The organism is Lysobacter sp. GCM10012299, from assembly GCF_042649405.1.
GTDB lineage: Bacteria > Pseudomonadota > Gammaproteobacteria > Xanthomonadales > Xanthomonadaceae > Lysobacter_J.
The window spans coordinates 1-110,028 of record NZ_JBHRZC010000001.1 but is presented as its reverse complement, the minus strand read 5'-3'; the positions used below and the strand labels follow the sequence as shown (position 1 = coordinate 110,028).

The window sequence follows — 110,028 nt, the reverse complement described above, 5'->3', positions numbered from 1 at the left end:
GGCGCAGGGCGTGTGCTCGACCTACAACGACCGCCCGCTCGGTGCCATTGGCGACCTCGGCGCCCTCAGCTTCCACGAGACCAAGAACATCATCTCGGGCGAAGGTGGCGCGCTGCTGGTCCGCGACGCCGAACTGGCCGAACGCGCGGAAATCATCCGCGAGAAGGGCACCAATCGCAGCAAGTTCTTCCGCGGCCAGGTCGACAAGTACACCTGGGTGGACGTGGGTTCGTCCTACCTGCCGAGCGAACTGATCGCAGCATTCCTGGCTGCCCAGATCGACGAGGCGGAAGCCATCACCGCGCGCCGGCTGGCCATCTGGGATCGCTACCACCAGTGGGCCGCGCCGCACGAAGCCGCTGGCAAGGTCCGCCGCCCGATCGTGCCGGCCAATTGCGGCCACAACGCGCACATGTACTACCTGCTGCTGCCTACGCTCCAGGCCCGCACCACCTTCATCCAGTCGCTGCGCGACCAGGGCGTGCAGGCGGTCTTCCACTACATCCCGCTGCACTCGGCGCCGGAGGGCCAGCAGGCCGGGCGTGCGCACGGGCAGTTGGATGTCACCGACCGGGTCAGCGATACGCTGGTGCGCATGCCGCTCTGGCTGGGGCTGGAAGAGCATCTCGACCAGGTACTGGAAGCAGCCGGACAGGCGCTGCGCGATGTCTGATGCGTCACCCACGGTCATGCAGGTGACCGAAGCGCAGCGAGTTCCCCGGGGATTCACCGCTGCCATCGGCTGGGTGCTGCTGGTGGCAACGGTCGCGTACGTGACGATGTTCCTGTTCGTGGACTTCCAGGGAATTTTCCACAGCGACGCCGCGCTGAAGTCCGTCATTGCGGACGTCGCACTGCACGAGGGCCGCGGCCTTCCCCATGGCTGGACGTTCGCCAACGGCGACCTGCTGACCCTCACGCCCTACGTGCTGCTGGTTGTACTGACGCCGGTAATGGGCCTGGGCTACGCCAGCAATGCCACCGCTACTTGGCTTTGCTACCTGCTGTTGCTGCTGGGCGCGGCCTTCCTGATGCGTCGGATGATGCCGCGACGTCCGGATTTGCTGGTGGCCTGCCTGGTGCTGGTGGGCTGCGCATTGGGTGCGGCCAACCTGGAGTTCCTGATCAGCCAGGGTGCCTATTCGCTCTATGCGGCGTGCGCATTGCCCCTGTTCGCGCTGATGGTTGGCGATGGCGTTTCCAGGCGTGGGTTGATCGTCATCGCGGGGCTGTCGGCGTTGCTTGCTTCGGCCAACCCGACCCGGGCGCTGGCCATGGTCTACCTGCCATTGCTGGCGGCTTTGCCCGTGGCGGCGTTCTTCTCGGGAGCGGAACGCTGGCGCAACCTTCGCGGCCTGTCGAACGCTCGCTTGCTTGCCCTCTTGGGCGGCGCGGCGCTTGGCGCGGCTGCCTACTACTCCTGGCTGCTGCCTTCGGTCTCCAATTACGATGCCGCCGCGCGCATCTCCCTGGCCACCCCGCAGCGAATGTTGGAGGCCGCGACCAACCTGCCCGGCGACTGGTTCGGGTACTTCACGATCGCCGGTCCATGGGCCCAGCTCGGTGCGGGCTTCCGTGTGCTCCAACTGTTCAGCTGGACGGTCGCCATCGGGATAGTGGTCGCACCTGCGCTGATGCTGCGCAGCGCCAACCCGCAACACCGCCGCCTTGCATGGCTCTTCTACGCCCTGCTCGGTTCGGGCACCGCGCCGATGGTGTTGTTCAATGGCCTGTATTTCAGTGCCACGGAGATGCGCTACTGCACGCTTGCCATCCTGGTCGGCATCATCATGCTGTTGATCGCGATCGATCGCGCCGGATCGCGCAGGCCTGCCGCGCTTTCCTCGGTCCTTCTGCTGATGATGGTCTTCGGCACAATCACGGCCATGACGTGGCAGCGGCTCGGCGAACCCACCAGACCGGACGCGCGAGGCGTCAGCCTCAATGATCGCAACAACTTGATCGAACAGTTGCGCAAGCGACACATCGGCACGGGCATGGCCACGTACTGGAATTCGCACGTGGTGACGGTCCTGTCCAGCGGCGGCGTGATGCTGCATCCGGTTGCCTATGGCGATCGGCTGAGCGCGTTCCCGCACCATGTCCCGCATGCTCCGCGGGAGGGCAGCTTCGGACCGCGCCAGGCCGTCGTCCTGACCAAGTCGGAGTTCGCAGTTGACCAGGGCGGCGCCCTGACGAGGCAGCTCGGCGCCGCCGAAGAAGCGTTCGATGTCGGGCCGTACCACGTGCTGGTCTACACTGCGCCGATCACCGATGCGGTCTATGGCGAAGGCTACCGTTTCGACGAACCGGCCGAGCCCGGCAAGTTCGCCGTGGATACCGGCGTCGCGCGCGTCGATGCCTGCGAGTCCGCGTCGGGCTGCAAGGTCACCCTGCACCTGCGCAACACCGGACAGGCCACCCTCGCCTCCGCCGGCGATTTCCCGATGCGCATCGGCCTGCAAGGGCTGGACGCGCAGGGCAACGTCGTCGGCGACCTGGGCCGGATCGAGTTCCCGCTGCCGCTGGCACCGGGCGCGGAGGTGGATGCGCAGGCGACGTTGGCAAAGGTCCCGGATGGCGTGATCGCGGTAAGGCCCTGCCTGCTCCAGGAAATGGTGTCCTGGCTATGTGCCCGTACGTCGCCGGAGCTGGACGACCCCGGGGTCATCAACGCCGCCGTTCCGGCCGAGCGCCTCGGGATTTCCCTGTCCGCGCTTGAACTGGCTCCCTGCACCGGCACGTCTGCCTGTTCCCGAACCGTCACTGTCACCAATACGGGCCGACAGGTCCTGGCGACCCGCGGTCGTTTTCCGCTGCGAATCGGCGTGCAGGCACTGCGCAACGGCAGCCTGCTCAACAATGACGCCGGCCGCGTCGACTTCCCCGCGGAGCTGTACCCGCAACAGAGCGCGGCACTGGATGTTCAGATTCCCGACGACACGGGGGCAACGGTGTTCCGGCTGTGCCTGCTGCAGGAGAACGTCGCCTGGCACTGCGCGCGCACCAGCGGTCCCGCTGGCGCGACTACGCAACCCTGATACTCCGGGCGCGGCGTCCATGTCGCCGCGCCCCGACTGCCCTGCGAAGCAGGCCCGCGATCGGGTCAGGCCACGGATTCCAGGATTCGCTTGGCCGCGGCGTCATAGGAATGCTCGCTCGCCCATTGCCGCGAACGGTCCACCAGGCCGCCCATGAAGGCGGGATCCGATAGCACCCGGTCAACCGCCACCGCGTAGGCGGCAGCCCCTTCACCCTCGGCAACATGCACGAGGTGCCGGATCGAATGGAAGATCCCGGAGGACGAGGTGACGATGGCCCTGCCTGTGGCCAGCGCCAGGTTTGCGGCGCCGCTGGCACCCTCCTGGGATGGCATGTACGGCAGCAGGACCAGATCGACGCTGGCGATCCTGCTCATAACCTCATCGATCGCAAGGAACGACGTGTCGATGTGGACGCGGTCGGACACGCCCAGCCTGCGCGCTTCCTCGAGGCAATCCTTGAGGTACTGCGCCGACTCCTGGTCGGGATAAAGGGCGTGCCAGCCACGGTATTCGATGTCCGGAAACTTGTGGCGCAGCGCCGCAATCGTCCGGATCGCCTCCTTGACGCCCTTGTAGGGACGCAGGAAGCCGAATCCACCGATGATGGGCGCCGTGCCGAAATCACGCACGCCTTCCTGCGTTCCTTCCGGCACCCGGACGGGATGGAACATGAGCTGGGCGTGTCCGCCCAGGGGTCCCGCGAGGCGCATTTCCTCTTCGTCGTGGAAGAATACCGTCGCACCCAGGCTGCTGATCCGCTCGAGGAAGTCGGGGCTAACCCGCTTCGCATCGTGCAGCTCCACGAATGTCGGTACGCCGGCATCGCGCAGCAGCTTCACCAACTGCTCGTAGTGGAAGCCAGGCATGAATCCGGAGTGATGCTGGATCAAGACGAAATCGGGCCTGTCCTCCTGCTCCAGCAATCTTGCGATCTTCTCGGTCTCGAGTCCGCTGTCGCGCCAGTGCTGGTTGTCCCAGCGCCACGGCCGGGTAACCGAATAGTGCAGGTCCCGCTGGAACTCGACGGAGCCGTGGCCTTCGAGTGCGTTGCCAATGATCGTCAGCCTGACGCCCTGCCGCTCCAGCGCCTCGGCAAGGTAGGACGTGTGTTCACTGATGCCGCAAACCACATTCCACGTACCGAACAACCACGCCGACTTGCGGGATGCACACTGGTCGGCGGATTGCCTGCGACGGGCTTTGGCCTGCAGGAGCAGGCCGAGCTCGGGGGAAATGCGCTCGAACGAGAAATGCTTTCGCGCGTATTCCGCCGGCGCCTTCCGCTGCGGCGACAGCCTTGCGGCCGTAACCGCACCCGATACAGCCCTCGGAAACTCCGCCAGTTCGACGATCCTGATGAACTCAGGCGCGGACGCGGCATCGCAGATTCCGCGGGCACCGACCGACGTCGTCACGACGGGGAGCCCTGCAGCCAGGAAATCGAACATCTTGATGTTCGTTCCCGACCCGGCCGCCATCGGATTGACCGCGACGTCGCTTGCCATCAGCAGCGCGTCGCGGACATCGTCGTCGACCAGTCCGGTGACGGTGACGTTTGCCGGCAACGCCTCGGCGAGGGCATCAGCGACACTGCCGGCGATCACGAACTGGATCTTCGGCAGGGCCGGGGCGAGCGTATAGGCAATGTACTTGGCCGCTTCGGCATTGGGGCCGTAGCTGCTGCCCAGGAATATCGCCATCGGCATCTGGGCGTCGATCCGGAACTTCCCGCGCACGTCGGGCCAATCACGGGCGGTGTCGAAGCGATCGGTGAACGCGCCATTGGGAACGATGTGAAGCTTCGAGACCGGCACCTGGTAAAAGCGGTTGAAGGCTTCCGCGTCATCGAACGAGCAGGCCAGGACCACGTCGGCGCGATCGCACAGATCGTACTCGGCGCGAACGACCTGTCGGCACAGCGAGTGCGCCGGACCATCGATGCCAAGCAACGCCCCCTTCAGCAGGCCCTCGACATTGTGGGCGTCATAGACGACGAGCTGCTCACTGGTGAGGAACTCTGCCAGCGGCGGATAGCACCAGGGGTGGGAAAAGATCACGACCTGGGCATCGGCCATGCGTTGCCTGGCCTCCTCGATCCACTCCGGGCTCAGCACGGCCTGCTTCGAGAACGCACTGTCGATGACAGTGGCCCCGCCCAGCGACCGCGACAGGTCTGCCGCGGCCGCGTGGTGCTCCGCGCTCAGCGGAACGCAGATCTCCCGCAGGCCCGTGCTCAGTTCCAGGTCCCGGCGGGCTTCCCCGGGCCAGTCGTACGTGCCCACGTAGGTCGCCCGGACGCCCTCGCCCATGTCGTGGTACAGGCCGAGCAGGCGCTGCCGTCCGCCACCCACCGCGGGCGTGATGGGCTGCATGTCGATCACGGTGACTCGAAGGGATTCCGCGCGTCGCATGTCCATGCTCATTTCATCGCTGCCTCAACAAGTTGTCTGGCGATCGCCGGCCAGGACAACGTCCTTACCCATTGCTCGCCTACCGCACCCATGCTGCTGGCCATCTGTGGCGACGCTGCAAGGCGTTCGATCGCACTGGCGAGGTCACGCTCATCGGGCTGCGTGACCATGCCGCTGCTGCCGTCGACCACCAGCGCTGCCGCCTCGCCGGAATCGGCGCAGGTCACGACCGGCTTTCCGCTTGCGAATGCTTCAAGGGTGACATAGCCGTAGTCTTCGCGCTTTGGTACGAACATCACGCCAAGTGCATCCGAATACAGCCGGGTCAGGTCCTCGTCGGAGACACGGCCGAGGAATTCGATGCGCGGGTCGCCTGCAGCCAAGGCCCGCAGTTCGGATTCCGCCTCGCCAGTGCCCGAAATCAGCAGCCTGATCGGTGCCTTCACGTGGCGCATGGCGCGGATGGCCAGGTCCACGCGCTTCCATGGATGCAGCCGGCCGGGAAGGAACAGATAGTCACCGGTCTTGCCCGTCTTGAACACGTCCGACCACAGCGGCGGGTGCAGGACTTTCGATTCCAGTCCGTTGTACTCGCGCAACCGTCGCGACACTTCCTCGCCGATCGTGAAGAGCGCCCGGCAGCGGGGAAACGCCAGCGCGCCGGTGTCCAGGCGATGGACGAGCTCGCGTTCGGCGAGCAGCGACGGCGCCGGAGACGGGAAAACGTCTTCGAACATGTCGTAGAACACACGGATCGTATGCACCAGGTAGCTGACATGGCGCTCATGCCTGACCATCCAGGTCGGCGCCTTGGTCGACACGACCATGTCGTAGGCCGACAGGTCCAGGTCGTAGCACTTGAGGTAGCTGCGCTTGATCTGCTCGAAGTTGGATTCATCGACGGTCACGGCGATCTCGTCCGCCTCGTGCCCGATCGCGCGGAAGGAATCACGCAACGCATCGAAGAACCGCTCGGCTCCGCCAACTTCGCCGCTGGCGGTACGAGTGGTGATTACGGCAACACGCACGCGTCAGCCCCCCAGACGGCGGATGTCGGCATCGACCATCATCGTGATCAACTGCTCGAGCGATGTCTTGGGCGCCCAGCCCAGGCGCGCCTTCGCCTTGGCCGGGTTGCCGAGCAGCACTTCGACCTCGGCGGGACGGAAGAAGCCCGGGTCGATGACGAGGTGGTCCAGGTAGTTCAGGCCAAGGTGGCGGAAGGCGATCTCGCACATGTCCCGCACCGTGGTCGTCACGCCGGTGGCTACCACGTAGTCATCGGCCTTGTCCTGCTGCAGCATCAGCCACATGGCCTCGACATAGTCGCCCGCGAAGCCCCAGTCGCGCTTGGCGTCGATGTTGCCAAGGCGAAGCTCCTTCTGCAGGCCGAGGCGGATCGATGCGGCCGCATGCGTCACCTTGCGCGTCACGAACTCGATGCCGCGCAGCGGCGATTCGTGGTTGAACAGGATGCCGCTCGACGCGTGGAGGTTGTAGCTTTCGCGGTAGTTGATGGTCGCCCAGTGCGCCATGACCTTCGCGACGCCGTACGGGCTGCGCGGGTAGAGCGGGGTCTTCTCGTCCTGCTTCTCGGCCTGGATGAGCCCGAACATCTCGCTCGTCGATGCCTGGTAGAAGCGAGCGTCCCGGTTGACGATCCGCACCGCCTCCAGCACGTTGATGGCACCTACACCGTCGACCTGCGCGGTAAGCACTGGCTGCTGCCAGGAAGTGCCGACGAAGCTCTGCGCGCCGAGGTTGTAGACCTCCGTTGCCTTCGACTGCTCCATTGCGCGGATCAGCGACGAAAGGTCGGTGAGGTCGCCGTCGATCATCTTGACCTGTTCGTGGATGCCGAGCTCGCGCAACCGCCACAGGGTGTCGGAGCCGCGACGAGCCAGCAGGCCGTTCACCTCGTAGCCCTTTTCAAGCAGCAGCCTCGAGAGGTAGGCGCCGTCCTGGCCGGTAATCCCCGTGATGAGGGCACTTTTATTGCTGGTCATACTGAGTCCTTGCATCCTCGAGAATGTCTCTTAACGTCATGTCGATGGAGAAACGCGGCGTCCAGCCCGTGTCCGAACGGAGCCGTGCCGAATCGGCGACCATCCTGCGCTGCTCCGACGGTCGCAGCCTGGCTGGGTCCTGCTTCACTTCCGGCGCCACGCCGGAAAGCTCGCACATGCGCATCAGCAGATCGCGGATCCTGCGCTCGACGCCGGAAGCGATCACGTACGTCTGCCCTGCGTGCCCTGCCGAGAACAATGCGGCGTACGCGCTGACGACGTCGCGCACGTCGGTGAAGTCGCGCGACGTGTCGATGTCACCGGCCTCGATAGCGGGATCGCGCGTTCCCGCCGCGATCTCCACGATCTGCCATGCCAACGAGGGAACCACGAACCTGCGGTCCTGGCCGGGACCAATATGGTTGAACGGCCTGGCGATCACAGCATCAAGGCCTTCGCTTCGATGCCATTGCAGGCACAACTGCTCGGCAGCGACCTTGCTGGCCGCGTAAGGACTGCGTGGCTCCGGAATCCTTCGCTCGTCGACCGGCATGGCCGCGTCCGGGACCCGGCCATAGATGTCCCCGGAACTGACATAGACCAGGCGGCCCTGGAAGCTGCAGGCCTTCAACGCCGTCAGCAGGTGCAAGGTCCCCATCAGATTGATGTCAAACGTTTCCTGCGGATCTTCGAATGACCGCGGCACGAAACTCTGCGCGGCAAGGTGCAGGACCGCGGTTGGCCGGACCTGCGCGACCAGCTCGGCGACCTGGAGCGGGTCGCGCAGCTCCCAGGATTGCGGCGGAGCGATGAACTCGGTCGGGCCGAATGCGCCGGCAAGGACGGCCGCCTCCACATGCTGCCCGACAAAGCCGCGCGCTCCCGTAACCAGCAATCGTTGCGCAGGTGCCGTCATGGGCGACGGGCAACGATGGCGTAGTCAGGTGCCGCCAGTCGCTTCTGCAGCAGGCTGTTGATCGACTCGGCGCCGGCAATGTCGCTGGTCAACTCGGTGGGCACGTGCAGCGGGCGCCACTCCGAGAGCCTTTCGATCCTGACGTCATCGAAACCGCGCGCGTCGACCAGCCACGACAATGCCTGCGGCGGCAGCGGATTGCGATGGGTAGGATCCAGGTAGAAGCCAAACGTGGCCACGTCGATGTTCTCGGGATTGGGCGTTTCCAGGATCATCAGGCCACCGGTCTTCAGCACGCGCTTTGCCTGGTCGATGAGCTCGACCACGCGCTCGAATGGCAGGTGCTCGACCAGGTGCATCGACGTGATGGCGCCCACCGACGCCTCCGGCATCGACCTGAGTACTTCGACGGCGTCCCCTTCGATGACATCCAGGTCCAGCTCGCGACAGCTCGCAAGGAACACCCGGTTCATGTCGACACCGCGCGCGGCAATGCCATGCTCGCGGAGCAGGCCAAGCCATTCGCCGCGTCCGCAGCCCAGGTCGACCACCGGCGCGCCGGCGCCAACCGTCCCGGATTGCTGGATCATCCCGATGTAAGGTTCGGCGCGCTTTCGCACCACTTCTTCCGGGCCGCGGAAGTAATCCTCGAAGTCGGAATACAGCGCATCGTATGCATGCGCGCTCTGGTCGGCGGCCTCCTCGGCCTGGGCCGCCTCCGCTGCCCGGCGATCGGCGACCTGCTCGGCCAGCTGTTCGGCGGCCTGCTTGTCCAACTGCTCCTGAAGCAGGCGCTGGTCCCACTCCTTGCGCAACTGGATGTACATCGCCTCGAGCCGCTCGACGTCGTGCGACAGGCTGTCCAGGCGCGCATGAATGAGATTCACGTCTCCAATGCGCTGGACCTTGTCGCTCATGTCGTTGAACATCCGGCCCAGCTCCTGGAGCTCGCCGGACTGCGCCGCCAACTGTGCTGCCTGGCTCTGCTGGCTGCGACCGAGCCGCATCAATCCATGGAGCCATGTGACGACAGGTCCAATAATGCGCTTGCGACGCAGGCGCTGAAGCATCGTCGGCACCAGCAGGCCGTCGACATGGACGCCACGCTCGATACCTTCCGCCGACCAGCGCAGCTGTGCGAGCAGTTCGATCTTGGTCATCGAGCCGTTGCGCAACTGCGGCAACAATGCGGTCAATGCCTCGCTGTCGACCGGGCGTCGCAGGATCGCCTGGTACGCGGTCTCGACGAGGTCGCGATCGGTGTACGGCAGGAAATCGGCGATGGCGTACTCGCTCTTGCGCGGCAACCGGGCAACACTGGGCCGCCACGGGCCGGTGTAATCCGCGAGCGCCGCAGCAGCGTCGTCGGTCTGCTTCCGGCGCCGCAGGACCTCTTCCTTGATACGCGCGAACACCGTGTCCACGGTTGCCCTCTGCCTGGCCACGCGCGGCGACGGCGGCGACGCCTCGCCCAGCTCGAGACGGATGGTCTCCATCATCGCGTCAATGTCGTCTGTTCCGGTTCGCACGTTCAACTCGATCTCCTCAGCTGTTCCCCGGTCGCTTCGACCAGGTCCGCGCATGCACCCAGCACGGCATCGGCGCTCTGGCGCCAATGGATCCATGGACGGGTGCGGCGGGCATCGTTACGTGGGCGCGACCAGCGCCGCAGGGCTTGCGCCATGGCGTCTGTATCGTTCCCCTCGAAATATTCGGCGGCATCGCCGGCGATCTCCCGGAACACCGGTATGTCCCGCAGCAGCAGGCCACAACCGGCCCGGCCGGCTTCGACGATCGGCAAGCCGAAGCCTTCATCGGACGACGCCATAACCAGCACGTCGCAATCGCGGTACAGCGACGCCAGCCAGTAGTCGTCCGCACCTTCGAACCAATGCAGGCGTCGACCCTGTTGCGGGTGGCCGCGCAGTCGCTGGCCCAGCTCGCTCGTCTTCCATCCCTGCCGGCCGACGATCACAAGTTCGAAGTGCTCGCCGTTCGCCCACAGGCGCTCCATCGCATCGAGCACCTGGGCGTGGCCCTTGCGCGGTTCGATCGTGCCTACCATGAGCACGCGCGTCGTACCGGTTGCGCGTTCGGGCAGCGGTGACGGCGCGGCCACGTCGGGCACGGCGTCGGCGCCGAGGAGGATCACGCGCTGGCCCATGGAAGGACCCGGCAATGCCCGGTCACGCAGAGCGCTTTCGAGCGAGCGCGCGGTCGCTTCCGAATTCACCAGCGCGAGGTCTGCGTGCTCGGAGAACACAGCAAGCCAACGCTCGAACTGCTCCGGCACTGCCTCGGGAAACCAATCCGGATGTTGCAGCGGCAGCACGTCGTGGACGAACAGGGCGACCCTCGCGCCGCCGTGGCGCAGCTTCGGCAACGCCGCGGCAAGCGCGAGATGGTGCGGACGGCAGAAGTCCAGGCCAAGCAGGACGTCGCCAGGCCTTGCCTTTACTTCGAAGTCGACGCCCAGTGCCTGCGGCGCCAGCCCCAGCAAGCCGGATGTAAAGGCGCGGGCATGCACGTAGGTGTGATCGCTGGCGATGCGCACCGGTTCGATGGCGAAGCCGTGCGGATCCGCCAGCATCTCGCCAAGCAGCTGCCGCGTTACCCGCTGCACGCCGCCGCCCAGGTCTTCCAGCGAAAGCTCGGTGACGTCGACCAGCAGCCGCGGCTGGCCCGCAAACACCGGCCTGGCCATCCACGCAGGCAACGCAGCTTCCTGCACCAGTGCGTCGATGCATGCACCCAGGGTCTGGCCAGTTCCCTTGGCGCCAGGTTGGAGAGGCAGCGCGGAGGTGGCAACCTGCGGCGATTTCAACAGCCGCACCAGTGAGCGAAAGGGCGCGGTGAGGCGCCAGCTGCGGCTGGCCAGCATCGTGTCGACGACGGCGTCCTTGCGACGGCCTGCCTCGATCTGCGAGACAAGCGCCATGCGCAGGCGCCAGGCCTCGTTCGGCGACGGCCCGGTGTCGATTCCTTCGACGCGGCTGGTCTGCTCTTCAGGCATCGAACAGCGCCTTGCTCTCGACGATGTTCACCTCGATCTGCGGTGGGACCCAGGCCGAGCCCACGAATTGCGAACGGCCGACGTTGGCCACGGTGAAAACCAGCGCCAGGTCCCGCCACTGGTAGTTCTTGACCAGGTGCGTTTCGGCGCTGGTCAGGGCAATCGAAACCGAGTACGTACCCGGCCCCAGGTTCATCGGGAAACGCGCGGTATAGACCACGTCCTGGCCGGCGCGGGCCGATTCGACCGCCTGCTCGGTGTAGTGGGTGTTGGTACCGAAGATCGCCTGTCCCAGGCGGTCGCGGATCATGTAGCCGAAGACCAGTCGGTCGACATCACCCGTGACGCGGGCAACGGCGCGCAATGCGACGTCGTCCCCGACCCCGACGTATTCGACCCGCGTGTTGTTGGCATCGAGCAGCTCGATCGACTTGAAGACCACTTCGCCGGTACCGGATTCGGTCATGACCCGACCTTCGTCGTCCAGTGACGAGGTACGTACGCCCGCGTTCTCCCTGTCGGCGATCAATGCGTTGTAGTAGTCAAACACCTGCTGCGGGTTGCCATCCATGATCAGTGAGCCAGCGTCGAGCAGCAACGCACGGTCGCACAACGCCTGGATCGCGGCCGCATCGTGGGACACGATCAACAGCGTCGTCCCCGCTTCGCGGAACTCCTTGATGCGCCTGAAGCATTTGTGGACGAAGTAGGCATCGCCCACCGACAGCGCCTCGTCGACGATGAGGACGTCGGGGCGAATGGCCGTGGCGACGCTGAATGCCACGCGCATCTGCATGCCGCTCGAATACGTGCGCATTGGCTGATCGAAGTACTCGCCGATCTCGGCGAAGTCCTCGATCTGCGGCAGCAGCGAGGCGATCGACTCCTGCGACAGGCCCATGAGCCCTGCGGAATGGATCACGTTCTCGCGGCCGGAGAGTTCGGAATTGAAGCCCAGCCCCAACTCCAGCAGCGCCGACACGCGGCCATGCAGGGCGATGTGGCCCGACGTCGGTCGCGTCGTGCCGGTGATCATCTTCAGCAGCGTGCTCTTGCCCGCGCCGTTGTGCCCGATGATGCCGACCGCTTCGCCCGGCTCGACCCGGAAGGTGATGTGGCGGACAACCCAATGCTCGGCACTCGTCCTTGCCGGAATCCCAAACCAGCGCATGAAGCGGCGCAGCTCGCTCGAGAACTCGAAATACGCCTTGCTGACATTGTCGACGGAGAGGACCGGAGTGCTCATAGGACGTCCACCATCTCCGAGGACGCCCGGCGGAACACGACCATGGCAAGCGCCAGGAACACCAGGGCAGTGATCAGCGAACCCCAAAGCGCCGGCGGCGCCGTCCCGAACACGATGACGTTGTGGTAACCCATGACCAGCGGCATAACCGGGTTGAGCGACAAGGTGACCTTGAAGGCTTCGGGAACGACGTTGATCGGGTAAACGATCGGCGTCACCCAGAACCAGAACTGGAGCACGACCATGGTCGCCTGCGCGATATCGCGCACGAAGACATTGAGCGTGCCCAGCAGCAGCCCGATGCCGGTGGCCAGCGCCACCGTGATGAGCATCAGCACCGGCAACCAGAGGTAGTTCAAGTTCGGATACACGCCGAACGCGGGCAGCCCGAGCAGGATCACGCCAAGCAGTGCCAGGTTGCTCACCATCGCCGACCCGACCACGACCAGGGGCAGGGTGATGCGTGGAAACTGGATCTTCTTGAGCAGCGAGCCGTTGTCGATGAATACCGTTACCAGGCGCTGCACGATTTCATTGAACAGCGACCAGCACAGGATTCCCGACAGCAGGTAGATCGCGTAAGCGAACTTGTTGTCGACGCCAGGAAGGCGTGCTGCCAGCACATTGGTCAGCACCAGCGCAAAAATGAGCACCTGGGCCAGAGGATGCAGGACGAGCCATGCGGTACCGAACTTGCTCCGGGCCAACCGGGTCTTGAATTCGTTGGCCACCGACGTCGCAACGAACCCACGGTACTGCCATGCGGATTTGAGCAGACTCGCCATCAGCGCGCAGGTTCCGACGACAGGGCCGAGGCGAGTTCGTTCCGCAGATCGGCAAGATCCTCGACACCCACGCTCAACCGCACCAGATTCCCGGTAATCCCCAACGCTGCCCGCCGCCCTTCCGGCACCGACGCATGCGTCATGATCGCCGGATGGTTGATCAGGCTCTCCACGCCGCCCAGCGACTCGGCGATGGCGAACAGCTCGCAGCGCTCCATCATCCGGCGCGCGGCCGCTTCGCCGCCCTTGACGTAGATGCTCACCATCCCGCCAAACCCGTCCATCTGCCGCTTCGCCAGCTCGTGCTGCGGATGCGACTTCAATCCCGGGTAGAGCACCTTCTCGATCGCGGGATGGCCCTCCAGCCACTCCGCCAGCGCCTGCGCATTCCCGCAATGCGCCTTCATCCGCAGGTGCAGCGTCTTCAAGCCGCGCAACGCCAGGAAGCTGTCGAACGGTCCCTGCACGCCGCCGATGGCGTTCTGCAGGAAGCCCATCTTCTCCGCGATCTCGGCGTCGTCACCCACCACCGCCATGCCGCCGACGATGTCGGAGTGGCCGTTGAGGTACTTGGTCGCCGAGTGCATGACGATGTGCGCGCCCAGCTCGAGCGGGCGCTGCAGGATCGGCGAGCTGAAGGTGTTGTCGACCACCACGATCAGCCCGCGCTTGCGTGCGATCGCCGCGATCGCGGCGATGTCGACCAGCTTCAGCAGCGGGTTGGTCGGGGTTTCGATCCAGACCATCCTGGTTTCGGGGCGGATCGCCGCCTCGAAGGCGCCGGTATCGCTCAGGTCGACCCAGCTGAAATCCAGGCCGGCCGAGCGGCGGCGGACGCGCTCGAACAGGCGGTAGGTACCGCCGTAGACGTCGTCCATGGCGATGACGTGGCTGCCCGAATCGAGCAGTTCCAGGATCGTCGAGGTGGCCGCCAGGCCCGAGGCGAAGGCAAAGCCGCGGCTGCCGCCTTCCAGGCCGGCCACGCAGCGCTCATAGGCGAAGCGGGTGGGATTGTGGCTGCGCGAGTACTCGAAACCCTGGTGCTCGCCCGGGCTCGACTGGGCGTAGGTCGACGTGGCGTAGATCGGGGTCATGACCGCACCCGTGCTCGGGTCCGGCGACTGTCCGGCATGGATCGCAAGGGTTCCCAGACCGGGCTTGCGAGCCCCGCCTCCGGCGTGGTTGTCGGTCATTTATTCCTTCCAGTTCCGCTAGCATGGGCGGCCGCCGATTCTAGCATCGCCCATGACCCCTCCCCGGCGTCTCCCGAGCGACTTCAGTCGCAGTGCAGCCTACCCCCTCTTCGCGTTCGATCCGGTTCAGGATCAGGCCTGGGTGCTGCATTTCGAGCCGCAGGATTACCTTCGCGCCAGCTTCCTCGACCGCCGCGCCGTGCAGCATCGCGACATCTCGGGCTGGGTCGTTTCGCGGGCGGAAATCGAGGTGATGCTCGAGGCGATGCCGGTGCCCGACAGTGCCGCCCTGCCCCTGCACTGGCTGTTCCATATCGGCCACTGCGGGTCGTCGCTGGTCAGCAGGATCCTCGACCTCGTGCCCGGCGTGCTGGGCCTGCGCGAACCGCTGCCGCTGCTGGCGCTGGCCCACGGCGAGGGCGACGCGGCGACCGACGCGTGGCGGGCCCCGGTGCTGGCCCTGCTCGCCCGCGGATTCGCCGATACCCACGCCGTCGTGGTGAAGCCGACCAGCGTGGTCACGACCCTGGCGCCGAAGTTGCTGGCCGGGAGCGACGGCAAGGCTTGCCTGCTGTGGGTGGACCTGCAGACCTGGCTCGCGACGATGCTGCGCGACGAAGCACTCAAGTCGGGTGTCCTCGACACCGAGTCGCTGCGACTTGCATCACTCGATCTCGACGTGCCCGCGACATCCGATGGCGAGCGCCTGGCCCGCGCCTGGCTGGCCGAGCAGCTTCGCTGGCAGCGCCTGTCCGCCGATCCCGCCTTCGCGTCGCGCCTGCTCGACCTGGACTTCGCCCGCTTCCTCGCCGACCCCGCCGGAAGCAGCGCGCGCCTGGCCGCGCACTACGGCCTCGAAGTTCCGGCCGACTGGGCACGAAAGCTCGAAGATTCAGGCCTTCTCAGTCGCTATGCGAAGGACGAGTCGGTGCAGTTCGACGCCACTGAGCGCGAGCGCGAACTGGCTTCGGCAGCCGCCAGGCATGCGGGCGACATCGCCGAGGGCATCGCGTGGGCCGAGCGTGCGATCACACAGTCCGGCGCCCGCGAGTTGCTCGCGCGACTGCTTCCGAAAGGCTGAATCCCGGCGGGTTTCAGGCCAGGAATGTCGTCATCGCATAGCGCGTGCCGCGCTCGACCGGCAGCACCTCGTGCAGCATCGAACACGAGAACACCAGCGCCGTTCCCGTTGCCGGCGAAAAGCGCTGCAGCCCGAATTCGGGATAGCGGAATTCGCCGCCGTCGTAATCACCGTGGTTGAGGTTCACCGACAGCGCGAAGCGGCGGTGCGCGACATCGGGCGTCTCGTTGTCGCGGTGTGCGCGGAAGTAGCCGGCGGCTTCCGGATAGGCCAGCAGCTTGAACGGATCGCGCCGCTTGACCTCGAAGTTGAACACCCGCGCGATTTCCGGAAGGGCCCGCCGCATCAGCCGCTCATGCATGCGCGCATCGAGCGCCGCATCGCGCGGGATGACCTCGCGGCGCTGCTTGATCGACGGATCGACCTGCAGTCGCTGCTGGCCGTCCTCGACCACCATCACGGCCGAGACATCGCCGCCACCGCAGTCGATTTCGAGGTGGCGAATGAGCGTCGCGCACAACTCCGGTTCGAACACGCCAGGGATCTGCAGCACCGGCGCGATCAGTCCGACCTGCGATGCCGGCGGCGATGCGGGCGCGGCCAAAGCCGCCACAACCGGCAAAGTGTGGGACGCCTGCAGGCGCAGATTCGGATCGGCCTGCCACAGCAGGCCGCGACCCAGCGCCGCGCACCAGCGCGGATCGGCCGAAAAAGCCTGCCACGGTGCCGGCGCCGCGATGGGAACCGCCTCGCCCACGCACAGCGCCACCACCCCGGGAGGCGGCGCCGGCAGCGCGTGCGCGGCCGCCTCGTCGGCCGGCGTCGCCAGCCACAACGGCGCGCCGGCGAACTCGGCATGCAGGGTCTTGCTGCCGCCGTCGGCTGCGCGCAGGCGGACGTCGGGCAGGCGATCGCCCGGCAGCCACTGCCCGCTCGCCGCGGCCGCGGCGCCATTCGTCATTGCACGCGCCGGCGCAGGTAGTTAAGCAGGTCGATCCGCGTGATCAGGCCGAGGAATTTCTCGCCGTCGACGACGATCGCGACGTGGCCGCGGTCGAACACCGGCAGCAGCGTCTCGATCGGCGAGCTGACGTCGATCTTGTCGAGCTTGCTGACCATCGCGGTGGACACCGGATCGCGGAAGCGCGCCTCGTCGCCGTACACGTGCAGCAGCACGTCGCTCTCGTCGACGATGCCGACGATGTTGTCGCCGTCCATCACCGGCAGCTGCGAAACGTCGTACAGCTTCATGCGCTGGTAGGCGGTGACCAAAAGGTCGTTGGGCCCGACCACGACCGTGTCGCGCTGAGAATACGGGCGCAGGATCAGGTCACGCAGGTCGCCGCTCGACTGCCGGGCGATGAAGCCGTTGTCGAGCATCCAGTAGTCGTTGTACATCTTCGACAGGTACTTGTTGCCGGTGTCGCAGACGAACACCAGCACCTTCTTCGGCGTGGTCTGCTCACGGCAGTACTTCAGCGCCGCGGCCAGCAGCGTGCCGGTCGATGACCCGCCGAGGATGCCTTCCTTCTCCAGCAGCTCGCGCGCGGTGAGGAAGCTTTCCTTGTCGGTGATGGCGTAGGCCTTCTTGACGCGGGTGAAGTCGGAGATCGGCGGCAGGAAGTCCTCGCCGATGCCCTCGACCATCCAGCTGGCCGACTTCTCCGAGATCGTGCCGCGGTTGATGTATTCCTCGAGGATCGAGCCGACCGGGTCGGCCAGCACCAGCTCGGTCTGCGGCGACTTCGCGGCGAAACAGCGCGACAGGCCGGTCATCGTGCCCGAGCTGCCGCAGCCGAACACGACCGCGTCGACGCCGCCGACATCGGCCATCTGCTCGAGGATCTCCGGGCCGGTGCCGAACTCGTGCGCGGCCGGGTTGTCCGGGTTGCCGAACTGGTTGATGAAGTACGCGCCCGGGGTTTCGCGGGCCAGGCGCTCGGCCAGGTCCTGGTAGTAGTCCGGGTGGCCCTTGGCGACGTCCGAACGGGTCAGCACGACCTGCGCGCCCATCGCCTTGAGGTTGAAGATCTTTTCCCGGCTCATCTTGTCCGGGACCACCAGGATGAGTTTGTAGCCCTTCTGCTGCGCCACCAGCGCCAAGCCGATGCCGGTGTTGCCGGCGGTGCCTTCGACCAGGGTGTCGCCGGGCTTGATGCGGCCGGCCTTCTCGGCCGACTCGATCATCGACAGGCCGATGCGGTCCTTGATGGATCCGCCGGGGTTCTGCGACTCAAGCTTGAGGAAGAGCTCGCAGACGCCAGTGTCCAGGCGCTGCGCCTTGATGATCGGCGTGGCGCCGACCAGTTCGAGCACGGATTGATGGATGGTCATGCGGGGAGTTTAAGACTCCCCGCTTTCCTTCGCACCGGGGCGGCTGCCGTTGCCAGCAGCCGCCCCGGTTCCGGGAGACGCGGATGGAGAGACCGACGAGGAAGTCGCCACCCGCGGCGAGGAAGTGGGTGAGGAAGCTCAGTGATGTTGGGTGTCGTACAGGCGGACCAGGCGGTCCTTCGCAGCCAGCTTTTCGCGCTTCATCTGCGCAAGTGTCATGTCATCGATAGGCAGTACGCCGAGCTCGGCGTCCATCACCTTCTTGTCGAGATCCTTGTGGCGCTGATAAAGCTGCTTGAATTCCGGGTTGCTCTTCATCAGCGCGTCGATCTCTGGCTGCGGTCGTTCTTCGAACATGTAAAGCCTCCTTCAGCTGTTTCGGCTAGCCGTGGCCGGGCGGCCGCGGACCATGCGGAAGGCCCCGCAAACGAAAACGCCCCGGTCGTGAGACCAGGGCGCAGCGGGGTCGTGGGGTGCATTCGTCTCGAGAGCGGTGAGGCCGGCTTCACACAGGCCGACCACCATGGAGCGTGGGGCGGCGGGATCCTGCGCAAGGGGTATTGACGTCATCGACCAGGCTCATCGCCAAGCGGAAAACAGGCCGCTTGGATATCCGACCCTACTCTTCCGTTTTACGGTCGGCAAGGCCTCCATCAGCCTGAATCTGGCGACTTCGCGCACCCCGTCGCAGTCAGCTTGGCGAACGTCATCGGGCGCCCCTGCAAGGACGCCCGACCGTTGGATTTCCGTTACGTTGCCGGTTACTTGGACTGCACCACGACGTCGACGCGGTCGCCCTTGCCGCTGCGCGCGGTCGCTTGGACCTTGCCGGCCGGGAAGCCGCCGGCGACCAGGGCATCACGCACCGCGTCGGCCCGGCGCTGGGCCAGTTTGGCGTCGCTGCCGGTGGCCTCGACCTTCACCGCCGGCGACGAGGAGGCCTGGGCGTAGGCGGCCACGGTCTTGACCGTGGTGTCGCCGCCGCCGCTCAGGGCCGCCTTGCCGGAGCCGAAGCTGTCCTTCGGCAAGGCGAACACTTCACCGCGGCTGTCGCGCTTGGCCGTGGGCAGCTTGCCGCCGGTGGTCAGCTCGGCCTCTTCACGGGCCAGCTTGGCCTGGCGGTCGCGGGCGGCATTGAGCCGGGCGGTCTGGGCGCCGGCCACGCCCTTGAGCGCGGTCTCGACGTCCTGCAGCGAGGCGGCGTCGGCTTCGCTCTGCACGCGCAGGCGCTCGGCTTCCTCGGCCTGCATCTGCGCCTGCAGGCGCAAACGCTCGGTCTCGGCGCGGGCGCGGGCGGCGTCCTGGCGGCTGGCTTCGACCAGCAGTTCGCTGCGCTCGCGGTCGAGCCGGTCGATCTCGCGCTGCATCGCGTCGCTGCGGGCGATCGCCTCTGCCACCTGGACGCGGCGCTCGGCCACGTACAGGGCGGCGGCGCGGTCGCTCTTGGAGGCCTGGTTCAAGGCATCGACCGCCTGCCGGGCGGTCAGCCGCTCGTAAGCGGCGAACGGGTTGAGCACCGGGTCGGAGTCGAGCACGGTCAGGCGCTGGGCCAGCCGGGCGGCGTCTGGGTTGTCGGCGGCAACAGCCGGCGCCGCGGCAAGGGCGACGAGCAGGGCCAGGCCCAGTACGGAAAGACGGCTCATGGCTGCTCTCCCTGCAGGCGCTGGCGAAGGTCGGCTACCTCGCTCCGGCGATGGTTGAGCTCGGACGTGGCCAGCGCCTCGCGACTCCTGGCCCAGGCCAGGTCGGCATCGGCCGCGGCTGCCAGCGCGAACTTGCGTGCCGCGTCCTCGTCGCCGGAGCTCATCGCCGCCTGGGCCTGGCTCAGGCCATTACGGGCGACGCCCAGGTCCTGCGGGGCGTACTGGTCGGCATCGGCGCCCTCGGCCCGGGTCACGGCCTGGCGGGCAGCCGCCAGCTCGCTGGTCGGGGGCGGCAAAGAAGCGCAGGCGGAGAGTGCGGAAGCGAGAACTGCTGCCAGCAGATGAAATCGGATTTGTGCGAAGCTTGGGCGCATTGGGGAGGCCGTGCCTTGTGGTTTGATGCCCGGCCATTGTCGGAAGCCGCTGGCGAGGTTGCAACGGTACACGCCGGCGGTCAGTCGCGGGACACAAAAGGGGTTGCAGTATGGACATCGGCTATTTCCTGAAGCTGATGACGGAAAAGAATGCGTCAGACATGTTCCTGACGACCGGCGCGCCGGTGTACATCAAGGTCGAAGGCCGCCTGTACCCGCTGGGCAATACCGGCCTGCCTCCGGGCATGGTCAAGAAGATCGCCTACTCCCTGATGGACGAAGGGCAGGTGCCGCTGTTCGAGCGCGACCTCGAGCTCAACATGGCCCTGGCGCTGCCCGAGGCCGGCCGCTTCCGAATCAACGTCTTCAAGCAGCGCGGCGAAGTCGGCATGGTCATCCGTGCGATCCGCAGCGTGATTCCCTCGATCGAGGAGCTGCAGCTGCCGCAGGTGCTCAAGGACATCATCATGGCCCCGCGCGGCCTGGTGCTGATCGTCGGCTCCACCGGCTCGGGCAAGTCGACCACGCTGGCGTCGATGATCGACTACCGCAATAGCAATATCTCGGGGCACATCCTCACCATCGAGGATCCGATCGAGTACCTGCACAAGCACAAGAAGTCGATCGTCAACCAGCGCGAAGTCGGCCTCGACACGCACGCCTTCCACAACGCGCTCAAGAACGCGATGCGTGAAGCGCCGGACGTGATCCTGATCGGCGAAATCCTCGACGCGACCACGATGGAAGCGGCGATCGCCTTCGCCGAAACCGGCCACCTTTGCCTGGCGACGCTGCACTCCAACAACGCCGACCAGACGCTCGAGCGCATCCTCAACTTCTTCCCCGAGGCCGCGCACAAGAACGTGCTGATGAACCTCGCGCTGAACCTGCGCGCGGTGGTCAGCCAGCGACTGGTGGTCGGCAGCGACGGCCGTCGCCTGCCGGCGGCGGAAGTGCTGATCAACACCCCGCACGTGCGCGACCTGATGCGCCGTGGCCAGGTGCACGAGATCAAACCGGCGATGGAAGCGTCGCTGGAGGAAGGCATGGAGTCGTTCGACCAGTGCCTGTTCCGCCTGCACAAGGAAGGCCGCATCGACATGGAAGAAGCGCTCAAGGCCGCCGACTCGCGCGAAGGCCTGTCGCTGAAGTTCCGCCTGTCGGAAGGCGCCACGGGCGAACACGACCCGTACGCCGAGGTCTACGACGCGGTTACGCAGTAACCGTCGTCATAACCGGTGTCATCTGGGGGGGGCCAGCGAGCTGGCTCCCGCTTCGTTTCTTACGCCGCCACTTCCTCGGGCGCATCGGGCTGCCGTTCCGGCCGCGCCGCATCGAACGCCGGCAGCGCCAGGCAGGCCTGCTCGATCCGCACGATGGTCGGGTACTTCGCCAGGTCCACGCCGAACCGGCGAGCGTTGTACACCTGCGGCACCAGGCAGCAGTCGGCCAGGGTCGGCAGGTCGCCTTCGCAGAAGCGCCCGGTCGAGGGGTGGTCGGCCAGCATCGCTTCCAGCGCGGTGAACCCTTCCTCGATCCAGTGCTGGACCCAGTTGTCGCGCTCCGGCTGCGGCACGTGCCAATTGCGATCGAAGTAGCGCAGCACGCGCAGGTTGTTGAGCGGGTGGATGTCGCACGCGACCACTTGCGACAGCGCGCGCACGCGCTGGCGGTCGCGCGCCGACGCCGGCAGCAGCGGCGGCTGCGGCCAGGTTTCGTCTAGGTATTCGAGGATCGCCGTAGATTGCCGCATCAGGCGGTCGCCGTGCTGCAGCACCGGCACCAGTCCTTGCGGATTGGCCTCGCGGAAGGCCGGCAGGTGCTGTTCGCCGCCCTCGCGCAGCAGGTGCACGGGCACGGTGTCGTAGGCGAGTCCTTTCAGGTTCAGGCCAATCCGGACGCGATAGGCCGCGCTGGAGCGCCAGTAGGAATACAGCCGCAGTTGCTCTGCCACGTCCCCTCTCCTCGCCGCGCGCGGCGCTGGTCGACTTCGACGCAGCGGGATCGCCCGCTGCGCTTGCTGCAGTTGAACGTGTTGCAGTGGATCAGCCGGCGCGCTCGATGCGCTGCTCGATCGCACCGAACACGCTCTCGCCCCCACGCGACAGCATCTCGATGCGGACCACGTCACCGTAGCTCATGAACGGCGTCAGCGGCTTGCCGTGCTCGAGCGTCTCGACAGTACGCTTCTCGGCGAAGCACGACGCGCCCAGCGAAGTGTCCTCGTTGGCGACCGTGCCCGAGCCGACGATGGTGCCCGCCGACAGCGGACGGGTCTTGGCGGCGTGCGCGACCAGCTGGGCGAAGCTGAACTGCATGTCCACGCCCGCTTCCGGCGCGCCGAACCATTCGCCGTTGATGTGCGTGGTCAGCGCCAGGTGCACCTTGCTGTCCTGCCAGGCGTCGCCGAGTTCGTCCGGCGTGACGAACACCGGGCTCAGCGCCGAGCGCGGCTTGGACTGCAGGAAGCCGAAGCCCTTGGCCAGTTCGTTCGGGATCAGGTTGCGCAACGACACGTCGTTGACCAGGCCGACCAGCTGGATGTGCGCGGCCGCCTGCGCCGGCGTTGCCGCCATCGGCACGTCGTCGGTGACGACCACCACTTCGGCCTCCAGGTCGATGCCGTAGTCCTCGCTCGGCACGCGCACTGCATCGCGCGGGCCATAGAAGCCGGCGCTGACCGCCTGGTACATCAGCGGGTCGCTGTAGAAACTCTCGGGCACTTCGGCGCCACGGGCGCGGCGGACGCGCTCGACGTGCGGCAGGTAGGCCGAACCATCGACGAATTCGTAGGCGCGCGGCAGCGGCGCGGCGAGCGCGGCCATGTCGAGGTCGAAGGCGCCTTCGGCGTTGCCGGCATTGAGTGCGTCGTACAGGGTGTTCAGGCGCGGAGCGGCGTTGGACCAGTCCTCCAGCGCGCGCTGCATGGTGTCGGCGATGCCGTTGGCGCGCACGGCGCGCGACAGGTCGCGCGAGACCACGATCAGCGTGCCGTCACGACCACCTTCTTTCAGGGAACCAAGCTTCATCGAAACTCCAGATTCGAGCGCGAGGGCGCATTAGTTTCAATTGTAACCGCCTCGCGACATGCGGCGCGATGGGCACTGCATTGTAGAAGCCACGTCCCCGTTACCAGCCCCAGTACGTAACGGGACCACCAGACCAGGACATCCTGCGAACATACAGGCAACAAAAAACCCGCCTTGCGGCGGGTTCTTTGTTTGGTCTTGCTTGAATTGGCAGCCCCGGATGGATTCGAACCACCGAATGCCTGAGTCAGAGTCAGGTGCCTTACCGCTTGGCGACGGGGCTATGCAATCAATTTTAGCGCAGAAATTAGCGCTTGGAGAACTGGGTAGCGCGACGTGCCTTGTGCAGGCCGACCTTCTTACGCTCGACTTCACGGGCGTCGCGGGTCATGAAGCCAGCCTTGCGCAGCTCGGACTTCAGGGTCTCGTCGTACTCGACCAGCGCGCGGGCGATGCCCAGGCGGATCGCACCGGCCTGGCCGGTGATGCCGCCGCCGGCGACGGTGACCACGACGTCGAACTTGTCGGTCGACTGGGTCAGCTCGAGCGGCTGGCGCACGATCATGCGCGCGGTCTCGCGACCGAAGAACTCATCCAGCGGACGCTGGTTGACGACGATGTTGCCAGCGCCCTTGCGCAGGAACACGCGGGCGGTGGAGGACTTGCGGCGGCCGGTGCCGTAGTTCTGCTGGATTGCCATGTGATGTCTCTTAGATATCCAGCTGCTGCGGCTGCTGGGCGGCGTGCGGATGCTCGGAGCCCTTGTAGACCTTGAGCTTGCGGTACATGGCACGGCCGAGCGGATTCTTCGGCAGCATGCCCTTGACGGCGGTCTCGATGACGCGCTCGGGGTGGCGCTCAAGCGCCTGGGCGAGGGTCTCGGTCTTCAGGTTGCCGATGTAGCCGGTGAAGCGGTGGTACTGCTTGTCGGCGAGCTTGTTGCCGGTGACGGCAATCTTTTCGGCGTTGATCACAATGAGGTAGTCACCCGTATCGACGTGCGGGGTGAAAACCGGCTTGTGCTTGCCGCGCAGGCGGCGGGCGAGCTCGGAGGCCAGGCGACCCAGGGTCTTGCCCTCGGCGTTGACCACGTACCAGTCACGCTGGACGGTCTCGTTTTTGGCGGTAAAAGTCTTCATGACGTGTCTGGTAGGTGCGTTGTCGGGCTGATTCCGCAGGCAATCCGGCTGGGCCGAACCGCGGAATTTCGCCACGCGCTGTGAAAGAAGCGGAATCATAACGGGCCAGGCGGGGCCGCGCAACCCATTGGACTGAACACAAATGGCCGGGTGCTAGCATTTCTTCGATGCCAACCCCCGCCCCAGCCCCTGCCCCGCGCCAGCCCGACCCCCTGGTGGCATTGGCGGACCGCTGCGTGCAATGCGGCCTGTGCCTGCCTGCCTGCCCCACCTATGGACTGGCCCGGATCGAGAGCGAGTCCCCGCGCGGCCGCATCGCCCTGGCCAAGGCCTGGGCGGCGGGAACGATCGAGCCGACCGCGGCCGGCGAGGCCCACCTGGACCACTGCCTGGGTTGCCGCAGCTGCGAAGCGGTCTGCCCGGCGGGTGTGCAGTATGGCCAGTTGCTGACGGTGGCGCGCGAACAGCAGCGGCAACGGCGCGTGCCGGGCTGGCAACAGCGCGGCATCGAGCGCTTGGTCCGGCGGCCACGCCTGCTGAGCGGACTGCTGGGGCTGTACCGGCAGGTCCGTCCCTGGCTGCCCGCCCGGTGGCGCCGCTTGCCTGCCCCGCCGGCCGCACCGGTTCGTGCAAACAGCCCGCTGGCGCATGCCCGCATCGCGCTCTTTACCGGTTGCGTGGCCAGGCCTTATGAAGCCGGCCTGCGACGAGGCCTGATCGACTGCCTGGCCGCACTGGGTATCGGGATCGCCGAGCCTTCCGCGCAGACCTGCTGCGGCAGCCTGCACGCGCATGCCGGCAACAACGACGCCGCTTTGGCATTGGCCCGCCAGAACCGCGACGCCTTCGCCGGCGCGGACACGGTGCTGACGCTGGCCAGCGGTTGCCACGAATCGGTGGCGAAATCGCTCGATGGCACGGCGCATGTAATGGATGCCATCGAGTTCCTCGAAGCGGAACTGCGCGCCCGGAGCGGCATGGCGCACTGGCGCCGCTGCGACGAACGCATCGCACTGCACCTTCCATGCACGCAGCGCAACGTCGTGCGCTCGGTCGCTTCGCTGCGGCGACTGCTGTCCGCCGTGCCGGGCCTGCAGGTGATCGAGCTGGACCGTGGTCTGGGCTGTTGCGGCGCCGCCGGCACGCAGATGCTGACCGACCCGCAGCGCGCCGACGATTTCCGCGCGCCATTGCTGGAACAACTGCACGAATCCGGCGCCACCCGCCTGCTCAGCGCCAACATCGGGTGCCGGCTGCACCTGGCCGCCGGGACGGAAGTACTGGTGCAGCACCCGCTCGAATTCCTTGCCGGACTGCTTGATGCCGCGCCTTCATCGGCCCCTTCCGCCGCGTCCGGGTAAACTTCAGCCATGGACACGACCCGCGAACTGACGCAACTCGACCGTTTCCTCACCGACACCCAGCGCGCGCTGGACACCGTCTTCGGCGCGCCCGCGGCGTTGCGCGCCAACCCGTCGTCGGACATCGCCCAGATCGAACTGGACGACGAAGAGCGCCGCCATTCGGCCGGACTGATGCGCATCAACCACGTCGGCGAAGTCTGTGCGCAGGCGCTGTACTGCGGCCAGGCCGCGGTCGCCCGCGACCCGGCGACGCGCGAGCACCTGCTCGAAGCGGCCCAGGAAGAAACCGACCACCTGGCCTGGTGCGCCGACCGCCTGCGCGAACTCGACAGCCGCCCGAGCCTGCTCAACCCGATCTGGTACGCCGGCAGCTTCGCCATCGGCGCGATCGCCGGCCTGCGCGGGGACGGCTGGAACCTGGGCTTCGTGGTTGAAACCGAGCGCCAGGTCGAAGCGCATATCGACGAACACCTCGACTCCCTGCCCGCCGCCGACGCACGCAGCCGCGCGATCCTGGAAGTCATGAAGGCCGACGAGGCCCGCCATGCCGACAACGCCGAAGCCGCCGGCGCACGCATCCTGCCGATGCCGGTGCCGACGCTGATGGCGGCGGCGTCGAAGCTGATGAAGGCGGTCGCGTACCGGTTGTGATTCGAGGGCCACGTCCATGGATTCCCGCCTTCGCGGGAATGACGGGCTAAAGAAAAAGGCCGGCAATGCCGGCCTTTTTTTACACGCAACCGCAGACCTCAGTCGGCCAGGTTGCGCCCGTGATAGAGCTCTTCGATCTCCCGCTTGAGGCGCGCCTCGATCTTCATGCGCTCCTTGAACGACAGGTTCTTGGCCTTCTCCTCGAACAGATAGTTGTCGAGGTCGAACTCCTTCAGGTGCATCTTCGTGTGGAAGATGTTTTCCTGGTAGACGTTCACATCAAGCATCTCGTAACGCGACTTGATGTTCTTGGCCAGGTAGTCCTGGATCGAATTGATCTTGTGGTCGATGTAATGCTTGCGGCCCTTGATGTCGCGCGTGAAGCCGCGCACCCGGTAGTCCATGATGACGATGTCGGACTCGAGGCTCTCGATCAGGTAGTTCAACGCCTTCAGCGGCGAAATCACGCCGCAGGTCGCCACGTCGATGTCCGCGCGGAAGGTCGCGATGCCGTTGTCCGGATGCGTCTCCGGATACGTGTGCACCGTGATGTGCGACTTGTCCATGTGCGCGACGACGGCGTCGGAAATGATTTCCTTGCCCGCATCCTTCTTGTCGATCACCGGCTCCTCGGAAATGAGGATGGTCACCGACGCGCCCTGCGGATCGTAGTCCTGGCGGGCGATGTTTAGGATGTTGGCGCCGATGATCTCCGCCACGTCCGTCAGGATCTGCGTCAACCGGTCGGCGTTGTAAGCCTCGTCGATATACTCGATGTAACGACGACGCTCGTCCTCGGATGCCGCGAAGCAGACATCGTAGATGTTGAACGAGAGGGCCTTGGTGAGGTTGTTGAAACCCTGCAACCTCAGGCGAGGCAACGGCTTGACCACGGTGGGGGGTCCCGGTACGGCTTGTGAGGGGCGAGATTATGAGGCAATTGTCGTGACGGGGGAACGCGCAGTGTTCCGGCCGCATACCGCACGCCAAACCCGGCATCCCGAACCTGAACCGGCACTCCGTCACAAGTTGGGCCCCAGACGGGGTGACGCTCTACGGCGGATATTTGCCCAAAGCGTTAGTTCGGCCTAAGCTCGCTGCATCACAAAACCTTCACGCCCATGTCCGCCAATCCGGTTGTTACCTCGCCTGCCCTGCGCCGAACCAACAGCCCACTGCTGCCGGACGGCGCCACCATTGAGCGATTCCTTGCTCATTGCCACCGCCGTCGCTACCCGTCGCGCACCGACGTGTTCCGCCCCGGCGACCCGGCAAGCACCCTTTACTACATCGTCTCCGGCTCGGTCAGCATCATCACCGAGGAAGAAGACGGTCGCGAACTGGTCCTGGGCTACTTCGGCCCGGGCGAGTTCGTCGGCGAGCTGGGCTTGTTCATCGCCAGCGACCAGCGCGAGGTGATCCTGCGCACCCGCAGCACCTGCGAGCTGGCCGAGATCGGCCACGAGCGCCTCTACGACCTGTTCCTGACGCGCCTGTCGCTGGACGCCCCGAAGCTGCTCTACGCCATCGGCGCGCAGATCTCTCGGCGCCTGCTCGACACCAGCCGCAAGGCCGGCCGCCTGGCCTTCCTCGACGTCACCGACCGCATCGTCCGTGCCCTGCACGACCTCGCCAAGGAACCCGAGGCGATGAGCCACCCGCAGGGCACCCAGATCCGCGTCTCCCGCCAGGAGCTGTCGCGCCTGGTGGGTTGCTCGCGCGAGATGGCGGGCCGCGTGCTCAAGAAGCTGCAGGCCGACGAGAAGCTGCACGCCCGCGGCAAGACCGTCGTCCTCTTCGGCACCCGCTAGTGGGACGCGTCGCCGGTTCCGCCGACACCTCGATCCGGGTGCGGGCCGCGGAACTCGGCGACGCCAGCGACGTCGCGCGGCTGCTGGGCGAACTGGGCTACCCGTGCAAGCGGGACGAGGCGGCCGAACGCATTGCGGTGGTCCGCCACGACCCGCGCCAGCACCTGCTGCTGGCCGAGATCGACGGCGACACCTGTGGCCTGGTGTCGCTGTACACCCTCTACTCCGTCGTCCACGGCGACGAACTGGCGCGCATCACCGGACTGGTGGTGCAGGCTGGCTGCCAGGGCCAGGGCATCGGCCGGCGCCTGCTGCGCGAAGTCGAACTGATCTCCCGCCGCCTCGGCGTGCGTCGCATCGAAGTCACCAGCAACGCCCGCCGCGCCGAAGCCCACGCCTTCTACCGCCATTGCGGCTACGCCGACGGCTCGCTGCGCTTCATCAAGGCGCTCGGCGACTAGGCCGCGGCCTCGCCGGCGTGGCGTGAGTCGCGGCATAATCCGGCCCACTTCCAGCCAGTACTCCGCAAGGACCGCCCATGCAGTGCCCGAAGTGCAGCTCGCCGATGCAGGCCATCGAAATCCTTTCTTCACGTTCGCAGCGCTGCACGAATTGCAGCGGCCTGTGGCTGGTCATGGGCGAGGAACGCCTGCTCAAGGCCGAGGCCGAGCTCGTCGATACCGGCGATGCCGCGGTTGGCGCGCAGTACAACCGCGTCGACCGGATCAAGTGCCCGACCTGCGCGGACAGCCAGCTGGTGCGCATGGTCGACCCGCAGCAGCCGCACATCTGGTTCGAGGCCTGCAGCTTCTGCTTCGGCCGCTTCTATGACGCCGGCGAGTTCCGCGACTTTGCAGAGCGTACGTTGCTGGAGTTCTTCCAGGACCTGGACGCGCCCGAGCGGGTTTGAGCGCGCGGGTCCCGGGTGCGCTTCGCTTACCCGGGCTACGGTCGGGGTGGGTAGCCCGGGTAAGCGCAGCGCACCCGGGACCCCTCAACTGACGCGATCGCCGCCGCGGCTCTTGCAACCCCAGTTGAGGATCGGCGTCCCCGCCGGCAACACGCGCCGGAACATCGCCACGCGGCTGTGCTTGGGATTGACCACGACCGGCTTGCGCGCGGCCTGCAGCAGCGGCAGGTCGGCGCTGCTGTCGGAATAGGCGATCGCGATCTGGTCGTAGCCGGCATCCCAGATCATCCGCATCTTGTTGCGGTAGTGGCAGTGCTCGACGGTGATCATGCCGCCCAGGAACGGGCCGCTGATGCTGCCGATGACCGGCAGGTCCTCGTGCGCGACGAAGTCCAGGATCGCGCGCGCCAGTTCCGGTGAAGCGCCGGTGGCGATGATCACACGGTCGCCGGCGTCGCGATGGCGCTGCAGCACCTTCAGCGCCACCGGCAGCAGCCGCGCGCGGATCTGCCGCATGTGGATGCGCACGTACTCGTCGATCAGGTCGTCCATGTCGCCGCGGCTGGTGGTGCCGACCGTGCCAACCCACAGGTACACCGAAATCGCCCGCCGCCGCGTCGGCAGCCAGGCGATCATCGGCAGCAGCAACGGCGACAGCAGCACGGCGGCGGTCACCCGCGCCCAGTGGCGCTGGATCAGCCACAGCACCAGGTGGCTGCCGGAATCGCCGTCGTAAAGCGTGTGGTCGAAGTCGAACACGACCAGGGGCGAGTACGGGCGCCCCGGCTCATGCAGGTGGGGATCGGCCCCGGCCACGGTGCTCATGCCGCGAACAGCCGGTGCAGCGCGGCGCCCGGGTCGGTTTCGCGCATGAAGGATTCGCCGACCAGGAAGGTCTGGATGCCTGCCTCGCGCATCCTGGCGACGTCCTCGCGCGTGGCGATGCCGCTCTCGGTGACCAGGGTGCGGTCGCGCGGCACCGCGTTGCGCAGCTCCAGCGTGGTGTCGAGCGACACCTCGAACGTGCGCAGGTTGCGGTTGTTGACGCCGATCAGCTCGCAGTCGGTCTGCAGCGCGCGCTCGAGTTCATCGATGTCGTGCACTTCGACCAGCACGTCCATCTCCAGCTCCATCGCCAGGTTGGCCATCTCCACCAGCGGGCCGTCCTCGAGGGCGGCGACGATCAGCAGGATGCAGTCGGCGCCGATCGCGCGCGCTTCGTAGACCTGGTACGGGTCGATCGTGAAGTCCTTGCGCAGCACCGGCAGCGAGCAGGCACCACGCGCTTCGCCGAGGAACAGGTTGCTGCCCTGGAAGAAATCGACGTCGGTCAGCACCGACAGGCAGGCCGCGCCGCCGGCCTCGTAGCTGCGCGCGATGTCCGCCGGGTGGAAGTCCTTGCGGATCAGGCCCTTCGACGGGCTGGCCTTCTTCACTTCGGCAATCACGGCTGCCTCGCCGGCGGCGTGGCGGCTGCGGATGGCCTTGACGAAGCCGCGCGTCGGCGGCTGCTGCAGGGCGCGCGCGCGCATTTCAGCGAGCGGGCGCACGCGGCTGCGTTGCTGTATCTCCTCCGCCTTGCGGACGAGGATGGTGTCGAGGATGTCGCTCATGGGCAGGGAACCAAATTGAAGAAAGCGGAAGAAATGGGGGAATGACGCCGGCCGGTTACTCGTTCCTGTCCACCCTCTCCGCGCTGCCGTAGGCGCGCTCGACTTTCGCCACGCGCAGTTCGTAATGCTCGTACCAGTGCTTGCGGCCGTAGGCACGGGTTTGCGCGTGTTCGGCGTGCTGGCGCCAGGCCAGGATCGCCGCTTCGCTTTCCCAGTACGACACGGTGATGCCGAAACCGTCGCCGCCGCGGGTGGACTCCACGCCGAGGTAGCCCGGCTGCTGCGCGGCCAGTTCGACCATGCGCTGCGCGGCCGCGGCATAGCCGGCGTCGTCGTCGCCGTTGCGTCGCGACGAAAAGATCACGGCGTAGTACGGCGGTTGCGGCAGGCGGGCGAACGCGTCGTCCATGTCACGCCTCCGCGACCGGCTGGGCCTGGCCAGCCAGTTCGCGCGTGGTGGCGACGAATTCCTCGAGCTTGGCGTGCGCGGCGCCCGACGCCAGCGCGGCGCGGGCGCGCTCGATGCCGTCGGCAATGCTCTCGGCCACGCCCGCGGCATAGAGGGCCGCGCCGGCGTTGAGCGCGACGATCTCGCGCGGCAGCCCGTTCTCGTTGCGCAGCGCCTGCAGCACCAGCGCGCGCGACTCGGTGGCGTCGTTGACGCGCAGGTTGCGGCTGGCGGCCATGGCGATGCCGAAATCCTCCGGGTGCACTTCGTACTCGCGGACCACGCCGTCGCGCAGCTCGCCGACCAGGCTGCCGGCGCCGAGCGAGAGCTCGTCCATGCCGTCGCGGCCCCAGACCACCAGCGCGCGGGTGGCGCCGAGTTCCTGCAGCACGCGCACCTGGATGCCGACCAGGTCGGGGTGGAACACGCCCATCAGGATGCTCGGCGCGCCAGCCGGATTGGTCAGCGGGCCGAGGATGTTGAAGATCGTGCGCACCGCCATTTCGCTGCGCACCGGCGCCACCACCTTCATCGCCGGGTGGTGCACCGGGGCGAACATGAAGCCGATGCCGCAGCGGTTGATGCACTGGGACACCTGCGTGGGCTGCAGGTCGATCGCCGCGCCCAGCGCCTCCAGCACGTCGGCGCTGCCGGACTTCGACGAGACGCTGCGGTTGCCGTGCTTGGCCACCTTGGCCCCGGCCGCGGCGACGACGAACATGCTGGCGGTGGAAATGTTGAAGGTGTGCGCGCCATCGCCGCCGGTGCCGACGATGTCGACCAGCCCGGTGCGGTCGGCCACCTCGACCGGTCGCGCGAACTCGCGCAGCACGGTGGCGGCGCCGGCGATTTCACCCACGGTTTCCTTCTTCACCCGCAGGCCGGTCAGGATCGCCGCGGTCATGGTCGGCGACACTTCGCCGCGCATGATCATGCGCATCAGCTCGACCATCTCGTCGTGGAAGATCTCGCGATGCTCGATCGTGCGCTGCAGGGCTTCTTGCGGGGTGATGGGCATGGGGGAGTGCCAGGTGCTCGGATGCGACGGAGGGTGTGGAACTAAATGGACCGGTTGCCCGGCCGTCAGCGCTCCAGGAAATTCTTGAGCAGCGCGTGGCCGTGCTCGGTGAGGATCGACTCGGGGTGGAACTGCACGCCTTCGACCGGGAATTCACGGTGGCGCAGGCCCATGATCTCGTCGAACTCGACCGTGCCGGCGTCATCGGAGGTCTCGCTCCAGGCGGTGATCTCCAGGCAGTCGGGCAGCGTCTCGCGCGACACCACCAGCGAGTGGTAGCGGGTGGCCTCGTAGCCGTCCGGCAGGCCGGCGAACACACCCTTGCCTTCGTGTCGGATCCGCGAGGTCTTGCCGTGCATGATGCGCTTGGCGCGGATGACATCGCCGCCGTAGGCCTGGCCCAGGCTCTGGTGGCCCAGGCAGACGCCGAAGATCGGGACGTGCGGGCCGAGCTGGCGGATCACGTCCACCGACACACCGGCTTCGTTGGGCGTGCACGGACCCGGCGACACGACGATCCGCTCCGGCTGCAGCGCCTCGATCTGGGCGACGCTCAGCTCGTCGTTGCGGACCACCTTCACTTCCGCCCCGAGCGTCTGCAGATACTGCACGAGGTTGTAGGTGAAGCTGTCGTAATTGTCGATCATCAGGACCATACCGCGGCCTTTTTCCTATGCGTCAATCAGGTTGTCGCCCGCGCGGGCAGCGACGCTCGCCTCGAGCCTGTCTCTCGAACGCTGTCGCCGGCGCTGGAACCCCATGATAACGACCTGAGTCAGTAACCGCCCGCTGCCCTACACGGCCGGCCCTACCCGGCCAGCCCTACCGGCAAGCCCTATGCGTCCCGGCTCCCGAGCACGACGGGCAGCAGCAGTTGCACGCGCAGCCCCGGCGCGCGATCGAGCAGGACGACCCGGCCGCCATGGCGGTGGACAACCGCCCGCACCAGGCTCAGCCCGAGGCCGCTGCCGGGCGAACCGCGATGCGCCTCCAGGCGCTGGAAACGGTCGAACACGCGCTCGCGTTCCGCCTCGGGGATGCCCGGGCCGCGATCGTCAACCTGCAGCACCCCGCCCTGCGCCGTGGGATGGAGCGTCACCTCGACCGCGCTCCCGGTTGGGGCGTACTTGAGCGCGTTGTCGAGCAGGTTCACCAGCGTCTGGAACAGCTGGTCGCGGTCGCCACGCAGTTGCACCGGCTGCAGGTGCGCCTGCAGGCGGATGCCGCGTTCGCCGGCGCTGGGGGTATAGAGCTCGACGGCATCGGCGACCAGTTCCGCCAGATCGAGCACCGGCTCGTCCTGCGCCGGCGCCTGCGCTTCGATGCGGGCGAGCCACAGCAGCGATGCGAAGGTGCGCAGCAGTTGGTCGGTTTCCGCCACGGCGGCATCGAGCGCGGCATCGCGACCGGGTTCACCGGACTGGTGGCGCAACTCCTCGAGGCGATTGCGCAGGCGCGTCAACGGCGTACGCAGGTCGTGGGCGATGTGGTCGGTGGCATGGCGCACGCCGCCGAGCAGGTCCTCGATGCGGTCGAGCATGCCGTTGAACCGTCGCGCCAGGCGATCGAAGGCATCGTCGCTGCCGTCCAATGGCACCCGCAGCGCCAGCTCACCGCCGCCCACGCGCTCGGCGGTGGCGTCCAGGCTGCGCAGGCGCCGCGACACCCAGCGCGAGGTCAACCAGCCCACCAGTGCGCCCAGCGTCGCGGCGACCAGCAGCGCCACCAGTGCGGTGCGCAGCATCAGCGCCAGGAATCGATCCTGCGAATGCAGGCGCAGGCCGACCAGCAGGATGCTGCCGTCGGGCAATGGCTGCAGGTGCGCGACGATGCGGCGGTGTCCGTCGCCGTCGCCGGCATCGGCCGCCTCGAAGGTCAGCCAGCGTGCGTTGCCTGGCGGATGCGGTGGTAGGCCCGGCGTGGCGACGAGCGAACGCCCGCCACGATCGGACAACGCGTAGACCGCGTCGGGATCCTCGGGCGCGGCGATGCGCGCCTGCAGCTCGTCCACCAGCGCGGAGCTGCCGCTGTCGCGATACACCTCGGCCAGTCCCGAGGCATCGGTGCGCACCAGTTCGCGGGCGTCCTGCAGCAGCAGGGTCGACACTGCGAAGTACACACCAGCGCCGAGCAGCACGAACGCCAGCAGGAACGACACCATCACCGCCAATGCCAGGCGCGTGCTGGTGGAGCGCAGCCAGCGCATCGCCATGCGTGCTATTCGCCCAGCCGGTAGCCGGCGCCGCGCACGGTATGCAGCAGCGGCTGGTCGAAGCCGTGGTCGATCTTCTGCCGCAGGCGGCTGATGTGCACGTCGATGACGTTGGTCTGCGGATCGAAGTGGTAGTCCCAGACCGCTTCGAGCAGCATCGTCCGGGTAACGACGCGGCCGGCCTGGCGCATCAGGTATTCGAGCAGGCGGAATTCACGCGGTTGCAGTTCGATGTGCTTGTCGCCGCGCTGGGCGTCGCGTCCGAGCAGGTCGAGTTCGAGGTCGCCCACGCGCAGGCGCGTGGGTTCGCGTTCGGAGCCGTCGCGGCCACGACGGACGATGCTGTCCAGGCGCGCGCTCAGTTCCGAGTAGGCAAACGGTTTGACCAAGTAGTCGTCGGCGCCGGCGCGCAGGCCTTCGACGCGATGTTCGACTTCGCCAAGCGCGGTCAGCAGCAGCAATGGCGTCGGGTTGCCGGCACCGCGCAGGGTCTGCAGGAGCACCAGGCCGTCGACCAGGGGCAGCATGCGGTCGAGCACGATGGCGTCGAACTTTTCGGTGGTGGCGAGGAACAGGCCTTCGCGGCCATCGCCGGCATGGTCGACGGCGTGTCCGTCCTCGCGCAGGCCCTTGACGATGAAGGCCGCGGTGTGGGGATCGTCTTCGACCAGCAGGACTCGCATGCGGCTCGGCTCCGGCAATGAAAAAAGGATACCCCGCCGAAAGGGGTCGACGGGGTATCCGCCCGCTCGCACGCGGGCTCCGGGGAGGGGAACGGGCCTTGGGGAGTGGCCCGGATCAATTCGCTCGGATCAGTTACTCGGTTCGGTTCGCTCTGATCAGTTCGCCTGGGTCACTTGCTCTTGGCTTCGCCGGTCTTGCTCTGGTTGGCGTTCTTGGTTTCGGCCTTGGCGGCGTGCTTGTGCTTGCTGACGGAGGTCTTGGCCGGGGCGGCGGGGGTGGTGGCCGGCGCGGCGGCGAGCGCGGAACCGGCCAGTGCGGTCAGGGCGACGGCGAGCAGGGGCTTGCGGATGTTCATGGTGTGACTCCTGTGCGGGTACGTTGACGAGGTACGTTGTGGGAATCTCTCTTGTCGGTGGGGTCGCTCCCCATCGCAGGATCAGATTGCGCCCGCGCCCTTCTCGCCGATCTTTCCGCAGCATGAACAATCGGTAATGTTCCGGGCCCGTGCCATCACCGTCATCCCGGCGAAAGCCGGGACCCATTTTGACTTTGCCTTGCACTTGTCTTCGGCACGGCGTCGTCCGCAGGGGCGGGGAGTGCTCCGTCCCGCGGACGACATCCTGTCTTTACGCGGGACGCGGGACATCCATGTCCCGCTGCTCCGCACTCCCCGCCCCTGCGGACAACGCTCTGGCAATTCGTTGCGCGGTCTTCGGTGAGGGCCAGCAAGGAGCAACGTCCTTGGGTTCCCGCCTTCGCGGGAATGACGGGCCCACCTCTCCGTCACCGCTGTCACCGTCATCCCCGCGAAGGCGGGGATCCAGGGACGTTGGCTTTGGTTTGGGTTTGGCCTGCGAATTCGAGGTGAATCTCGCAGCCGGCAGCACTCGCAGACCCGGAGGGCGCCGCACAGGACGTGCGGCGTTTTTCTAAGGGACAGGGATGTCCCTTAGAAAAATCCCCTCAAGCACTCCGGTCGCAGGACTGGTTTGTCGAGGAGGCCATTTCTTTTTGGTTACTTTTTCTTTGGGCCAGCAAAGAAAAAGTGACCCGCCGCTTCAGTGGCGGAAGCTGTTGCAGTTGCTTCGCAAGATCAAAGGCAAAGTCAAAATGGGTCCCGGCGTTCGCCGGGACGACGGTCGGTGCGTTCGCCGGGATGACGGTCGGTCAACCGACGCCGCTGCCCCTGCGGATCGGGATCGGCGCCGTCGCGATGCGGCCCTTCAGGTCGGTCATCGTCCCCGGCAATACCACCAGGTACGAGATCAACTGCTCCGCCAACTCCAGCAGCAGGTCCGCACTGACCTTGTCGATCGTCGCCTCGTCCTCGAACTGGCGACCAAACGCCCCGCTGGGCGCCAGCAACTGCGCGATGTCCTGCAGCGGCCGCGACAGGTCCATCTCCTTCGGCAGCGCTTCCAGGTTCTGGGTGAGCGACTGCTCGCGCTTGTCTTCGCTCAGCAGGCGCGCCGCCAGGCCGGCCAGCAGGTGGCGCACCGTCAGCGCGGTCGCGCCCCATTCGGCGCGGTTATAGAGCTTGAGCGCGGATTCGTAACTGCGCGCCAGCGGTGGCGACAGCGACTGCAGGTGCTCGACGCCCGACATCGGTTCGCGGCCGGCGGGGCCGGGATAGCAGAACAGCCCGCCTTCCTTGCGCGTGCTGTCGGCTTCCAGCAACTGCACGAACAGGATTTCCTGCTCGCAACGCGCGCAGGCCAGTTCGCTGGCGGCCAGCTGCCGGCCGTGCTCCTGCCAGGTTTTCGCCTCGAAAACCGCCTCTTTCAGGCAGTTCGGGCAGATCATTTCCACCGTACGCGGGAACGTGTTCGAAAACCGGGATTGAACGAGGTTGTCCTGGACGAGTTGCATCGCCGCCTCCTGCCCGCTTCACACGACACTGAATACCGGTTCGTTTGTGAATAAAACGTTGTGATCGCGCAATCGAGGACAGCGCGAAGCAGGAATTTTTCAAGATGAATCGAAGCGGCCCGATCAGTGGCGTCGCGGGTCGCGACGCGCGTCACAATCCCTTGGCTGCTTCGGCGACGGCGCGGAACAGTGCACGCCCCTTGTTCATCGTCTCCTCCCACTCCTTGGCCGGGTCGGAGTCGTAGACGATGCCGGCGCCGGCCTGCACGTGCAGGCGTCCGTCCTGGATGACGGCGGTGCGGATGGCGATCGCCGTGTCGGCATCGCCGTTCCAGCCCAGGTAGCCGATCGAACCGGCGTAGACGTTGCGCTTGATCGGTTCCAGTTCGCGGATCACTTCCAGCGCGCGGATCTTCGGTGCGCCGCTGACGGTGCCCGCCGGGAAGGTCGCGCGCAGCACGTCGGCATAACTCAGGCCAGGTTTCAGCGTGCCGGTGACTTCGCTGACGATGTGCATGACGTGGCTGTAGCGCTCGATCACGAACTGCTCGCCGACCTGCACCGTGCCCGGTTCGGACACGCGACCGGCATCGTTGCGGCCGAGGTCGATCAGCATCAGGTGCTCGGCGCGCTCCTTCGGGTCGGCCAACAGCTCGGCTTCGAGCGCGGCATCTTCTTCCGGCGTGGCGCCGCGCGGACGCGTGCCGGCAATCGGACGCACGGTGATCTGGCCGTCCTGCAGGCGCACCAGGATCTCCGGCGAGCTGCCGACCACCTGGGTGCCGCCGACGTCGAGGAAGTACATGTACGGCGAAGGATTGAGTGCGCGCAGCGCGCGGTACACGTCCACCGGTCGCGCCAGGAACGGCACCGACAGGCGCTGGCTCAGCACCACCTGGAAGATGTCGCCGGCGCGGATGTATTCCTTCGACTTCTCGACCGCGGCGATGAAGCCTTCGCGGGTGAAGCCGGACACGAAATCGGCCTCGTCCAGCGCGCGTCCTTCCAGCGTCTCCGGGTAGCCCGGGCCGCCCTGACGCAGGCGATGCACCAGCTCGTCCAAGCGGCGGTTGGCGCGGGCCAGCGCGCGCGGTTCCTGCGGGTCGGCGTGGACGATCAGGTACAGCCGCCCCTTGAGGTTGTCGAACACCGCCAGCTCGTCGCTCTGCATCAGCAGGATGTCGGGCGTGCCGAGTTCGTCGGGTTTCTGCGTGCCGTCCTTCTCCGCGCCGGCCAGGCGCGGCTCGATGTACTGGATGCACTCGAAGCCGAACCAGCCGACCAGGCCACCGGTGAAACCGGGCAGCCCCGGAATCTTCGGCACGCTGTGCGCCGCGCGCAGGCGTTCGACTTCGGCGAAGGGATCGTCGACGACGCGGCTTTCGACCAGCTCGCCGTCCTCGGTCACGAACAGCATGTGCCCGGCGAAGGCATACACGCGTTGCGCCGGCAGGCCGATGATCGAATAGCGGCCGAAGCGTTCGCCGCCCTCGACCGATTCGAACAGGTAGGTGTGCGGGCCGTCGGCCAGCTTGAGGTAGACCGACAGCGGTGTATCGAGGTCGCTCAGGACCTCGCGCACGACCGGGATGCGGGTGTGGCCGTCAGCGGCCTGCTGCTGGAACTGTTCGGGAGACGTCACGCAGGGATTCCTTGGAGGACGAGGGGGCGATCGCTACGGCAAGCGGCCGCCATCGCCAGCCCGTGCAGGCGGAATGCCTGCCGGCAGCAAGGATGTTGGGGTTCGCCCGGGGTGTCGTCGGCGCGCGGTTCATGGGGCTACTTTAACGGCTTCACGCAAGCGGCGCGACGCACGGGTCACTCCGCTTCAAAGGCACCGACGGGCAAATGCATCAGCAGCTTGCCCGGAACGCAGCGGATGTCGAAGCGTCTGGCCTGCACCGGTTCGCCATCGAGGTTGAGCGTGAGCGGTTGCTCGCCCTGGATCTCGAGTCGGTCCAGACGGGCCTGGACGGCATGGCGCGCGAGCGCGGCATCCCGGCCTTCGCTCACCATCGTGGTCATGGTCGCCATCACCTCGCCCGACAGCGGCGGAATCACGGTCAGGTCGAGCAGGCCGTCGTCGACTCGCGCTTCGGGGCACAGGACATGGCCACCACCGGCCTGGCGTCCATTGCCGACGCCAAGGGCGATGAACTCGCCGTCCCAGGCAAAGTCAGGCCCACGCACGCGGGCACTGACGGGATCGAACTGACCAAGGCGGGCGATGCCCGTCACCAGGTAGGCCAGGCTGCCAAGCACCTGCTTGAGGCCGTCATGCGTCTCGACGGTAACGTCGGTGCCAAAGCCGCCACTGGCCATGTTGGCGCACCAGCGCAGGTCGCCGTCGGCATCGACCTGCATCATGTCGAACGGCCGCGGTTGCGTCTGCGCGACCAGCAACAAGGCTTCCAGCGGCTGCGTCGGTATGCCCGCGGCGCCGGCGAAATCATTGGCGGTGCCCAGCGGCACCAGGCCCAGCGATGGCGCCCGCACCGCTCCGGTGCAGTGCTCCGCGAGCGCTCCGGCGACCTCTCCCAGCGTGCCGTCGCCACCGCCGGCAAGGATGCAGTCCACGCCGGTTTCGATGGCCTCTTCGACGTAGCGGCTGGCATCACCGTGTTCCCAGGTGACCCGGACATCCAGCGCAATGCCGCGATCGCGCATGGCGGTGACCGCATCACGCAGGTCATCGTCGCCCGCGGATTTTCCATTGAGTATCAAACGCCAGCGAGGTTGTGCCATGGACCGGTTCGCAACAGGGGAACCCGGAGCCTAACAACGCCGGTGGAAGTGACGGTGAACTGCGGGCACATGAATGCCGCGCCACGTTCGTCATCAGTTCGTCATCGTCGATCCGGAATATGGGAGGCCATATCAGGGACGACGGGCGGAGGCTGGATTGCCTCCAATCTTCCGCGGCAAGCCAGCGATGGCTTGCCGCTTTTCATGGGGCCCCGGAAACGCTCAGCGCAGGTCGGTATCGGCCACGACCACGCCATCCTCGTCGGCGCACAGCCAGTCGCCCGGGCGGATCCGGATGCCGCCGAATTCGACGTCGACATCGCGTTCGCCCTCGCCCAGCTTGTCGGTCTTGCGCGGGCACACGCCCAGCGCCTTGACGCCCAGGTTGAGCCCGCCGATCGCGCCGCTGTCGCGGATCACGCCGAACACCACCACGCCGGCCCAGCCGTTCTCCGCGGCCTTGGCGGCGAGCAGGTCGCCGAGCATCGCGCGGCGGGTGGAACCGCCGGCGTCGACCACCAGCACCCTGCCCTGCCCCGGCTCGGCCACCGCTTCGCGCACGCGCGAGTTGTCCTCGTCGGCCCGGATCGTGCTGACCAGGCCGTTGAAGGCCAGGCGGCCGCCGAAATCACGCAGCGGCAGGTCGAGCACGCGCACCTGCGCGTCATGGAGATCGCACAGGTCGCAGGTGTTCATTTTGCCCTCACTCCGTTGACGGCTGATTTCATCTTGCCGATCACGTCGGCGTAGTCGGGTGCGTTGAAGATCGCCGATCCGGCGACGAAGGTATCGGCGCCAGCGGCCGCGATCTCGGCGATGTTGTCGGCCTTGACGCCGCCGTCGATCTCCAGCCGGATCGGCTTGCCCGTGCGGTCGATCATCTGGCGCACGCGGCGCAGCTTTTCCAGCGCCGACGGAATGAAGCTCTGCCCGCCGAAGCCCGGGTTGACCGACATCAGCAGCACCATGTCGAGGTCTTCGAGCACCCAGTCCAGCACGTCGATGGGCGTGGCCGGATTCAGCACCAGCCCGGCCTGGCAGCCATGCGACTTGATCAGCTGCACGGTGCGGTGCACGTGTGCGCTGGCTTCGGGGTGGAAGCTGATCAGGCTGGCGCCGGCCTTGGCGAAATCCGGAACGATGCGGTCGACCGGTTCGACCATCAGGTGCACGTCGATGGGCGCGGTGACGCCATGCTTGCGCAGCGCCTCGCAGACCAGCGGGCCGATGGTGAGGTTGGGCACGTAATGGTTGTCCATCACGTCGAAATGGACCCAGTCGGCGCCGGCGGCGAGCACGTTGTCGACCTCCTCGCCGAGTCGGGCGAAGTTGGCCGAAAGGATGGACGGGGCGATGACGGTCGATTGCATGGGGGTTCCTGTTGCCTTGAGTCTGCCTGCTCCCCGGCGCTCGGGGGAAGGCTTGGGGGACGGCCGGGCTTACCTGCGCTGGCGCAGGGACTTGATGCGGTCGTAGGCCTGGTTGATCTCGCGCGCCCGCGCCTCGGCCTGCTGGCGCAGCTCGGCGGCGGCGCCGGCCATGCGGTCGGGGTGGTATTGCGAGATCAGCCGCCGGTAGGCCTGGTCGACCTCGGCGTCGGAGGCGTCGGAGGTCAGGCCCAGGGCGGCGTACGGGTTGTCCCGGCGCAGCCTGAACCAGTCGATGTCAAAGGCATGCCCGATCAGCAGCCCCACCAGGGCGCCAAAGAGCGGGTTGGTGCGGAACAGGGCGGCTCCGGCGAAGAAGCCCAACAGCTTGCCGTACCAGCGTTTCATCGTCCTCCCCGCGACCCCGGCGGCCGCCTTCCCGGACACCCGTCCAGACCGGTCGCCAGTGTACCTGCACGTCGTGCCAAGCCGGCGTACACTGGCCGGCCCTGTCGCGCGCATGCGCGGACTCTTGGCGGAGTTCACGTCCAGAGTTCCGGGCTGTGGTGTGCGGCGGGGCATGCGTGCATATCCAGAGGGTTTTGCGTTGTCCACGACACTGCTGCAATCCGACCTGCCGGGCCTGAGCCTGCGCCACCGCGGCAAGGTCCGCGACGTGTTCGACCTGCCTGCCGAGCGGCTGCCCGCCGGTGCCGGCGAATGCCTGCTGATGGTCGCCACCGATCGCCTGTCCGCCTTCGACGTGGTCCTGCCCGACCCGATCCCGGGCAAGGGCGAGATGCTCTGCCAGATCAGCAACTTCTGGTTCGGCAAGACCGAACACATCATCCGCAACCACCTCACCGGCATTGATGTCGCCTCGGTGCTGCCGGCCGGCATCGACACCGCGCTGTACGCCAAGCGCGCCGTGGTGACCCGTCGCCTGAAGCCGGTGCCGATCGAGTGCATCGCGCGCGGTTACCTTATCGGCAGCGGCTGGAAGGACTACCAGCGCACCGGTCGCGTCAGCGGCATCGCCCTGCCCGACGGCCTGCGCCAGGCGGAAATGCTGCCCGAGCCGATCTTCACTCCGTCGACCAAGGCCGCCGTCGGCGACCACGACGAGAACATCGACTTCGACACCGCCGTGCGCACCGTCGGCGCCGACCTGGCCGAGCAGGTGCGTGACGCAACGCTGCGCCTGTACAAGTACGCGCGCGACCACGCCGCGCAGCGCGGCATCATCCTGGCCGACACCAAGTTCGAGTTCGGCCTGGATGCCGATGGCCGCCTGTACGTGATGGACGAGATGCTCACGCCGGACTCGTCGCGTTACTGGCCGGCCGACCAGTACGAAGTCGGCACCAGCCCGCCGAGCTACGACAAGCAGTTCGTGCGCGACTACCTGGAAACGCTCGGCTGGGACAAGACCCCGCCCGGCCCGGCGCTGCCGGCGTCGGTGATCGAGCGCACCCGCGCCAAGTACGCCGAAGCGCTGCAGAAGCTGGCCGGCATCAGCATCGATGCGCCGCAGCCGGCGTGACATCGGCTTCCTAAGTTATCCTCCCATTCGGTCCCGCATTGAGCGGGGCCGAGCGCGCCTGGGAGGGACGCCATGAACACCGCAGCCGACTCGACGACCGGGTCATCGCAACGCCAGATTGATCAGTGGTTCGCCAACTACTCCGGCGACCATCGCAATGCCACCAACCAGCTCATCCACGTGATCTGCGTGCCGGCGATCCTGTGGAGCGTGATCGCGCTGCTGTGGTGCATCCCCGCGCCTGGCACGTTGTTCCGCGCCGGCTTCTGGGCCGGACTGGCGATGCTGGCCAGCGTGCTTTTCTACTACCGGGCCTCGCGCGCACTCGGCCTGGGCATGGCCTTCGTCTACCTGCTGATGGGCCTGGCGACCGGCTGGATCCATGACCGCTTTGGCACCGGCACGCTGCTGTGGCTGGGCGTGGGCGTGTTCGTGGTCGCCTGGATAGGCCAGTTCATCGGCCACAGCAAGCTGTACGAGGGCAAGCGCCCGAGCTTCTTCACCGACCTGCGCTATCTGCTGATCGGGCCGGCATGGGTGCTGGCGAAGCTGTACCGGAAGCTGGGCTGGTCGTACTGACGTTGACTTGCCATCCCCGCGAAAGCGGGGATGACGAACGAAGTTCATGACCCCGCGCGATCTCGTCCTCGTCCTGCTCGTCGTCGTCGCCTGGGCGGTCAACTTCCTGACCTCCGCGCTGGCGATGCGCGAGATCCCGCCGTTCCTGTTCACCGCGCTGCGCTTCGCCCTGCTGGCGATGCCGCTGGTGTGGATGCTCAAACGGCCGGCACCGGGCCAGTGGCCGCGCCTGGTCGCGGTGTGCCTGTGCATCGGCGTGCTGCACTTCGGCCTGAGCTTCACCGCGCTGAAGCTCGCCGGCGACCTGTCGTCGCCGGCGATCGTGATGCAGAGCTACGTGCCGATGACGACGCTGCTGGCGTGGTGGTGGCTGGGCGAACGCTTCGCCTGGCGCACCGGCCTGGCCATCGCGGTGAGCTTTGCCGGCGTGCTCGTGCTGGGCTTCGACCCGATCGTCCTCGACCGGCCGATGGCGCTGGTGCTGATGCTGGTGTCGGCGGCGTTCCTCGCCGTGGGCACGGTGTTGATGAAGGGGCTGCGCGGCCTCGACGTGGTCAGCCAACAGGGCTGGACGGCGGTGTTCAGCGTGTTGCCGCTGGTCGCGATCAGCGCCTGGCTGGAACCGGGTGCGATCGCGCAACTGCCGCATGTCAGCTGGGTCGGCTGGGCTGGCGCGGCGTATGCCGCCTTCGTCTCGTCACTGCTGGGCCATGGCCTCTACTACGTGCTGGTGCAGCGCTACCCGGTCGCACAGGTGACGCCGTGGCTGCTGCTGGTACCGGTGCTGGCCATTGGCCTTGGCGTGGCGTACTGGGGCGATCGCCCGGGTCCGCGGCTGCTGCTCGGCGGTGCGATGGTGCTGGGCGGCGTGTTGCTGATCGCATTGCGTGCGCTGCGCAAGACGCGGCCCGTGGCGCCTGCAGAGGAAATGTAGGCGCGAACTGCAGGCGCGGACGCCGTTTCAGGCGTCTTCGGCGCGCGGCTCGAACATCTCGGCGCGCGGGCGGAACAGTCGCGGCGAATAACCGAAGTCGCGCTGGGCCGGCGCCATGTCGAACACCTGATCACTGCGCATGCGGCGGACCGCGGCCTCGCCCAGTCCGGTCCCGCGACCGGTCAGCTGCGCCACCAGCAACGCCAGGTCGAACATCGGCGACGGCAGCTCGACCAGCGTCGGCGGCGGCTGCAGGCAGGCCAGCACGCGCGCGACCATGTCGCGATAGCTCAGTGTTTCGCCGCCAGGCAATGCGTAGGCACGGCCATGTGCAGCAGCGACGCCCTGGCAGGCGAACGCGGCGGCGGCCAGGTCATCGACATGCACCGGCTGCCGCAACCCATCGGCGCCGCGCGGCAGCGGAAACCGCCGCCAGCGCCGGGCGAGATGGGCGATGCGCGTCAGCGTGGCATCGCGCCCTGCCCCGTACACCAGCGTCGGCCGCAACACGGTCGCGGCGGCGCCGCGCGTGCCGGCCGCCGCGAAGAGGCGATCCTCGCCTTCGCGCAGGCGCTGGGCGACGTCGCGCTCGGCGGCATCGGCCGAGCCGCGCTTGACCTCGACACTGGTCGAGCCGAAGGCAATCACCCGCGCGGCCTCGATCGACGATGCGCCGTACCACCTGGCGAACGCATCGAGCGGACCGCAGCTGAAAATCGCGTCGACACGGCCGGGAAGACCCGGGACGTGGTCGAGATCGCCGCGCAGCCACTGCAGGCCGGGCTCGTCGGACTGGGGCGCGCGCGATACCGCGGTCACGCTCCAGCCATCGCCCTGCAGGCGTCCCAGCAGCGGAAAGCCGATCTGGCCACTCGCGCCGAATACCAGTGCCTTTCGCATCGTCAGCCCACCGCCTGCGTGCGCGCAGGCAGCGTGAAGCGCAGCCAGAAGTATCCGATCAGCGCCGACACCAGCGAGGCGAGCAGCACGCCAAGCACGGCTTCCTCGTAGAGCATCGGATCGTTGTAAGCCAGTGACCCGATGAACAGGCTCATGGTGAAGCCGATGCCGCACATCACGCCCAGGCCGAGCATCGCGCGCAGGTCCATGCCGTCCGGGAAGCGCGACCAGCCCAGCGCGCGCATCAGCAATGCGGCCGTCACTATCCCGACCGGCTTGCCGACAAACAGTCCGATCACCACGCCCATCGGCAGCGGCGAGAGCATGTCGTCCATGCTCAGCCCGCCCAGCACCAGGCCGGCGTTGGCGAAGGCGAACAGCGGCAGGATCGCGTAGGCCACCCACGGATGCAGTGCGTGTTCCAGCGATTCCAGCGGCGAATGCTCGACCTCGTCGTCGACGGCATTGTTGCGGTCGACGTGCGGGATCATCAGGCCGGTTACGACGCCGGCGAGCGTGGCGTGGACGCCGGACTTGAGCACGCACACCCACAGCACCACGCCCAGCAGCAGGTACGGGGCCAGTGCGCGCACGCCGCGACGGTTGAGCAGGAACATGCCGGCGATCGCCGCGCCGGCCCAGGCCAGCGCCACCATCGACAGGCCATGCGAATAGAACAGCGCGATGATGATGATCGCGATCAGGTCGTCGACCACGGCAATCGTCGACAACAGCAGCTTCATGCCGCTGGGCACGCGCGAGCCGAGCAGGGCCAGCACGCCCAGGGCGAAGGCGATGTCGGTCGCCGTCGGCACCGCCCAGCCGCGCATGGCCTGCGCGTTGTCGTGGTTGAAGGCGGTGAACAGCAGCGCCGGCACGGCCACGCCGGCGAAGGCGCAGACCATCGGCAGGACCAGCTGGTCGCGGCTGGCGAGCTGGCCGCTCAGCGATTCACGCTTGATCTCCAGCGCGACCAGCAGGAAGAAGATCGCCATCAGCCCGTCGTTGATCCACAGCAGCAACGGCTTGGCGATGTCCAGACTGCCCACCCGCACCTGCACCGGCATGTCGCGGAAGGCGTCGTATGCCGTGGCCAGCGGCGAGTTGGCCGCGATCATCGCAAGCACCGCCGCGCCGATCAGCATGATGCCGCCGGCCGCTTCGAGGCGGAAGAATTCGCTCAGGGCACGCAGACCGCGCGGTGAGTTCGCGGACCGGGCGTGGGCACGGGCTGGTTCGTTCATCGCGGCAGTATAGCGACCGCGAGTCGGCGGCCCGTCAGGCGCGCATCACCAGCATCTCGAAGGCCACCCACGCCAGGAAGGCGATCAGCAATGCCGCGCCTTCGTTCTTGCTCACGCGCAGGTCGCCGCGCAGCATCGGGTAGAGCATCAGCGCGAACACGCCAGCGGCGGGCAACTCAAAACGCACGAACGATTCCGGCAATGCCAGCGAGCCGTCGATGAGGGCCATGCCGCCGATCACGACCAGCAGGTTGAAAAGGCTGGCGCCGATGACGTGGCCGGCGACGATGTCGCCCTGGCCGCGTCGTGCCGCCGCGACGGCCGCTGCGACTTCGGGCAGCGCCGTGCCGATGGCCACCGGCAGCAGGCCGGTCAGCAGCGTGCCCATGCCGAGGCCTTCACCGATCGTCGGCGCACTGTCCACCACCAGCTTGGAGCCGAAGTACAGCAGCACGGCCGCAATCGCGAAGCGCAGCAGGTTCAGCCAGAGGTCGCTGCTGGTGCGCGCGAAGGCGGCGATCGCATCCTGCAGCTCGGGCGACTCGCGCCGCGTGCGCGCCGCGGCAAACGCCACCACGGCGACGAAGGCGACGATCAGGATCAGTCCGTCGACGCGCGACAGCACGCCGTCCATGCCCATAAGCACCACGGCCAGCGTGCCGGCGAGCAGCATCAGCAGCATCGGTGCCAGCGCACGCCAGCGCAGCACCACCGGCGTGATCAGCGCGGCGGCGCCCAGGGTCAGGCCGAAGTTGGCGACGTTGCTGCCGACGGCATTGCCCAGCGCCAGCGCCGGCTGCCCGCGCAGGATGGCCTGCAGGTTGACCGCCAGCTCCGGCAACGAGGTACCGAAGGCCACCAGCACCAGGCCGGCGACGAACGGCGAGGCGCCCACGCGCTGCGCCAGGCCGGAAGCACCCTTGACGATCGAGTCGCCACCCAGTGCAAGCAGCACCAAACCCAGTACGAACCAGCCCATCGCTTCAAACATCGCGTCCATCCCCCCGGTGTCAACACGAATCGACCGGCGATTCTATGCCTACTGGGCCTGCTCGCGTCCAGCAACGCGTCTCAGGAACATCCTTCCACGTAATCGATCTGCGGCGGGACGCCGATGCGCCACGAGCTGACCACACCCTTGGCATCGGTCTCGAAGAGCAATACGCCGGGGCCAGCCGCCGCATCGACGACGCGCAGGTACTGGCCGCCGTCGATGTACTTGTGCGGTTGCTTGCTGACACGGCCGGCATAAAGCCGGTCGATGTCCCGGGTGCTCATTCCGACCTTGCCGCCGCCCGGCGCCTCGATGTCGATCGCGTCGACGTCCACGCGCGCGAAGCGGTCCTGCTCGATCATGAAGCCCACGCGGTAACCGTTTGCAGTGCGCGCCTGCGGCAGCAGGTAATAGCAGCCGCCTGGTTCCGCGGGTTTCTCGTCGCCCAGGTCCGTGCCCCACGCCATCCGCACTTGTTCGTCGCTGGCGCCGAAGTGCGCCGGACCGAATCCGGCGAAACCAATCGTGCCGGGTGCCGGCATCGCGCCCTTCAACGGGGCGACGGCCTCGGGCCTGGGCGCCGGAGCGACTGTCGCCTGGGGTGCAACAGTCGCCGATGCGGCGGGTGCTGCAACGGCAGGCGCGTGGGCGGCGCGTTCGCCGCACGCCGCAAGGCCCACCACCACCAGGGACAACCACCACTTCACCGGCACTGCTCCACAAGAATCAAGGCAAGTGGGGCAGCCTACGCGTCGGCCGTGAACGTGGCGCATAGGCGCGGGGCATGCAAGCGCCATGCAGGACGCGTGATCAGTCGGCGCTGAAGTGCTTCTTCAAACCGGCCCAGCACGCCTGGTAATCACGCTGGCGGTGCGCGGCCTGCAAAGCCTGCTGCGCCGGCCGGATCACCGCGCGGGTCTCGAACATGAACGCCATCGTGTCGGCGATCACATCCGGCTTGCCCAGGTCGGCGGCGCTGGCCTTCTCGAACGTCGCCGCATCCGGCCCGTGCCCGCTCATCGAGTTGTGCAGCGAAGCGCCGCCCGGCGAGAAGCCTTCGGCCTTGGCGTCATAGGCACCGTGCACCAGGCCCATGAACTCGCTGGCGATGTTGCGGTGGAACCACGGCGGACGGAACGTGTCCTGCGCCACCAGCCAGCGCGGCGGGAAGATCACGAAATCCAGGTTGCTGGTGCCCGGCGTATCGCTGGGCGAATGCAGCACCAGGAAGATGCTCGGGTCGGGATGGTCGTAGCTGATCGATCCGATGGTGTTGAAGCGGCGCAGGTCGTACTGACAGGGTGCGTAGTTGCCGTGCCATGCCACCACGTCCAGCGGCGAGTGGCCGATGTCGGCGCGCCACAGGTGGCCCTGGAACTTGGCGATCAGTTCGAACTCGCCTTCCACGTCTTCATAGGCCGCGTTCGGCGTGAGGAAGTCGCGCGAGTTGGCCAAGCCGTTGCTGCCGATCGGGCCGAGGTCGGGCAACTGCAGCATCGCGCCGAAGTTCTCGCAGATGTAGCCACGCGCCACGTCATCGGGCAGCGAGACCGAGAAGCGCACGCCGCGCGGGATCACCGCGATCTGCTGCGGTTCGATCTCGATCACGCCCAACTCGGTGGCGATGTGCAGGCGCCCCTGCTGCGGCACGATCAGCAGTTCGCCGTCGGCGTCGTAGAAGTAGCGGCCGTGCATGTCGCGATTGGCGGCATACAGGTGGATGCCGACGCCATGCTGCCCGGCCGGCGAACCGTTGCCGGCCATGGTGAACAGACCGTCGACGAAATCGACGGGCTGCTGCGGCAGCGGCAGCGGATTCCAGCGCAGCTGGTCCGGCGGCACCGGACCGTCACCGAAGTCGTTGTGGAAGCGCGGCTGCTCGTACGGCGCAAACGTGCCGTGCATCGCCGCCGGGCGGATGCGGTACAGCCAGCTGCGCCGGTTGGCGTGGCGCGGCGCGGTGAACGCCGTGCCCGACAACTGTTCGGCGTAGAGCCCGTGCGCAACGCGCTGCGGCGAGTTGCGCCCCTGCGGCAGCGAGCCGGCGACGGCCTCGCTGGCGAACTCGTTGCCGAAACCGGATTGGTAGCCGTTGCTGCGGATCGTCATGCAGGCGTCGCTTGGTTGGAGTGAGGACCTGGTGGCAGTCGAACCTTACAGCACGCCGCGACGCATCTGGTCGCGCTCGATGCTCTCGAACAGCGCCTGGAAGTTGCCCTCGCCGAAGCCTTCATTGCCCTTGCGCTGGATGATCTCGAAGAAGATCGGGCCGATCGCGTTCTGGGTGAAGATCTGCAGCAGCTTGCGCTGGTGGGTTTCCGGGTCGGCGTCGATGAGGATCTTGTTGCGCGCCAGGCGCGGCACGTCCTCACCGTGGTTGGGCACGCGCTGGTCGATCACGTCGAAGTAGGTCTCGGGCGTGTCGAGGAACTCGACGCCCTGCTCGCGCATGGCTTCGACCGTGTCGTAGATGTTGTCGGTGAAGCAGGCGATGTGCTGGATGCCCTCGCCCTTGTAGGCGTCGAGGTATTCGTTGATCTGCGACTTCGGATCCGACGACTCGTTGAGCGGGATGCGGACGATGCCGTCCGGCGCCGTCATCGCCTTCGACACCAGGCCGGTCTTGGCGCCCTTGATGTCGAAGTAGCGGATCTCGCGGAAGTTGAAGAGACGCTCGTAGTAGTCCGACCACTGCTGCATGTTGCCGAAGTACAAGTTGTGGGTCAGGTGATCGATGAAGGTCAGGCCGAAGCCCTTCGGGTCCTGGTCGGCACCCTGCACCGGCAGGTAGTCGCCGTCGTAGATCGAACCGGCGCTGCCGTAGCGGTCGACGAGGTACAGCATGCAGTCGCCGATGCCCTTGACCACCGGCGCATCCACGGCGCGGCTGTCGGCGTTGTCGGTGATCGCTTCGCCGCCGTTGCCGATGACCGTGGCGAACACCTCGGTGGCCGGCTTCTTGAAGCGGATCGCGAAGCCGCAGGCGCTGGGGCCGTGCTTGGCGGCGAACTCGGCGGCGAAGCTGTCCGGGTCTTCGTTGACCAGGAAGTTCACCCCGCCCTGGCGGTAGACGGTGATCGGGCGCGTCTTGTGGTGCAGCACGGCGGTGAAGCCGAGCTTGCGGAAATAGTCGTGCAGGAGCTCGCCCTGGCCGGCCGGGGCGGCGAATTCGACGAACTCGAACCCGTCGATGCCGAGCGGATTTTCGAACGTGGTGACTTGCATGCCGAGGTTGGGCTGCACATTCATGGCATTGTTCTCAGGTAGCGGCGACGCCCGCTGGGGACGGCCTGGATCAGAAGAGGCCGTTATAGTTTCAATTGAAACCATAATCAAGGCCCTTTGCAGCAAATGAACGAACCCAGCCCCGGTCAGTCACGCCCAGGACAGGCCCGCCCCAGCCAGCAAGGCCCGGATCACGCCCAGCTCGACCTCGAGCATTTCCTGCCGTACCGCCTGTCGGTGCTCAGCAACCGCGTCAGCGGCACGATTGCGCGCATCTACACCGAGCGCTTCGCCCTGAGCATCACCGAATGGCGGGTCATGGCCGTACTGGGCCGCTACCCCGACCTGTCGGCCAACGAGGTCGCCCAGCGCACGGCGATGGACAAGGTCGCCGTCAGCCGCGCGGTCGCCCGCCTGCTCGAAGCCGGCCGCCTGCAGCGCGAGATCCATGGCGACGATCGGCGCCGCTCTGTGCTGCGCCTGTCCGAGGCCGGTTACGGCATCTACGACGAAGTCGCCCCGCTGGCGCTGGAGTTCGAGCGGCGCCTGCTGCAGGGCATCGACGAGGCCGAGCGCGCCCTGCTGTTCCGGTTGCTCGACCGCCTCGACGAACTGGAGCTTCGTGCCGAGTCGGACTCGACTTACTGACGCACCGCATCGTCCACCGTCTCCATGACCGCCCCGATCGCTTCCGTCCCGCCAGAAGCCGCGCAACTGCTGGTCCTGTTCGCCGAAGCCCAGGCCAAGGGCGACCTCCCCGGCGCCCAGGAGCTGGCCGAGCAGATCGTCGCCGCGTTGCCGGACCATGCCGAGACCTTGAGCTTCCTGTCCACCCAGGCGCGACTGCGCGGCGATGGCGCGAGCGCTTGCCGATGGGCGGAACAGGGACTCCGCCACCATCCGCAGTCGGCACAGCTGCACTTCGACCTGGGCGCAGCGCTGTCCGCCAGCGGCCGCGCCGGCGAAGCCAGCGACGAACTGTCGACGGCACTGCAGCTGCAACCCGGCTCGGTGCCCGCGCAGCTGTGGCTGGCCAACGCCCGGGCACAGCTCGGCGATGCAGCCGGCGCGCTGGCGTTGCGCGTGCGCGCACTGGGCGACGCCGACCGCCAGGGTTACCTGCGACAGCCGGAGCGGCTGGCTGCCGACACCCACCAACACCTGCTGGAAGCCAACGTGGCCACCCAGCAGGAACGCGCCCGCATCGTCACCTCGATCCTGCAGGAGCTGCGCTCGCGCTGCGGCCGCGGCGAACTGCGGCGCATCCATCGCGCGTTCGAACGGTTCTTCTCGGCCAACCCGGAGCCGCCGCCGCACCCGCTGCAGCGCCCCACGTTCCTGTTTGTACCGGGCCTTCCGGACCTGCCGTGGTTCAAGCGCGAGATGTTCCCGTTCCTGTCCGCGATCGAGGACCAGACCGACCGGATCCGCGACGAGATGCTGGCCGTGCTGACCGAGGAGACCGAGCTGCGGCCCTACGTCGACATGCCCGACGATGCGCCCGGCGCGAAGTTCATGGGCGAGCTCAACCGCTCGTTGAAATGGAGCGCTTACCACTTCTACCGCCATGGCGAGCGCATCGACGCGCATTGCCGGCGCTGCCCGGTCACCGCCGCCGCGCTCGATGCCCTGCCTTTGCACCGCGTGCCCGACCACGGCCCGGAAGCGATGTTCTCGGTACTGCGCCCGGGCGCGCACATCACCCCGCACACCGGCGTCATCAACGGCCGCCTGACCGTGCACCTGCCGCTGCTGGTGCCGCCCGATTGCGGCGCGTTGGCGGTGGCACGCGAAGCGCGACCCTGGCAGGAAGGGCAATGCCTGGTCTTCGATGACTCGTTCGTGCACGAGGCCTGGAACAAGAGCGAGCACACGCGCGTGGTGCTGATCTTCGACCTGTGGAATCCCTATCTCAGCGCCATCGAGCAGGAAGCGATGGCGGCGGTCATCCACGCACTGGGTGCATTCAACCGGCGCTACGGGCTGCTCGACACCACGCTGGAATCCTGACCTGCACGGTCTGCAACGTCAGGCGTGCTCGATCGCGCGCACGCGCCACGCCGGGAACTCGCTGCCGACGCCAGGCGTATCGATCCACTGGCAGGCCAGCAGGCCGTCGTCGCTGCCGGCCTCGCACAGGTACACCGCGACCGCACCGCGTTGCTGCTCGGTGCGCACCAGTGCCCAGCCTTTCGGCAATGCGCGTTTCTCGCGCCGGTACTCCGCCTCCAGCACGGGGACTTCGTCCGCTTCCAGTATCTCGCGCCCCGCCGATGCGCCGTGCGCGGTCACCGTGGCGATCTCGGCATCGAGCTGCGGCGGCACGGGCGGCCGCTCGATCACCAGGCCATGGCCTTCCAGCCGGGCGGCGACGTCCTCGGGTATCGCGTACGCCAGTGGGCGCTGCACCACGTGCTCGGCAACGAAGCGACCGATGTAGGGCACCTTCACCGCGATCGGGTCGCCTTCCAGCATGTATGGCTGGCGCGTGAGCACCTCGACTTCGAGGTCATCGAATGGCTCCAGCCGGTAGCTCACCGCGATGTCGTCCGGCGGCATCTCGCAATTGGCAAGCAGCTCCACGATCTGGGCGCCGTGCTCGCCCACGTACGCGAGCGTTTCGCGGATGAACGCATAGGTGGTCAGCACGCGCTGCTCGAAGCTGATGTAGGCGTAGGTTTCCAGCAACAGGTCGAGGCGGTTGCACAGCCCACGGTAGTTGCCGCCGAAGCGCGGATGGTGGGTGTAGGTGATCCAGCCGCTGCCCTCGCCGCCTTCGTCGCGCAGGAAGTTGCCGTAGTAGAACGTGTCGCGGCCGTCGTTCGCCTTGACCGCCGCGGTCACTGCCGGCAGCAGCTGCCCGCGCATGTACTCGATCGGCTCGCTGCGCCCGCTCAGCACCGTGTGCGGGATGTCGTAGGTCAGGTCGAAGCGGTGGATCGAGCCGTTGGTGGCGTGGCAGTCGATGCTCAGGTGCGGGTTCCACGGGTGCATCACCCGCGTCTGCAGCAGGCGCATCTCCGGCGCCTGCTGGCGCATGTAGTCGCGATTGAGGTTGATGCCGGCGGCATTCACGCGCGTGCCGACGCCGCTGTCGGGGCCGAGCTGGCCGGTGAAATGGGCGATGTCGAGGCGGCGGTTCTCCGGGTCGATGCGCTCGTTGCCATCGGCGTTGAACAGCGGCACCAGCAGCAGCGTCATGCGTTCCAGCAGGTCGCCGTGAGCACCGTCGAGCAGGTCGCGCACGAACATCAACCCGGCTTCTTTGCCTTCGACTTCGCCGGCGTGGATGCCGCACATCACCAGCACCACCGGCAGGCCAAGCTGGCGCGCCTGCTGCGGGGTGGTGACGCCGGTTGCCGACAGCACCAGCAGCGGCAGCGTGCGGCCTTCCGGGGTCTGGCCGAAATCGGTGACGTGCAGGCGCGGGTCGTTGCGTGCCGCCAGTGCGTCGATGAAGGCCATCACGTCGGCATGGCGCGAGGTGAAGGTGTAGTCGCTGCTTTCGGCACGGGTCAGCGGGGACGGCTGCGGCATGTCAGGGGTCCGGCGTAGCGAAGGCCGTTACCTTACGCGGGTGGGGCTCTAAGGGCCGTCATGGGGCAGCAAATGAAAACGGCGGCCCGGAGGCCGCCGCTTTGGTTCAACGTCAAACTGGATCCCGGCTTTCGCCGGGATGACGGTTATTTGACGCCGTGCATCAACTTCTGCACCAGCGGTGCGATCAGGAACAGCAGCACGCCGGCGCCGAGCAGTGCCCAGAAGCCGAAGGTGTAGCCGCTCAGGGCCGAGGCCTGGGTCATGCCGCCTTCGCCGCTGACGTGGCCGGCGAAGATGCCCGACAGGTTGTTGCCCATGCCGGTCGACAGGAACCAGCCGCCCATGCCGAAGCCGACCAGGCGCATCGGCGCCAGCTTGGTCACCATCGACAGGCCGATCGGCGACAGGCACAGCTCGCCGATGGACTGGATCCAGTAGACCGCGAACAGCGTCCAGAACGGGATCAGGCCGGCCGCGGTGACCAGCTTCGACAGCGCGAACATCAGCAGCAGGAACGCCAGGCCGTTGAAGATCAGGCCCAGGCCGAACTTGCGCGGGATCGACGGATTGGCGCGGCCCAGCTTCACCCAGATCCAGGCGATCAGCGGTGCCATGGTGATGATCGCCACCGAGTTGACGCTCTGGAACCAGGCGGTCGGGAAGACGCGCTCGCCGCTCATCGAATACACCAGGTCGGCCAGGCCACCGCCGAAGATGTCGCGGTCGACGATCTTGTCGGCGAGGAAGGTGAACGAGCTGCCCGCCTGCTCGAAGAACATCCAGAACAGGATGTTGAAGGTGAAGATGATCAGCATCGCGATGCAGCGGTCGCGCTGGACGGGGCCTTCACGGAAGGCTTCCACCAGCAGCATGCCGCACAGGCCCAGGAACATCGCCGTCAGCACGCCCTGCAGCGCGTCGGCGCCCATGGCCAGCAGGAAGTACACGACCGGGATCGCGAGCAGCGCGCCGATCAGCACGTACAGCACCTTGCGCTTGTCCTCGCCGGTCACCGGCGGACGGCCGATGCCTTCCAGGCCACGACGACCGAACCAGAACCACACCAGGCTGATCAGCATGCCGACGCCGGCGGCCATGAACACGACCTTGTAGGCCGGCATGGTGTCGGTGCCGAAGATCTTGCGCGCCAGGTACTGGGTCAGCAGCGGGGCCAGCATCGCGCCCAGGTTGATGCCCATGTAGAAGATGGTGAAGCCCGAATCGCGGCGCTCGTCGGTGGGGCTGTAGAGCTTGCCCACCATCGTCGAGATGTTCGGCTTGAACAGTCCGTTGCCGACCACGATCGTGGCCAGGCCGAGCTTGAAGATTGCCTCGTTGGGAAGCGCGATCATGAAAAGGCCCGCGGCCATGATCACCGCGCCGAGCAGGATCGACCGCTGGTAGCCCAGCACCCGGTCGGCGATGTAGCCGCCGAAGATCGCCGCGGCGTACACCAGCGCCAGGTAGGCGCCGTAGACGCGGTTGGCCGGAGCCTCGCCCGCGGCATCGCCACCGTAGAACTGGGCGACGATGTACAGCACCAGGGCCCAGCGGATGCCGTAGAACGCGAAGCGCTCCCAGAACTCCGTCATGAAGAGCATCCACAGCGGCTTGGGATGCCCCAGCGTCTGCTTGAACTCCGGGATGGGTGCGGCCTGGCCGGGCGTAGGTATAGCGGTTCCGCTCATGCGGTATCCCCTGAAAATCAAAATACTGAAAAAAGGAAAAACCCACGCCGGCTGGCACGGGACCGGGGAGATTTACCGGCTGAGGGGGGTCTCGTCAAACCTGCGTGAAGCCCGGCCGGAATGTGCTGCAGCGCAGCATCCAAGCTGAATAGCGGTCGCACTTACGCAGACAGGGGCCGAGCCCTATGGGGCAATTGATTCCGCCAGATCAGGACAGTGCTCCATCGCCGCCGAGGGCCTGGGCCAGCAGGCGCGGGAAGTCCGGATGCGCGGCCGCCAGGCGCTCCTGAGCCTGGTCCAGCGTGCTCCAGGACAGCGCCGAATGCTCCTGCCGGTTCTCAGGGGTGCCATCCCAGGCCTCGATGACATACAGGCGCAGGTGCCATGGCTGCGGCGCATCGCCGCGGATGGCGTCCAGGTAGCGCATGCGCGTGGGGGCGATGCCCAGCTCCTTGTCGAGTTCGCGCCGCAGCGCGTCATCCGCAGTCTCGCCCGGCTCGATGTGGCCGCCGAACACGTCCCACGCCCCGGCCAGCCAGTCGCAGTCGTCGCTGCGCAGGCCGAGCAGCACCTCGCCATCCTTCACGATGAACGCGCCGACGCAGTCGTGCACGCGCGTCGCCACGGCTTACCCCGGCGTCGCGCCGTAGCTGCCGCCGGCGCCGATCATCGTGCGCACGTCGAACAGCTCGGGGAAGAAGGTCAGCTCCAGCGCCTGCTTGAGGAACCCCACGCCGCTGGAACCGCCGGTGCCGCGCTTGAAGCCGATGATGCGCATCACCGTGCGCATGTGGCGGAAGCGCCACAGCTGGAACTGGCTTTCCAGGTCGACCAGGTCCTCGCACAGGTGGTAGGCCTGCCAGTGCGCGTCGGTGTCTTCGTAGATGCGCTCGAACACCGGCAGCAGTTCCGGGTCGGCGACGTGCGCATGCGACCAGTCCCGCTCGACGTGGCGTGCCGGCACGGCATGGCCGTGGCGCGCCAGGTAGCGCAGCGCCTCGTCGTACAGGCTCGGCGACTCGAGCACTTCGCGCAGGCTCGCCTCGGCCTTGGCGTCGTGGCCGAAGACCTTGAGCATCGCCGCGTTCTTGTTGCCGAGCAGGAATTCGATGGTGCGGTACTGCAGCGACTGGAAGCCCGACGACGGCCCGAGGATCTCGCGGAACTCCATGTACTCCGACGGCGTCAGCGTCTCCAGCACCGACCACATCTCGGTCAGCTGGCGCAGGATGTTCTTGCAGCGCGCGAAGATCTTCTGGCACTCGCCGAGGCGATCCTCGCGCAGGTGCGCGATCGCCGACTTGAGCTCGTGGATCATCAGCTTCATCCACAGCTCCGACACCTGGTGCTGGACGATGAACAGCAGCTCGTCGTGGTGCGGCGGATTGGACAGGCGCTGTTGCGCCGACAGCAGGGTGTCCAGCTGCAGGTAGCCGGAATAGGTCATCCGCCCGGACAGATCGGTGTGGATGCTCGCTTCCAGTTCGCGCTCGTTCTTCTCGACCGTCATTGCAGGCTCGTCGTGGGCCGGCAAAGGCGCCGGCTGGGGGGCCAAAAGGGTACCGCATCGGCCCGTCACCCCACTGCAATACCCGTTCCGGCACAATCCGCCGGCCTGCACGGGGGGCCATGGCAGGCCTACAACGGGGATTCTCATGGACAAGAGCACGGGCCGCGGTGCGGCCAGGACGCTTGCGTTGGCAGCACTGCTGGCCGTGGCCGGCGGTGTCGACGCACAAGTAGTGATCAGCCAGGTCTACGGCGGCGGCGGTGGTGCCAGCCCGCCCTTCAGCAACGACTTCGTCGAACTGCGCAATCGCGGCACCAGCGCAGTCGCGCTGGCAGGGCTGTCGGTGCAGTACGCCAGCGCCACCGGCACCGGCAACTTTTCCGGCCTGACCGTGTTGCCGGCCTTCTCGCTGCAGCCGGGCCAGTACTTCCTGGTGCAGATGACCGGCGGAGCCACGGGTGCGCCATTGCCCGCGCCCGACGCCACAGGCCCGGCCAACATGTCGGCCAGCGCCGGCAAGGTCGCGCTGGTGCAGTCCACCACCGCCCTCGCCTGCAACGGTGGCAGTACGCCTTGCACGCCGCAGCAGCGGGCACTCATCGTCGACCTGGTCGGCTATGGCAATGCCAACTTCTTCGAAGGCAGCGCGCCGGCGCCGGGACTGAGCGCGGCCACCGCGGCCCTGCGCAAGGACAACGGCGCGACCGACAGCGACGACAATGCGGCCGACTTCATCGCCGCCGCGCCGACGCCGCGCAACAGTGGTTCGGCGCCGCCGCAACCCGACCCTGCCCTGCCCCTGACGATCGCCCAGATCCAGGGCACGGCATTGCGTTCGGCCCATGTGGGCAAGCGCGTGGTGACCGAGGGCGTGGTCACCGCACAGCGCTTCAACAATGGGTTCTTCCTGCAAAGCAGCAACGACGACGGCAACCCGGACACATCCGATGCCGTGTTCGTCTATACCAACTCGGCACCGCCGGCCAGCGCCGCCGTCGGCAACCGCGTGCGCGTGACCGGCCTGGTCGAGGAGTTCGTGCCGGCCACCAACGTCAACCAGCTCAGCGTCACCGAGATCACCGGGCCGAGCGTCGAATTGCTGCAGAGTGCAGTCGCGCTGCCGGCAGCCATCGAACTGACGACGGCCGACCTCGCCACGACCGCTACGCCGGGCACGCTCGAACGGCTCGAAGCGATGCGCGTCAGCGTTGGCAGCACCGTGGTCGTCGGCCCGTCGGAAGGCCGCATCGACGAAGATGACGCGACCTCCAGCGGCGACGGCGTGTTCTACGTCACCCTGCCCGGCATCGCCACGCCATTCCGCGAACCGGGCATCGGCGTGATGGACGCAGCGCTGGCCAGCCTGCCCGCAGGCAAGAACCCGCCGCTGTTCGACACCAACCAGGAACGCCTGATGGTGCGCAGTCGCGGCCAGGTCGGCGCGTTCGCCCTCGACGTCGACACCGGTGCGCAGGTCAGCGCGATGGTCGGCGTGCTCGACTACTTCGGTGGCACCTGGGCGCTGCTGCCCGACACGGCCAGTGCGCCGGTCGCCAGCGGCGGTCGCGCACCCGAGGCGGTCACCGATCCGGCCTACGACACGGTCACCGTCGGCGGCTTCAACCTGCTGCGCTTCTTCGACGAGATCGCCGACAACAACGGCGCGCCGACGATCAAGCCCGAAGCCGTGGCCAGGCGCCTGGCCAAGACGGCCTCGGCGATCTGCGACTACCTCAAGACGCCCGACATCCTCGGCGTGGTCGAAGTCGAGAACCTGCGCGTGCTCGGCCTGCTGGCCGATCGCCTCAACGGCAGTTGCGCGCGCGCGCCGGGCTACGTGCCGTTCCTGGTGCAGGGCAACGACATCGGCGGCATCAATGTCGGCTTCCTCGTCGCCACGCGCGACAACGGCGCCGGCGTCGCCCGTGTCGAGGTGGACGAAGTGGTGCAGTACGGCAAGGATGCAACGCTGGCCAACCCGGACGGCAGCACCAGCCTGCTCAACGATCGCCCGCCGCTGCTGCTGCGCGCACGCGTCCACCAGGACAACGGTGCCAGCTACCCGGTCACGGTGATCGTCAACCACCTGCGTTCGCTCAGCGACATCGACTCCGTGGAACCGGGCAGCAACGGCTGGACCAGCACCGGTGCGCGGGTGCGCGGCAAGCGCGCGGCGCAGGCGGCGTACCTGGCCGGCCTGGTCAACTCGATCCAGCAGTCGCATCCGGACGAGAAGATCGTGCTGGTCGGCGACTTCAACGCGTTCGAGTTCAACGACGGTTATGTCGACGTGCTCGGCGTGGTCAAGGGCGAGCCGGCGGCCAACGACCAGGTGCTGACCTGGGTCGACAGCCCGCTGGTCACGCCGCTGATCGACGGCTCGCAGCTGATCGCCGAGCCCGCCGACCGCTACTCGTACGTGTACCAGGGCAACGCGCAGACGCTGGACCACGTGCTGGTCAACGAGGCGCTGGTGATGGGCGCTACGCAGGTTCGCGTCGACCATGCGCGCATCAACGCCGACTTCGGCGTCGATCACTTCGGCGACAGCACGGTGCCGATGCGCGTGTCCGACCATGACCCCGTGCGGGTGAGCATCGAGGTGGCGCAGTTCCGCAGCGCGGACCTCGTCGTCACTGCCACCGGCTCGCCGCAATCGCTGCACCCGGGCGAGACCGCGACGTGGACCGCCACGGTCGACAACGCCGGCCCCAACGCCGCTGAATCGGCCGCGGTCGCCTTCGTGTTCGATGCGCAGCTCACGCCCGCGATCTCCGCGCCCGCCGACTGGACCTGCGCGGCACCCGTGCAGGCCGCGGCAACCACCACCGTCACCTGCACCGCGCCGAGCCTGGCCGCACAGGGCAGCGCGAGCTTCGCCCTGACCACGGCAGTTCCGGCCCTGGCCAATGGCACCGCGCTGCACATAGCCGTGGCCGCGCGCTCGCAGACCCGCGACCGCGCCAACGGCGACAACCAGGCGACCGCCGAGGTCACCGTGGTCACCGCCGCGGACCTGTCGGTGCAGATCACCGGTGGCGCGCTGCCGGTGCGCAAGGGCGCGATCGCGACCTTCCTGGTGCCAGTTCGCAATGCCGGGCCGGACGCCGCCCAGCAGGCACGCCTGGTGCTGGAAGGCAATGTCGCCGCCGGCGCCGCGGCCGTCGCCGCACCCAGCGGCTGGAGCTGCACGCGCGAGGCCGGCGATGCCGGCTTCCGCGCGCAATGCCAGCGCAGCGGTGCGATGGCGACCGGAACACAGTGGTTCGCCTTCGCGATCGTGGTACCGGACCGCCCGCGTCGCGGCACCGAGCTGGAGTTCAGTGCCGACATCGCTGCGGCCACGCCCGATCCCCAGGCTGGCAACAACCACGACGTGGTGCGGGTGCGCATCGGTCGCTAAACCAGGGCAATACCGGCAAGGGCGCGGCATCGACCGCGCCCTTGTCGTTTGCGGCGCCAGGCCTGCCGCCTGGGCCTGCTCCATACCCCGCCGTGCGGCCGCGCATGGGGCGGACCTACCTTTTTTGCGGCAAAGATGCATGTCGCAGCGCGCAACGGCCCTTAACAAGCCTTTGGTTATGATCTTCGCGAAAGCGCGTCGGCCAGGCCTGTGTTCGGGGCTACCAGACGCCGCGGAGCCAGGCCCGGTGCGTCTTCCGGGCCCAGCCACCCGATGCGGTGATGCGCCGGCACTGGATCCGGCACGCGGCCGGTTCGGAACTCCCTCCACATCATCCAGGACTTCCGCGATGACGGTCGCCGCGACCTTCGAAATCGAATACCTGCAATACCTCGGCCCGGACGGCAAGCCGGTGGCGGAGCTTCCTGCCGCGTTCCGCGATGCCAGGGCACTGCTGCCACTGTTCAAGGAAATGCTGTTCGTGCGCACCTTCGACAGCAAGGCGATCGCCTTGCAGCGCACCGGCAAGCTCGGCACGTATGCCAGTTGCCTGGGCCACGAAGCCACGCACATCGGCATCGGCGCTTCGATGCAGCCCGACGACGTGTTCGCGCCGAGCTACCGCGAGTACGGTGCGCAGTTCATGCGCGGCGTGCTGCCGCGCGAGGTGCTGCTGTACTGGGGCGGCGACGAGCGCGGCAACGACTTCTCCGGCCCGAAGCACGACTACGCCTGGTGCGTGCCGATCTCCACGCAGTGCCTGCATGCCGCCGGCGCCGCGCTCGCATTCAAGCTGCGCAAGCAGAAGCAGCTGGCGGTGGCCTGCTGCGGCGATGGCGGTTCGTCCAAGACCGACTTCTATGCTGCACTGAATTCTGCCGGCGCCTACAAGCTGCCGCTGGTGCTGTGCGTGATCAACAACGGCTGGGCGATCTCGGTGCCGCGCTCGGCGCAGACCGGCGCCAAGACGCTGGCGCAGAAGGGCCTGGCCGGTGGCCTGCACTGCCTGCAGGTCGACGGCAATGACCTGATCGCCGTGCTCGAAGGCATGCGCCGCGCCAGCGAGCGCGCCCGCAGCGGCGAAGGCGGCAGCGTGATCGAGTTCATGACCTACCGCCTGCACGACCACACCACCGCCGACGACGCCCGTCGCTATCGCGAGGACGACGAGGTCAAGTCGGCGTGGACACGCGAGCCGATCACCCGCCTGCGCACGTACCTGATTGCGCAGGGCGTGTGGAGCGAGGCCGAGGAGAAGGCCTGGGCCGAGGAATGCGGCAAGCGCGTCGACGTCGAGATCAACGCCTACCTGGAAACGCCGGTGCAGCCGGTCGAGGCGATGTTCGATTACCTCTATGCCGACATGCCGCCGGACGTCGCCGCACAGCGCGCGTACGTGCTGGCGCAGGAGGGTCGCTGATGAGCGTCGAGGATCCCATCAAGACCGCAGCAACCAAGGGGTCGACAGCCATGGCCAACGCTCCGGCAACGCCGACCGCGATCACGCTGATCGAAGCCATTACCCAGGCCCTCGCCTACGAGATGCGCGCCGACGACACCGTGCTGGTGCTGGGCGAGGACGTCGGCGTCAACGGCGGCGTGTTCCGCGCCACCGCCGGGCTGCAGCAGCAGTTCGGCCCGGAGCGCGTGCTCGACACGCCGCTCGACGAAACGACCATTGCCGGCCTCACCGTCGGCCTCGCCGCGCAGGGCATGAAGCCGGTCGCCGAGTCGCAGTTCGACGGTTTCGTCTACCCGATGGTCGACCACATCATCTGCCACGCCGCGCGCTTCCGTTACCGCACGCGTGGCCGCCTGACCTGCCCGATGGTGCTGCGCGTGCCGTGGGGCGGTGGCATCCGTGCCCCGGAGCACCACAGCGAAGCCAACGAATCGATCTTCACCAACGTGCCGGGCCTGCGCGTGGTCATGCCGTCGTCGCCGGCGCGCGCCTACGGCCTGCTGCTGGCCGCGATCCGCGAACCGGATCCGGTGATCTTCATGGAGCCCAAGCGCATCTACCGCCAGTACAAGGAAGTGGTGCCGGACGACGGCGAAGCCTTGCCGCTGGACGTGTGCTACGTGCTGCGCGACGGCACCGACGTGACCCTGGTGACCTGGGGCGCGCAGGTGAAGGAAACGCTCGAAGCCGCCGAGAAGCTCGCCGCGCAGGGCATCAGTGCCGAGGTCATCGACGTGGCGACGCTGCGTCCGCTCGACTTCGCCACGATCGCCGAATCGGTCAGCCGCACCGGTCGCTGCGTGATCGTGCATGAAGCGCCCAAGACCGCTGGCTTCGGTGCAGAGATCGCCGCGCGCCTGGCCGAGGAATCGATGTTCGACCTGGTCGCACCGGTCGAGCGCGTCACCGGCTACGACACGCACATCCCGCTGTTCCGCCTGGAGATGAAGTACCTGCCCAGCGTGGAGCGTATCGTCACCGCGGCCAAGCGGACCCTGGCGGCGAGCTGAGGACACCGCCAGGCATGCGCCACGCCCGCGTCGTAGTCGCCCACCGCGCACCGGATCGCCCGGCGATCCGTATCGCGCGTGGCGAGGACGTGACGCTGGGCGAGCGCGACCGCGACTGGCCGCAGTTCGTCTGGACCACGATCGCCGAAGGCCACGGCGGCTGGGTGCCGGCGGCGCTGTTCGACAACGAGCAGGGCACAGCCAAGGCGCTGTCGGACTACGACACCCGCGAGCTCGATACCCAGGCCGACGAGATCGTCACCCTGCACTACGAGCTGGCGCAGTGGTGGTGGGCGGAGAACGTGCTGGGCATGCAGGGCTGGATCCCGGCGCGCGCGCTGGAGATCCTCGACGACGACGAAGGCGAGGACGCATGAGCGACGCCTCCGTTCCGGGCCAGGCAAAGTCGCAGGCCATCAACCTGGCGGCCAAGCTGGCGCAGTTCGCGCAGCACTGGTCGCCGCACGTGGTCGCGCAGATGAACGACGTGCAGTTCAAGCTGGTGAAAATGCAGGGCGATTTCGTCTGGCACTCGCACGAGGACACCGACGAGGTGTTCATCGTCGTCAAGGGGCAGATGGAAATCGGCTTCCGCGACCGCGACGTGGTGCTGGGCGAAGGCGAGATGTGCGTGATCCCGCGCGGCGTCGAGCACATCACCCGCGCCAATGAAGAATGCCATGCGCTGATCATCGAACCGGCCGGGGTGGTCAACACCGGTGATGCCGGCGGCGAACTGACCGCGCGCAACGATGTATGGATCTGAGACAAGACCTTAGGGGCGAAACCGTATGAGCAAGAAGACCTTCTTCCTTCCCGACCTCGGCGAGGGCCTGCCCGACGCCACCATCGTCGAGTGGTTCGTGAAGGAGGGCGACACCATCCGCCTGGACGACAACCTGGTGTCGATGGAAACCGCCAAGGCCGTGGTCGAAGTCCCCTCGCCGGTGTCCGGCAAGGTGCTCAAGCTCGCCGGCGGACCGGGCGACGTGATCATCACCGGCAAGATGCTGGCCGAGTTCGAGATCGATCCGTCGATGCCGCAGCGCGCCGAGGGCCAGGACACCGGCCACCACCACGGCGCCGGCAGCCACGCCGATGACGACGCCAGCGACCAGGTGATCGCCTCCGACGACGGCGGCACGATCACCGCTGGCGGCGCCTGCGACCAGACCGCCGCACCGCAGGCCGAGACCAAGCGCGACGACGCCGGCACCGTGGTCGGCGCGATGCAGAGCTCCGATGCGGTGCGCAGTGAACAGGCGGTCGCGGTTGGCGGCGTCAAGGCGATGCCGGCCGTGCGCGCACTGGCACGCAAGCTGGGCGTCGACCTGTCGCGCGTGCGCGCCAGCGGCGCCGACAGCGTGGTGACGATGGACGACGTGAAGCGTGCTGCCGCCGATGGTTCGGCCAAGGCCGGCGCGGCTCCGTCAGCGAGCGCTGCCGCCCCGGCGCCGGTCCGGCCTGCCCCGGCGCAGGCCGCTCCCGCCGCAGCCCGCAGCACGCTCTCGCAGGCCGGCAAGCCGGTCCGCACGCAGCCGCCGGGCGTCAGTGCCAGCGGCCAGCCCGAACAGCTCAAGGGCGTGCGCCGCAACATGGCGCGGGTGATGGCCGATGCGCACGCCAAGGTCGTCCCGACCACGCTGTGCGACGACGCCGACCTGCACGCCTGGGTCGGCAAGCAGGACATCACCGCGCGCCTGGTGCGCGCCATGGTGGCCGCCTGCAAGGCCGTGCCGGCGCTCAATGCCTGGTTCGACGGCGACAACCTCAGCCGCACCCTGCACCCGCAGGTCGACATCGGCATCGCGGTCGATACCGACGACGGCCTGTTCGTGCCGGCGCTGCGCAATGCCGACATGCTCGACGGTGCCGGCGTGCGCACCGCGATCCAGCGCCTGCGCGCGCAGGTCGAGGAGCGTTCGATTCCGGCCAGTGAGCTGAGCGGTTACACGATCTCGCTGTCCAACTTCGGCATGTTCGCCGGTCGCTATGCGACGCCGGTGGTGGTGCCGCCGTGCGTGGCGATCGTCGGCGCGGGCAAGCTCAGCCACGACGTGGTCGCGGTGATCGGCGGCATCGAAGTGCACCGCCGCATGCCGATCTCGCTGACCTTCGACCACCGCGCCTGCACCGGCGGCGAAGCGGCGCGCTTCCTCAAGGCGCTGCTGGACGACATGTCCCTGCCGACCTGATCGAAGGAAGGTCCATGGCCCATCGCAGTCGCCTTGCCGGTTTCATCATCGATTGCCAGACCGACGACCTCGCCACCGCGGCGAGGTTCTGGAGCAAGGCGCTCGGTGTCAGCATTGCCGACCCGGATGCCGGCGACGTTCCCGGCACGTACGTTCAGTTCGGCGACACCCGCGACGACATGCACATCGAAGTGCAGAAGGTCGACCATGCCTCGCGCGTGCACCTGGACATCGAGTCCGACGACATCGATGCCGAAGCCGCGCGACTGGAGAAGCTCGGCGCGAAGAAGATCGCCTTCGTCAAACGCTGGTGGGTGATGGAAGCCCCGACCGGCCAACGCTTCTGCGTCGTGAAGATGCACCACCCCGACCAGGGCACGCCCCCCACCACCTGGAAATAAGCGCGACCCATCAACCCCCATGCAACGGCGTATCGTCCGCCACGATGCAATTACGCCCGCGCGCCTTGGCCCGGTAAAGCGCCTGGTCCGCACGATCGAACACCTGCTCCGACCAGTCCCGCGTCGGCTCGCCCGCCGCCAGCCCGATCGACACCGTCAGCGCGAACGGCAACGCCGCCTGCGCCAACCGCTGGCGGATGCGCTCGGCCACCTGCGCCGCGCTCTCCAGCCGCGTGTCCGGCAACAGGATCAGGAACTCCTCGCCGCCGTAGCGCACGGCCACGTCGCCGTGGCGGATCGATGCCGCAACCGCATCGGCCACCGCACGCAGCGCGCGGTCGCCGAGCAGATGGCCATGCCGATCGTTGACGTCCTTGAAGTGGTCCACGTCCAGCAGCATCAGCGAGTACGGCGCCTGCTGCAGTTGCCGCATCGCCTCCGGGTTGTCGCGCAGCTGCGCCAGCGCGGCGCGGTTGAGCAGCCCGGTCAGGGCGTCATGGGTGGCGCTGTGTTCGAGCAGGTCGTTGCGTCGTTGCAGGTCGGCGCGCGCATCCTCCAGCCGCTGCGCGAACGCTTCGCGCTCCGACAGCAGGCGGCGTTGCTCCAGTGCGTAGCGGCGCAGTTCCAGCAGGTGCTGGGTCTGTCGTGCCAGCACTTCGAGGCCTTCGCGTTGCGCCTTGCTCAGCGTGCGCGGGCGCGTGTCGAGCACGCAGACGGTGCCGATGGCGTGGCCATCCGGGCTCATCAATGCGGTGCCGGCGTAGAACCGCAACGGGTCCTTGCCGATGCGCACGTTCGGCCGCGGGAAGGACGCCTGCGCGGCGAGGTCTTCGATCACCAGGGTGCGCCCGGGCGCCATGATCACGCGATCGCAGATCGCTTCATCGCGCGGCGTCTGCTTCGAGTCGAGGCCGATCTGCGCCTTGAACCACTGGCGGTCGTGATCGATCAGCGAGATGGCCGCCGCCGGCACGTCGCACAGCGTCGCGGCCAGGCGCACGATGTCGTCGTAGGCCTGCTCCGGCCCCGTGTCCACGACTGCATACGCATCCAGCGCAACCTGGCGCGGACCTTCGTCTGGCAGTGGCGGCGGGAGGGGTCGGACGGCGGACATCAAGGGGGGTGCTGAAAGGCGGCTCAGGCTACTCCGCCGCGCCCTCCCGACCTGTGACGCACGCCACAGCTGGACGGATCCGACCTGACCGTTAATCCATTCAGCCAGACCGCATTAATTCTGAATAGGGATTACGCGGCCTCGCGGTCCAGCCACACTTCCAGGCCCTGCGCGTTCAGCTCGATGTCCATCGCCAGCAGGCGGGTTGCTTCGGTGGCCGACAGCGGGGCGCCGTGGGCGTTTGCGCGGTCCACATAGAGTTTCGTCAGTGACGCGACCAGGCGTGCATGGCGATCGTCGTGTCCGTGCGCCGCACGCGCCAGTGCAACCATCGCATCGATCTGCGCACACAGGTCCTGGCTCAGGCGCACCACATCGCCCACGCGCCCGAAGTGCGTGAGGTGCATCGCTTCCGGTGCTTTCGCCAGCATCTTCCGGATCGACGCCTTCAACGGCTCCGGCTCGAACTGCACCGGCGTGGTGGTCGGGATCACGAACGGCGCGCCGTCGGCATTGTCGAACTCGCGATACGACAGTCCGAACGTGTCGCCGGTGAACCAGCTGCGGCTGCGTTCGTCCCAGATGCACAGGTGGTGACGCGCATGCCCCGGCGTGTCGATGCACAGCAGCGGGCGGCCGGCGAGCTCGACCACGTCGCCGTCGGCGACCACGCGCACGCGTTCCGCGGCGACCGGAACGATCTCGCCGTAGCTGCGCGCGATTTCTTCTGCGCCGTAGACGGCGGTGGCACCGGCGACCAGGCGCGTCGGGTCGATCATGTGCGGCGCGCCGCGCGGATGCACGGCGAGCGTGGCGTTGGGCAGTTCGCGCATCAGCGCGCCGGCGCCGCCGGCGTGATCCAGGTGCACGTGCGTCAGGATCAGCCAGTCGACATCGGCCGGTGCCAGGCCCTGCCCGGCCAATGCCGCCAGCATCGCCGGCACCGAATGCTGCGTGCCGCAATCGATGAAGGCACCGCGGCCGTTTTCCACCACCAGATACGCAGCATCGAACGACGGCCGGTGGAAGCCGGTGTCGATGGTGACGATGCCGTGGGCAGGGCTCATCGCAGCCTCAGCGCTTGCGTCGCAACCACAACCGGCGCACCACGAAGGCCGCCGTCAGCACCGCCAGGAACACGCCATACCCCAGCGCGGTGGCAAGGATCTGCTGCCACATCCGCCCGAAGGCCGGGTCGGCGTGGTCATGCGACCAATAGATGCTGAGCAGGAAAGCGGTCACCGCCAGCAACAACGCCACCGTGTCGAACAGCTTGCGCGCGGCGTGGCGCGGCTGGCGCGGAAACATCCAGAACAGCGCGCCGAGGATCGCAAACCATGGCAGGAACAGGATCAGCGCCAGGTTGAGTTCGATCGTCGGGCTCATGCGTCTTCGGCCACCAGTTGCGCCAGTGCTTCGACCACTTCGGCCAGCTCGACGCCTTCGTGCAGGTGGCCGACCAGTTCGTCGCCAAGATGCACGGCCGCGTTGTCCACGTTCTGCAGCGCAGCGCCACCTTCCTGCTTGAGGCGACCGATCAGCTGGCCCGCGGTGCGCGCCGAATCGTGGCCGATGCTCTGCAGCAGCAGGCGATCGCCATCGACCAGCTTGAAGTAGAAGCGGCCATCGCCCTCGCGGTATTGCTTGAACAGCGGCAGCGACGCCTTGGCGGCCTTCTTCGTGGTGCCGGTGCTCGACTGCGACAGGTCGCGCAAGCCCACGGCCGAACGCAGGCGGGCCAGCGTCGGCTGCGCATAACGCGCGCGCAGGCGGCTGGCACCGACGCGCAGGATCGCCTCGATGTCGGCCGGGCGCGCGATCAGCTCTTCGTAGCGGGCGCGCAGCGGCGCGATCTCGTGGTCGATGCGTTCGAACAGCGCCTGCTTGGCCTCGCCCCAGGCGATGCCGTCGGCGAAGGCCTGGCGCATGGCCGCCGTTTCCTGCTCCGAGGCAAACGCCTGGTACAACTGGAACACGTTGGAGTTGTCGGCGTCCTTGGCCTCGCCGGGTGCGCGCGAGTCGGTGACGATCGAATAGATCAGTTTCTTCAGCGTCTCGCGCCGTACGAACAACGGGATGGTGTTGTCGTAGCTCTTGCTCATCTTGCGGCCGTCCAGGCCCGGCAGCGTCGCCACGTTCTCGTCGATCACCGCTTCGGGCAGGTCGAAGAATTCCTCGCCGTAGAGATGGTTGAAGCGCTGGCCGAAGTCGCGCGCCATTTCGATGTGCTGGATCTGGTCGCGGCCGACCGGCACCTTGTTGGCGTTGAACAGCAGGATGTCGGCGGCCATCAGCACCGGGTACATGAACAGTCCGGCGCTGATGCCGGCGTCGTCGTCCTCGCCGGCCTCGCGGTTCTTGTCGACCGAGGCCTTGTAGGCATGGGCGCGATTGAGGATGCCCTTGCCGGCGACGCAGGTCAGGAACCAGGTCAGCTCCTGCGTTTCCGGCACGTCACTCTGGCGGTAGAACCAGACCTTGTCCGGCTCCAGCCCGCAGGCCAGCCAGGTCGCGGCGATCTCCAGCGTCGAGCGCTGCACGCGCGCCGGGTCCTGCACCTTGATCAGGGCGTGGTAGTCGGCGAGGAAGTAGAAGCTCTCCACGCCAGCGGTACGACTGGCGGCCACGGCCGGGCGGATCGCACCGACGTAGTTGCCCAGGTGCGGGGTGCCCGAGGTGGTGATGCCGGTGAGGATGCGGGTGGGGCTCATCGAACGCTGACGCCGGGGAAAACGGCCCAACAGTGTACCCAACCCCGCAGCCGCGACTGATCCGTTGACCCGGGCGACCGATCCGGAGAAACGACCATGTTGCGCGCCCTGCCCCGCCTGCTTGCCACGCTTGCCGCCTCGGCGGCCCTGACGTTTGCCGCCCCGTCGCCGGCCCGGGAGCTGGCCATGTACCGCCCCGGCGGCCCGGTCGACCTGGCCGTGGTCGACCGCGACAACGGCCAGTGGCTGTCGCCCACCGTCCACCGCGGCCAGCGCTGGATCGCCGGCACGCCCGGCCATCGCTACTCGGTGCGCCTGGCCAACACCAGCGGCCGGCGCGTCCTGGTGGTGCTGTCGGTCGACGGCGTCAACGCCATCAGCGGGCAGACCGCCCACCCTTCCCAGACCGGCTACGTGCTCGCGCCCTGGCAGACGATGGAAGTCGAGGGCTGGCGGAAGTCGCTCGACCAGGTAGCCCAGTTCGTCTTCACCGACCTGCCCGACAGCTACGCGGCCCGCACCGGGCGGCCGGACAACGTCGGCGTGATCGGCGTGGCCGTGTTCGAGGAAGCCGGAGTGGCGCTGGAGGAGCGGCGCCGGGGCGAGGTGCTGGATCGGATCGAGCGCGGCGACGCGGCGAAAGCCGCAGCCCCGGCGGCGGCGTCCCGTGAATCGGACGCGGCCGCACAATCCATTGGCACGGGTCACGGCGAGCGCGAGTGGTCGCCCGCCAGCCACACGCAATTCATCCGCGCTACGCGCGCACCGACGCAAGTCAGCGAGCTGCGTTACGACGATTACGACACGCTGGTCACGCGCGGCGTGCTGCGTCCGTATCCGCGCTATGCGCCTGATACCCGGCCACACGCATTCCCCGGCGGCTTCGTCGCCGATCCGCCTCGTTACAGCGGGCAATGAATCTCGAATGGGCAAATGAAAGAGCCGGCCTGGTGGCCGGCTCCGTGTTCCATCGCGCGCGTCGGTTGCGGCCCCAAGCCGCACCGCCCGACGCGCGCACCGCGTGCGTGGATCGACGGACTGCTGCTTAGTTCAGCGTCTTCTCGAAGTCACGCACTTCCTGCTGGGCGCGGTCGCGCTCCCAGCCATAGCGTTCCTGCAGTTTGCCGGCGAGATATTCAGCGTTGCCTTCGGCCACTGCGAAATCGTCGTCGGTCAGGTCGCCCCAACGCGCCTGGGCCTGGCCTTTGATCTGCGTCCACTTGCCAGCAATGATGTCTTTGTTCATCACTCATCCTCGGTTTCGGGTGATGCGACGCATCTGTCAGATGCCGCACGCACAGCATCGCAGCGCGCGCATTCGAACGAAGTCGCGATTGCGTTAGTCGAGGATTGATGTCGGTGAATACGATATTCAGCATGCATGGGTTGCATGCGCGTGTGCGACGCGCAAAAAACAATACGCAAAAGAAAAGGCCGGATCACTCCGGCCTTTCCTTTCACAGCTTCGCGCGATCGTCAGTCGATCAGCACTTGCCGTCCTTGCAATTGGTGGCCGCATCTTCGACCTTCTCACCGGCTCCCTTCACGTCCTTGCCGGCGCCCGCCACGGTGTTGCAAGCGGTCAGGGTACCCATCGAGAACAGGGCAAGCAGCAACAGTGCCATCAAACGCTTCATGGAAATCTCCTCGGATCATGGGAAGCAAGGACACGCACTCAAAGCCGCGTGCCGTGAATCCATCTGACGCGAGGGCATGTGAAGCCGAGGTGGATATGGGCGAAACCGGCTGCTCCCGATTCAGGCGGCAGCCATCGACCACCGATGGCACGAAGGCCGGACAGGCCGGCCTTCGCGGGGAGTTGCAGACGGCGGGCGGGCTTAGCCGCTGGCCTTGTCCTCGACCTTCTGGCCGAGCTTCTTCACGTCTTTGCCGAGGCCTTCCATGGTGTTGCAGGCGCTGAGCAGGGCCAGCGACAGGGTGGCGAGCAGGAGCATTGCGGCAAAGCGTTTCATCGGGTCCCCGGGGACGTTGGCAGTGATGGCGTAAGGATGGCATGGCGCCGCCGGGGCCGCACCATGGCCCCGCCAGGCCGGGGCTCGGCGATGTCAGCCAGAATTCAGCTGCCGGGCCGGGTGTCCGCCTCCAGGCGCCCGTCTCAGTCGCGCATCAGGGTCGACTTGCCGAACAGGCTCTCGACCAGGTCCACCGCCAGGCGGGCGGTGCGGTTGCGCTTGTCGATGATCGGGTTGAGCTCGACGATGTCCAGCGAGGCCATGCGGCCGCTGTCGGCGATCATCTCCATCACCAGCTGCGCCTCGCGGTAGTTCGGTCCGCCCGGCACGGTGGTGCCCACGCCCGGGGCGATGCTCGGGTCGAGGAAGTCGACGTCGAAGCTGACGTGCAGGTGGGTGTTCTCGTCGACGCCTTCCAGCGCCTCCTCCATCACCCGCTTCATGCCGATTTCGTCGATGTAGCGCATGTCGTACACGTCCAGGCCGTACTGCTGGACCAGGCGCTTTTCGCCTTCGTCGACCGAGCGGATGCCGATCTGGCGGATCTCGTCCGGCCGCAGCGCCGGCGACGATCCGCCCAGTTGCGTCAGCGCATCCGGGCCGAGGCCGCACAGGCACGCCACCGGCATGCCGTGGACATTGCCCGACGGCGTGACCTGGCTGGTGTTGAAGTCGGCGTGTGCGTCGAGCCAGAGCACGCGCAGCTGCTTGCCGGTGTTGCGGCAGTGCTGGGCGACGGCGGTGATCGAACCCAGGCCGAGGCAATGGTCGCCGCCGAGCAGGATCGGCAGGCGACCTTCGGCGAGTTCCGCACCCACCGCGTCCATCACCGCGCGATTCCAGGCAACGACTTCGGCCAGATGGCGATAGCCCTCCACCGGCTTCTGCCACGGATTGCGCGGACCATCGAGATTGCCGCGATCGATGACGTCGACGCCGCGCTTGGCCAGCGCTTCGCCGATGCCGGCAATGCGCAGGGCCTCCGGCCCCAACCGCGCACCGCGGTGTCCTGCACCCACGTCGGTCGGTGCACCGATCAGCGAAACCCCGGGATAGCTGCGACTCATGCTGTGACGTTCCTGTCTGTTGCCCATGCAGGCACTGCGTTGCGTTGCGACATAAGCCTATCATCGTCGCCGGGACTGCACCGGGATGCGCGCATGGGAACCATCTCCAGCCTGATGGAGCGGCTGTCGCGAAAGTCGAACTGCGAGCGCCCGGCGATCGTCGTCACCGCCTTCGGCTTCACCGTCGGGCCGGCTTTCGTCGCCTGGCAGGCAGTGTCCGAAATCCAGGGCTACCTGAGCGAGTTGCCGGCCACCGGCGAGGCGATCCTGCAATTCACGTGCAACGGACACGATGTGCACGTCAGTGCGGAACAGCCCGGGTTCGAACAAGTCGAGCAGGCCATGATCGCGGTGTTCCCGTCGACGAGGGATTGGCGCGCGAACGTCATGCAGCCAGTGTTCGCACAGTGCCGGACGCTGCTCTTTCGCAGGACTTGATCGCGCTCGCAGCCGCGCGACGTATCGCAAACGAAACATCACCGGTTGACAGCCTGTACACGCAGGTGTGAGCAGTATCGGTGCCTCGTCGGGCCAGCTGGAAGGCCCGGGTGCGTCCAGTGACGGACGCCGGTGTGAGGAGGAGCAACCTTGCCTCGTATGCGGACCCGGAACGTTGCGATGCGTCCGCTATGGCGGGCCATGCGTCCCCTGCTGATCGGTGGTGCCGCCTGCGCACTGATCACGCCGACGGGCCTTGCCCAGACCGTCATCGGCCCCGGCCCCGTGCCACCGCCACCGCTGCCGATCACGGTGCCTGCCGGGCAGACCACCACGGTCGTCGGCAACACCATCGTGACCGCCACGACCAACGTCAATGCCACCAGCATCGGCGGCACGCTGGTATTCGATGCAACTGCAGGTCCCATCCTGGTGCAGACCGTCAACGGCACCGGGCTCAACGTCATTGCCGGCGGCACGCTTGATGTGAGAGGTGGCACCACGGTCACCACGACCGGGATTGGCACGGCCGTGCTCGTGTCCGGTGGCTCGGCCACGTTGACCGGACTGACCGTCAACAACACCGGCACCGGCAACGGCGGACACGGCATCCTCGCCAACCCTGGCGCGACCATTTCGATCGGAACCGGCAACTCGGTCAGCGTGACCGGCACCAATGCGATCGGCATCGGCGCCAACAGCGGAGGCGTGGTCACCGCTACTTCGCCGGTACCGATCAGCGCCGGTCGCGCGGACGGCTTCGGCGCATTCGGTATCTACGTGCGCGGCGCCGGCAGCGCGGTGAACATCCCCGCGAACTCGGTGATCAATTTATTCGGCAGGCAGGCCGTCGGCGTTACTGCGAGCGCCGCCACCATATCTCCTGGCTCGATTGGCCCGGGCCTGACGATCAACCTTGGCGCATCGACCATCGCCGGTGCAGGAAGCACCGGCGTCCTGGCCACCGGCGGCGGCAACCTGACCATCGACAGCGTGACGGTGCAAGGTCCCAACGTGAGTTCAGGCGCGTGGGCGCAAGGGACCGGCAGCGTGGCCACGCTGACGGGGCAGAACCGCATCACCGTCAGCACGGCTACGAATCCCGCGTTCAACACGGTGGGACTATGGACTGCGACGGGGACGCCGATCTTCAGTGGCGCCACCGCGTTCTCGTCCGCGGCCGGATTGCTGGCGACGCAGGGGGGAACCGTCTTCAGCACCACGACCACGGTCGATGTACCGGCGTCGCCGACCTCATCGCAAAGCCCCGCCGCCGGTGCGCACGCATCCTCGAATGGCACGATCGACCTGACCCGCAACACCATCACCACTACCGGTGCCGGCTCGTACGGCTTCCGCATCGATTCGGGCCAGATCACCGCGCGCGACAGCAGCGTCGCCACCAGCGGCGGCGGCATCGCGATGTTCATCAACTTCGGGCCAGGCACGATCGACCTGACCAACACCACGGTGGCGGCCACCGGCCCCGACACCATCGGCCTGTTCTCGCTCAACCTCACCAACGCGGCCACCGATGTGGTGAGGATGTCCGGCGGCAGCCTGAGCAGCGCCGAGGACATCGCCATCGGTGCGCAGGGACCGCTGGACTTCATCGCCAGCAATGGCGCACGCGTGACCGGCGCCGACGCGCTCGTGGTGGCATTCGATCAGGACCCGCAGGTGCCGCCGACCTTCCTGTTCCAGCCCACGCTGATCCGCCTCGATGCTTCCGGTGGCAGCGTGCTTACGGGCGATGCCTTCGGCGCGCCGGCGAGCACCGTCAACATCAGCCTTGCGACCGCGTCGAGCTGGACCGGCGCCGCCTCGCCGACGGCGCCGATCACCAACGTCACCATCGACCCGACCAGCCTCTGGAACGTCACCGGCGACTCGGTGCTCACTCAACAGTTGAGCAATGCGGGCCTGGTCGATTTCATGCCGCCGGTGGCTGGCGTCTTCAAGACGGTGACCACGCGCAACTACCTGGGCCAGGGCGGCACGATCGCGCTCAATACATTCCTCGGCGACGACAGCTCACCGTCCGACAGGCTGGTCATCGACGCCGGCGCCGCAACCGGCAACAGCCTGCTGCGGATCAAGCAGGCCGGTGGCGCCGGTGCGTTGACACTGGCCAATGGCATCCTCGTCGTTGATGCGATCAACGCGGGAACGACCACGGCAGATGCGTTCGCACTCGGTACGCGCGTGATCGCCGGCCCGTACGAGTACACATTGCATCGCGGCAGTGTCGACGCGAGCGCGCTGCAGAGCTGGTTCCTGCGATCGACGATCGATTGTTCGTTACCGAATGCACCGTCGCCGCCGTGCCCGGCGCCGCCAGATCCGGGACCCGATCCAGGACCAGACCCGGGACCTGACCCGGGACCTGACCCGGGACCCGACCCAGGTCCAGGCCCAGACCCGGAGCCGCCGCTTCCGAACATCCGTGCGGAGGTGTCGCTGTACGCCGCGCTGTCGCCCACCGCGCTGAACTACGGCCGCTCGCTGCTCGACACGCTGCACGAGCGCGTGGGCGAGCAGGAACTGCTGTGGGCGCGCCCGGACCTGGACGAGAACCGCAGCACGACCGACGGCATGTGGGGGCGTTTGATGTACGTCAACGGCGATCGCGACGGTTCCGACATCGGCATCCTCGGCCGCGGCCCGAGCTACGACTACGTGTTCGGTGCGGTGCAGATCGGTTACGACCTGTACCGCCACGAAGAACCGGACGAGCACCGCGACCACGCCGGCCTGTACGGCGCGATCGGCTACGCCGAAACCGAAGTGGACCATTTCGATGGCCGCCGCGCCGGCGACAGCCGCATCGACGGCTACACGCTCGGCGGCTACTGGACGCGCTACGGCCAGAAGCAGTGGTACGTCGACAGCGTCCTGCAGGCGACCTGGTACGAGGCCTCCGCCAACCCGGCCGATCGCGACCTGCCACGGCTGCGCACCGACGGCCTAGGGCTGGCGGCATCAGTGGAAGGCGGCTACCCGTTCCGCAACAAGCACGACTGGGTGCTCGAGCCGCAGGGCCAGCTGATCTACCAGTGGATCGACCTCGACGACACCTCCGACTTCGCCGCCGACGTGCGGTTCGACGATACGACGTCACTGGTGGGCCGGTTGAGCGCGCGCCTGAGCCGCGACTGGGTGCACGAAGAATCCGACTTGCCGCTTTACAGCACCGGATGGGGACGCGTGAGCGTGTGGCACGAGTTCAAGGGCGACCCGGTCACCGAATTCTCGTCCGATGCCGGGTTCGTGCCGTTCCACGCCGACCTGGGTGGTACGTGGTGGGAGGTCGAACTCGGCACGACGCGCGAGATCGACCGGAACATCTTCTTCTACTGCAACGCAGGCTACTCCCAGGGTTTCGATGACGATCGCCATTCCTGGGAAGGCAAGCTGGGTTTGCGCGCGAACTGGTAACTTCCTTACGCCGCCATGTCTAGCACGATGCGGCCTTCGATTTCGCCCTTGCGCATGCGGTCGAAGATGCCGTTGATGTTCTCCAGCTTGTCGGCGGCAACCGTCGCGGTGACCTTGCCCTGCGCGGCGAACTCCAGCGACTCCTGCAAGTCCAGTCGTGTGCCGACGATCGAACCGCGCACGGTGATGCCGTTGAGCACCATGCCAAAGATGTCCAGCGGGAAGCTGCCCGGCGGCAGGCCCACCAGCGACATCGTGCCGCGCCGACGCAACATCCCCGAGGCCTGCTCGAACGCCTTCGGCGACACCGCGGTGACCAGCGCGCCATGCGCGCCGCCGATCTCCTTCTTCAGGTAAGCGACCGGATCGGTGGTGCGCGCGTTGACCGTGACAGTGGCGCCCAGTCGGCGTGCCAGATCGAGCTTGTCGTCGTCCACGTCGACCGCGGCGACGTTGAGGCCCATCGCCTTCGCATACTGCACCGCCATGTGGCCCAGTCCGCCGATGCCGGAGATCACCACCCAGTCGCCGGGGCGGGTGTCGGTCACTTTCAGGCCTTTGTAGACCGTGACGCCCGCGCACAGCACCGGCGCGATCTCGACGAAACCAATCCCTTTCGGGAGGTGGCCGACGTAGTTGGCGTCCGCCAGCACGTATTCGGCGAAGCCGCCGTTGACCGAATAGCCGGTGTTGCGCTGCTGCTCGCACAGCGTCTCCCAGCCACCCAGGCAGTGTTCGCAGAACCCGCAGGCCGAATACAGCCAGGGAATGCCGACGCGGTCGCCTTCCTTGACGTGGCCGACGTTGGCGCCGACGGCGACCACATGGCCCACGCCCTCGTGGCCGGGGATGAAAGGCGGCGACGGCCTTACGGGCCAGTCGCCCTCGGCCGCGTGCAGGTCGGTGTGGCACACGCCGCATGCCGCGATCTTCACCAGCACCGCGCCGGGGCCGGGCCGCGGCACCGGGACTTCTTCAATCACCAGGGGTTGGCCGAACGCACGCACCACGGCGGCCTTCATGCTTGTGTCCATTGCGCGATCCTCCGGGGGAAAGGAATCCGTCGCTTGGTGCCGGCAGTCAGAATCGAACTGACGACCTACCGCTTACAAGGCGGTTGCTCTACCAACTGAGCTATGCCGGCAAGGCTCGCATTCTAGCCTGCCGCGCTGATTCGCGTGCGGTGTTCAGCGCGGCGCCGGCGTCATTCACTTCAGGCGCGCGCAGTCGAGCGGGCGCGGTGCGATCTGCACGGCGGCCTGCGCACGGGCGGTATCGAACGACGGCCCAGGCACCAGGTCGAGCCAGTAACTGGCGCGGCCTTCGCCAAGCGGTTCGGCGCGCGCGGGGAAGCCCGCCGCCACCAGCGACTGGGCGCGGCGGGTGGCCGACTCCTCGCTGCGGTAACGTCCGAGCGCGATCGAATTGGCTTCGCTGCCTTCGCGCACGATGAAGTAGTCGCCAAAGCCGGCCGCGGCGATCCGCTGCGCCGTTGCCTGCGCGTCGGCCAGGCTGGCCGCCGCGGGCAGCACCACGCGCCAGCCGCGGGTGGTTCCGCTGCGCGTCTCGCGCGGCAGGACCCGGGTCGCCACCGCCATCAGCACTTCGTGTGCATTCTTCGCTGCCGCCGCATCGGTAAACGGGCCGAAGCTGTAGCACTGCGCAGGCATGGCCACGGCCACCTTCTCTGCAGCAACCTCCTTGGGCGGTACGGCAACCGGGGTCGGCGCTGCGGGCACTGCTGCCGGTGCCGTTGCGGCGGCGGCAGGGAGAGGCGCGGGCTTCGTCGGCGAGCGTGCTTCGCTGGCCAGTTGCAGGCGCGCAACGCCCAGCGGTTGTTCGATGGCAGCCGGTGCCGGCGGCGGCGCGCGCAGCGTCCACCAGGCGGCAACGCCAAGGTTGAGCACGATCAGCAGGACGACGAGGGCGCGTATGAGCATGGCTGATTCTAAGCGCCGCTTTCGGCGCCGGCCCACTGCGCCAGGCCTTCGAGCACGAGCGTTGCGACCTGGGTCGCGTTCGGCAGGTGGGGCAGCAGTGCGTCGGCACCGCCGCCATGGACGATCAGTTGCGGCGTCCGGCCCAGTCGCTGGCTGGCGGCGCCGAGGCTGCGTTCGATCAGCGCCAGCGCGGCGCCGTCGCAGCCGGAAGCCAGTGCGTCTTCGGTGTCACTGGCGAAGTCGGTGTAGTCGCCACCACTTTCCGGCAGCTGCGGCGCGCGTTCGTGCAGCGCTTCGCGCATCAGCGTCGGCGAGGGCGCGATGCGGCCGCCGAGGTGGCGACCGTCGGCGTCGATGAGGTCGATGGTGAGCGCGGTGCCGACGCCGCAGACGAGCGCGGCGTCGTCGATGCGCGCGTGTGCGGCGAGCAGCGCCAGGAAGCGGTCGACGCCGAGCTTGCGCGGGTCGGCATAGGCGATTCGCACCGCACCGAACTGCAGCTGCGTGCGGGCGAGCGAAATACGTCGGCAGCGCGCGGTCAGCGCATCGAGCACCGCCACGCGCAATGCCGGATGGGCAACGCTGGCCAGGTAGGCGACCTCGATCTGGCCCGGCAGCAGCTGCGCCAATGCCGCGGCGACGTCGTCCTCGCGATGCGGCAGGGCGACGGCCTCACCGGCGCGGCCGTCGGCGCGCAGTGGCGCGCACTTCAGCCGGGTATTGCCCAGGTCGAACAACCACGCCGTCATGCCTTATCCCCCTGTTGTCGGCCATCGTGCCCTGCGCCACGGCGCACGCTGACTTCACCGGCATGGAAATGCCGTTCCTCGCCGTTGTCCAGGCGCACGCGCAGCGCGCCGTCGTCGGCCAGGCCCAAGGCCATGCCGTGCGCCGTCGCGGTGGCGCCGTGCACGCTCACGCCCTGCCCGGCCAGCGCATCCAGCGCGGCGTAGCGTGCGCTGAAAGCGGCCAGTCCGTGCGCGTCGAATGCCTCCAGCGCCGGCAGCAGTCGCGCCAGCACGGCGGCGGCGATGGCATTGCGATCCGGTGGCGAGGGCGCGAGCGTGGCCAGGTCGCACCACGGCTGGTCGATCCGGGCGGCCGCGGCCGCCGGCATGCGCACGTTGATGCCCAGGCCGATCACGGCGCGCACCGGCCCCGCATGCTCGCCGCCGCCCTCGACCAGGATCCCGCCGAGTTTGCGCAGCGCGCCGTCGGGATCGGCCACCACCAGGTCGTTGGGCCACTTCAGGCGCACTCCGTTGAAGCCCACGTCCTGCAGGGCCTCGGCCGCGCCGATGCCGGCGACCAGGCTGAGGCCGCCCAGGCGGGCCAGGCCGCCGCCAAACTGGCGTGCCAGCGAGAGATACAGGTGCGCGGCCAGCGGCGAGGCCCATTCGCGCCCGCGACGGCCGCGGCCCCCGCTCTGGCGTTCGGCCAGGAGCACCAGGGCGCCGCGCTCGGGCGTGGGCCGGCGCAGCAGCTCGGAATTGGTCGAATCGATCGTCCAGGCCGTTTCCAGCCCGGCCAGCGCCAGACCGGCCTGGTCCGGCAGCCGTGAGCGGATCGCGGCCGCATCGAGCAGGTCGATGGGCTGGGCCAGCCGATACCCGCGGCCGGCCTGGGCTTCGATCGCGACCCCGGCCTCGCGCAGCGCTTCGATCCGCTTCCAGACCGCCGCCCGGGTCTGGCCGCTGGCCTGCGCCAGGGCGTCGCCGGAGGCCGGCCCGGCCATCAACCGCTGCAACAGGTCACGGTCGTCCATCAGCCGCGCCCCGGGTGTGCGGAGCGTGGGCGACGATCGGGCAGTGGCAACGGGAAGTGCAGCCGCGGGCGCGGATGCGGGCGGTGGGCACGCGTCATGGCGCGAATTATGCGCGACGCGGGCCGAATGAACCGACGCCATCCGGCCATGGCCGGGCGCGGCCGGCCGGGCCGTAAGCGGGGATGCCGGTGGTCGAAGGGGTTGGCCGGGCAGACCGCACTGGGGGGGAGCTGGCCGCCCCCTCCCCTTCGTCACCGGTGGCGTTGCGGCCCCGAATCGGCAGGACGACGCCCCGGCGCGCCGAGCGGTTGCAACCATTCGTGCCGCAGCCGCATCGATAGGAGAAGATACCCATGCAGCATCGCCCCGGGCCTGCCCGGTGGAATTACGGACACGCTGCCCCGTTCGAGCAGTGAGCACAGGGAGAGTTGCTGCAATGCACCACGGCCCCGGCCGCCCAACGGCCAGTAAGACCCAACGTTTTCGCGCTATATTCCAGCATTGCCTGAAGCCGTCGGCTTCAAGCCCGTCCGAGGAATCCGTCATGTTCCGGATCTGCCTGTGCCTGCTGATCGTGGTCGCCAGCTCGACCTCGGCTGCGCGCGAGATCAAGCTCAGCTCCGCCAACAGCGGCAGCTGCCCGGAATCGACCGCGATGGAACGCGAAGCCGCACGTCCCGAGGCACGCGCCGCCGCTGCACCGGCCCGCACCGCCAAGCCGGTCAAGCCGGCCATGCACAGCGACGCCGCCAGCAACAGTGGCCGCATGCAGTCGCCGCGCTGGCACAGCTTCCTGCCTGGCATGTTCCGCTAAGGCAAAACCGCTGGACGTGTGACCGCCTGCCTCGCTGAGTCGCGCCCTTGCTGAGTTTGTTCCGGCGCTTCTCGCGCACTCCTGACACCATCGCCGAATCGACCTGGCTGCAAACGCGCGCGCGCGTTCCCTGGGTGGCCAGGCTCGATCCCGAACGCGATGCGCGCCTGCGCGAACTGGCGGCGCGCTTTCTTCACGAAAAGACCATCAGCCCGATCGGCGAGCTGGTGCTGGATGACGTCCAGCGCTGCATGCTCGCTGCGCTGTGCTGCCTGCCGCTGGTCGAGTTTGGTGCGCAGGGCCTGCATGGCTGGTCGCAGTTGATCGTCTACCCCGATGCCTTCCGGGTGAATCGCAGCCACATGGACGCCGCCGGCGTGCTGCACGAATGGCAGGACGACCTGATCGGCGAAGCGTGGGAATCCGGGCCGATGATCCTGTCGTGGGCCGACGTGCTGGCCGATTGCGAAGATCCGCAGGCAGGCTTCTGCGTGGCCGCGCACGAGATGGCGCACAAGATCGACGTGCTCGATGGCCTGCTCGACGGCACGCCGCCATTGCCACGCAGCTGGCAGCGCGAATGGGCGCGTGATTTCCAGGCCGACTACGACGCGCTGGCCGCGCGCGTGGACGCGGGTGAGGACACGCCGATCGATGGTTACGCCACCGAAGCACCGGAAGAATTCTTCGCGGTCGCCACCGAGTACCACTTCAGCGATCCGCAACTGCTCGAGACCGAGATGCCGGCCGTGGCGGCGCACCTGCGCAGGTTCTACGGGCCATCACCGTTTGCGACGGCGCTTTCGTAAGCGACCTGGCAGCCTACAGGCCCGGCGGCAACACCACTTCGAAACGCGCGCCGCCCAGTTCCTTCGAGCGGCTCACGTCCAGCGTGCCGCGGTAGCTGCGCACCACGTCGAGCACGGTCGCCAGGCCGATGCCGTGGCCCTGCACACGCTCGTCGCCCCGCACGCCACGCTGCAGCACCAGGTCGATCTTGTCCTCCGGCACGCCGGGGCCATCGTCGTCCACGGCCAGCAGCAGGCCCGGGCGGCGGTTCGGAGCGATCTCGCCGCGCTTGGCGGTGAGCAGCACGCGCGTGTGCGCCCACTTGAAGGCGTTCTCGATGAGGTTGCCGAGCACTTCCTGCAGGTCGCCCGGCTCGCCGTAGAACTTCACGCCGTCCTCGATATCGAACTCGCACAGCACGCCCTTGGCGGCGTAGATCTTTTCCAGGCTGCGCACGATCTGGTCGGCATACGGTTCGATCTCGAGCGGCGCGGCGAACAGCATGTGGCCCGAACGCGCCGCGCGCGCCAGCTGGTACGACACCAAGTCGCTCATGCGCCGCACCTGGATGTCGATTTCCTCGCGCAGTTCGCCGGCGGAAATGTCCTCGCCGGCGCGCGCGCGCAACACCGCCAGTGGTGTCTTCAGGCTGTGCGCGAGGTCGGCCAGCGTGTTGCGCTGGCGGTCGAGGTTTTCGCGCTCGCTCTCGATGAAGGCGTTGATGCTCTCGGTGAGCGGTTCGAGTTCGCGCGGGTGGCGGCCGCTCATGCGCGATGCCACGCCGCGCTGCACCTTCTTGAGTTCGTCGATGACGCGACGCAGCGGGCGCAGGCTCCAGCGCAGCACCACGGCCTGCAGCAACATCAGGATGAAACCGGCGCCACCGAGGTACCGCCACAGCGCCTGGCGGAACACGCTGACCTGGCGGCTGAGCGCGGTCGTGTCTTCGAGGATGTAGATCGTGTACGGGAATTCGGACTTGGCGTCGCCGCCCGCGCTCCAGATCAGCCCGCGGCCGTAGCGATAGGCCTCGCCCGGCTGGCCGTTGATCTCGGTGATCGGCAGCGGGCCTTCGAAGTGTTCCTGGTTGGCCTCCAGCATCTGCCCGGCGGGCAGCGAGGGCCCCTGCGCCGAGGCCGAATCCCAGTGACCGGCGGGCAGGATCACTTCGGCATACAGGCCGCTGCCGGGGCGGTCCAGGCGCGGGTCGACGGTTTCGTAGGGCGGGATGAACTCGCCGTTGCGGGCGAACTCGCCGCCGGCCACGTAGGCCAGCGCCAGGCTGCGCAGGCGCTGGCGCATGTTGCTTTCGGCGGTTTCCAGGAAGGCGCGGTCGAGCGCGTAGCCGGCCAGCGCCAGGAAGGCGATCAGGCCCAGGCTGGCGCCCAGCAGCTGCCGGGCCTGCAACGAACGCGGCTGGCCCCAGCTCATGGGCGCAGGGCCTTGGTTGCGGAGGCGGGTTGGCAAGTCGGCATGCCCCGCAAGCGTACTAACGCTACCGCGCGATGGCGATCACCCGCCGTCGCGCGGCGCGCCCCTGTCATCAGATCGCTGCCGGTGGTGCGGGCAGGCAGTCAGTCCCCGCTGCGCGCGATGGCGAAGCGGTAGCCGCGGCCGCGCACGGTCTCGATCGGCTTGAGCGCACCGTCGGGATCGAGCTTCTTGCGCAGGCGGCCAATGAAGACCTCCAGCACGTTGGAGTCGCGGTCGAAGTCCTGCTGGTAGATGTGCTCGGTCAGGTCGGCCTTCGAGACCAGCTCGCCGGCATGCATCATCAGGTACTCGAGCACCTTGTACTCGTAGCTCGTCAGGTCGACGTTGCTGCCGGCGACGCTGACCGTCTGCGCCGCCAGGTCGAGCACGACCGGGCCGCATTCCAGGGTCGGCTTGCTCCAGCCGGCAGCGCGGCGCACCAGGGCGTTGAGGCGGGCCAGCAGCTCTTCGATGTGGAAGGGCTTGACCAGGTAGTCGTCGGCGCCCTGCTTGAGGCCTTCGACCTTGTCCTGCCAGCTCGAACGCGCCGTCAGGATCAGCACCGGGAATTTCTTGCCCTCGTCGCGCAGCGCCTTGATCAGTTCCATGCCCGACATCTTGGGCAGGCCCAGATCGATGATGCCAAGGTCGAACGGCACTTCGCGGCCCATGTAGAGGCCTTCTTCGCCGTCCTGGGCGGCATCGACCGCGAAGCCCTCCCGCTTCAGGCGGGCTGCCAGGGTCTCGCGCAGCGGAGCTTCGTCTTCGACCAGCAGAATTCGCATGTGGACTCCAATGTCTGTCGTTCTGTCTCGGCCGCCCCCCGATTGCCGGGGCGCGCTGGCCAGAGCGTGGCGGTTCAGTCGTCGTCGCGGTGTGTAGGTTCGTCCCGGTCGCGGCCGCGATCACGCGCCTGCGGGTCATCCATGTAGATCCTTACCCGACCGCTGGAATCGACCACCTTGACGCGATTCACATCGCGACCATCGTACGGCACCCGCTCCGCGCTCAGCACCTGGCCACCGGTCCGGCGTTCGACCCGGCGTACCGAATCGGACAATTCCTGGCGATCGGCGCTGCGGTCGTGGCCCCTGTCCTGGCCGCCACCGCGGTCCTGGCCCTGACCACCACCACGGTCATGGCCGCGACCACCGCCCTGACCCCGATCCTGCGCCAACGCGTTGCCGCCCCCGACCACGAGGGTGGCGAGCAGCAGGAAGGCGAACGGTCGGCGGATCAACGTCATCATGCTCGGAGCGGGAAGTTTCAACTGGGCAATATCGCATGATCGTGCGACTGGTTGCATTCTCGGAACGATGCGGTGAATCCGGTCTGAACTTTTCCATCACGCCATGGCCGGGATTCAGCCCCACCCCCGTTGCCACTGGCTCTCAGAAGATCTCGCCGACGCAACAGCGCAGCGATCCACCGCCCGCTTCGATCGCATCCAGGCCAACACTGCGCAGATCGAAGCCCGCGGCGGCCAGCGCTTCCCGGTGGTGAGCGGCCAGGGCCGCGGCGGCCTGGGCGCTCATCCACACCGCGTCATCGGACAGCGCGATGGCGTTGCCGGCAAACGCGGCATGCTCGGCCGGGGACAGCTGCAGCGCGTGCGGCGCATACAGATCGACGATGGCCTCGACCACCGCCGGGTCGGCGAAACCACCGGCACAGACCAGCGCCGCGCGCCCGGCCAGGACCGCCAGCACCACATTGGTGTGGTACTCGCCCGGGGCGAGGTCGAACATCAGGGTCGCGCGCAGGCCAAGGGCTTCGTGCATCAGACGGGCACCGGCTTCGTCGCAGCGTTCGGACAGCCCGCAGAAACCGAGGCCGCGGGCGCGGTCGATGACCAGCGCACCGGTCAGCTCGCACGGGTGCGGCTGGGTCGACAGGTCGATCTCGGCGTAGTCGAGCACGCCGCCGAAGAAGGCGCGGATGTCGCCGCGCTCGGCCTCGCGCTGGCGCACGGGATGGCGCATGCGGCCGACGACGTAGCGGCCTGCCGCGGTGGCGAAGACGTTGTTGGGGAACAGTGCGTCGGGCGTATCCGGGTCGCCGGCGAAGCACACCGTCGGCAACACCTGCGACAGCGCGCGATGCAGTTCGCGGTGCTCGGCACTGGCACTGGCCGCATCGAAGCTGGCGGCGTTGGCCATGTAGCGGTTATCGGCAGCGGACTGCTCGGCCAGGCGGAAGCCATCCGGCGCGACCAGGAACGCAGCGCGCGCGGTGGCCGGGCCGAAGTCGGGCGGCGTGGCACGTGCGGTGGCGAGGAACGCGCCGATGTCGCGGGTGATCATGCGGCGCCTGCCTGCTCGGCGGCAGCGAAGGATTCGGTCAACGCCAGCGCCTGCTCGATCAGCGACCAGTCGGCACCGGGCTTGTGTGCGCCTTCGCTGAGCACCTGGCGGAACGCACGGCCACCGCGCTCGCCGGCGAACAGCCCGAGCAGGTGGCGGGTGATGTGCTTGAGGTAGACCCCGCGCGCCAGCTGGTCCTCGATGTACGGCCGCATAGACCGCAACAGCTCGGCACGGCTGCGCACTTCGCCGCCGAACCAGGCGACGTCGAGTTGATGCAACAGGTAAGGGTCGTGGTAGGCGGCACGACCGAGCATCGCGCCGTCGGTGTGCTGCAGATGCGCAGTGGCCTCGGCCTGGCTGGCGATGCCGCCGTTGACGACGATCTGCAACTGCGGCCGCTCGCGCTTGAGCTGGTAGGCCCAGTCGTAGCGCAGTGGCGGCACCTCGCGGTTTTCCTTCGGCGACAGCCCCTTCAACCAGGCATTGCGCGCGTGGATGACGAACATGCGGCAGCCGGCATCGGCGACGGTGTCGATGAAGGACAGGAAGTGGTCCCAGTCGTGGTCGTCGTCGACGCCGAGACGGCACTTCACCGTCACCGGCACGTCGCAGCTTTCCACCATCGCCGCGACGCTGTCGGCTACCAGCCGCGGCTCGCGCATCAGGCAGGCGCCGAAGCGTCCGGCCTGGACGCGATCGGACGGACAACCGCAATTGAGGTTGACCTCATCGAACCCCCACTCGGCCCCGATCTTCGCCGCCTGCGCCAGCAGCTCCGGCTCGCTGCCACCGAGCTGCAGCGCCACCGGGTGCTCGATCGGGTCCATGGCCAGCAAGCGCGGACGGTCACCGTGGATCACGGCATTGGCGTGCACCATCTCGGTGTAGAGCCGGGCGTGCGGGGCCAAGAGGCGGTGGAATACGCGGCAATGGCTGTCGGTCCAGTCCATCATAGGCGCAGTCGATAGACGGATCTGGTTTTGATCGATGGTGCGCATGAGGGTATTTTACCTACGGGCGCGCACCACGTCGCCTGGGACCAGTGGCCGTACGTCCGCTATCGGCCAAGAGCGGACGTCCCATGAATCAGCTATAGCCGCAGCCTGGCGGAGAACTCGACGACCGCTGCGGTGCTTGATTCTGGGGCGGCTTGGAGAAGCAGGTGTGGCCCAGCAACATCGACCAGTGAGGCTTGCGGAATGGCCGCAACAATCCGGTCGCCGATGGCCGAAGTGAGCAGCCTGTCACCGGTGGCGCGAAGGTACAGAACTGGAACTGATACGTTGCCCAAGCTCGCGGAAGCGTCGACCCGGAGCGCGGCCGCTGCCCTGGACCGGAGCACAGATGGAGAGACGGACGCCAGGGCCGATTGCAGTGACGACACCAACTCAGGAGTAGCCCAGCGGCCCAGGAGTAGCCACGATAAGAGCGAACGTGGCAGCCCGCGAACCGGAGCATAAGTGGTCATGGGAGCGAACGGCGAAAGGTATGGAACAGGACTTTGCGAGAACGTTGTTGAAAGCACCAGCCCTGCGAGCCCTGGTGGCGGATTCGCGGCGATGGCCAAGGCAATCGGGCCGGAAAACGACTCGCCCAGCAGCATGAACGGAGTGTCGTTAGGCAACTCGCTCCGCGCAAGTTCCTCCAGCGCGGTATAGGACAGGACTCTGTCACGCGGATAAGACACAACCCGGACCGCGGAGAAGTGCGGGCGCGCAGCCGCGGCAAAGGCTGTCAGTAGCGAAGCGGTGCCATCTAGGCCGGGAAGCACTACCAGTGCGGTCATGTGTCTCTAGGGCTCGAACGCAAGAGTTAAGCGGACAGCGGAGCGATTGTGATTGGCCGGCGAGCGTCCGCTAAGGGTCGGAAGCGGACGTTAGCATCGGACCAGCCGCCCAGGTAGCCACCAGTGTCCACTAACGGCCAGAAGCAGCCGTTGCACCGACTCACCACGAAACAATCCGGGCCGCCTCTACACGACGCCAAATGTCATCCGGAGTGCTGCTCTGCCAAACACCGCCGAGAACGTGGCGAAAAGCAGGGCTGCGGCGAGCCTCGGTCTCGATGCGATCGATGTAGTCGTGACCCGCGTAAGCAATGAGGTCCTCCAAAGGTCCGGCGGCCAGCACGCCCAGGACCTTATCGCACGGGGCTTTTGATGTTACGGCGAGCACGAATAGCCACAGTTCTTCTCCGTGAGCCTCCCGCGTACAGAACATGGAGCGCTCAACAGCCCACCAAAGCGGATGATCCCCATCGCCCTTGAGGAGATCAGGATCAAGCTGTGCCTCGATGTACGCGTCGGCCCATTCTCCGACGTCGATGGAACTCATTGATGTACTACTCCGTCCGCCGGAGCGGGATGTCCGCTATGGGTCGGAAGCGGACATTAACATCGGCCCGACCGCCCCGCCCGATCTAACGACCGCTATCGGCCAGAAGCGGTCGTTCAGCCGTACTCGGCCCACCAAGCCGCGCCGTACTCACCGGACGAGACCGTTAGCAGAACGGGCGTGCCGACTAGATCGAAGTACTGGTGGCCCTGCCCAGATGACGCCACGGCTAGGAGCTGATCTTGAATGAGCGGAACAACACTTGGCGAGCAAAGCCACATGAAGCCTGGCTCAGCAGTAAGGATGCTGCGCGATGCGAAGAGTTGGGCCGGATGCTGGGGCGAGACACTTGCTAGATCGTGGATGGGAAAGGTTGAACTAGCTGACGCGACGAACTCGCCAAGTCGTCTCGACAGATCAACCAAGTCCTCTGGATCGCCGGCTAAAAGCAACGTGTCCGCGCTGTTGAACTGTCGAAACAGACCTAAGTGAAAAGCCATATCGCCCGCCTGAGCTTCGTTCCATCCTTACTCCCTCCGCGGCGCGTCCGCATTGGGTCGAAAGCGGACGTTAGCACCAGTCCAACCTTCCTGCCCCGAGTCAATGTCCGTTAACGGCCAGAAGCGGGTCATTCACTCCAACGCGCCGTGTTTCTCGCGCCACTGTGCCGCGATCACATCCGGACCCTTGGATTTCCACTCCCAAGCCTCTTTAGGAGAGAGGAGCCGCACTCCGCTTACGCTGACGTCCGTCGTTCGCGGGTAGCTACCATCAATCAACGAGATGCCCCACACCGCGCCGTCAGCCTCCCCTACGCAGAGGCACGGATGAAAGAACGGGTCTTCGTAGATGTCGCCCGGCTTCAGCAACGACGAGACTTCGATGAACTGGGGCATTCCAGCAAGGTCCGCAATGGGTCAGACGCGGACGTTAGCATCGACACGGTGTCCAGGTAGCCCCAAAGTCCGCCTGCCAGAAGCGGTCATGAACCTCGCGGGTTCGCGATGGACTCGCAGTCGACAGTTTCGTCCCGGAATCCATCCAAACGCGACTTGGCCGACTCGAAGCCTTGTTCCGCGGACCGTTTGAGCCAGGACAGCGCTTCCAGGCGATCGGCGCAGTTCGGCGCAGACTGCAGCTCGAACCAGAGGTTGAACTGGGCTACCGCATCTCCTAACTCAGCGGCACTCCGAAGCCAGAGCGCCTCCCTCTCTCGGTCCTCTGCAGCCAAGTAGTGCTGGTAGAGGAGAAAGGCTGACTTCCGATCGCCGGCCTCGGCCAAGGGCAGAAGTCGAGCCAGTTCGGGGCCATCCAAGAGGAATGAGCAGCTTATGCAGACCGGGTCATCCACCACGATCGCGGGCTCTTCCGGCAGCGGAGGCAGCGCGGCCGTGTGCACTGCGCAGGCGCCTAATACCACCGACAACGCCGCAGTAATCAACCCATTCCCCATATTTTCCCCGTCACGTACTTCAGGTTGACCCCTGCGTCCGCTATGGGTCGGAAGCGGACACTAACACCTGTCCAGCCACACCAGCTACTCGATGAGGCGCGATTGACGCCGGCGGCCCACTGACAGATTGCAAGCGGCCGTTGGACTGGCGCGCAGCTCAGCAGGGTGCTGCGGCAGTGCTACAAGGCAATCCTCCGTCGCCCTAAGTAGCTGATCGGTAAATGCTCTTATTCAGCGTATGCCCCATCCATCATCGGGGCGACGGACAGGCGCAGCTGCAGCGGGGCAATGGCGGGGGTCAGGGACATTGCCGGGCATTGTACGGCGCGGGGGCTGAGCGCCGGCTCAGCTGAAGGCTCCGGCCAGGCCCGGCTAGAAACCGGCCAGCAGGGCCAGGTAGCAGTAGCCGTTGTGGAACGCGTGGGTAAGCGTGGAGAACACGATCGCGTCGCGCCAACGGGACCTGATGACGAAAGGAGCCGAGAAGATCACAAAGGGAATCACGGCCGACACTGCCCATCCCCACCAGGCTGGCGCGTGCGCAGCGGCGGATAACAACGCGCCCAGCAATGTCGAAGTGCGCCGGGATAGCCATTTTCCGGCAAACGCGATAATCGCAGCGAGGATCAGCGTCTCGGCGATCGGGGACAGGAAAACTGCTCCCAGAATGTCGACAGCATGGTTCCCGGTCGTCATCCGGAAGTTCCAGGGCGGAAAGATGCCGAGCCATTCGAAGAGATACCCGGTGCCGACCGAAATGGCGAACGTCGCAATGGCGACAACCGGTGCAAACCAGACGGATCCGAATACGACGCGAATCAACGTTTTCATGCTTCCTCGGTCGGTAGACAAGCGCGCCCTGCTGGCGCGCCTGGGAGCAACGATCTACCTGTCAGAACATCATGAAAAACTGCACATACTCATAGAACTTGAAACGCGGCTTACTGTAAGGAGCCGGGTCACTTGCATTGCACTGGGGCATGGATCCGCCCGCCACTGCGCCGATCTCATTCTGTGTCAACACGCGCATGATTTCTTTCTCTGTTGGTCAAATGGCGAACTGCAATCGCCTATTGCGACGCTAGGAGATATCGGATCCTGTCTCAATAAGATTGATCCCAGGCGCGAAAAAGTATTGCTGCCGTTGCGACGACTCAGCCTGGCTCCCACACCATGTACACATCCGCCCGCGCGTAGTGCGAGCCCGGTCTCGGCGCGGGGTAGTGGCGGAAGCCGACGCTTTCATACAGCGCCAATGCGGGCCCGAGCTTGCTGCTCGACTCGAGGAACAGCTCATGTCCGCAGCGCGTCTGAAAGGCGTCGATCGCGCCCTGCATCAGCAGGCGGCCGACGCCGGCGCCGCGCAGTTCCGGCGTGACGACCATCTTCGTCAGTTCGTACACGCCGTCGGATTCGCGTTTGAGCGCGACCGTGCCGACGGCGCGGTCTTCGGCATCGACAGCGAACAGCACATGGCCGCCGCCGTCGAGGATGTGGGTCTCGGGGTCACCCAGCACTTCACGGTCGATGGGCTCGACGGTGAACCAGCGTTCGAGCCATTCGATGTTGAGGCGGGCGAAGTCGTCGCGCCAGCGCGGTGCGTAGTCGACGATACGGATCGGAAGGGGTTCGCTCATGCCGCAATGATAGTGCGGCCAGCGAGGCGCGATCAGTGCTTGTCGCTGCCCTTGCTCTTGCCGTTGTCCTTGCCGCTGTTGCCCTTGCCCTGGCCATTTCCCTGACCATGGGCGGCGCCCTTGGACTTGCCATTGCCCGACGACGCCTGCGCCGGCTTGGCCTTGCTCGTCTTGCCCTGCGCGCCCTTGCCGCGGCCCGGGAAGTCACGCTCGAGGTCGGAGTCGATGGTGATCGTGCGGCCCCAGCGGTCGTAGCTGGGCACGAAGCCCTTCTTGAGGCGATGGAATTCCGCCGAGCCCGGCTTGATGCCCAGGTTCTGCGCGACGGCGCCCCAGCCCTGGCCGTGGTCGCGTTCCCAGGTGTCGACGACGTAACGGCATGGACGGCCGATGATCGATGCGATCGAGCACGCCAGGTAGACGTCGCCCGGCGCCCAGCGGCGGTCGACCAGCAGGTCGGTCACGAGATCCCGCGGAGCGCCGTAGTAGCGCACCATCTCGTCCACGAACGGATCGCGGTAGCGGCTGCCGTAGCGGTTCATGTCGCCCGCCCAGTCGTCGACCCATGCGTCGCCGCTGCGAGGGTTCCAGCCGAAGCTGTAGTCCTGGGCCGAGGCGACGCCAGCCGAGGACACGCCAACGAGGGCGACGAACAATCCGGCAAAACGGGACTTCCAGGGCGAACGCATGGCGGTGTGCTCTCAACTGCGGTTGGTGGCAATGCTGGGCGCGCGGCGGTGAATCGGCTCTGAAACCGCGCCGCCAGCCCGGAAGCTGTTGGCCGGGCATTTATACGGCCAGGCGCCAGATGCGACAACGGCACCGCTCCGGTGCCGTTGTCGCTACTGGGCGAGTCGATGCCGCGCGAGGTTCAGTCGTCGTCGTGGTGGCGGCGACGGTCGTCGCGGTAACGGTCATCGCGATAGCGATCGTCGTGACGGCGGTCGTCGTAGCGCACGTAGCGATTGCCGTCGTAACGGTGGTCGTAACGGTCGCGGTCGGTGTAGTAGACGCGACCATGGCGATGGTCGTCATAGCGACCGTCGTAGTAATGCGTCGTGCACTTGCCGTGCTTGTTGCACTTGCCGTTGTTGTAGTAGCCGTAGGCATTGCCGTAAGGCGGGCCGGCGCGGTAGACGCGGCGGTAGTACCTCGGGCGCCCGTAGTCGTGCACGACGATCAGGCGATCGCGGTAACCGTAGTCGTAACGGGAGTAGGGATAACCGCCGTGATAGATCACGTCGGCGACATCCACGATCACCCTCACCCAATCGTCGCCATCACCGGCACGTGCCGGCATCGGCGCCATCGCGACCGTACCCAGACCGGCGGCCAACACCACGGAAGCCATCCAGCGGGAAAGGACGGTAGCCATCTTGATTCTCCTTGTTGCCCACCCCCCGGCGGGCACGGGTTCAAGATGAGGCGGCGCGGGTGAACCGATTTTTAATGAAACCGGGGGTAGTTGTGAACGCTTAGCTGGCGTTGGGGTTGGGGGCGTGACCCGGGTGCGTTGGGGGGACCCGGGTGCGGCTGTGCCTTACCCGGGCTACGTGGAGGCTAGCTGGCGGACCATTGCGGGCAGTTGGGCGGCGTCTTCGACGCGGCGCAGGCGCGGGGCGTCGTCGGCGACGTCGGCTTCGTTCTCGTGCACCCAATTGGTGTGATACGGGACGTGGATGCCCCAGCCGCCGAGTTCGAGCACCGGTGCGATGTCGGACCGCAACGAGTTGCCGACCATGACGAAACGCTCCGGCGGAAGGTCGAACTCCTCCAGCAGGCGCGCGTAGGTGGCGGTGTCTTTCTCGCTGACGATCTCGATGCGGCGGAACAGGTCCGCGAAGCCGCATTGCTTCACCTTCGCTTCCTGGTGGAACAGGTCGCCCTTGGTGATCAGCACGACGTCGAAATCGGCAGCGATCTCTTCGACGGCTTCGCGGATGCCCGGCAGCAGTTCGACCGGTTGCCGCAGCAGGTCCTTGCCGAGGCCGACGACGCGATGCAGGTCCTGTGCGCTGATGCGCGCCTGGGTGATGTCGACGGCGGCTTCGATCATCGACAGCACCATGCCTTTCACGCCATAGCCGAACAGGGCGATGTTGCCCTTCTCGACTTCGTACAGGCGTTCGTGCACGCGTGCGTCCTGCAGGTCGACGTAACCGCCAACGATGCGCTCGAAGTCGAGCTGGGCCTGGTCGAAGTAGTCCTGGCAGCGCCAGAGGGTGTCGTCGGCGTCGAAGCCGATCAGCTGGATGTCGCTCATGCGCACATTATGAAGCACCGCACGCGGCAGGCGTGATGGCCTGGATCCCGGCGTTCGCCGGGATGACGCACAAAGAACAAGGGCGGCCGAAGCCGCCCTTGTGTTGGGGGAGGTGCTGTCGAGCAGGCTTAGCCGCCGCTGCCGCTCTTGGGCGCGGCCTGCACCTTGGCCACGTAGGCCTTGTACTCGTCGGTGGTGAGCGCGCCATCGGCGTTGGAGTCGGCCTTGTCGAACACCTGGCCCAGTGCCGGGACGGTCGCGGCTTCCGTCTTGCTCAGCGCGCCGTCCTTGTTGGAGTCGACATCGGCCCAGCTCTTCTTCTGCGGCGCCGAGGTCGGCGCAGCCGAGGCAGGCTCGGCCTGGGCAGCAGCGGCGTCCTGGCTGGCCGGATCCTGGGCAGCAGGAGCCGGCGAAGCGGACTGGGCGAAAGCGAGCGGAGCGGACAGCGCGGCCACCAGGGCGACGGCGGCGAAGAGCGGCTTGCGGGAATGGATGGTCATGCGTGTCTCCTGAAGTGGGCGGCCTTGAAGCCAGTTCGATGCGCGGGAGGGCAACGCTGCCCCCTGACGTGCCGCACGACCCCACCTTGCCGGCGCACGCATGAACGCTTCTGCGGCGGCAATCGTTAAACCAGCGTTTTCTTAACCACGCTCCGTGCGAATGCCGGTAGCCGATGGTTCTTTAGGTGACCGCGTTGACGGATGAATGCGACGCAGTTTGGAATTCCGGCACGCAGCAGCGTCGTGTTTTCGCTGAACACAACACAACCTTCACCGGATTCGCTTTCAACCGACGCGATCGATCAAGCTTGGCGACACGCGCTGCAACTCATCGCGAGATCAGGCTTCGTCTTCGCCGCGCACGTCGGCCTGCGGCACGCCGTCCTCGTCGAACTCGACGACGACCGTGATCGGGCGGCAGCAGACCTGGCAGTCCTCGATGTAATTCTGGGAACCGGCCGAATCGTCGATCACCAGCGTGATCGTTTCGCCGCAGTAGGGGCATTGCACATCGACGGTGGGAAGCATGGCTTCCTCCTGGGGCGGCCGGGGCGAACCCCGGCCTGGAGCTTAGGGCTTGGGCAGCGGCTGGTCGGGGGCGGGCACCAGCTCGATATCGACCGGCTCGCCCGGATTGTGGCTGCGGATGTGGAACCGCGTTGCGTCGATCGCGATGATCTCGGTCGGATAGCTGATGCCTTCCTCGACCATCACCAGCGCGCCGTTGTCGTACGACCAGCGACCGTGCATGGGCGTGCCGTTGGGCGAATCGATCACCAGCGTGCCGTCGGCGAGGAACGTGTACGTGGTGCCCGGCTCAACCGCACTCGACTTGCCCACCTTCCACACCTTGTCGACGAACGCCGCCGGCAATGCCGCGGTGGCGGCCGGTGCGAGCGAGGCATCTTCCGACGGCAACGGCGCATCGGTGGAACGCGCCGGCTGGGCGGAGGTATCGGCGGTCACTTGCGGCGTTGCAGGGGGTGCCTGCGCTTCCGCGGGCGGCGTCGGTGCCTGCGCCTTGCAGGCGGCCAGCGCGAGGGTCATTGCCACCAGCAGTGCCGGCGCGAAGCGGTGATTCATGGCTGGGGATGTCATCTGTCCACCTCATCGTGGTTGCGGATGCGTGGCACCTTAGCACCGCCGTTGCGAAGGCCGTCGTGCCGGCGTGCTCATCACGCGCCTCTAACCCGGGCGCGGCAAAGCTGGCAGGCGCAACTGCGAGTGAATCCAGGAGCGAGACGATGAAGATCCGCCATGTATTCAGCACGCCCGATCTGGACACCGCGAAGGCGGTGATGAATACCGCGCGCAGCGCCGGTGTCGACAACGACGACATCCTGCTGGTTGCGCGCTCGGACATCGAGCTGGAAGACATTCCCAACGAGCACAAGGAAGCCGATACCGACCTGATCCCGGCGGCGTTGCGCGGCGCCGGTTACGGCGGTGCGGCAGGCCTGCTCGCCGGTTTGGCCGCGGTCGTGCTCACGCCGATCGGGCTGACGCTGGCCGGTGCCGCCGCGGCAACCGTCGCCGGTGCAGCCGTTGGCTGCTGGGCATCGGCACTGGTGGGCTCCTCGATTCCCGATCCGATACGGCGCAAGTTCGACGCCGAGATCCAGTCAGGACGCATCCTGGTCGTGCTCGACGGCAAGAAGGAATTCCTCGACCCGCTCGAACCAACCCTGATGGCCGCCGGCGCGACGCCGCTGCCGTACGAATCGACCAAGGCCATGGCCTGATCCGTAACTGATCCCGCTCGTCACGGCACCGCGGGCGATGCCCGTGCAGCGACCGGCTTGCCCTGCCCCAGCGCGGTGCGATAGCGCTCGTGCAGCAGCTGCACCTTGGCGACATAGGCCTGGGTTTCGGCATAGGGCGGCACGCCACCGTAGCGCGTGACCGCGCCAATGCCCGCGTTGTACGCCGCGGCGACAAGAGTGAGATCGTCGTGGTAGCGGCGCATCAATGCACGAAGGTGGCGCGCGCCGGCATCGATCGACTGCGCCGACGAGAACGGATCGACCACGCCATACTCGCGACTGGTCGCCGGCATCAGTTGCATCACGCCCTGGGCGCCCTTGGGCGACACGGCATTGGCATCGAATCCGCTTTCGGCATGCGCGATCGCGCGCAGCCATGCATCGTCGACGCCGGTAGCGCGCGCGGCCGCGCGGAACTGCTTCGGGTAGCGATCAATCTGCGCCGGTCCCACCTGACCGAGGCCGGCGTGCGCCGGCTCTCCCGGCGGTGCCGGCACGGTGAATGCCAGCACCTTCACCGAGCCTGGCAGCTTGCGGGTGCCGTAGACGACCTGGCCGTCCTGCTCGCGCTGGTAGAGCGTGCCGCTGACTGCGCCGCTGCCGCCCCACAGGTTCGGCAGGGTTGCAGCGTTGTCGTCGTTCTCACGCGCCTTGCAGCGTGAACCCGGCTCCGGCGCGGTCGAGAGGCTGACAGTGCCGTCGCGAACGCAGCGGTAGACCTTGCGCGCCTGTGCTGGCGCAGCCGCGGACAGTGCAAGCACTGCCAGCATGGCGACAACGATGGGTTGCGACCGGCTCATCCCGGCGATTCTAGGCAGCGCACCTATAGGGGAGATGAAGCCGCGGCGGCCATCGCCCCGAGCCGCTGCAGGGCGGTGTCGGCACGCTCGTCGAGCGGATGGCCGAAGTTGAGGCGCAGGCAATCGCCAAATCCGCGGCTCGCGGAGAAGATCGGGCCCGGGGCGATGCTGATGCCGTTGTCCACCGCCTGTCGCTGCAGCGCCAGCGCATCGCTGCCGGCGGGCAGTTCGATCCAGGCGAAATAGCCGCCCAGCGGTCGCGTCACCCGCGTGCCCGCCGGGAAGTACCGTGCGACCGCTGCGATGTACTGCTCCTGTTGCGTGGCCAGTGTCGAACGCAGGCGACGGAGGTGGCGATCGTAGTTACCGCGCTGCAGGTAGCGTGCGATCGCCAGTTGCGCCGGCACGTTGGTGTTGAGCGTGGTGGTGAGCTTGTTGCGCGCGATGGTCTGGCGGAAGCGCCCCGCCGCCACCCAGCCGATGCGATAGCCCGGCGCCAGGCATTTGGAGAACGACGAGCAATGCATCACCAGGCCGTCGCGGTCGAAGGCCTTTGCCGGCAGCAGTCGTTTCGGCCCGAAGTGCAGTTCGGCGTAGACGTCATCCTCGATCAGCGGAATCCCGTGCTCGGCGAGCAACGCCACCAGCTCGCGCTTGCCGGACTCGGGCACGGTCGCGCCGAGCGGATTGTGGAAGGTCGGCATCAGCCAGCATGCGCGCGGCGCGTGGCGACGGATGGCCGCGTCCAGCGCGTCCAGGTCGATGCCGTCACGCGGATGGGTCGGGACCTCGATGGCGTGCAGGCCGTTGCGCTCCAGCGTCTGCAACACCGCATAGAAGCACGGCGACTCCACCAGCACGGCATCACCCGGGCGGGTCACCGCAGCGATCGACAGCGTCAGTGCTTCCATGGCGCCGTTGGTGATCACGATTTCGTCGGCGGCGATGTCCATGCCGTCGATCAGGTAACGCTGGCTGATCTGCCGCCGCAGTTCGCCCAGGCCCGGCGTGAGGTCGTCGACGGTGCTCCACGGATCGAGTTCGACCGCGGTGGCGGCGACCGCGCGGCCGAGTTTCGGCAGGGGGAACAGCAGCGGACTCGGAAACGCCGAACCGAACGGCACGACCTCGCGGTCCATCGCCGACTGCAGGACGTCGAACACCAGTTCGCTGACATCGACGGTGCGCGAGTCGCCGTCGGGGCGCGATGCCACTTCCGGTTCCGGCGGCAGCAGCCGCGGCCGCTGCGCGACGTAGTAGCCCGAGCGGGCACGCGATTCCACCAGGCCCCTCGCCTCCAGCTGGTAATAGGCCTGGAACACGGTTGCCGGGCTGAGCCGGCGCGCGGCGCCGGTCTGCCGGACCGACGGCAGGCGCTCGCCCGGCCGGAAGACGCCGGCCTGGATCGAGTGGGCGATGTCGTCGGCCAGGGCCTGGTAACGCTTCATGGCAGCCAATCTGATCCGGTTTTTTTTCACCATTTCTGATTCTATTCCGACTGATACCGTCGGCCTAGACTGCGCGCATTCCCCACCATGAGCCCGACCGCCATGTCCGCGGACGTGCAGCTGCACCTCGCCCTGATCCTGTTCGCCCCCTGGTTCGCCATCCTTTCGGTCCTGTACTGGCTCTACCCGCGCCAGCCGCGGGGAGCGCTGCGGACCCTGGCCGATTCGGCCGCGCTGGTGCTGGCCACCGCCGCGGCGATGGCCGGCATGTACTGGGGCATGTGGCATGCCGACCCGGGCTTCGGCCCGATGTGGAAGCAGGTCCTGGCGACCTCGCTGGCCTATGGCCTCTACCTCGGGGTGATGACGGTCGCCCTGCTCCTGCGCCGGGCCTGGTTCTCGCGCCTGCGCGCCCGCCACCCGGCCACCCTCCAGACCCCGGCTTCCCCATGAAGACCTTGTTCGTTGTCGCCTTCCTCGGCCTGATCGTCTACAACCTCGGCGCCGCCCTCTATTACATGCTCGTCGACCGCGGCCAGAGCAAGCGCGCGGTCAATGCCCTGACCTGGCGGATCGGCCTGTCCATCGCCCTGATCGGCATGGTGGCCGTGGGCATCTGGACGGGGGTCATCCAGCCGCACGGCGTCGGCACATGACCCTCACGAATATGAAACGAGCCTTCACGCTCTGAGCACTAGGCTCGTTGGCGCTGCCAGCATGGGCACGCCCGTGCCGCCGGCATGTCCGGATGCAAATTGATCCAGGTCAAACGCGCACGGAAGGCGCGTTCATAGAATGCCGCCGACCCGGCGCACGGAAAGGGGCACGCCCATATGCAAGCGGTTGCAGAAACCTATAACGACAAGATCGTGCGCCAGTTCGCCGCGGTGACGGTGCTCTGGGGCATCGTCGGCATGGCGGTTGGCGTGCTCATCGCGGCCCAGTTGTACTGGCCGGCGCTGAACTTCGACACCGCCTGGCTGAGCTACGGCCGCCTGCGACCGCTGCACACCAACGCGGTGATCTTCGCCTTCGGCGGCTCGGCGCTGTTCGCCACGAGCTACTACATCGTGCAGCGCACCTGCCACGTCCGCCTGTTCTCCGACAAGCTCGCCGCCTTCACCTTCTGGGGCTGGCAAGCGGTAATCGTCGCGGCCGCGATCACCCTGCCGATGGGCCTGACCCAGGGCAAGGAATACGCCGAACTCGAGTGGCCGATCGACCTGCTGATCACCGCGGTCTGGGTCGCGTACGGGATCGTGTTCTTCGGCACGATCGTCAAGCGCAGGGTGCGCCACATCTACGTGGCCAACTGGTTCTTCGGCGCCTACATCATCACCATCGCCCTGCTCCACATCGTCAACAACATGGCGATCCCGGTCGGACTGGGCAAGTCGTACTCGATGTATTCCGGCGCGGTCGATGCGATGGCGCAATGGTGGTACGGGCACAACGCGGTCGGCTTCTTCCTGACCGCTGCCTTCCTGGGAATGATGTATTACTTCGTGCCCAAGCAGGCCGGGCGGCCGGTGTACTCCTACCGGTTGTCGATCGTGCACTTCTGGGCGCTGATCGCCATCTACATGTGGGCCGGCCCCCACCATCTGCAATACACCGCGCTGCCGGACTGGGCGCAGTCGCTGGGCATGGTGTTCTCGATCGTGCTGCTGGCCCCGAGCTGGGGCGGCGCGATCAACGGCATCATGACCCTGTCGGGTGCCTGGGACAAACTGCGCACCGACCCGATCCTGAAGTTCCTGATCGTTGCGATCTCGTTCTACATGATCGCCACCTTCGAGGGGCCGATGATGTCGATCAAGACGGTCAACTCGCTCTCGCACTACACCGACTGGACCGTCGGCCATGTCCACGCCGGCGCACTGGGCTGGGTGGCGATGATCACGATCGGCTCGCTCTATTCGCTGCTGCCGCGACTGCTGGGACAGAAGGAGATGTTCTCGGTCAGGGCCATCGACCTGCACTTCTGGCTGCACACCGTCGGCGTGCTGCTGTACATCGCCTCGATGTGGATCGCCGGCGTGATGCAGGGCCTGATGTGGCGCGCCACCAACCCCGACGGCACGCTGACCTACAGCTTCGTGGAGGCACTCAACGCGACCTACCCCTACTACCTGGGCCGACTGGCCGGTGGCCTGGTGGTATTGGCCGGCATGTTCCTCATGGCCTGGAACGTGATCCGTACCTGGCAGCAGGCCGGCGAACTCGTCGCCACCCCGGTGTTGCCGCCGGACACTGCCCGCGCCCACGCCTGAGGTCGACATGAGTCATTCCCACGAGAAAGTCGAAACCAATGTCGGCCTGATGGCAGTGCTGATCGCCGTGGCCGTGTCGTTCGGCGGCCTGGCCGAGATCGTGCCGCTGATGTTCCAGGCCGAGGCGATCAAGCCGCTGCCCGGCGTGAAGCCCTACCCCGCCCTGCAACTGGCCGGCCGCGACGTCTATGTCCGCGAAGGTTGCTACAACTGCCACTCGCAGATGGTGCGCACGCTGCGCTTCGAGACCGAGCGTTACGGCCATTACTCACTGGCCGGCGAGTCGGTCTACGACCATCCGTTCCAGTGGGGCAGCAAGCGCACCGGTCCGGACCTGGCCCGCGTCGGCGGCCGCTACTCCGACGACTGGCATCGCGTGCACCTGCTCAATCCGCGCGACGTGGTGCCCGAGTCGAACATGCCGGGCTTCCCATGGCTGGCCAGCAACCGCATCGACGGTGGCGAGGTCGAGAGCCGCATGCGCGCGCTCCGGCGCATCGGCGACCCCTATACCAACGAGGACATTGCCGGCGCCCGTGCGGCGGTCAATGGCAAGACCGAACTCGACGCCGTGGTCGCCTACCTGCAGGGCCTGGGCAAGCACGCACCGAGGGGAGGCTGACATGGTGTCCGGAATCGTGACCGCGGTGCTGCTGGTGGTGTTCGTGGCCGGCTGGATCTGGGCCTGGAGTCCACGGCGCAGGCAGGAATTCGATGCGGCGGCACGCCTGCCGCTTGAACGGCTTGAAGAGCAGGGCAAGGAGACACGGCAATGAGCGCGGGCTGGTCGTGGTACGTGATTGCAATCGTCGTGCTCAACATCGTCGGCTGCGTGTGGCTGCTGTGGTGGACGGGCAAGCGCAAGCCCGGCGACCCGGGTCCGACCGAGACCAGCCACTACTGGGACGGCGACATCACCGAATACAACAAGCCGATGCCGCGGTGGTGGATCAACCTGTTCTACATCACCATCGTCTTCGCCATCGGTTACCTCATCTACTACCCGGGCCTGGGTGCGTACGCGGGCTACAGCAAGTGGACCTCGACCGGCGAACAGGCCGCCGACAAGGCACGCGACGACGCCAAGCTTGACCAGACCTTCGCACCGTACGCGGGCAAGTCCATCGACGTGATCGCACGGGATCCCAAAGCCGTGGCGCTGGGCCGCTCGATCTTCAGCAACACCTGCGCGACCTGCCACGGCTCGTCGGCGCGCGGCGCGATCGGCTACCCGAACCTCAGCGACGACATCTGGCATTGGGGCGGCTCGCCCGAGCGCATCCTGCAGACCGTCCTCGACGGCCGCGAAGGCGTCATGCCCGAATGGGGCAAGGTGCTCACCGGCATGGGCGGCGACAACGCGGTCGACTACGTCATCGCCTACGTGCGCACGCTGTCCGATCCCGACAGCATGCAGAACAACTACATGGCCGCGCAGGGCAAGGCCCTCTACAACGGCGTCTGCGTGGCCTGCCACGGCGCCAACGGCAAGGGCAACCAGGAACTGGGCGCGCCCGACCTGACCGACGACTACTGGATGTACGGCAACACCACCGAGAGCATGCGCCAGACGATCAGCAGCGGCCGCCACGGCACGATGCCGGCCCACCGCCAGATCATCGGCGAGACCCGTGCCCGCCTGGTCGCCGCCTACGTCTGGTCGCTCTCGCACGGCGGCAAGCCCGCCACCACCGCGACGCGGTGACGCGATGCCCGACTACACCGTCCCGCGCTTCGATCATCCGCCCCGACCGCTGGCACAGCGGCTCGGGGCGATCCTGTGGCCGAGTTTCTTCTCGGCGGCGGTGATGACGATGGTGTTCTTCGCCTTCGTCGACCCGCTGGCGCTGCGCGACATGACCTTCCCTGATTTGCCCCTGACACGCACGCTCGGCTACAGCATCGCCTTCTTCATGTTCTGGCTGGCCACCGCTGCCTCCAGCGCGTTCACCTGGATCCTGCTTCGCCCTGCCAGTCGCTACAACCGGCCCTTGCCGCCGGAGTGAGCCGAGTACTTCGCAATGACCAAGAAGATCCCCCTCGACCTGCTGGATGACGGCAGCGCGCTGTACGTCAGCGAGCGCAAGATCTACCCGCGCGACGTCGATGGCCGCTTCCAGATCTGGCGAAAGATCGCGGTGGTGGTGCTGCTGGGCATGTTCTACGTGTTCCCGTGGCTGCGCTGGGACGGTCGCCAGGCGGTGCTGTTCGACCTGCCGGCGCGCAAGTTCTACGTGTTCGGACTGAACTTCTGGCCGCAGGACTTCGTCTTCCTGGCGATGCTGCTGGTGATCGCCGGCTTCGCCCTGTTCTTCTTCACCGCCCTCGCCGGCCGCCTGTGGTGCGGCTATGCCTGCCCGCAGACGGTGTGGACCGAGGTCTTCCTGTGGATGGAGCAGTGGACCGAGGGCGACCGCAATGCGCGGATGAAGCTCGACGCCGGCCCGTGGAACCGCAACAAGCTCCTGCGCAAGGGCAGCAAGCACGCCTTGTGGCTGGTGTTCGCGTTGTGGACCGGCTTCACCTTCGTCGGCTTCTTCACCCCGATCACCGACCTGGCCGCGCGCGCGCCGCTGCTCGGCAGTGCGCCGGGCTGGGGCAACTGGGAGCTGTTCTGGGTGCTGTTCTACGCACTGGCCACCTGGGGCAATGCCGGCTTCCTGCGCGAACAGGTGTGCAAGTACATGTGCCCGTACGCGCGCTTCCAGAGCGCGATGTTCGACCGCAACACGCTGATCATCGCCTACGACCCGATGCGCGGCGAACCGCGCGGCCCGCGCAAGCGCGGCATGAAGGGCGCGGCCGAGCGCCGCGGCCTGCTCGATGCGAAGACGGCCTATGACTACGTGCTGCGGGCCGCGCATTACGTCACCGGTTCGGTGGTCGCGCCGGGCACGACCGCGGTGACCGACACGGGCATCAAGGTCGAGCCGCTGCCCAGGTTCGCGCCGGAAGAGCTGGGCGACTGCATCGACTGCACGATCTGCGTGCAGGTCTGCCCGACCGGCATCGATATCCGCAACGGCCTGCAGTACGAGTGCATCGCCTGCGGTGCCTGCATCGATGCCTGCGACGACGTGATGGACAAGATGGGCTACCCGAGGGGGCTGATCCGCTATTCCACCCAGAACGCGATCGACGGCAAGCCCACGCGCGTGCTGCGTCCGCGGGTGTTCGTCTATGGCTTGCTGCTGCTCGCGCTGTGCGCGGCCTGGGCGTGGGGCGTGGGCAACCGCAGCCCGCTGATCGCCGAAGTGCTGCGTGACCGCAATGCGCTCTACCGCGAGACCGGCGACGGCCGCATCGAGAACGGCTACACGCTCAAGCTGGTCAACAAGGACGTCAAGGCGCAGCAGTTCCGGCTGACGCTGCAGGCACCGGCCGGCATCACCCTGGTCGGCGGCGGCAGCAGCGGCGGCACGCAGGTCATCGACGCGCCCGCCGAGCAGGTGCTGAACCTGCCGCTGACGCTGTCCTCGCCGAAGGACGTGCGCGGCAAGCAGGAGATCGTCTTCAAGGTGCAGCGCATCGATGGCGCAGCGCAGGCCGATGTCCCCTCCACCTTCTTCGGGCCGATGTGATGGTGCGCAACCATCCGCTGCGCATGCCGGTGATGTGGCTGGTCATCGGCCTGCCGATCCTGTCGATCGTCGCCGGCGTCGGCCTGGCGGTCATCGCGGTGCGCAGTGGCAGCACCGATGCGGTGATCGACCCGGTGCAGCGCACGGCGCAGATCCAGGTGACGGAGCTGGGGCCGGATGCGCGCGCCAGCCAACTGAAGCTGGCGGCGGTGCTGCGCGTCGACAAGGACATGGTCGAGCTGCTGCCGGTCGGCGGCGGCTTCGGCGAAGGCGAGGTGCGCCGCGACGAACCGCTGACGCTGGTCCTGTCCCATCCCAGCCAGGCCGCGCTGGACCGCAGCGTGACCCTGATGCCGAGCGAGATGGGCTGGCGAGCGAATGTCGAACCTGCGGCGGACCACGACTGGCTGCTGCAGCTGACGCCGCCTGATCGCAGCTGGCGCCTGCAGGGCCGGCTGCCGGCCGGGCAGCGTGCCGCCCACCTGGCGCCGGCGCTGTCGGACGATTGAGCGGTATGCAGTCGCGTTGATTGGGGGATGATGTCGGCATGAGCGTCACGCAGACCGCGCTGGCTCCCGATGACCGCCGTGGCCACGTCCACCCCGGCGTCGTTGCGACCGCCTGCCACCATTGCGGCGAAACACTGACGGCGACGAACACGGTTGCCGCCAGTGGCCAGCAGTTCTGCTGCACCGGCTGCGCCGCGGCGGCGAACTGGATCCAGCAGGCCGCGCTGGAGGACTATTACCGCCTGCGCACCGTGCCCGCCGGCCGTGTCGATGCCGACCCCGCCGACTTCGCCGGCTGGGACCGCGAAAGCGTCCTCGCCGAGCACAGCCGCAACGTGCCGGGCGGCCGCGAGATCACCGTGCTGACCGATTCGATGCGCTGCGCCGCCTGCGCGTGGCTGATCGATCGCGCCTTGCATCGCATCCCGGGCGTGCTCGATGCCGGCGCCAACGCCGTCACCGGGCGCATAGTCGTTGCGTGGGATCCGGAGAGGGTCGCGCTGTCGTCGCTGATGTCGCGCCTCGATGCGCTGGGCTACCGGCCATGGCTGGCCACCGGCGACGCGCGCGAACAGGCGAAGAAGCACGAGCGCCGGCGCTGGCTGATCCGCCTGGGCGTGGCGGGGCTGGGTGCGATCCAGGCCATGATGTTCGCCGAGGCGCTGTACCTGGACACGGCCGGGCAGATGCCGCTGGCCACGCGCGATTTCTTCCGCTGGATCACCTTCCTGGTGTCGACGCCGGTGGTGTTCTATTCCGGCTGGCCGTTCCTGGAAGGCATGTGGCGCGAACTGCGCGGGCGTCGCCTGGGCATGGACACGCTGATCGCATCGTCGACGCTGCTGGCCTACTTCGCCAGCCTGTTCGAGACCCTCCGCGGCGGCGCCCATGTCTGGTACGACGCCGCCGTGATGTTCGTGCTGCTGTTGCTGGTGGCCCGGATGTTCGAACAGCGCGCGCGCCAGGTCGCCAGCGCGCAGGTCGATGCACTGGCGCGGGCACGGCCGGCGCTGGCCACGCGCGAACGCGACGACGGCACGCGCGAGCAGGTGGCGCTCGCCGAGCTTGCGGTCGGCGACGTCGTGCGCGTGGCGTCCGGCGAATCGGTACCGGCCGACGGCGTGCTGCTCGACCACGCCTGTGCGTTCGAAGAGGCGCTGATCACCGGCGAATCGGCACCGGTGCAACGGGCACCCGGGACGATCGCGCTGGCCGGCAGCCTCTGTCGCGAACAGGCCGCGCGCATCCGCGTGACCCGGACCGGCAACGACACGCGCCTGTCGCAACTCACGCGCCTGGTCGAACAGGCGCAGGGCGAACGCCCTGCGCTGGCCCGCGTTGCCGAGCGCATCGCCAGCGGCTTCGTGCTGGTGCTGGTGCCGTGCGCGATCGCGGTTTACGCCTGGTGGCGGCAACACGACCCGGCACGCGCGCTCGAAGTGACGCTGGCGCTGCTCGTGGTGAGCTGCCCCTGCGCGCTGTCGCTGGCGATTCCGACCGCACTGACGGCCGCGCACGGCGCGCTGGCGCGGATCGGCGTGCTCGGGCTGCGTGGCGATGCGCTGTCGACGCTGGCGCGCGTCGATCGCGTCGTCTTCGACAAGACCGGCACGCTCAGCAACGGCCGTCCGCAGCTGGACACGGTCAGCATCTTCAACGGCACCGACCCGGACGACGCACTGACGATAGCGGCGGCGATGGAGCGCGACAGCGGCCATCCGCTCGCACACGCCTTCGCCGATATCGACAGCAACTACCGCGCCGGGCAATTGCACAGTGTTCCAGGACATGGCATCGAAGCGTTGATCGACGGTCGCCACTGGCGCCTGGGCCGGGCCGAGTTCGCGGTGGGCGGCGAAGACGACGGCGCGCTCTGGCTCGGCCAGGACAACGGCGCTGTCGCCCGCTTCACCGTCGGCGAAGCGAGGCGCGACGATGCGCATGCCGCCGTATCGGCGTTGCAGGCGCAGGGCCTCCACGTCGAGCTTTGCAGTGGCGACGCGCATGCCCCGGTGCGGCGCTTTGCCGCCGAACTCGGCATCGACACCGTCCGCTCGCGGCAGACACCCGAGCAGAAGCTGGCCCACGTTCGTGAACTGCAGGCACGGGGCGACGTAGTGGCGATGGTCGGCGACGGGCTCAACGATGCCCCGGTGCTGGCAGGTGCCGACGTATCGATCGCGATGGCCGAAGGCGCCGCGCTGGCGCAGCGCGCGGCCGACTTCGTCGTCACCAGCCCGTCGCTGTTGCGGATCCCCCAGGCCATCACGCTGGCGCGGCGCACGCAGGCGGTGATCCGCCAGAACCTCGCATGGGCGCTGGGCTACAACCTGCTGGCGCTGCCGTTGGCCGCCAGCGGCCATGTCACGCCGTGGATCGCGGCGGTCGGCATGGCGTTGTCGTCGTTGCTGGTCACGCTCAATGCCTTGCGGCTGGGCCGTCGTACGGGCACCGTGGCGCGGCCATGACGATCCTGCTGCTGCTCGTTCCCATCAGCTTGGTCCTGCTCGGCGTCGCGATCTGGGCGTTCGTGTGGGCGGTGCGGCGCGGTCAGTTCGACGACCTCGACACGCCGGCCATCGACATCCTGCGCGACGAGCCATTGCCCACGCCGCCGCCGACACAGGCACCCCCGCCACAGGAAGGCACGGATGCCGATTGACTGGCTGACCCTCGGCGCGGCGCTGCTCAGCGGATTGCTCGGCGGCGTCCACTGCGCCGCGATGTGCGGCGGCATCGCCACGGGTTTTTCCGCCACTGCAACCGGCCATCCCGCGCGGATCGCGCTGGAAGCCAACCTCGGGCGCGTCGGCGGCTACATCATTGCCGGCGCGATTGCCGGCGGCCTGGGCCATGGCATCGTCGAGGTCGCGCGCATCGAAGGGCTGGCGCTCGCCTCGCGGATGCTGGTCGGCATGGTGCTGGTGATCGTCGCGCTGCGACTGTTCGACCGGCACGGTCGACTGGCCTTCCTGTCGCGCCCCGGCAACCGTCTATGGCAAGTGTTGCGCCCCTTGCAACAGCGCCTGCTGCCCGCCGACACGCGCGCGCGGCGGCTGGGCCTGGCGCTGCTGTGGGGCTGGCTTCCCTGCGGGCTGAGCACGACGTTGCTGGTCGCGGCGTGGCTGCAGGCCAGTGCACTCAACGGTGCATTGACGATGGCCGCGTTCGGCCTGGGCACCTTGCCGGTGATGCTGCCCTTGACCATGAGCGGTGCACGCCTGGGGCGCTGGCTGCAGACGCGCTGGCGCAATGCCGCGGCCACGCTGGTGCTGGCCGCCGGCGTGCTGACGCTGGCGGCGCCGTGGCTGATGCGGGTGCCGGCCTTGCATACGCTGCTGGCGGCGCTGGGCTGTGGCAGCTTGCCTGCTTGAGCAACAGAGCCAGGAGCTACAGCGCAGCCTTCTGCCGCTTCGGCTCGCTGCTTTCGATGCCGTGCGCGAGGCGCTCGAGCGCCGCGATTTCGAGGATCTCAACGCGTCGCCCGTGCACCGCGATCACGCCGTCCTCCTGCAATCGCGTGAAGCCGCGGCTGACGGTCTCCAGCGCCAGGCCGAGATAACGCGCGACATCCTCGCGGCTCATCGGCAGGCGGAACGCCGTCGACGACTGGCCGATCTGGCGGAAGCGTTCGCCCAGGCCGTGCAGGAACAGGGCAATGCGCTCGTTGGCCTGGCGCCGGACCAGCATCTCCATGTGGTCCTGGTCGCGGTTGAGGCTGTGCCCGATCACGCGCAGCAACTGTTGCTGCAATGACGGCAACTGCGCGGCCACGGCGCTGAGCTGGTCGAGCGGGACGTCGCAGACATTGGCGCTTTCCAGCGCCACCGCTTCGCAGCGGTGGGCACCGTCGCCGAGCGCATCCAGGCCGATCAGTTCACCGGCCAGGTGGAAGCCGACCACCTGCTCTTCGCCCTCTTCGCTGAGGCTGACGGTCTTGAACGCGCCGTCGCGGGCGACGAAGACCGAGGCCAGCGGATCACCGATGCGGAACAGGCGCTCGCCACGAGCGAGGGTGCGACGGCGCCGGACGATTTCGTCGAGGCGGACCAGTTCATCGGCATCGATGCCGGCCGGAAGGCACAGCTGCTGGAGCGAGCATTGCGCGCAGCTGCGGCGCAATCTGGCCAGGTCGAGGTCAACGGCAGCGTTCATGGGCCGCCATTGTCGCATGGCCGGCATTGCCGCCGCGAACGGACGCGGTTCGCCAGCAAAGCGAAAGGCGGCCGGGGCCGCCTTTCGCACCACACTCGACGATGGGTCCGCCCTCTTGCGGGGCGTGCCAGCGACTATGCCAGCGCGTGCATGAACGCCCGCGACACGCGGATCACCTTGGCGGCATCAGAGGCCGCGGGTCGAGGTGTTGTCGTACTGCGGCGAAATGCGACGGCCTTCCATCGCCTTCTGCGCCTTCTCCTGCGCCTCGCGCTTCTGCTGGGCGGTCATGCAGATCCGCTCGACGCGATTGGTGCCCGACTTCTTCGTGCGCTCGCAGATCAGGCGCTCGTCGGCCACCTGGCGCGCGAGCGAATCGATCCAGGCGATCTCGCTCGACGCCTGCGCCCGTTCTTCTGCGGTCAGTTCCTCGTAGCGGCGACCATCGATGATCCCGATCAGGTCCTCCTGGCGTTCCAGCAGCTCACGGCGCTTGTCGGCGGACAACGAGCTGAAGCCAGCCGCACCGGACGTGGCATCGCGACGGATGCGATCCTGCTTCTCCATCACCGCCACGGTGTCGAACGGCTTTTCGTCCGCCGCCTTCACCGCGGGCATGGCCAGGCAACTGCCGGCCAGGACGACTGCCAACACCAGATTCTTTGCAAACATGCGCACCGCTCCCTGCTTTGACTTGTCCAGAAGTTAGATGCGCGACGGCAACCGGACGAGGATCACGGTTGCCGCCGCGCATTGCCGATCGTATGGCGAGGCGCCGGATTTCACGGGGTCCCGTGACCTTGTCGCCAGACTCGGAAAAGTCCGTGAACGCGCGCGGCCGGCCGGGGGCATGCGTTCCAGACACGGGACAGTGAATCCCCCGTCTCCGGTCTTGGGCTGCGCAGCGGCAGACCCACTTACCTCTTGCAGCGATGGCTGCCCAGGCATTCCGCCGGGGCCCGTCGCAGACACGCCACCGCTCCCTCCCCCGATTGGCCGCGGTGACCGTTGCAGGAGTTTGAACAGCAATGAGCAAGAACAAGATGCTTTCCCGCGCCCTCATCGCCGTCCTCGTTGGCGCCGCCGCGTTCGGCGCACAGGCTGCCGACAAGGGTTTCTATGCCGGTGCCGGCGTCGGCCAGTCGTTTGTCGACGAAGGCAACTACGACGACGAGGACACTGCGTTCTCGCTGTTCGGCGGTTATCAGTTCAACCGTTACTTCGGCCTCGAGGCCGGTTACGCCGACTTCGGCAAGCTCGAGCCGCGCGGCAATGGCCCCGATCTCGAAGCCAGCTCGGTCTACCTGACCGCGGTCGGCACGGTGCCGATCACCGACAGCTTCTCGGCCTACGCGAAGGCCGGTTTCCAGCGTTGGGACCTCGACACTGCGCTCCCGGGCGTCGTAGGCAACAACGATGACAGCGGCACCGACCCGACCTATGGCGTCGGCGTGCAGTACCGCTTCACCGACCATGTCGCCCTGCGTGGCGAGTACAGCCGCTTCGAGATCGAAGACACCGACCTCGACCTGGCGCAGATCCAGGTGCGCTACGACTTCTGATCGCTGCTTGCTTGGTGTGAGTACGAAGCCGCCGGTTCATGCCGGCGGTTTTTTTTTGGGGCTTTCACCCTTCGGAAGGGCGCCGTCCGCCGGGCTGGGATTGCCCCGCCCCTTAGTCGGACATCCTGTCCGATGCGGGGCGCGGGACATCCATGTCCCGCTGCGGTGCAATCCCCAGCCCGTCGAACGACGCTCTGCCACGTTGTTGCGTGGTCTTCGATGGAATGGAAGCAACGTCCTTGGGTTCCCGCCTTCGCGGGAACGACGGGCAACGACGCTGGGTTCCCGCCTTCGCGGGAATGACGGGCAAGCGCCGAAGACCGGGAAATGAAGCGGCGGAGCGTTGGCCGACGGGTCGGGGATTGATCCGCAGCGGGACATGGATGTCC

Annotated in this window: 115 protein-coding genes and 2 tRNA genes (1 of these 117 only partly in view); 40 read left to right on the top strand and 77 right to left on the bottom strand. The window is 67.3% G+C overall.

Annotated features, from left to right (window positions below):
• Positions 1–673, top strand: partial view of a dTDP-4-amino-4,6-dideoxygalactose transaminase gene (gene rffA / locus ACFOPO_RS00585; protein WP_386699901.1) — the 3' portion only. The gene continues 458 nt to the left of window position 1, outside the view; 673 of the gene's 1,131 nt are visible here — the last part of the coding sequence; its start codon lies beyond the left edge, outside the window; its stop codon occupies positions 671–673.
• A complete protein-coding gene (locus tag ACFOPO_RS00580) occupies positions 666–3,041 on the top strand; it encodes a hypothetical protein (RefSeq protein WP_386699899.1) in 2,376 nt (791 codons plus the stop codon). Before rffA ends, ACFOPO_RS00580 begins: the two co-directional genes overlap by 8 nt.
• A 65-nt stretch (positions 3,042–3,106) precedes the next feature.
• Here ACFOPO_RS00580 and ACFOPO_RS00575 read toward each other — a convergent pair whose 3' ends face one another.
• Genes ACFOPO_RS00575 through ACFOPO_RS00535 form a run of 9 tightly spaced genes read right to left on the bottom strand, consistent with a single transcriptional unit; the run spans position 3,107 to position 14,614 of the window.
• A complete protein-coding gene (locus ACFOPO_RS00575) occupies positions 3,107–5,467 on the bottom strand; it encodes a glycosyltransferase family 4 protein (RefSeq protein ID WP_386699897.1) in 2,361 nt (786 codons plus the stop codon).
• Complete coding sequence (locus ACFOPO_RS00570) at positions 5,464–6,483, bottom strand: glycosyltransferase family 4 protein (protein WP_386699895.1); 1,020 nt, start codon at positions 6,481–6,483, stop codon at positions 5,464–5,466. The genes ACFOPO_RS00575 and ACFOPO_RS00570 overlap by 4 nt, the downstream gene beginning before the upstream one ends.
• Before the next feature lie 3 nt (positions 6,484–6,486).
• On the bottom strand, positions 6,487–7,461 hold the full coding sequence (gene gmd / locus ACFOPO_RS00565) for a GDP-mannose 4,6-dehydratase (protein WP_386699893.1): 975 nt from the start codon (positions 7,459–7,461) through the stop codon (positions 6,487–6,489).
• Complete coding sequence (locus tag ACFOPO_RS00560; RefSeq protein ID WP_386699891.1) at positions 7,448–8,377, bottom strand: GDP-mannose 4,6-dehydratase; 930 nt, start codon at positions 8,375–8,377, stop codon at positions 7,448–7,450. The genes gmd and ACFOPO_RS00560 overlap by 14 nt, the downstream gene beginning before the upstream one ends.
• The gene (locus tag ACFOPO_RS00555; RefSeq protein ID WP_386699889.1) at positions 8,374–9,906 is read right to left on the bottom strand and encodes a class I SAM-dependent methyltransferase; all 1,533 of its coding nucleotides are present in this window, start codon (positions 9,904–9,906) and stop codon (positions 8,374–8,376) included. The genes ACFOPO_RS00560 and ACFOPO_RS00555 overlap by 4 nt, the downstream gene beginning before the upstream one ends.
• Before the next feature lie 2 nt (positions 9,907–9,908).
• Positions 9,909–11,390, bottom strand: coding sequence for a glycosyltransferase family 4 protein (locus tag ACFOPO_RS00550; protein ID WP_386699887.1), 1,482 nt, complete (start codon positions 11,388–11,390; stop codon positions 9,909–9,911).
• Positions 11,383–12,636, bottom strand: a complete 1,254-nt coding sequence (locus ACFOPO_RS00545; RefSeq protein ID WP_386699886.1) for an ABC transporter ATP-binding protein — start codon at positions 12,634–12,636, stop codon at positions 11,383–11,385. The genes ACFOPO_RS00550 and ACFOPO_RS00545 overlap by 8 nt, the downstream gene beginning before the upstream one ends.
• Positions 12,633–13,421 carry an ABC transporter permease gene (locus tag ACFOPO_RS00540; protein ID WP_386699884.1) on the bottom strand — a complete coding sequence of 263 codons (789 nt, stop codon included), beginning with the start codon at positions 13,419–13,421 and terminating at the stop codon, positions 12,633–12,635. Before ACFOPO_RS00540 ends, ACFOPO_RS00545 begins: the two co-directional genes overlap by 4 nt.
• Positions 13,421–14,614: a cystathionine gamma-synthase gene (locus ACFOPO_RS00535; RefSeq protein ID WP_386699883.1), complete on the bottom strand. Its 1,194-nt coding sequence runs from the start codon at positions 14,612–14,614 to the stop codon at positions 13,421–13,423. Before ACFOPO_RS00535 ends, ACFOPO_RS00540 begins: the two co-directional genes overlap by 1 nt.
• Before the next feature lie 142 nt (positions 14,615–14,756).
• Here ACFOPO_RS00535 and ACFOPO_RS00530 point away from each other — a divergent pair, with 142 nt between their 5' ends.
• Positions 14,757–15,695, top strand: coding sequence for a hypothetical protein (locus ACFOPO_RS00530; protein ID WP_386699881.1), 939 nt, complete (start codon positions 14,757–14,759; stop codon positions 15,693–15,695).
• Between the two features lie 13 nt (positions 15,696–15,708).
• On the opposite strand, the gene ACFOPO_RS00525 is transcribed toward ACFOPO_RS00530, so the two are convergent.
• From ACFOPO_RS00525 to ACFOPO_RS00505, 5 genes are all read right to left on the bottom strand, one after another.
• The gene (locus tag ACFOPO_RS00525; RefSeq protein WP_386699879.1) at positions 15,709–16,656 is read right to left on the bottom strand and encodes a 2OG-Fe(II) oxygenase family protein; all 948 of its coding nucleotides are present in this window, start codon (positions 16,654–16,656) and stop codon (positions 15,709–15,711) included.
• On the bottom strand, positions 16,653–18,029 hold the full coding sequence (locus ACFOPO_RS00520) for a pyridoxal-phosphate dependent enzyme (RefSeq protein ID WP_386699877.1): 1,377 nt from the start codon (positions 18,027–18,029) through the stop codon (positions 16,653–16,655). Before ACFOPO_RS00520 ends, ACFOPO_RS00525 begins: the two co-directional genes overlap by 4 nt.
• A gap of 138 nt (positions 18,030–18,167) precedes the next feature.
• Positions 18,168–18,386 carry a YdcH family protein gene (locus ACFOPO_RS00515; protein WP_158733494.1) on the bottom strand — a complete coding sequence of 73 codons (219 nt, stop codon included), beginning with the start codon at positions 18,384–18,386 and terminating at the stop codon, positions 18,168–18,170.
• A 404-nt stretch (positions 18,387–18,790) separates the two neighbouring features.
• Entirely contained in the window at positions 18,791–19,672 is an 882-nt protein-coding gene (locus tag ACFOPO_RS00510; protein WP_386699875.1) for a hypothetical protein, read from the bottom strand.
• Positions 19,669–19,968, bottom strand: a complete 300-nt coding sequence (locus ACFOPO_RS00505) for a DUF4398 domain-containing protein (protein WP_386699873.1) — start codon at positions 19,966–19,968, stop codon at positions 19,669–19,671. Before ACFOPO_RS00505 ends, ACFOPO_RS00510 begins: the two co-directional genes overlap by 4 nt.
• Positions 19,969–20,156: 188 nt before the next feature.
• Between ACFOPO_RS00505 and ACFOPO_RS00500 the strand changes: the two genes are divergently transcribed.
• Entirely contained in the window at positions 20,157–21,269 is a 1,113-nt protein-coding gene (locus tag ACFOPO_RS00500; RefSeq protein WP_386699871.1) for a PilT/PilU family type 4a pilus ATPase, read from the top strand.
• Positions 21,270–21,328: 59 nt separating this feature from the next.
• Here ACFOPO_RS00500 and maiA read toward each other — a convergent pair whose 3' ends face one another.
• The 5 genes from maiA to rplM form a co-directional block, all read right to left on the bottom strand.
• Positions 21,329–22,000: a maleylacetoacetate isomerase gene (gene maiA, locus ACFOPO_RS00495; protein ID WP_386699869.1), complete on the bottom strand. Its 672-nt coding sequence runs from the start codon at positions 21,998–22,000 to the stop codon at positions 21,329–21,331.
• A gap of 91 nt (positions 22,001–22,091) precedes the next feature.
• The gene (locus ACFOPO_RS00490; RefSeq protein ID WP_386699868.1) at positions 22,092–23,075 is read right to left on the bottom strand and encodes a fumarylacetoacetate hydrolase family protein; all 984 of its coding nucleotides are present in this window, start codon (positions 23,073–23,075) and stop codon (positions 22,092–22,094) included.
• Positions 23,076–23,283: 208 nt separating this feature from the next.
• Positions 23,284–23,358 (bottom strand) — tRNA-Gln (locus ACFOPO_RS00485).
• A 24-nt stretch (positions 23,359–23,382) separates the two neighbouring features.
• Positions 23,383–23,775 carry a 30S ribosomal protein S9 gene (gene rpsI / locus ACFOPO_RS00480; RefSeq protein ID WP_200606928.1) on the bottom strand — a complete coding sequence of 131 codons (393 nt, stop codon included), beginning with the start codon at positions 23,773–23,775 and terminating at the stop codon, positions 23,383–23,385.
• A 10-nt stretch (positions 23,776–23,785) separates the two neighbouring features.
• Positions 23,786–24,214, bottom strand: coding sequence for a 50S ribosomal protein L13 (gene rplM, locus ACFOPO_RS00475; protein ID WP_158733500.1), 429 nt, complete (start codon positions 24,212–24,214; stop codon positions 23,786–23,788).
• Between the two features lie 167 nt (positions 24,215–24,381).
• Here rplM and ACFOPO_RS00470 point away from each other — a divergent pair, with 167 nt between their 5' ends.
• Entirely contained in the window at positions 24,382–25,575 is a 1,194-nt protein-coding gene (locus ACFOPO_RS00470; protein ID WP_386699865.1) for a (Fe-S)-binding protein, read from the top strand.
• Between the two features lie 9 nt (positions 25,576–25,584).
• Positions 25,585–26,229, top strand: coding sequence for a 2-polyprenyl-3-methyl-6-methoxy-1,4-benzoquinone monooxygenase (gene coq7, locus ACFOPO_RS00465; RefSeq protein ID WP_386699864.1), 645 nt, complete (start codon positions 25,585–25,587; stop codon positions 26,227–26,229).
• 98 nt (positions 26,230–26,327) lie between these two features.
• Here coq7 and speD read toward each other — a convergent pair whose 3' ends face one another.
• Entirely contained in the window at positions 26,328–27,122 is a 795-nt protein-coding gene (speD, locus tag ACFOPO_RS00460; protein ID WP_200606931.1) for an adenosylmethionine decarboxylase, read from the bottom strand.
• A gap of 228 nt (positions 27,123–27,350) precedes the next feature.
• Here speD and crp point away from each other — a divergent pair, with 228 nt between their 5' ends.
• The 3 genes from crp (at position 27,351) to ACFOPO_RS00445 (ending at position 28,950) form a co-directional block, all read left to right on the top strand.
• Complete coding sequence (gene crp / locus ACFOPO_RS00455) at positions 27,351–28,040, top strand: cAMP-activated global transcriptional regulator CRP (protein ID WP_200606932.1); 690 nt, start codon at positions 27,351–27,353, stop codon at positions 28,038–28,040.
• The gene (locus ACFOPO_RS00450) at positions 28,040–28,501 is read left to right on the top strand and encodes a GNAT family N-acetyltransferase (protein ID WP_200606933.1); all 462 of its coding nucleotides are present in this window, start codon (positions 28,040–28,042) and stop codon (positions 28,499–28,501) included. Before crp ends, ACFOPO_RS00450 begins: the two co-directional genes overlap by 1 nt.
• Before the next feature lie 77 nt (positions 28,502–28,578).
• Complete coding sequence (locus ACFOPO_RS00445) at positions 28,579–28,950, top strand: zf-TFIIB domain-containing protein (protein ID WP_386699861.1); 372 nt, start codon at positions 28,579–28,581, stop codon at positions 28,948–28,950.
• An 84-nt stretch (positions 28,951–29,034) separates the two neighbouring features.
• Here the strand turns inward: ACFOPO_RS00445 and ACFOPO_RS00440 are convergent, their stop codons facing one another.
• The 14 genes from ACFOPO_RS00440 to ACFOPO_RS00375 form a co-directional block, all read right to left on the bottom strand.
• Positions 29,035–29,775 carry a haloacid dehalogenase-like hydrolase gene (locus ACFOPO_RS00440; protein ID WP_386699859.1) on the bottom strand — a complete coding sequence of 247 codons (741 nt, stop codon included), beginning with the start codon at positions 29,773–29,775 and terminating at the stop codon, positions 29,035–29,037.
• Complete coding sequence (gene trpC / locus ACFOPO_RS00435) at positions 29,772–30,563, bottom strand: indole-3-glycerol phosphate synthase TrpC (RefSeq protein ID WP_386699858.1); 792 nt, start codon at positions 30,561–30,563, stop codon at positions 29,772–29,774. The genes ACFOPO_RS00440 and trpC overlap by 4 nt, the downstream gene beginning before the upstream one ends.
• Before the next feature lie 55 nt (positions 30,564–30,618).
• Positions 30,619–30,972, bottom strand: a complete 354-nt coding sequence (locus ACFOPO_RS00430; protein WP_386699856.1) for an antibiotic biosynthesis monooxygenase family protein — start codon at positions 30,970–30,972, stop codon at positions 30,619–30,621.
• 1 nt (position 30,973) lies between these two features.
• Complete coding sequence (gene trpD, locus ACFOPO_RS00425; RefSeq protein ID WP_386699854.1) at positions 30,974–32,029, bottom strand: anthranilate phosphoribosyltransferase; 1,056 nt, start codon at positions 32,027–32,029, stop codon at positions 30,974–30,976.
• Between the two features lie 65 nt (positions 32,030–32,094).
• Positions 32,095–32,685 carry an anthranilate synthase component II gene (locus tag ACFOPO_RS00420; RefSeq protein WP_386699852.1) on the bottom strand — a complete coding sequence of 197 codons (591 nt, stop codon included), beginning with the start codon at positions 32,683–32,685 and terminating at the stop codon, positions 32,095–32,097.
• Between the two features lie 179 nt (positions 32,686–32,864).
• Positions 32,865–34,241, bottom strand: coding sequence for a sensor histidine kinase (locus ACFOPO_RS00415; RefSeq protein WP_386699851.1), 1,377 nt, complete (start codon positions 34,239–34,241; stop codon positions 32,865–32,867).
• A 5-nt stretch (positions 34,242–34,246) separates the two neighbouring features.
• Positions 34,247–34,924: a winged helix-turn-helix domain-containing protein gene (locus ACFOPO_RS00410; RefSeq protein ID WP_386699849.1), complete on the bottom strand. Its 678-nt coding sequence runs from the start codon at positions 34,922–34,924 to the stop codon at positions 34,247–34,249.
• Positions 34,925–35,094: 170 nt separating this feature from the next.
• Positions 35,095–35,280 carry a hypothetical protein gene (locus ACFOPO_RS00405; protein WP_386699848.1) on the bottom strand — a complete coding sequence of 62 codons (186 nt, stop codon included), beginning with the start codon at positions 35,278–35,280 and terminating at the stop codon, positions 35,095–35,097.
• A gap of 812 nt (positions 35,281–36,092) precedes the next feature.
• Positions 36,093–36,794 (bottom strand): hypothetical protein, encoded by a 702-nt coding sequence (locus ACFOPO_RS00400; protein WP_386699846.1) that lies wholly within the window; start codon positions 36,792–36,794, stop codon positions 36,093–36,095.
• Between the two features lie 151 nt (positions 36,795–36,945).
• A complete protein-coding gene (gene trpE / locus ACFOPO_RS00395) occupies positions 36,946–38,436 on the bottom strand; it encodes an anthranilate synthase component I (protein ID WP_386699845.1) in 1,491 nt (496 codons plus the stop codon).
• Between the two features lie 176 nt (positions 38,437–38,612).
• On the bottom strand, positions 38,613–39,539 hold the full coding sequence (gene yegS / locus ACFOPO_RS00390; RefSeq protein ID WP_386699843.1) for a lipid kinase YegS: 927 nt from the start codon (positions 39,537–39,539) through the stop codon (positions 38,613–38,615).
• A gap of 222 nt (positions 39,540–39,761) precedes the next feature.
• A complete protein-coding gene (gene rraA, locus ACFOPO_RS00385; protein WP_158733909.1) occupies positions 39,762–40,235 on the bottom strand; it encodes a ribonuclease E activity regulator RraA in 474 nt (157 codons plus the stop codon).
• On the bottom strand, positions 40,232–40,909 hold the full coding sequence (rpe, locus tag ACFOPO_RS00380) for a ribulose-phosphate 3-epimerase (protein ID WP_386699841.1): 678 nt from the start codon (positions 40,907–40,909) through the stop codon (positions 40,232–40,234). Before rpe ends, rraA begins: the two co-directional genes overlap by 4 nt.
• A 69-nt stretch (positions 40,910–40,978) precedes the next feature.
• Positions 40,979–41,314: a DnaJ family molecular chaperone gene (locus ACFOPO_RS00375; protein ID WP_386699839.1), complete on the bottom strand. Its 336-nt coding sequence runs from the start codon at positions 41,312–41,314 to the stop codon at positions 40,979–40,981.
• 199 nt (positions 41,315–41,513) lie between these two features.
• Here ACFOPO_RS00375 and ACFOPO_RS00370 point away from each other — a divergent pair, with 199 nt between their 5' ends.
• The 3 genes from ACFOPO_RS00370 to ACFOPO_RS00360 all read left to right on the top strand — a co-directional run bounded on the left by ACFOPO_RS00370 (position 41,514) and on the right by ACFOPO_RS00360 (position 43,962).
• The gene (locus ACFOPO_RS00370) at positions 41,514–42,449 is read left to right on the top strand and encodes a phosphoribosylaminoimidazolesuccinocarboxamide synthase (RefSeq protein ID WP_386699838.1); all 936 of its coding nucleotides are present in this window, start codon (positions 41,514–41,516) and stop codon (positions 42,447–42,449) included.
• A 72-nt stretch (positions 42,450–42,521) separates the two neighbouring features.
• On the top strand, positions 42,522–43,028 hold the full coding sequence (locus ACFOPO_RS00365; RefSeq protein WP_386699837.1) for a DUF962 domain-containing protein: 507 nt from the start codon (positions 42,522–42,524) through the stop codon (positions 43,026–43,028).
• A gap of 46 nt (positions 43,029–43,074) precedes the next feature.
• Positions 43,075–43,962, top strand: coding sequence for a DMT family transporter (locus ACFOPO_RS00360; RefSeq protein ID WP_386699835.1), 888 nt, complete (start codon positions 43,075–43,077; stop codon positions 43,960–43,962).
• Positions 43,963–43,989: 27 nt separating this feature from the next.
• On the opposite strand, the gene ACFOPO_RS00355 is transcribed toward ACFOPO_RS00360, so the two are convergent.
• The 6 genes from ACFOPO_RS00355 to hppD form a co-directional block, all read right to left on the bottom strand.
• On the bottom strand, positions 43,990–44,862 hold the full coding sequence (locus ACFOPO_RS00355; RefSeq protein WP_386699833.1) for an NAD-dependent epimerase/dehydratase family protein: 873 nt from the start codon (positions 44,860–44,862) through the stop codon (positions 43,990–43,992).
• A 2-nt stretch (positions 44,863–44,864) separates the two neighbouring features.
• Complete coding sequence (gene nhaA / locus ACFOPO_RS00350; protein WP_386699831.1) at positions 44,865–46,106, bottom strand: Na+/H+ antiporter NhaA; 1,242 nt, start codon at positions 46,104–46,106, stop codon at positions 44,865–44,867.
• 34 nt (positions 46,107–46,140) lie between these two features.
• Positions 46,141–47,097, bottom strand: a complete 957-nt coding sequence (locus tag ACFOPO_RS00345; protein ID WP_386699829.1) for a sodium:calcium antiporter — start codon at positions 47,095–47,097, stop codon at positions 46,141–46,143.
• An 80-nt stretch (positions 47,098–47,177) separates the two neighbouring features.
• Positions 47,178–47,807, bottom strand: a complete 630-nt coding sequence (locus ACFOPO_RS00340; RefSeq protein WP_386699828.1) for a hypothetical protein — start codon at positions 47,805–47,807, stop codon at positions 47,178–47,180.
• A gap of 103 nt (positions 47,808–47,910) precedes the next feature.
• The gene (gene hmgA, locus ACFOPO_RS00335) at positions 47,911–49,209 is read right to left on the bottom strand and encodes a homogentisate 1,2-dioxygenase (RefSeq protein WP_386699826.1); all 1,299 of its coding nucleotides are present in this window, start codon (positions 49,207–49,209) and stop codon (positions 47,911–47,913) included.
• A 45-nt stretch (positions 49,210–49,254) separates the two neighbouring features.
• Entirely contained in the window at positions 49,255–50,349 is a 1,095-nt protein-coding gene (gene hppD, locus ACFOPO_RS00330) for a 4-hydroxyphenylpyruvate dioxygenase (RefSeq protein ID WP_386699824.1), read from the bottom strand.
• Positions 50,350–50,451: 102 nt separating this feature from the next.
• Between hppD and ACFOPO_RS00325 the strand changes: the two genes are divergently transcribed.
• Both ACFOPO_RS00325 and ACFOPO_RS00320 read left to right on the top strand, forming a co-directional pair.
• Positions 50,452–50,973 carry a MarR family winged helix-turn-helix transcriptional regulator gene (locus ACFOPO_RS00325; RefSeq protein ID WP_386699822.1) on the top strand — a complete coding sequence of 174 codons (522 nt, stop codon included), beginning with the start codon at positions 50,452–50,454 and terminating at the stop codon, positions 50,971–50,973.
• Positions 50,974–50,997: 24 nt separating this feature from the next.
• Complete coding sequence (locus ACFOPO_RS00320) at positions 50,998–52,335, top strand: aspartyl/asparaginyl beta-hydroxylase domain-containing protein (RefSeq protein WP_386699821.1); 1,338 nt, start codon at positions 50,998–51,000, stop codon at positions 52,333–52,335.
• A gap of 18 nt (positions 52,336–52,353) precedes the next feature.
• On the opposite strand, the gene ACFOPO_RS00315 is transcribed toward ACFOPO_RS00320, so the two are convergent.
• The 4 genes from ACFOPO_RS00315 to ACFOPO_RS00300 form a co-directional block, all read right to left on the bottom strand.
• Positions 52,354–53,862: a M14 family metallopeptidase gene (locus ACFOPO_RS00315; protein WP_386699820.1), complete on the bottom strand. Its 1,509-nt coding sequence runs from the start codon at positions 53,860–53,862 to the stop codon at positions 52,354–52,356.
• 146 nt (positions 53,863–54,008) lie between these two features.
• On the bottom strand, positions 54,009–55,553 hold the full coding sequence (locus ACFOPO_RS00310; RefSeq protein WP_386699819.1) for a peptide MFS transporter: 1,545 nt from the start codon (positions 55,551–55,553) through the stop codon (positions 54,009–54,011).
• Positions 55,554–55,761: 208 nt separating this feature from the next.
• The gene (locus tag ACFOPO_RS00305; RefSeq protein WP_386699818.1) at positions 55,762–56,178 is read right to left on the bottom strand and encodes an NUDIX hydrolase; all 417 of its coding nucleotides are present in this window, start codon (positions 56,176–56,178) and stop codon (positions 55,762–55,764) included.
• Positions 56,179–56,181: 3 nt separating this feature from the next.
• Positions 56,182–57,063 carry a tryptophan 2,3-dioxygenase gene (locus ACFOPO_RS00300; RefSeq protein ID WP_386699817.1) on the bottom strand — a complete coding sequence of 294 codons (882 nt, stop codon included), beginning with the start codon at positions 57,061–57,063 and terminating at the stop codon, positions 56,182–56,184.
• Between the two features lie 145 nt (positions 57,064–57,208).
• Between ACFOPO_RS00300 and ACFOPO_RS00295 the strand changes: the two genes are divergently transcribed.
• From ACFOPO_RS00295 to ACFOPO_RS00265, 7 genes are all read left to right on the top strand, one after another.
• Positions 57,209–60,466, top strand: a complete 3,258-nt coding sequence (locus ACFOPO_RS00295) for a lamin tail domain-containing protein (RefSeq protein ID WP_386699816.1) — start codon at positions 57,209–57,211, stop codon at positions 60,464–60,466.
• Positions 60,467–60,815: 349 nt separating this feature from the next.
• Positions 60,816–61,886, top strand: a complete 1,071-nt coding sequence (gene pdhA / locus ACFOPO_RS00290; protein WP_386699815.1) for a pyruvate dehydrogenase (acetyl-transferring) E1 component subunit alpha — start codon at positions 60,816–60,818, stop codon at positions 61,884–61,886.
• 50 nt (positions 61,887–61,936) lie between these two features.
• Positions 61,937–62,938: an alpha-ketoacid dehydrogenase subunit beta gene (locus ACFOPO_RS00285; protein ID WP_386701216.1), complete on the top strand. Its 1,002-nt coding sequence runs from the start codon at positions 61,937–61,939 to the stop codon at positions 62,936–62,938.
• Positions 62,939–62,952: 14 nt separating this feature from the next.
• Positions 62,953–63,315, top strand: a complete 363-nt coding sequence (locus tag ACFOPO_RS00280) for an SH3 domain-containing protein (protein WP_386699814.1) — start codon at positions 62,953–62,955, stop codon at positions 63,313–63,315.
• Positions 63,312–63,704 carry a cupin domain-containing protein gene (locus tag ACFOPO_RS00275; protein ID WP_386699813.1) on the top strand — a complete coding sequence of 131 codons (393 nt, stop codon included), beginning with the start codon at positions 63,312–63,314 and terminating at the stop codon, positions 63,702–63,704. Before ACFOPO_RS00280 ends, ACFOPO_RS00275 begins: the two co-directional genes overlap by 4 nt.
• 25 nt (positions 63,705–63,729) lie before the next feature.
• A complete protein-coding gene (locus tag ACFOPO_RS00270; RefSeq protein ID WP_386699812.1) occupies positions 63,730–65,133 on the top strand; it encodes a dihydrolipoamide acetyltransferase family protein in 1,404 nt (467 codons plus the stop codon).
• A gap of 14 nt (positions 65,134–65,147) precedes the next feature.
• Positions 65,148–65,534 (top strand): VOC family protein, encoded by a 387-nt coding sequence (locus ACFOPO_RS00265; protein ID WP_386699811.1) that lies wholly within the window; start codon positions 65,148–65,150, stop codon positions 65,532–65,534.
• Positions 65,535–65,544: 10 nt separating this feature from the next.
• Here ACFOPO_RS00265 and ACFOPO_RS00260 read toward each other — a convergent pair whose 3' ends face one another.
• From ACFOPO_RS00260 to ACFOPO_RS00245, 4 genes are all read right to left on the bottom strand, one after another.
• The gene (locus ACFOPO_RS00260) at positions 65,545–66,648 is read right to left on the bottom strand and encodes a diguanylate cyclase (protein ID WP_386699810.1); all 1,104 of its coding nucleotides are present in this window, start codon (positions 66,646–66,648) and stop codon (positions 65,545–65,547) included.
• Between the two features lie 131 nt (positions 66,649–66,779).
• Positions 66,780–67,715 (bottom strand): MBL fold metallo-hydrolase, encoded by a 936-nt coding sequence (locus ACFOPO_RS00255; protein WP_386699809.1) that lies wholly within the window; start codon positions 67,713–67,715, stop codon positions 66,780–66,782.
• A 7-nt stretch (positions 67,716–67,722) separates the two neighbouring features.
• Complete coding sequence (locus tag ACFOPO_RS00250) at positions 67,723–68,034, bottom strand: hypothetical protein (RefSeq protein ID WP_386699808.1); 312 nt, start codon at positions 68,032–68,034, stop codon at positions 67,723–67,725.
• On the bottom strand, positions 68,031–69,359 hold the full coding sequence (locus tag ACFOPO_RS00245) for a tryptophan--tRNA ligase (protein WP_386699807.1): 1,329 nt from the start codon (positions 69,357–69,359) through the stop codon (positions 68,031–68,033). Before ACFOPO_RS00245 ends, ACFOPO_RS00250 begins: the two co-directional genes overlap by 4 nt.
• 96 nt (positions 69,360–69,455) lie before the next feature.
• Between ACFOPO_RS00245 and ACFOPO_RS00240 the strand changes: the two genes are divergently transcribed.
• On the top strand, positions 69,456–70,277 hold the full coding sequence (locus ACFOPO_RS00240; RefSeq protein WP_386699806.1) for a hypothetical protein: 822 nt from the start codon (positions 69,456–69,458) through the stop codon (positions 70,275–70,277).
• Positions 70,278–70,404: 127 nt separating this feature from the next.
• Here the strand turns inward: ACFOPO_RS00240 and ACFOPO_RS00235 are convergent, their stop codons facing one another.
• From ACFOPO_RS00235 to rocF, 4 genes are all read right to left on the bottom strand, one after another.
• Positions 70,405–70,605 carry a CsbD family protein gene (locus ACFOPO_RS00235; protein ID WP_200606993.1) on the bottom strand — a complete coding sequence of 67 codons (201 nt, stop codon included), beginning with the start codon at positions 70,603–70,605 and terminating at the stop codon, positions 70,405–70,407.
• Positions 70,606–70,843: 238 nt separating this feature from the next.
• Positions 70,844–70,996, bottom strand: a complete 153-nt coding sequence (locus ACFOPO_RS00230) for an entericidin A/B family lipoprotein (protein WP_386699805.1) — start codon at positions 70,994–70,996, stop codon at positions 70,844–70,846.
• Between the two features lie 201 nt (positions 70,997–71,197).
• Positions 71,198–71,332, bottom strand: coding sequence for an entericidin A/B family lipoprotein (locus ACFOPO_RS00225; protein WP_158733936.1), 135 nt, complete (start codon positions 71,330–71,332; stop codon positions 71,198–71,200).
• A 143-nt stretch (positions 71,333–71,475) separates the two neighbouring features.
• Entirely contained in the window at positions 71,476–72,399 is a 924-nt protein-coding gene (gene rocF / locus ACFOPO_RS00220) for an arginase (protein WP_386699804.1), read from the bottom strand.
• Between the two features lie 93 nt (positions 72,400–72,492).
• Here rocF and ACFOPO_RS00215 point away from each other — a divergent pair, with 93 nt between their 5' ends.
• Positions 72,493–72,837: a hypothetical protein gene (locus ACFOPO_RS00215; protein ID WP_386699803.1), complete on the top strand. Its 345-nt coding sequence runs from the start codon at positions 72,493–72,495 to the stop codon at positions 72,835–72,837.
• A gap of 201 nt (positions 72,838–73,038) precedes the next feature.
• Entirely contained in the window at positions 73,039–76,275 is a 3,237-nt protein-coding gene (locus ACFOPO_RS00210; RefSeq protein WP_386699802.1) for an autotransporter outer membrane beta-barrel domain-containing protein, read from the top strand.
• 5 nt (positions 76,276–76,280) lie between these two features.
• On the opposite strand, the gene adhP is transcribed toward ACFOPO_RS00210, so the two are convergent.
• The 5 genes from adhP to birA form a co-directional block, all read right to left on the bottom strand.
• Positions 76,281–77,309 carry an alcohol dehydrogenase AdhP gene (gene adhP / locus ACFOPO_RS00205; protein WP_386699801.1) on the bottom strand — a complete coding sequence of 343 codons (1,029 nt, stop codon included), beginning with the start codon at positions 77,307–77,309 and terminating at the stop codon, positions 76,281–76,283.
• Between the two features lie 34 nt (positions 77,310–77,343).
• A tRNA-Thr gene (locus ACFOPO_RS00200) sits at positions 77,344–77,419 on the bottom strand.
• A 64-nt stretch (positions 77,420–77,483) separates the two neighbouring features.
• A complete protein-coding gene (locus ACFOPO_RS00195; protein WP_386699800.1) occupies positions 77,484–78,215 on the bottom strand; it encodes an SPOR domain-containing protein in 732 nt (243 codons plus the stop codon).
• An 8-nt stretch (positions 78,216–78,223) separates the two neighbouring features.
• The gene (locus ACFOPO_RS00190; RefSeq protein WP_386699799.1) at positions 78,224–78,964 is read right to left on the bottom strand and encodes a type III pantothenate kinase; all 741 of its coding nucleotides are present in this window, start codon (positions 78,962–78,964) and stop codon (positions 78,224–78,226) included.
• Positions 78,961–79,980, bottom strand: a complete 1,020-nt coding sequence (birA, locus tag ACFOPO_RS00185; protein WP_386699798.1) for a bifunctional biotin--[acetyl-CoA-carboxylase] ligase/biotin operon repressor BirA — start codon at positions 79,978–79,980, stop codon at positions 78,961–78,963. The genes ACFOPO_RS00190 and birA overlap by 4 nt, the downstream gene beginning before the upstream one ends.
• A 544-nt stretch (positions 79,981–80,524) precedes the next feature.
• On the opposite strand from birA, the gene ACFOPO_RS00180 reads away from it, so the two are divergent.
• Together ACFOPO_RS00180 and ACFOPO_RS00175 are read left to right on the top strand one after the other, a co-directional pair.
• Positions 80,525–80,794, top strand: coding sequence for a hypothetical protein (locus ACFOPO_RS00180; RefSeq protein ID WP_386699797.1), 270 nt, complete (start codon positions 80,525–80,527; stop codon positions 80,792–80,794).
• Positions 80,795–80,883: 89 nt separating this feature from the next.
• Positions 80,884–81,603, top strand: coding sequence for a zinc-dependent peptidase (locus ACFOPO_RS00175; RefSeq protein WP_386701214.1), 720 nt, complete (start codon positions 80,884–80,886; stop codon positions 81,601–81,603).
• A gap of 13 nt (positions 81,604–81,616) precedes the next feature.
• Here the strand turns inward: ACFOPO_RS00175 and ACFOPO_RS00170 are convergent, their stop codons facing one another.
• The 15 genes from ACFOPO_RS00170 to ACFOPO_RS00100 form a co-directional block, all read right to left on the bottom strand.
• Positions 81,617–83,014: an ATP-binding protein gene (locus ACFOPO_RS00170; RefSeq protein WP_386699796.1), complete on the bottom strand. Its 1,398-nt coding sequence runs from the start codon at positions 83,012–83,014 to the stop codon at positions 81,617–81,619.
• Positions 83,015–83,157: 143 nt separating this feature from the next.
• Positions 83,158–83,841, bottom strand: coding sequence for a response regulator transcription factor (locus ACFOPO_RS00165; protein ID WP_158733946.1), 684 nt, complete (start codon positions 83,839–83,841; stop codon positions 83,158–83,160).
• A gap of 74 nt (positions 83,842–83,915) precedes the next feature.
• Positions 83,916–84,305: a hypothetical protein gene (locus ACFOPO_RS00160; RefSeq protein WP_386699795.1), complete on the bottom strand. Its 390-nt coding sequence runs from the start codon at positions 84,303–84,305 to the stop codon at positions 83,916–83,918.
• Between the two features lie 142 nt (positions 84,306–84,447).
• On the bottom strand, positions 84,448–85,359 hold the full coding sequence (locus ACFOPO_RS00155; protein ID WP_386699794.1) for an arginine deiminase-related protein: 912 nt from the start codon (positions 85,357–85,359) through the stop codon (positions 84,448–84,450).
• Positions 85,356–86,360, bottom strand: a complete 1,005-nt coding sequence (gene dusA / locus ACFOPO_RS00150; RefSeq protein ID WP_386699793.1) for a tRNA dihydrouridine(20/20a) synthase DusA — start codon at positions 86,358–86,360, stop codon at positions 85,356–85,358. The genes ACFOPO_RS00155 and dusA overlap by 4 nt, the downstream gene beginning before the upstream one ends.
• A 948-nt stretch (positions 86,361–87,308) precedes the next feature.
• Entirely contained in the window at positions 87,309–87,695 is a 387-nt protein-coding gene (locus ACFOPO_RS00145; RefSeq protein ID WP_386699792.1) for a DUF6869 domain-containing protein, read from the bottom strand.
• Between the two features lie 632 nt (positions 87,696–88,327).
• Positions 88,328–88,591, bottom strand: a complete 264-nt coding sequence (locus ACFOPO_RS00140) for a hypothetical protein (RefSeq protein ID WP_386699791.1) — start codon at positions 88,589–88,591, stop codon at positions 88,328–88,330.
• Between the two features lie 929 nt (positions 88,592–89,520).
• A complete protein-coding gene (locus ACFOPO_RS00135; RefSeq protein ID WP_386699790.1) occupies positions 89,521–89,979 on the bottom strand; it encodes a hypothetical protein in 459 nt (152 codons plus the stop codon).
• Between the two features lie 323 nt (positions 89,980–90,302).
• Positions 90,303–90,785 carry a GNAT family N-acetyltransferase gene (locus tag ACFOPO_RS00130; protein ID WP_386699789.1) on the bottom strand — a complete coding sequence of 161 codons (483 nt, stop codon included), beginning with the start codon at positions 90,783–90,785 and terminating at the stop codon, positions 90,303–90,305.
• Positions 90,786–90,817: 32 nt separating this feature from the next.
• On the bottom strand, positions 90,818–91,474 hold the full coding sequence (locus ACFOPO_RS00125) for a hypothetical protein (RefSeq protein WP_386699788.1): 657 nt from the start codon (positions 91,472–91,474) through the stop codon (positions 90,818–90,820).
• Positions 91,475–91,656: 182 nt separating this feature from the next.
• Positions 91,657–92,160, bottom strand: coding sequence for a hypothetical protein (locus ACFOPO_RS00120; RefSeq protein WP_386699787.1), 504 nt, complete (start codon positions 92,158–92,160; stop codon positions 91,657–91,659).
• Positions 92,161–92,334: 174 nt separating this feature from the next.
• Positions 92,335–93,048 (bottom strand): HAD family hydrolase, encoded by a 714-nt coding sequence (locus ACFOPO_RS00115; protein WP_386699786.1) that lies wholly within the window; start codon positions 93,046–93,048, stop codon positions 92,335–92,337.
• 128 nt (positions 93,049–93,176) lie between these two features.
• Complete coding sequence (locus ACFOPO_RS00110) at positions 93,177–93,548, bottom strand: EF-hand domain-containing protein (protein WP_386699785.1); 372 nt, start codon at positions 93,546–93,548, stop codon at positions 93,177–93,179.
• Positions 93,549–93,887: 339 nt separating this feature from the next.
• Positions 93,888–94,076, bottom strand: coding sequence for a CPXCG motif-containing cysteine-rich protein (locus ACFOPO_RS00105; RefSeq protein WP_386699784.1), 189 nt, complete (start codon positions 94,074–94,076; stop codon positions 93,888–93,890).
• A gap of 42 nt (positions 94,077–94,118) precedes the next feature.
• Positions 94,119–94,631, bottom strand: coding sequence for a hypothetical protein (locus ACFOPO_RS00100; protein WP_386699783.1), 513 nt, complete (start codon positions 94,629–94,631; stop codon positions 94,119–94,121).
• 161 nt (positions 94,632–94,792) lie between these two features.
• Between ACFOPO_RS00100 and ACFOPO_RS00095 the strand changes: the two genes are divergently transcribed.
• Entirely contained in the window at positions 94,793–95,290 is a 498-nt protein-coding gene (locus tag ACFOPO_RS00095; RefSeq protein ID WP_386699782.1) for a hypothetical protein, read from the top strand.
• A gap of 20 nt (positions 95,291–95,310) precedes the next feature.
• Here ACFOPO_RS00095 and ACFOPO_RS00090 read toward each other — a convergent pair whose 3' ends face one another.
• Together ACFOPO_RS00090 and ACFOPO_RS00085 are read right to left on the bottom strand one after the other, a co-directional pair.
• Positions 95,311–96,111: a lytic transglycosylase domain-containing protein gene (locus ACFOPO_RS00090; RefSeq protein ID WP_386699781.1), complete on the bottom strand. Its 801-nt coding sequence runs from the start codon at positions 96,109–96,111 to the stop codon at positions 95,311–95,313.
• A 23-nt stretch (positions 96,112–96,134) separates the two neighbouring features.
• Positions 96,135–97,559, bottom strand: a complete 1,425-nt coding sequence (locus ACFOPO_RS00085; protein WP_386699780.1) for a PLP-dependent aminotransferase family protein — start codon at positions 97,557–97,559, stop codon at positions 96,135–96,137.
• 87 nt (positions 97,560–97,646) lie between these two features.
• Here ACFOPO_RS00085 and ACFOPO_RS00080 point away from each other — a divergent pair, with 87 nt between their 5' ends.
• The 12 genes from ACFOPO_RS00080 (at position 97,647) to ACFOPO_RS00025 (ending at position 107,296) form a co-directional block, all read left to right on the top strand.
• A complete protein-coding gene (locus ACFOPO_RS00080) occupies positions 97,647–98,012 on the top strand; it encodes a hypothetical protein (RefSeq protein ID WP_386699779.1) in 366 nt (121 codons plus the stop codon).
• Positions 98,009–98,215 carry a twin transmembrane helix small protein gene (locus tag ACFOPO_RS00075; protein ID WP_386699778.1) on the top strand — a complete coding sequence of 69 codons (207 nt, stop codon included), beginning with the start codon at positions 98,009–98,011 and terminating at the stop codon, positions 98,213–98,215. The genes ACFOPO_RS00080 and ACFOPO_RS00075 overlap by 4 nt, the downstream gene beginning before the upstream one ends.
• Positions 98,216–98,392: 177 nt before the next feature.
• On the top strand, positions 98,393–99,832 hold the full coding sequence (ccoN, locus tag ACFOPO_RS00070) for a cytochrome-c oxidase, cbb3-type subunit I (protein ID WP_386699777.1): 1,440 nt from the start codon (positions 98,393–98,395) through the stop codon (positions 99,830–99,832).
• 7 nt (positions 99,833–99,839) lie between these two features.
• Positions 99,840–100,454, top strand: coding sequence for a cytochrome-c oxidase, cbb3-type subunit II (gene ccoO, locus ACFOPO_RS00065; protein ID WP_386699776.1), 615 nt, complete (start codon positions 99,840–99,842; stop codon positions 100,452–100,454).
• Between the two features lies 1 nt (position 100,455).
• Positions 100,456–100,608: a cbb3-type cytochrome oxidase subunit 3 gene (locus ACFOPO_RS00060; RefSeq protein ID WP_386699775.1), complete on the top strand. Its 153-nt coding sequence runs from the start codon at positions 100,456–100,458 to the stop codon at positions 100,606–100,608.
• Entirely contained in the window at positions 100,605–101,537 is a 933-nt protein-coding gene (gene ccoP / locus ACFOPO_RS00055; protein ID WP_386699774.1) for a cytochrome-c oxidase, cbb3-type subunit III, read from the top strand. Before ACFOPO_RS00060 ends, ccoP begins: the two co-directional genes overlap by 4 nt.
• A gap of 4 nt (positions 101,538–101,541) precedes the next feature.
• Positions 101,542–101,838, top strand: coding sequence for a hypothetical protein (locus ACFOPO_RS00050; protein WP_241918321.1), 297 nt, complete (start codon positions 101,542–101,544; stop codon positions 101,836–101,838).
• 15 nt (positions 101,839–101,853) lie between these two features.
• A complete protein-coding gene (locus ACFOPO_RS00045) occupies positions 101,854–103,413 on the top strand; it encodes a 4Fe-4S dicluster domain-containing protein (protein ID WP_386699773.1) in 1,560 nt (519 codons plus the stop codon).
• Positions 103,413–103,922 (top strand): FixH family protein, encoded by a 510-nt coding sequence (locus tag ACFOPO_RS00040; RefSeq protein WP_386699772.1) that lies wholly within the window; start codon positions 103,413–103,415, stop codon positions 103,920–103,922. The genes ACFOPO_RS00045 and ACFOPO_RS00040 overlap by 1 nt, the downstream gene beginning before the upstream one ends.
• A 38-nt stretch (positions 103,923–103,960) precedes the next feature.
• Entirely contained in the window at positions 103,961–106,390 is a 2,430-nt protein-coding gene (locus ACFOPO_RS00035; protein ID WP_386699771.1) for a heavy metal translocating P-type ATPase, read from the top strand.
• A complete protein-coding gene (gene ccoS / locus ACFOPO_RS00030; protein WP_386699770.1) occupies positions 106,387–106,584 on the top strand; it encodes a cbb3-type cytochrome oxidase assembly protein CcoS in 198 nt (65 codons plus the stop codon). The genes ACFOPO_RS00035 and ccoS overlap by 4 nt, the downstream gene beginning before the upstream one ends.
• Positions 106,574–107,296: a sulfite exporter TauE/SafE family protein gene (locus ACFOPO_RS00025; RefSeq protein ID WP_386699769.1), complete on the top strand. Its 723-nt coding sequence runs from the start codon at positions 106,574–106,576 to the stop codon at positions 107,294–107,296. Before ccoS ends, ACFOPO_RS00025 begins: the two co-directional genes overlap by 11 nt.
• Before the next feature lie 16 nt (positions 107,297–107,312).
• On the opposite strand, the gene fnr is transcribed toward ACFOPO_RS00025, so the two are convergent.
• Both fnr and ACFOPO_RS00015 read right to left on the bottom strand, forming a co-directional pair.
• Positions 107,313–108,077, bottom strand: coding sequence for a fumarate/nitrate reduction transcriptional regulator Fnr (gene fnr, locus ACFOPO_RS00020; RefSeq protein WP_386699768.1), 765 nt, complete (start codon positions 108,075–108,077; stop codon positions 107,313–107,315).
• 186 nt (positions 108,078–108,263) lie between these two features.
• Positions 108,264–108,749, bottom strand: coding sequence for a hypothetical protein (locus tag ACFOPO_RS00015; RefSeq protein ID WP_386699767.1), 486 nt, complete (start codon positions 108,747–108,749; stop codon positions 108,264–108,266).
• Between the two features lie 356 nt (positions 108,750–109,105).
• On the opposite strand from ACFOPO_RS00015, the gene ACFOPO_RS00010 reads away from it, so the two are divergent.
• Positions 109,106–109,639, top strand: coding sequence for an outer membrane beta-barrel protein (locus ACFOPO_RS00010; protein ID WP_386699766.1), 534 nt, complete (start codon positions 109,106–109,108; stop codon positions 109,637–109,639).
• 112 nt (positions 109,640–109,751) lie between these two features.
• Here ACFOPO_RS00010 and ACFOPO_RS00005 read toward each other — a convergent pair.
• Positions 109,752–110,028 (bottom strand): hypothetical protein (locus ACFOPO_RS00005; protein WP_386699765.1); only part of this gene is annotated, 277 nt, incomplete at its 5' end.

What these genes read in the sequence shown, in the direction of transcription:
- ACFOPO_RS00580 (WP_386699899.1), top strand. Translation starts at nt 666, where the DNA reads ATGTCTGATGCGTCACCCACGGTCATGCAGGTGACCGAAGCGCAGCGA.
- ACFOPO_RS00575 (WP_386699897.1), bottom strand. Translation starts at nt 5,467, where the DNA reads ATGAGCATGGACATGCGACGCGCGGAATCCCTTCGAGTCACCGTGATC.
- gmd (WP_386699893.1), bottom strand. Translation starts at nt 7,461, where the DNA reads ATGACCAGCAATAAAAGTGCCCTCATCACGGGGATTACCGGCCAGGAC.
- ACFOPO_RS00560 (WP_386699891.1), bottom strand. Translation starts at nt 8,377, where the DNA reads ATGACGGCACCTGCGCAACGATTGCTGGTTACGGGAGCGCGCGGCTTT.
- ACFOPO_RS00550 (WP_386699887.1), bottom strand. Translation starts at nt 11,390, where the DNA reads ATGCCTGAAGAGCAGACCAGCCGCGTCGAAGGAATCGACACCGGGCCG.
- ACFOPO_RS00545 (WP_386699886.1), bottom strand. Translation starts at nt 12,636, where the DNA reads ATGAGCACTCCGGTCCTCTCCGTCGACAATGTCAGCAAGGCGTATTTC.
- ACFOPO_RS00540 (WP_386699884.1), bottom strand. Translation starts at nt 13,421, where the DNA reads ATGGCGAGTCTGCTCAAATCCGCATGGCAGTACCGTGGGTTCGTTGCG.
- ACFOPO_RS00535 (WP_386699883.1), bottom strand. Translation starts at nt 14,614, where the DNA reads ATGACCGACAACCACGCCGGAGGCGGGGCTCGCAAGCCCGGTCTGGGA.
- ACFOPO_RS00525 (WP_386699879.1), bottom strand. Translation starts at nt 16,656, where the DNA reads ATGACGAATGGCGCCGCGGCCGCGGCGAGCGGGCAGTGGCTGCCGGGC.
- ACFOPO_RS00520 (WP_386699877.1), bottom strand. Translation starts at nt 18,029, where the DNA reads ATGACCATCCATCAATCCGTGCTCGAACTGGTCGGCGCCACGCCGATC.
- ACFOPO_RS00515 (WP_158733494.1), bottom strand. Translation starts at nt 18,386, where the DNA reads ATGTTCGAAGAACGACCGCAGCCAGAGATCGACGCGCTGATGAAGAGC.
- ACFOPO_RS00510 (WP_386699875.1), bottom strand. Translation starts at nt 19,672, where the DNA reads ATGAGCCGTCTTTCCGTACTGGGCCTGGCCCTGCTCGTCGCCCTTGCC.
- ACFOPO_RS00500 (WP_386699871.1), top strand. Translation starts at nt 20,157, where the DNA reads ATGGACATCGGCTATTTCCTGAAGCTGATGACGGAAAAGAATGCGTCA.
- ACFOPO_RS00490 (WP_386699868.1), bottom strand. Translation starts at nt 23,075, where the DNA reads ATGAAGCTTGGTTCCCTGAAAGAAGGTGGTCGTGACGGCACGCTGATC.
- rpsI (WP_200606928.1), bottom strand. Translation starts at nt 23,775, where the DNA reads ATGGCAATCCAGCAGAACTACGGCACCGGCCGCCGCAAGTCCTCCACC.
- rplM (WP_158733500.1), bottom strand. Translation starts at nt 24,214, where the DNA reads ATGAAGACTTTTACCGCCAAAAACGAGACCGTCCAGCGTGACTGGTAC.
- ACFOPO_RS00470 (WP_386699865.1), top strand. Translation starts at nt 24,382, where the DNA reads ATGCCAACCCCCGCCCCAGCCCCTGCCCCGCGCCAGCCCGACCCCCTG.
- coq7 (WP_386699864.1), top strand. Translation starts at nt 25,585, where the DNA reads ATGGACACGACCCGCGAACTGACGCAACTCGACCGTTTCCTCACCGAC.
- crp (WP_200606932.1), top strand. Translation starts at nt 27,351, where the DNA reads ATGTCCGCCAATCCGGTTGTTACCTCGCCTGCCCTGCGCCGAACCAAC.
- ACFOPO_RS00445 (WP_386699861.1), top strand. Translation starts at nt 28,579, where the DNA reads ATGCAGTGCCCGAAGTGCAGCTCGCCGATGCAGGCCATCGAAATCCTT.
- ACFOPO_RS00440 (WP_386699859.1), bottom strand. Translation starts at nt 29,775, where the DNA reads ATGAGCACCGTGGCCGGGGCCGATCCCCACCTGCATGAGCCGGGGCGC.
- trpC (WP_386699858.1), bottom strand. Translation starts at nt 30,563, where the DNA reads ATGAGCGACATCCTCGACACCATCCTCGTCCGCAAGGCGGAGGAGATA.
- ACFOPO_RS00430 (WP_386699856.1), bottom strand. Translation starts at nt 30,972, where the DNA reads ATGGACGACGCGTTCGCCCGCCTGCCGCAACCGCCGTACTACGCCGTG.
- trpD (WP_386699854.1), bottom strand. Translation starts at nt 32,029, where the DNA reads ATGCCCATCACCCCGCAAGAAGCCCTGCAGCGCACGATCGAGCATCGC.
- ACFOPO_RS00420 (WP_386699852.1), bottom strand. Translation starts at nt 32,685, where the DNA reads ATGGTCCTGATGATCGACAATTACGACAGCTTCACCTACAACCTCGTG.
- ACFOPO_RS00415 (WP_386699851.1), bottom strand. Translation starts at nt 34,241, where the DNA reads ATGGCGATGCGCTGGCTGCGCTCCACCAGCACGCGCCTGGCATTGGCG.
- ACFOPO_RS00410 (WP_386699849.1), bottom strand. Translation starts at nt 34,924, where the DNA reads ATGCGAGTCCTGCTGGTCGAAGACGATCCCCACACCGCGGCCTTCATC.
- ACFOPO_RS00405 (WP_386699848.1), bottom strand. Translation starts at nt 35,280, where the DNA reads ATGAACATCCGCAAGCCCCTGCTCGCCGTCGCCCTGACCGCACTGGCC.
- ACFOPO_RS00400 (WP_386699846.1), bottom strand. Translation starts at nt 36,794, where the DNA reads ATGCAACTCGTCCAGGACAACCTCGTTCAATCCCGGTTTTCGAACACG.
- yegS (WP_386699843.1), bottom strand. Translation starts at nt 39,539, where the DNA reads ATGGCACAACCTCGCTGGCGTTTGATACTCAATGGAAAATCCGCGGGC.
- rraA (WP_158733909.1), bottom strand. Translation starts at nt 40,235, where the DNA reads ATGAACACCTGCGACCTGTGCGATCTCCATGACGCGCAGGTGCGCGTG.
- rpe (WP_386699841.1), bottom strand. Translation starts at nt 40,909, where the DNA reads ATGCAATCGACCGTCATCGCCCCGTCCATCCTTTCGGCCAACTTCGCC.
- ACFOPO_RS00375 (WP_386699839.1), bottom strand. Translation starts at nt 41,314, where the DNA reads ATGAAACGCTGGTACGGCAAGCTGTTGGGCTTCTTCGCCGGAGCCGCC.
- ACFOPO_RS00365 (WP_386699837.1), top strand. Translation starts at nt 42,522, where the DNA reads ATGAACACCGCAGCCGACTCGACGACCGGGTCATCGCAACGCCAGATT.
- ACFOPO_RS00360 (WP_386699835.1), top strand. Translation starts at nt 43,075, where the DNA reads ATGACCCCGCGCGATCTCGTCCTCGTCCTGCTCGTCGTCGTCGCCTGG.
- ACFOPO_RS00355 (WP_386699833.1), bottom strand. Translation starts at nt 44,862, where the DNA reads ATGCGAAAGGCACTGGTATTCGGCGCGAGTGGCCAGATCGGCTTTCCG.
- nhaA (WP_386699831.1), bottom strand. Translation starts at nt 46,106, where the DNA reads ATGAACGAACCAGCCCGTGCCCACGCCCGGTCCGCGAACTCACCGCGC.
- ACFOPO_RS00345 (WP_386699829.1), bottom strand. Translation starts at nt 47,097, where the DNA reads ATGTTTGAAGCGATGGGCTGGTTCGTACTGGGTTTGGTGCTGCTTGCA.
- hmgA (WP_386699826.1), bottom strand. Translation starts at nt 49,209, where the DNA reads ATGACGATCCGCAGCAACGGCTACCAATCCGGTTTCGGCAACGAGTTC.
- hppD (WP_386699824.1), bottom strand. Translation starts at nt 50,349, where the DNA reads ATGAATGTGCAGCCCAACCTCGGCATGCAAGTCACCACGTTCGAAAAT.
- ACFOPO_RS00325 (WP_386699822.1), top strand. Translation starts at nt 50,452, where the DNA reads ATGAACGAACCCAGCCCCGGTCAGTCACGCCCAGGACAGGCCCGCCCC.
- ACFOPO_RS00320 (WP_386699821.1), top strand. Translation starts at nt 50,998, where the DNA reads ATGACCGCCCCGATCGCTTCCGTCCCGCCAGAAGCCGCGCAACTGCTG.
- ACFOPO_RS00315 (WP_386699820.1), bottom strand. Translation starts at nt 53,862, where the DNA reads ATGCCGCAGCCGTCCCCGCTGACCCGTGCCGAAAGCAGCGACTACACC.
- ACFOPO_RS00310 (WP_386699819.1), bottom strand. Translation starts at nt 55,553, where the DNA reads ATGAGCGGAACCGCTATACCTACGCCCGGCCAGGCCGCACCCATCCCG.
- ACFOPO_RS00300 (WP_386699817.1), bottom strand. Translation starts at nt 57,063, where the DNA reads ATGACGGTCGAGAAGAACGAGCGCGAACTGGAAGCGAGCATCCACACC.
- ACFOPO_RS00295 (WP_386699816.1), top strand. Translation starts at nt 57,209, where the DNA reads ATGGACAAGAGCACGGGCCGCGGTGCGGCCAGGACGCTTGCGTTGGCA.
- pdhA (WP_386699815.1), top strand. Translation starts at nt 60,816, where the DNA reads ATGACGGTCGCCGCGACCTTCGAAATCGAATACCTGCAATACCTCGGC.
- ACFOPO_RS00285 (WP_386701216.1), top strand. Translation starts at nt 61,937, where the DNA reads ATGGCCAACGCTCCGGCAACGCCGACCGCGATCACGCTGATCGAAGCC.
- ACFOPO_RS00280 (WP_386699814.1), top strand. Translation starts at nt 62,953, where the DNA reads ATGCGCCACGCCCGCGTCGTAGTCGCCCACCGCGCACCGGATCGCCCG.
- ACFOPO_RS00275 (WP_386699813.1), top strand. Translation starts at nt 63,312, where the DNA reads ATGAGCGACGCCTCCGTTCCGGGCCAGGCAAAGTCGCAGGCCATCAAC.
- ACFOPO_RS00270 (WP_386699812.1), top strand. Translation starts at nt 63,730, where the DNA reads ATGAGCAAGAAGACCTTCTTCCTTCCCGACCTCGGCGAGGGCCTGCCC.
- ACFOPO_RS00265 (WP_386699811.1), top strand. Translation starts at nt 65,148, where the DNA reads ATGGCCCATCGCAGTCGCCTTGCCGGTTTCATCATCGATTGCCAGACC.
- ACFOPO_RS00260 (WP_386699810.1), bottom strand. Translation starts at nt 66,648, where the DNA reads ATGTCCGCCGTCCGACCCCTCCCGCCGCCACTGCCAGACGAAGGTCCG.
- ACFOPO_RS00255 (WP_386699809.1), bottom strand. Translation starts at nt 67,715, where the DNA reads ATGAGCCCTGCCCACGGCATCGTCACCATCGACACCGGCTTCCACCGG.
- ACFOPO_RS00250 (WP_386699808.1), bottom strand. Translation starts at nt 68,034, where the DNA reads ATGAGCCCGACGATCGAACTCAACCTGGCGCTGATCCTGTTCCTGCCA.
- ACFOPO_RS00245 (WP_386699807.1), bottom strand. Translation starts at nt 69,359, where the DNA reads ATGAGCCCCACCCGCATCCTCACCGGCATCACCACCTCGGGCACCCCG.
- ACFOPO_RS00240 (WP_386699806.1), top strand. Translation starts at nt 69,456, where the DNA reads ATGTTGCGCGCCCTGCCCCGCCTGCTTGCCACGCTTGCCGCCTCGGCG.
- ACFOPO_RS00235 (WP_200606993.1), bottom strand. Translation starts at nt 70,605, where the DNA reads ATGAACAAAGACATCATTGCTGGCAAGTGGACGCAGATCAAAGGCCAG.
- ACFOPO_RS00230 (WP_386699805.1), bottom strand. Translation starts at nt 70,996, where the DNA reads ATGAAGCGTTTGATGGCACTGTTGCTGCTTGCCCTGTTCTCGATGGGT.
- ACFOPO_RS00225 (WP_158733936.1), bottom strand. Translation starts at nt 71,332, where the DNA reads ATGAAACGCTTTGCCGCAATGCTCCTGCTCGCCACCCTGTCGCTGGCC.
- rocF (WP_386699804.1), bottom strand. Translation starts at nt 72,399, where the DNA reads ATGAGTCGCAGCTATCCCGGGGTTTCGCTGATCGGTGCACCGACCGAC.
- ACFOPO_RS00215 (WP_386699803.1), top strand. Translation starts at nt 72,493, where the DNA reads ATGGGAACCATCTCCAGCCTGATGGAGCGGCTGTCGCGAAAGTCGAAC.
- ACFOPO_RS00210 (WP_386699802.1), top strand. Translation starts at nt 73,039, where the DNA reads ATGCGTCCCCTGCTGATCGGTGGTGCCGCCTGCGCACTGATCACGCCG.
- adhP (WP_386699801.1), bottom strand. Translation starts at nt 77,309, where the DNA reads ATGGACACAAGCATGAAGGCCGCCGTGGTGCGTGCGTTCGGCCAACCC.
- ACFOPO_RS00195 (WP_386699800.1), bottom strand. Translation starts at nt 78,215, where the DNA reads ATGCTCATACGCGCCCTCGTCGTCCTGCTGATCGTGCTCAACCTTGGC.
- ACFOPO_RS00190 (WP_386699799.1), bottom strand. Translation starts at nt 78,964, where the DNA reads ATGACGGCGTGGTTGTTCGACCTGGGCAATACCCGGCTGAAGTGCGCG.
- birA (WP_386699798.1), bottom strand. Translation starts at nt 79,980, where the DNA reads ATGGACGACCGTGACCTGTTGCAGCGGTTGATGGCCGGGCCGGCCTCC.
- ACFOPO_RS00180 (WP_386699797.1), top strand. Translation starts at nt 80,525, where the DNA reads ATGTTCCGGATCTGCCTGTGCCTGCTGATCGTGGTCGCCAGCTCGACC.
- ACFOPO_RS00170 (WP_386699796.1), bottom strand. Translation starts at nt 83,014, where the DNA reads ATGAGCTGGGGCCAGCCGCGTTCGTTGCAGGCCCGGCAGCTGCTGGGC.
- ACFOPO_RS00165 (WP_158733946.1), bottom strand. Translation starts at nt 83,841, where the DNA reads ATGCGAATTCTGCTGGTCGAAGACGAAGCTCCGCTGCGCGAGACCCTG.
- ACFOPO_RS00160 (WP_386699795.1), bottom strand. Translation starts at nt 84,305, where the DNA reads ATGATGACGTTGATCCGCCGACCGTTCGCCTTCCTGCTGCTCGCCACC.
- ACFOPO_RS00155 (WP_386699794.1), bottom strand. Translation starts at nt 85,359, where the DNA reads ATGATCACCCGCGACATCGGCGCGTTCCTCGCCACCGCACGTGCCACG.
- dusA (WP_386699793.1), bottom strand. Translation starts at nt 86,360, where the DNA reads ATGCGCACCATCGATCAAAACCAGATCCGTCTATCGACTGCGCCTATG.
- ACFOPO_RS00145 (WP_386699792.1), bottom strand. Translation starts at nt 87,695, where the DNA reads ATGAGTTCCATCGACGTCGGAGAATGGGCCGACGCGTACATCGAGGCA.
- ACFOPO_RS00140 (WP_386699791.1), bottom strand. Translation starts at nt 88,591, where the DNA reads ATGCCCCAGTTCATCGAAGTCTCGTCGTTGCTGAAGCCGGGCGACATC.
- ACFOPO_RS00135 (WP_386699790.1), bottom strand. Translation starts at nt 89,979, where the DNA reads ATGAAAACGTTGATTCGCGTCGTATTCGGATCCGTCTGGTTTGCACCG.
- ACFOPO_RS00130 (WP_386699789.1), bottom strand. Translation starts at nt 90,785, where the DNA reads ATGAGCGAACCCCTTCCGATCCGTATCGTCGACTACGCACCGCGCTGG.
- ACFOPO_RS00125 (WP_386699788.1), bottom strand. Translation starts at nt 91,474, where the DNA reads ATGCGTTCGCCCTGGAAGTCCCGTTTTGCCGGATTGTTCGTCGCCCTC.
- ACFOPO_RS00120 (WP_386699787.1), bottom strand. Translation starts at nt 92,160, where the DNA reads ATGGCTACCGTCCTTTCCCGCTGGATGGCTTCCGTGGTGTTGGCCGCC.
- ACFOPO_RS00115 (WP_386699786.1), bottom strand. Translation starts at nt 93,048, where the DNA reads ATGAGCGACATCCAGCTGATCGGCTTCGACGCCGACGACACCCTCTGG.
- ACFOPO_RS00110 (WP_386699785.1), bottom strand. Translation starts at nt 93,548, where the DNA reads ATGACCATCCATTCCCGCAAGCCGCTCTTCGCCGCCGTCGCCCTGGTG.
- ACFOPO_RS00105 (WP_386699784.1), bottom strand. Translation starts at nt 94,076, where the DNA reads ATGCTTCCCACCGTCGATGTGCAATGCCCCTACTGCGGCGAAACGATC.
- ACFOPO_RS00100 (WP_386699783.1), bottom strand. Translation starts at nt 94,631, where the DNA reads ATGAATCACCGCTTCGCGCCGGCACTGCTGGTGGCAATGACCCTCGCG.
- ACFOPO_RS00095 (WP_386699782.1), top strand. Translation starts at nt 94,793, where the DNA reads ATGAAGATCCGCCATGTATTCAGCACGCCCGATCTGGACACCGCGAAG.
- ACFOPO_RS00090 (WP_386699781.1), bottom strand. Translation starts at nt 96,111, where the DNA reads ATGAGCCGGTCGCAACCCATCGTTGTCGCCATGCTGGCAGTGCTTGCA.
- ACFOPO_RS00085 (WP_386699780.1), bottom strand. Translation starts at nt 97,559, where the DNA reads ATGAAGCGTTACCAGGCCCTGGCCGACGACATCGCCCACTCGATCCAG.
- ACFOPO_RS00080 (WP_386699779.1), top strand. Translation starts at nt 97,647, where the DNA reads ATGAGCCCGACCGCCATGTCCGCGGACGTGCAGCTGCACCTCGCCCTG.
- ACFOPO_RS00075 (WP_386699778.1), top strand. Translation starts at nt 98,009, where the DNA reads ATGAAGACCTTGTTCGTTGTCGCCTTCCTCGGCCTGATCGTCTACAAC.
- ccoN (WP_386699777.1), top strand. Translation starts at nt 98,393, where the DNA reads ATGCAAGCGGTTGCAGAAACCTATAACGACAAGATCGTGCGCCAGTTC.
- ccoO (WP_386699776.1), top strand. Translation starts at nt 99,840, where the DNA reads ATGAGTCATTCCCACGAGAAAGTCGAAACCAATGTCGGCCTGATGGCA.
- ACFOPO_RS00060 (WP_386699775.1), top strand. Translation starts at nt 100,456, where the DNA reads ATGGTGTCCGGAATCGTGACCGCGGTGCTGCTGGTGGTGTTCGTGGCC.
- ccoP (WP_386699774.1), top strand. Translation starts at nt 100,605, where the DNA reads ATGAGCGCGGGCTGGTCGTGGTACGTGATTGCAATCGTCGTGCTCAAC.
- ACFOPO_RS00050 (WP_241918321.1), top strand. Translation starts at nt 101,542, where the DNA reads ATGCCCGACTACACCGTCCCGCGCTTCGATCATCCGCCCCGACCGCTG.
- ACFOPO_RS00045 (WP_386699773.1), top strand. Translation starts at nt 101,854, where the DNA reads ATGACCAAGAAGATCCCCCTCGACCTGCTGGATGACGGCAGCGCGCTG.
- ACFOPO_RS00040 (WP_386699772.1), top strand. Translation starts at nt 103,413, where the DNA reads ATGGTGCGCAACCATCCGCTGCGCATGCCGGTGATGTGGCTGGTCATC.
- ACFOPO_RS00035 (WP_386699771.1), top strand. Translation starts at nt 103,961, where the DNA reads ATGAGCGTCACGCAGACCGCGCTGGCTCCCGATGACCGCCGTGGCCAC.
- ccoS (WP_386699770.1), top strand. Translation starts at nt 106,387, where the DNA reads ATGACGATCCTGCTGCTGCTCGTTCCCATCAGCTTGGTCCTGCTCGGC.
- ACFOPO_RS00025 (WP_386699769.1), top strand. Translation starts at nt 106,574, where the DNA reads ATGCCGATTGACTGGCTGACCCTCGGCGCGGCGCTGCTCAGCGGATTG.
- fnr (WP_386699768.1), bottom strand. Translation starts at nt 108,077, where the DNA reads ATGAACGCTGCCGTTGACCTCGACCTGGCCAGATTGCGCCGCAGCTGC.
- ACFOPO_RS00015 (WP_386699767.1), bottom strand. Translation starts at nt 108,749, where the DNA reads ATGTTTGCAAAGAATCTGGTGTTGGCAGTCGTCCTGGCCGGCAGTTGC.
- ACFOPO_RS00010 (WP_386699766.1), top strand. Translation starts at nt 109,106, where the DNA reads ATGAGCAAGAACAAGATGCTTTCCCGCGCCCTCATCGCCGTCCTCGTT.